A 115,343-nucleotide genomic window follows, 5' to 3' on the forward strand; every position below is an offset into this window, starting at 1 on the left:
TTCTAATTTCTAATTTCTAATTTCTAATTTCTAATTTCTAATTTCTAATTTCTAATTTCTAATTTCTAATTTCTAATTTCTAATTTCTAATTTCTAATTTCTCCAAAATTTAATTCATTTTTATTTAGCGCAAAAAAAACAGGCTAATTTTTATTAACCCGTTTCTTTATCGTTTATGTGTATTATTTTGTTTAACTGAGTGTCCCACTAATGGCATATTTTAATACCCAGTTCTTAGCCGGGCCAATATTGTTCGCTAGTTTTAAAAACTTACTACGTGCCCAACTGAGTGGCTGTAGTTCATTTGAGAATCCGAAGTAACAGGCATCCATCATACTCATCATAAGTAAATTAGCGCGACGACGTTTCTTCTCATACTGCTTTAATACCGCATGCTGACCAACATCATCGTGGCCAGCAAGAACCTCAGCCAGTGCAACCACATCTTGAAAACCTAAATTAACCCCTTGACCTGCCAAGGGATTAATAGTGTGTGCTGAGTCGCCAACTAATACTAAACGCCCTTGCGAATAATCATTTGCGTGCTGACGAGCCAATGGAAAAACAGCATGCTCAAGTAACTCAAATTCACCCGGCAACTCAGGAAAATGCGCAATGAGTTGGGCTTTTAGTTGTTCTGTGGAGAGTTTATTCCAACGGTTTAAAACCGACGCGTTGTGGTAACAAATTAAATTTGCATACGGGGCTTGCATAGGCAAAAACGCCACTGGGCCCGTTGGTGTAAATTGTTGCCACGTTTTAACTTGTTGCGGCGCATCCAGTTTAATTAACACACCCATACAGTGTTGACCATATTGCCACCCTGTTACACCTAAGCCAGCTTTGCTACGTAATTGTGATTGTCCACCATCTGCAGCAACCACTAAATCAGCCGTATATTGGGTGTCACCGTAATGAAGCGTGATTGAATCACTCTCTTGGCTTATCTCTGTAACCGGTGTTGTCTGCTCAATGACCTCGATGCCATATTGAGAAAATTGCTGCCAAAGACTCGCTTGAATTAGGCTATTTTCGATTAAATGACCCAGATGTGTTTCACCAATATCATGGCAATCAAACAATAAGTTTTCACCTTGTTGCTGATACGCCTCAAGCTGTTGGTATGGAGCGATACGATTTTGGCGCAATAACGGCATTGCCCCCAGCTCATCAAGTAAGTTTTCTGAAAAACGATTAATAGCCGAAATGCGAATATCCACCTTATCTGAACTGAGAATGTCATCAGCATCGATAAGGTGCTTTTCAATAATAGTGACGTCCCTGCCCTGCTGTGCCAGTTTAACAGCTGTGGCAGCACCTACCATGCCACCACCAACAACAATTACCTTATTTTTCTTCATTTAATAGTCGCTCATTTGGCTATTTGAATACGGCATAAATTGTAACGTAATTCACTAAACTGTGTCAGTGCATTTACGCGTTAAGAATTTTAAAACAGTGACTTGTTTGATTTCACACCACAAAGATAAAAACTATACTTGGATCTGTGCGGGTATCCAGCTAAAATACGCGTCCTTTAAGTCGGCATTAAAGCCGCTTAATCCTGTTTCTAACACATTTTTGTGTCACTACCGAATTGAAAACGAGGCTATATTTCAATGAGTAAAAAGCTGCATATTAAAACCTGGGGTTGTCAGATGAACGAGTACGACTCTCAGAAAATGGCGGATCTACTGGATGCGACTAACGGCTATCAGTTAACTGATGAAGCTGAAGATGCAGATGTGATCTTACTCAACACCTGTTCAATTCGTGAAAAGGCGCAAGAAAAAGTATTCCACCAGCTAGGCCGTTGGAAGCTACTAAAAGACGATAAACCTGACCTTATCATTGGTGTAGGTGGCTGTGTAGCGTCACAAGAAGGTGACTCAATTCGTCAACGTGCGCCGTTTGTCGATGTAATTTTTGGCCCGCAAACGTTACACCGTTTACCAGAGATGATTAAGCAAGTGCAAAGTGGCGACAGTACATCTGTTGTTGACGTATCATTCCCTGAAATCGAAAAGTTCGACCGTTTACCTGAGCCAAAAGCAGAAGGCCCAAGTGCGTTCGTATCGATTATGGAAGGCTGTTCTAAATACTGTACTTTCTGTGTTGTGCCATACACGCGCGGTGAAGAAGTAAGCCGTCCACTTGATGACGTACTACTCGAAGTCGCCCAGCTCGCTGAGCAAGGCGTACGTGAAGTAAACTTACTAGGTCAAAACGTAAACGCTTACCGCGGTGAAACGCATGATGGCGAAATTTGTTACTTCTCTGACCTACTGCGTTATGTTGCCGCGATTGATGGTATTGACCGCATTCGTTACACCACTTCGCACCCAGTAGAGTTTACTCCTGACATCATCGATGCATATGCCGATGTACCAGAGCTTGTCGACCACTTACATTTACCAGTGCAAAGTGGCTCTGACCGTATTCTTAATTTAATGAAACGTGGTCATACAGCTCTAGAGTACAAATCAACGATTCGTAAATTACGTAAAATTCGCCCTAACTTAAGTATGTCTTCTGATTTTATCATTGGTTTCCCTGGCGAAAGCAAAGCAGACTTTGAAGCAACAATGAACCTTATCAATGATATTGGTTTTGATATGAGCTTCAGCTTTATCTACAGTGCACGCCCTGGTACACCAGCAGCTGATTTACCGGACGACGTATCAGAGCAAGAGAAAAAAGAGCGTTTATACCTTTTACAAAACCGTATTACGCAAATGGCACAGCAAATCAGCCGCCAAATGTTTGGCACTGAACAGCGAATCTTAGTTGAAGGTCCTTCTAAGAAGAACCCTATGGAGTTACGTGGCCGTACTGAAAACAACCGTGTGGTTAACTTTGAAGGCCCACATTCAGTGATCGGTCAATTCGTTGATGTACGTATTACTGAAGCGTTGCCAAACTCTTTACGCGGTGAATTAATTCGTACAGAATCAGAAATGAACCTGCGCCGTGATATTGCGCCATCGTCTATTCTTAGTAAAGCAGCCGAAGCAGACGCTGCACAAGCCCCTAACGAAATTGGCGTTGCAACTTTCGTCCCTTAGGGTGAATTTTGGTGCTGGCCCTTGCCAGCACCCATCAATAGGAAGCAATTTTGAGTAATCAATTAAAAACTTTAGAGATTTATTTAGAACCCGCCGACAACAAACGCCTTTCATCTTTATGTGGTCCGTTTGACGAAAACATCAAACAAATTGAACGCCGACTAGGTGTTGAAATTGCCCATCGCGATAATTTTTTTAGAGTCACTGGTAAACTTCACTGTGCAGCAGCCAGTGTCGAAATCTTAAAAAACCTTTATGTTGATACTCAACCAGTTCGTGGTGAAATTGGCGAAATTGAACCCGACGCTGTGCACTTAGCGATTAGCGAATCAAACGCCCTTGATCAAGACGACAACCCGGGCGTTTATGGTAAAGACATGGTGATAAAAACTCGCCGTGGCGTTATTAAACCGCGTAACGATAACCAAGGCGTGTATGTGGCTAATATTCTGCATCACGATATTACCTTTGGTATTGGCCCTGCAGGCACAGGTAAAACCTACCTTGCCGTTGCTGCTGCTGTTGATGCACTGGAGCGTCAAGAAATTCGCCGTATTCTGCTTACTCGCCCTGCCGTTGAAGCAGGTGAAAAACTGGGTTTCTTACCTGGCGACTTGAGCCAAAAAATCGACCCTTATTTACGCCCTCTTTATGATGCATTATTTGAAATGCTCGGCTTCGAGCGCGTTGAAAAACTGATCGAAAAAAATATTATCGAAGTAGCACCGTTAGCGTACATGCGTGGCCGTACATTGAATGACGCATTTATCATCCTTGATGAAAGCCAAAATACCACCGCAGAGCAAATGAAAATGTTCTTAACCCGTATTGGTTTTAATTCTAAGGCCGTTATTACAGGCGATATCACCCAAGTAGATTTACCGCGTGGTGCGCGCTCGGGCCTTCGCCATGCGATTGAGGTACTTAACGGTGTCGATGAAATTAGCTTTAACTTTTTCCAATCACATGATGTGGTACGCCACCCTGTTGTGGCGCGTATTGTTGAAGCCTATGAGCGCAACGATGAAGCTGAACGTTTAAAACGGGCTGAAAAACAACGCGCAAAAGAAGCACAAGCAAACCAACAAGAAGCAAACTCGTGACCGAATTAGATTTACAAATAGCGTGTGAGTTTGACAACTTACCAAGCTTTGAACAATTTCAACTGTGGGCTGATAAAGCCCTCAGTCACTACCGTGAAGATGCTGAACTGACAATTGTGATCAGTGATGAGGCACAAAGCCAACAACTCAATAATGACTACCGTGGTAAAGATAAACCGACTAATGTCTTATCGTTTCCATTTGAAGCCCCCCCTGGTATTGAGTTACCTTTAGTGGGTGATTTAATCATATGTCCAGCTATCGTTTTAGCTGAGTCAATTGAGCAAGAAAAAACCTTTCACGACCATTTTGCCCATATGGTGATCCATGGATGCTTGCATTTACTTGGATTTGACCATATAAAGGACGAAGATGCACTCGAAATGGAAAGCATAGAGAAGCAATTACTTGCCGATCTGAACATTGCTGACCCATATCGAGACGATATTTAAATTTACGGAGCAATTAGACGCAATGAGCGACGACAACTCGCAAACTAGCCAGGGTTCTTCTGGTAAAACGTGGCTGGGCCGCATAGCCCAGATGTTACAAGGGGAACCCCAGAATAGAGAAGAGCTGGTAGAAGTAATTGCCGATGCGCAAGAACGCGACCTTATCGACCCTGAAACAAAAGAAATGATTGAAGGGGTATTAGGTGTGTCAGAACTAAAAGTTCGAGACATCATGATACCACGTTCTCAAATGGTGACGCTTGAAATTGACGCACCATTAGAAGAGCTACTCCCGATGATGGTTGACTCTACACATTCTCGTTTCCCCGTGGTTTGTGAAGATAAAGATCACATCGAAGGTATATTACTCGCAAAGGATTTATTGCCTTTAATTCTAAATAAAGATGAACTATTGCCATCACTACGTGACTATTTACGTCCTGCTATGGTGGTTCCTGAAAGCAAACGAGTTGATACGCTGTTAAATGAGTTTCGTCAACAACGTTATCACATGGCCATCGTTATTGATGAATACGGGGGTGTGTCAGGATTAGTAACCATCGAAGATATTCTCGAAATCATTGTGGGTGAAATAGAAGACGAACACGATGAAGAAGAGGAACAACAAGATATTCGACAAGTTGCGAAACATGTTTACGCAGTTCAAGCTCTAACACCTGTTGATGACTTTAACGAATATTTTAAAACGGGTTACAGCACCTCTGACGCCGATACAATTGGTGGTACGGTTTTACATGCGTTTGGTCATATGCCAAGCCGTGGTGAGACGATAGACATTGAAGGCTTACAATTTAAAGTCACCAATTCTGACAATCGTCGCATCTTACAATTGCAAGTCACCATTCCTAAGGCTGATGATAACGACAGTGAAGAAACTGCTAACTAACCTCTGCGTTCTTGCAAAAGATAAAAAAGCCTGGCTCGCACTTATTGCGGGCCTCTTTTTAACCTTAAGTTACGCCCCCTTTAATCTGTGGCACATTGCCTTTCTTTCTCTTGGTGCACTGCTTTATTGCATCAACCCTCTTGCAAACGGTAAAAACGCAGCAAAGCGCAGCGCAAAATATGGCTTCATCTTTGGTTTAGGGTGGTTTGGTGCCGGTATCAGCTGGGTGCATGTTTCAATAGCCACCTTTGGTGGAATGCCATTAATTGCCTCTCTTGGTTTAATGGTTGTTTTATGCGCCTACCTTGCACTTTATCCAGCGTTAGCTGCTTGGCTTAGTACTCGACTGGCTTCAGGGCCTTATAGTTTTGTGTGCTTATTACTGGCAAGTATTGCGGTCACTGAGTATCTGCGTGGCACGCTACTGACTGGGTTTCCATGGCTTAGTTTTGGCTATACACAAACAGACAGCCCACTAAACTTTTTAGCCCCTGTGATTGGTGAGTTTGGTATCACGCTTATATGTGTATTAATCGCCTTTGCGCTATATCGCTTAATAAGTAAAGACATTAAACCTTTGATAGTCTCTGTCGCCGTGCTCATTGGCTTATATTTTATTGCAGGTAACAGCCCAGTTAAATACCAAGATAAAACGATTAAAACCGTGCTCGTACAAGGTAACATCAAGCAACATTTACGGTTTGAGCCGTCTGAGTTTTGGAATACCATGAGCAAATACCAAGACATGACACGCCTGCATTGGAATGCTGATTTAATCGTTTGGCCTGAAGCCGCCGTGCCTGAACTAGAAGCCCTTGCAACGCAATATTTATCTGGCCTTGACAGTGCCGCGACATTTAATAACACCGCACTTATCACTGGCATTGTTGATTACCAGTACGACACCCGCAATATTTTTAATACCCTCATTGTACTTGGTAAAAAAGAGCCCAGTGACAATGAAGGTCACTATCAGTATTTAGGGCATAACCGCTATCAAAAGCATCAATTGTTACCCATTGGTGAGTTTGTGCCATTTCAAGATTTACTGCGCCCTATCGCCCCTCTATTTGACTTACCAATGTCATCGTTCACCCGTGGTGATGAAGTACAAGATAACTTGCGCGCCAATGGTTTAAATATTTTGCCTGCTATTTGCTACGAAATTGCCTTTGCCGATTTAGTGCGTGGAAACTATAGAAGTGATTCTGATATTTTGTTTACTGTTAGTAATGATGCCTGGTTTGGAGATTCTCATGGCCCGCATCAGCATATGCAAATAGCCCGTATGCGCGCCCTTGAGCTTCAGCGCCCGCTTATTCGCGTAACGAATACCGGTATTAGCGCTGTGTACGACCCTATCGCAAAATCGCAATTGAGCATGCCACAGTTTAAAGCCGATGTGCTTGAAGCGAATATCACCCTAATTCAAGGTGACACGCTATACAGTCGTTTAGGTAATTGGCCGGTATGGCTGGCTGTTTTATTACTAACTGTCATAGGGTTAATAAGAAAAACCAAAGCAAACGCGTAAAGAATACGACTGCGTTTAATTGGAGTGCTATTTTGAGGCTATACTAATGGGTATAGCCTCATTAATCCCGCGGAATTAAATCAAAAAAAGGGCTCCATTTATGAAGCCCTTTCTTTTTTGTCGTTTGGCTGACGCTTACGATTCAATCTTAAGAAGTTCAACCTCAAATATTAGTAACGAGCCTGGCGGAATGCTGCCAACACGTTTACGCCCATAGGCAAGCTGTGGCGGGATATAAAAGGTGAACTTATCGCCTTCGCTCATTAGCTGTAAGCCTTCAGTCCAGCCGGCAATCACTTGGTTTAAACCAAAGCTAATTGGCGAATTGCGTACGACTGAACTGTCAAATACACTGCCATCCATGAGCGTACCATGGTAATGCACTTTCACCTTACTGGTAGCATGTGGCTTAGCTTCATTACCCGCGCTGTGCTCAATTTTGTATTGCAGCCCAGATGCTGTTTCATGAATATCATCAGCTTTACCATTTGTCGCTAAAAAATCAGCGGCCAAAGTTTCATTTTCAAGTGCTTGTAATTTCGCTTTTTTGCTATTTTTAAAAATCAAAAAACAAAATACACCTATGACCAATAAAAGAATTAAGTTAATCATTCCGCTTCCTTTTCATCATCATTATCGCCATTAACAATATCGGCAATGTTTGCAAGTCGGGCTAATGCTAAGGCATTAATAGAGCCGTCTTGATAGCCCTGCTCCGTCATTTCACCCGCGTCTTTGTCCATTAATAGACTTAACGCCTGGTCTACTGTTTCAACGGCATAAATATTAAAGCGGCCTTTTTCAACGGCGTCGAGCACTTCATCATCAAGCACCAGGTTCACTTGGTTTGACTTTGGAATGATCACGCCTTGCTCGCCCGTTAAGCCACGCATTTTACAGAGTTTAAAGAAGCCTTCGATTTTCTCGTTAACACCACCAATAGATTGCACGTCACCATGTTGGTTAATTGAGCCTGTAAGCGCAATTGACTGGCTAATAGGTAAGTTGGTTATTGCCGAGATAAGCGCACAGAGCTCGGCCAGTGACGCACTATCACCGTCGATATAACCGTAACTCTGTTCAATCGCGATATTAGCACTGAGCGTTAAACTAAATTGCTGCGCATATTTGTTACCTAAGTAGCCCGTTAGTAGCATCACCCCTTTTGAGTGAATTGCTTTACCCAGCTCGGCCTCACGCTCAACGTCAATGACCCCATCGGCACCGGCATAAACCGTGGCAGTAATACGTGCAGGCGTACCAAACGATGTATCACCGATATGCAGCACCGTTAAGCCGTTTACTTTACCCACAGCCTGACCTTCGGTAGCAATGAGGATCTGCCCCTCTTTAATATCGCTAAGCATGGTTTCTGAAATTTGCCCAGTACGGTACTGTTTACCAAGAATGGCTTCATCAATGTGGTGCGCATCAATCAGTGTATGTCCATCTTGCTTGGCATAAAAACTGGCTTCGGCCACCAACTCAAGGACATCTGCAAAACGTGCAGACAGCTTATTTTGATGCTCAGCTTGGCGATAACTAAACTTGAGTAAACGTGCCATTGCCGCTTCGTTTGCAGTGCAATTTAAGGTTTTCTCACAGTATTCAGTCACTTTGGTAATAAACTGGTACTGCAACTTATCGCTGCTTGGTAAGTAATAATCAAAGTCAGCAAGCACACGAAACAGCTCAGCAAACTCTTCATCGTACTCACCAATGGTGTAATACAAATCACGTGAACCCAGCAGCACAATTTTTACATCCAGCGGAATAAGCTGCGGACGTAAAGTAAAACTGCTCCCCACTGAACTGTCTTGATACGGTAAGTCGTTCTTAATTTGATGCGTTTTTAAAGACAGTTTTAGGCCATCCCACACTTGTGGATTCGCCATTACTTTTTCAGCGTCCATAATCAAGTAACCGCCATTAGCACGGTGCAGTGCACCCGGCTGAATTGAGCGATAACTGGTTATGAGCGAGCCCTGCGATGTCGCGTATTCAATTTTGCCAAAAATATTGCCAAACGTTGGGTTAGGCTCGTAAACAACAGGCGCTGCATCCCCTTCTTTAAATTCGACTAAAATATTGGGTGCGAAAAAGTCGGTTAGCATGCCCTTGCGGTCAAAATCTTCTTTGTTTTCGTCGTTATCATCATCGTCGAGCCACTCCAGCACCGCATCAATGATTTCTTCACGTATGTCTTTTAAATAACGCAGCACGCCAATATGCGTTGCATATTTGTGCTCGAGCGCTTTAATAAGTGGCTTGGTCGCTAACTCAGCCGTTGATTTTTTAAGATTACGCAGTTTTTCAGATGATTCACGTTTCCAACGCGGTAACTCAATCAGCGCTTCGATTAACGCATCTTCGAGTTTTTCAATCACGTCATAAAATTCAATACGCAATGGCTCTTCGAGTGCCGCAAACTCACTGTCGCTTAATTGCTTACCATTAACCAAAGGCGCAAACCCCACCACGCCATTTTCTTCGATAAGCGCTACACTTTGCTCAAGCGCGGCAATTTCTACTGCGGTTATAGCTGCATCGTAAGTATCGGTGAATTCACGGTCTATTGATTTCTTCTTACGCTGATAACCTGGGTTATCGAATGCAGCTGGGAATGTATCAAGCACTTCATCAATAAATGAATCAATATCATCTGCAAGCTGCTTGCTTTGCCCAGCTTGCATAAACAGCGCGATAGGCTCGCGGTGGTCGTCGTAATTATTGACATACAGCCACTCATTAGGCGTTGGGCGGCCTTTTGAATGGGCTGTTAACTTGTCTTTCACTAAGGTAAAACGACCCAGTGCAGCCTCACCCATAACATAAACATTGTAACCAGGTAGCTCCATACCTAATGAAAAATCGAGCGCACTTTGAGCACGTTGTTGGCCAATAAACGTTAAAGCCTCTGGGTATGGATTATTCATGCATGTAGCAACATGACTGGCGGCAATTTCTGGCGCTAAGGTAGAGACTGGCAATGGGATTAGTTTTTTTGTCATTCTAACTTCTTATTTCCCAGGATTAGCTGGGCATTATGGGTAACGCCCAGCTTTTGCTTGCGTTACAGATTAAGGTTGTAATGCCTTACGGCTAAAGTAAATACCACCGCATTCAGTACAAGGGGTAATTTGAGTAGCATGGTAAACATCGTAACTATGTTGGCAATTTTTACATACTAATGTGCCCATGGCTATCCATTCTCCCTGATGATAGACACCATTGTGCTTAAAATCTTGATTTAGGGCCTGCCATTCTAACTGGGTTTTGTCTTCGATGTGCGATAACTCGTACCAAAGCGACTCTTTTAGTTCAAGCCACGCTAAGGAGTCATAATGTTTATCGTTTTCTTTGATATGATCAATATCGCGTTTAAGGTAGTCGCGATACAGCTCAAGTTTTTCTTTTCCTAGATCTTTAAGTGCCTGCTCAGATTCAACAAACTTCTCCATTGCCTCCTTCAACTCGTGGTCTTTTACATCTTTAAGCCATGCACTTAAATCGCTGAGCCATGTTTTATAATCTGCCATCGTTTACTCCTTCAAAAGTGATGAAAAATCAATACTTACTATAGTTGAGTATAGGTTAACCTGCCCTGAAAGTGATAATTTCGGAAAAGCCCTTATTTGCCGCTGTGATTAGCCTGTATTTTGGGTTATCCTTAGCGACAATTTTTTATCAATTTGCAAGAAGTCTGGAATCGTAGATGCAAGAGCAATATAACCCGCAAGACATAGAGTCAAAAGTACAAGCCTACTGGGATGAAAACCAAGTATTTAAAGTCACTGAAGATGAGAGCAAAGAAAAGTATTACTGCTTATCAATGTTCCCATACCCAAGCGGCCGACTGCATATGGGTCACGTTCGTAACTACACTATTGGTGACGTAGTATCACGTTTCCAACGCTTGCAAGGTAAAAACGTAATGCAACCTATGGGTTGGGATGCGTTTGGTCTTCCAGCTGAAAATGCCGCAATTAAAAATAATACGGCACCGGCTAAATGGACATACGAAAACATTGACTACATGCGTAACCAATTAAAGCAATTAGGCTTTGGTTATGACTGGGATCGCGAAATCGCGACGTGCCACCCAGAGTACTACAAATGGGAACAATGGTTCTTCACTAAGCTTTATGAAAAAGGCTTAGTATACAAAAAGATGTCAACAGTAAACTGGGATCCAGTTGACCAAACAGTGCTTGCCAACGAGCAAGTAATTGATGGTCGTGGCTGGCGTTCAGGTGCGATTGTTGAGCAAAAAGAAATTCCACAATGGTTCATCAAAATCACTGATTATGCTCAAGAGCTTTTAGATGATTTAGATAAACTTGATCACTGGCCTGAGCAAGTTAAAACCATGCAACGCAATTGGATTGGTCGTTCTGAAGGCTTAGAAATTGAATTCAAACGTGCCGACAACGATGACACATTCCGTGTTTACACAACACGCCCAGATACCTTTATGGGTGTGACTTACGTTGCTGTAGCAGCCGGTCACCCAATTGCACAAGAAGCGGCTAAAAATAGCGATGCTGTTGCGATGTTTGTTGATGAGTGTAAAAACACCAAAGTTGCTGAAGCCGACATGGCAACCATGGACAAAAAAGGCATTGCAACTGGCTTTTACGCAATCCATCCATTAACAGGCAAGCAAGTCCCTATTTGGGTCGCTAACTTTGTACTCATGGACTACGGTTCAGGTGCGGTAATGGCGGTGCCTGCGCATGACCAACGTGACTACGAGTTTGCAAGTACTTACGGCCTAGAAATTACGCAAGTTATTGCACCAGCAGCTGGCAGCGAAGATACGGTTGACCTTGCAAATCAAGCTTTCACAGAAAAAGGCGTGTTAGTAAACTCAGGTGAGTTTGATGGTCTAGAGTTTGATGCGGCATTTAATGCGGTAGCAGACAAGTTAGAAGCACTGGGCGTTGGTGAGCGTAAAGTAAACTTCCGTTTACGTGACTGGGGCGTGAGCCGTCAGCGTTACTGGGGTTCTCCAATCCCTATGTTAAGCGACGAAAATGGCCAAGAGATTGCCGCTACTGAAGACATGTTACCAGTACGCTTACCTGAAGATGTGGTTATGAATGGTGTTACATCGCCAATCAAAGCGGATCCTGAATGGGCTAAAACAACCGTAAATGGCGTACCTGCATTTCACGAAACTGATACATTCGATACCTTTATGGAATCATCGTGGTACTACGCACGTTACTGTAGCCCTCGTTTTGACGAAGGAATGATTGAGCCTGGCGCTGCAAACTACTGGTTACCTGTAAACCAATACATCGGTGGTATTGAGCATGCGATTTTACACTTACTTTACTCTCGCTTTTTCCACAAACTATTACGTGATTTTGGCTTAGTTAACTCTGACGAGCCATTCGAGCGTTTGCTGTGCCAAGGCATGGTATTAGCAGAAACGTTCTATCGTAAAGATGAGAAAGGCGGTGATGTGTGGATATCACCAACCGACGTACAAACTGAAACTGACGAAAAAGGTCGTGTGACAAAAGCATGGCATAAAGTAGATGGTGAGCCGGTATTCTCTGCAGGCATGAGTAAAATGTCGAAATCGAAAAACAACGGTATCGACCCACAACAAGTTATTGCCGAATACGGTGCCGATACGGTACGTTTATTCATGATGTTCACAGCACCTCCAGAGCAAACTCTTGAATGGTCTGATTCAGGTGTAGAAGGCGCAATGCGTTTCTTAAAACGTGTTTGGAAATACGCAGTCGATGTTGAAACCGTAGGTTATCAAGCACTTGATAAAGCCGCTTTAAGCAACGATCAAAAAGTACTTCGTCGTGAGCTTCATAAAGCCATTGCAAAAGTGACCGATGATGTTGAGCGCCGTCAAACGTTCAACACAGCAATTGCTGCCATTATGGAACTTTCAAACAAGTTATTAAAAGCGCCACTTGCTGATAAACAAGATGTCGCGATAGCAAACGAAGCGCTTGAAGCATTACTTATCATGCTTGCACCTATTACGCCGCACATGTGTCATCAACTATGGCAAGACCTTGGCAAAGAAGGTGACATCTTAGATGCTTCTTGGCCAACCGTGGATGAGTCGGCACTTGTTGAAGATGAAAAGCTAATCATCGTACAAGTTAACGGCAAGCTTCGTGCTAAGTTAACAGTGCCAGCAGATGCCACTAAAGAGCAAGTTGAAGCCCTCGCCTTCGCCGAAGATAATGTGACTAAATTCACAGACGGCGTGACAATCCGTAAAGTAATTTACGTACCAGGCAAGCTTCTGAATGTGGTTGCTAACTAAGATGGCAGCGCTTCATGCACTGAAAAACAGACTAGCTTTAGTGCTAGTCTGTTTACTGGTAACAAGCTGTGGCTTTCATTTAAAGAAAGCCTCTAACTTACCGGATGACTTAAAGGTGATCTCGCTGATTGGAGATGACGAAAAATCAACTCTGTTCGAGTTAGTCGAAAAAGAGCTAATAGCCAGTAAAGTAGAATTTGACCACGGCGACAGTTCAACGCCTGAGCTCACTATTCACAAAGACCGCTTAGAGCGTCAAATATTGTCGTTATTTGATAATGGTCAGGTCGCAGAATATGAGCTTGCTTATAGTGTCAGTTACACCCTTAAACGCCCAGGCCAAGAAGCAGTTAACCAACGTTTTGAGCTGTATCGTAACTATCAAGACGATCCTGATAACGCACTTGCAAAAGCCAAAGAACTTGAGCTGCTGCTGAGTGAAATCAGAAAGCAAGCAAGCCGCCGTATTGTTAGAGAGTTATCGCAACTGTAATGCGTTGTTATGCGAATCAACTCACCAGCCAACTAAAAAAAGGCCTCGCCCCTTTCTACATGGTGTTTGGTGAGGAGCCCTACCAAATAGCGGAATGCGTATCACAGATACGTCAAGCAGCTAAACAGCACGGTTTTGACGAAGTCATCAAATTCACATTGATGCAGGGCATTGATTGGCAAGAGATTATTGCTCAATATCAAAGTATGTCACTGTTCAGTGCACGCACCCTGATTGAATTTGATTTAAACGAGCAAAAACCGGGCAGCACGGGCAGTCAAATATTTAAACAGCTTACTGAGCTGGTCAATGATGACACTATTTTAGTGTTAAAAGGCGCCAAAGCCAGCCAAGATATCCAGCGTAGCGCTTGGTTTAAAGCACTCGATAAACAAGGCATCTTTGTGCCTTGTTATCCGCTAACAGGCAATCACCTAACCCGCTGGTTAGATGAGCAATGTTATCGTTTAAATTTAAACCTGCATAACAATGCTAAACAAAGCCTCATAGAAGCAACTGAAGGCAACCTGCTTGCGTGTCATCAAGAGCTTGAAAAGCTCTCACTGCTTTATGGCAGTGACCTAGTTGACCAACAAGCCGTGATGCAAGGGCTGCTCAATCAATCAAAGTTTGATATTTTCGATTTGAGCGATGCATTACTCAAAGGTCACGCTGAGCAAGCAGTCAAAGTCATGACCAAACTCGCTGCGGATAATACCGAAGCCATGAGTATTTTTTGGGCTATTAATAAAGAAGCCAGCAACCTACTTGCTATGCAGCATGCCAGACTAACGGGCGCCAATATGACTGACTTATACAAGCAGTTTAATATTTGGAAGAATCAACAAGCGACAATCCAACACGCGCTGAATCGTTTAAACAGCAAAGTACTTGAGCAAATAATTAAACAACTCGCTCAATTTGATGCCGCTTACAAACAAGGTAACTTAATTGCCCCTTATCAAGCGTTGACTCATATTTGTTTAGTGTTTTGTCAGCCGTTATCAATCCCCTTACCTTGTCATCCACATTCTGACTGAGAGTCGTAACTGATGATTGCTATTTTCGGTGGCACGTTTGATCCCATTCACTTAGGCCATTTAAATATGGCTGAACAGTGTGTTAAACAGTGCCAATTGAATACCCTCTATTTTATGCCTTGCGCTATCCCCGCTCATAAAGCAAAACCGGGGATAAGCGACGAGCATCGGATTAATATGCTCAAGCTTGCGATAGCGTCTAACCCGCAATTTGCCATCGACTACAGAGAGCTTAACCGCAGCGGTGCATCGTATTCATTACTGAGCTTAAAAGAGCTTCGCAGCGAACACCCGACCGCCCCTATTCTGTTTTTAATCGGCATGGATTCGTTTAATAACTTAGATAAATGGTATCAATGGCAAGAAATAGTCACACTGTGCCATATCGTGGTGTATCAGCGCCCTGGCCAAATATGCCATGTTGAGGGTGAACTGGCCGCTTACAAAGCCGATGCGTTGACTGACAAACTCGCGCAACTAAAACAATCACCTGCTGGCAAGTTATTCTTTTTAAATGGCTTACAAGTAGATGCTGCATCGAGTCAGATTCGAAAACAATTATATTTAAATGATCAGGCCGCGGAACTTTTACCCGCTAGCGTCAGTCAATACATTGCGCAGCATCATCTTTACCAAACAGATGAATAAATACTATCTGCGTGATAAAATAACACATTACGATTATTTACTTTTGAGAAAACACTTTGGATTCTAAACAACTACTCGCATTTGCCCTTGATAAAGTCGACGATATGAAAGCCCGTGACGTGGTACAACTTGATGTTCGTGGAAAATCTGACATTACTGACTACATGGTGGTGTGTTCAGGTAATTCTAAACGCCACGTTCAGTCTATTGCTGATCATGTCGCGAAAGAAGCACGCCATGCTGGTGAAGAGCCACTCGGGTACGAAGGCCAAAATGAAGGTGAATGGGTACTGGTAGACCTGGGTGATGTGGTTGTGCATGTAATGCAAGACCAAACTCGCGACTTCTATGATCTAGAAAAACTTTGGGGTTAACCCTTAGCAAGGACATAGGTAAAGCATTTTGAAGATACAATTGATTGCCGTTGGCACGAAAATGCCAGCATGGGTAGAAACAGGGTTTACGGAATATCAACGCCGGTTTCCGCGTGATATGCCGTTAGAACTCATTGAAATCCCAGCAGGAAAGCGTGGTAAAAATGCGGATATCAAACGTATTTTACAACTTGAAGGTGAAAAGACATTGGCGGCTATCCCCAAAGGAAACCGCATTGTTACACTTGAAGTAACCGGTAAGCCGATGGATACGCATCAGCTCGCTAAAAGTATGGAAAAATGGCAGCTTGATGGCCGAGATGTCAGCCTACTGATTGGCGGTCCTGAAGGGCTTGCACCTGAGTGTATAGCAGCCTCAGAGCAAAAATGGTCTTTATCGAACCTAACGCTACCGCATCCTTTGGTGCGTATTATTGTTGCTGAAAGCCTTTATCGTGGCTGGAGCTTAAATAACAACCACCCTTATCATCGCGAGTAGTAAAGCCCATGCGAAAACACAGACCCACCATTCGAGACCACTCGGCTGAAGCAAATTTATTTGCCCGTCGAGCATTTGTGGGTTTTGTGTTTGTTACCCTGCTTATTGGTGTCTTGTTATCAAATTTATATAACATTCAGGTTATTGATCACCAAGACTATCAAACACGTTCAAACGACAACCGCATAAAAGTAATACCAATTGCGCCTAATAGAGGCTTGATTTACGACAGAAATGGGGTGTTACTTGCCGAGAACAAGCCCGTTTACAACCTTGAAGTCATTCCTGAAGAAGTTGATGATCTTGACAAAGCACTGGCTGCTGTTGAGCAACTAATTACGATAAGCGAACAACAAAAAGCCGACTTTTTAGACGATATCAAACATAATCGCCGCTTTAAAAGCCAAGTGCTTAAAGCACGGTTAAACGAAACCGAAGTAGCCACGTTTTCAGTAAACCAACATAAATTTCCAGGGTTCAGTATTGAAGCGCGTTTAGCACGCTATTACCCGTATGGCGATACACTCACTCATGCCTTAGGTTATGTTGCCAAGCTAAACAAAAAAGAACTCACTAAACTTGAAGCCGAAGACCAAGCAACGAATTACCGCGCCACTCATGACATTGGTAAGCTTGGTATCGAAAAATACTATGAAGAGTTACTACACGGTGTTGTTGGCTCACAACGCGTTGAAGTAAACAACCGTGGTCGCGTTATCCGTACTCTCAGTCTGACTCCGCCAGAGCCGGGCCATGACTTAGTGTTAACCTTGGACATTGGCTTGCAACAAATAGCCCAGCATGCCTTAAAAGACATGCGTGGCGCAGTGGTCGTGCTTGATGCAAAAGATGGGGGCGTGCTGGCAATGTATTCAAACCCAAGTTATGACCCAAACTTATTTGTGCATGGCATTAGCAGTAAAAACTACAAAGAATTATTAAATCCAGACCGCCCACTTATTAACCGTACTACGCAGGGTCGCTATGCTCCGGCATCGACGGTTAAGCCCCATATGGCCATTTTAGCCCTCGAAGAAGGTTTGGTAACAGAACAAACACAGATGTGGGATCCGGGCTTTTTCCAAATTCCGAATGTTGAACACAAATGGCGTGACTGGAGACGTTGGGGCCATGGTCATGTCGATGTTTACAAAGCGATTGAGGAGTCATGTGATACCTACTTTTACGATGTTGCCTACCGACTAGGCATCACTAAAATCAGTGACTTTATGACTCAATTTGGCTTTGGCGAGCTCTCTGGTATTGATATTCATGAAGAAACAACGGCAATTATGCCATCTAAAGAATGGAAAGAAGCCCGTTTCAGAGAATCATGGTGGCGAGGCGATACAATCTCGGTGGGTATCGGACAAGGTTATTGGACCGCGACCCCGATGCAAATAGCCAATGCAACTAACATTTTGGTTAATAAAGGCATTGATCATCCACCTCACCTTGTGCAAGTAGCCAAAAAAGAAAACGAAGTAACGCAAATCAATAATGATGAAAAGCCCCCTGTACAACTTAAAAACCCACATCATTGGCAAATAGCCCTCGATGCAATGCACAACACAGTGCATAAAGTAACCGGTACAGCACACAAAGCGTTTAAAGGTGCAACCTATGACCCAGCCGGTAAAACCGGAACGGCGCAGGTAGTCAGTATTGCTCAAGGCGAGCGATATGATGCAGAATCACTCAAAGAACGCCAACGAGATAACGCAATATATGTTGGCTTTGCCCCTTATAATGACCCACAAATTGTGGTGTCGGTGGTCGTCGAAAATACCGGTGGGGGAAGTACTGTTGGTGCGCCAATTGCGCGCCAATTAATGGATTACTACTTTTCTGCTAACCCTATAAAACTTGCTCAAAGTGATGCGCCATGATCCCATTAAATAAAAAACGCTCGATTTGGCAGCGCCTTCATCTTGATGTACCTTTACTGATTGCGCTCATGCTCATGATGGTCGCAAGCCTTGCTATTGTATACAGTGCCAGTGGTCAAGATTCTGCGATGATGATCCGCCATGCTACACGTATGTTTGGTGCTGTACTGGGCATGTTTATTCTGGCGCAGTTTTCACCGAATACCTTAAAAAGCATGGTCATTCCTCTGTATTGCTTGGGCTTATTAATGCTCGTTGGCGTGTTATTCTTTGGTGTCAGCTCCAAAGGAGCGCAACGTTGGCTTAATTTAGGTATCACGCGTTTCCAGCCTTCCGAATTAATGAAGATAGCCGTGCCAATGATGGTTGCCTGGTACATTGGCCGTAATCACCTGCCACCACGCGCGATTCATTTAATCATTGGTTTTGTAATTGTGATGGTGCCGACCATTTTAATTAAAGAACAACCAGACCTAGGAACGTCAATCTTAATTGCCAGTTCAGGTATATTTGTGTTGTTTTTATCAGGCTTAAGCTGGCGCTTAATTGGCTTTTTCTCAGCCGTTGTTGCACTCGCTGCATGGCCATTTTGGCATTACGGAATGCATGACTATCAACGTCAGCGAGTACTCACCTTTTTAGACCCAGAAAGTGACCCTTTAGGCTCGGGTTATCACATTATTCAATCAAAAATAGCCATTGGTTCCGGGGGAATTGAAGGTAAAGGCTGGTTGCAAGGGACCCAATCGCAACTTGAGTTTTTACCCGAACGCCATACTGACTTTATCTTTTCGGTACTCAGTGAAGAATTTGGTCTATTTGGTGTTTGTTTACTGCTGTGCATGTATTTATTTATTATTGGTCGTGGCTTGTACATTGCCGTAAATGCACAAGACGCATTTGGTAAACTACTCGCTGGAGCCTTAACCCTGACTTTCTTTGTCTATGTGTTTGTGAATATAGGAATGGTTTCTGGCCTATTACCTGTCGTTGGTGTCCCCTTACCCTTAATTAGTTACGGGGGGACTTCTATGGTGACCCTGATGGCTGGATTTGGCATTATTATGTCTATCGCCACCGATAAAAGGATGCTGTTAAAATAATGACCCACTTAATAAATGCCCTTTTAATCGCGCTTATCTGTGTTGTGCTCAGCGCATGTAGCTCACCGTCGTCACAACAAGGGCGCTATGCAATGCAGCATGATGCAGCGCCACTGCGAACACCGACAGAACTTGAAATGCAAGATGCTGTGGTCACTGCTGTTATCAAAAGCGCCAGTGCAAGCCGCCCCTACGAGGTGAGAGGAAAGCGCTACACGCCCATGCTAGATGAAACGGGCTACTCAGAAGAAGGCATCGCTTCTTGGTATGGTCGAAAATTTCACAACTACCACACTTCGAACGGCGAAATATACGATATGTTTGCCATGACTGCAGCTCACAAAACACTGCCGCTGCCAAGTTTTGCTCGCGTCACGAATTTAGATAACGGCAAATCAGTGATTGTGCGTGTTAATGATCGCGGCCCTTTTCATGACGATAGACTGATCGATTTATCTTATTCTGCAGCATATAAGCTTGGCTACTATCGTCAAGGTACAGCCCGTGTTAAGGTTGAAGCCATTACACTTGCAAATTCTGCCCCTCGTTTAAGTTACATACAGGTTGCAGCGGGAAGTACTCTTTCTAATGTCGAAGCGCTCGCGTTTCAACTTCGCCAGCAATACCATGTGCCAACAAACATTGTTGAAAAAGACGGGATCTATCGTCTGCGTCTAGGGCCAATTAAAGATGCTGCAGAAGCACAATCCGTTTTAGATAAATTAAAACAAAACCAATTTCAGAACGCGTTCTTGCTTTACAGTGAGTAAGACCTTTAGAATAGGTTAACGCGACATGTTTAACTTCAACCATTAATGAGTACGATGAAATCTATAAAATATAAAATCTTAAGTGGCGTTTGTGGCCTTGTTTGCACTGCTAGCGTATTTTCTGCAACAGCCCAAATCATCCCCGCCCCACCTCAAGTTAATGCTAAAGGTTACTTTTTGGTTGATTTCACCACAGGAAAAGTAATTGCCGAAGGCGAAGCTGATACAAAACTAGCACCAGCAAGTCTGACCAAAATGATGACCAGTTATGTCATTGGTACAGAAATTAAAGCAGGTAATATCTCACCGACCGATATGGTAACAGTGAGCGAAAAAGCATGGGCAAAGAACTTCCCAGAGTCATCAAAAATGTTTATCGAAGTGGGTAAACAAATCAGTGTTGATGATCTTAACCACGGTATCATAATCCAATCAGGAAATGATGCGTGCGTAGCAATGGCAGAGCACATTGCAGGCAGCGAAAGTGCATTTGCTGATTTAATGAATGCCCATGCTGAAAAACTAGGCATGAGCAACAGTCACTTTGTTAATAGCCATGGTTTAGATACCAACGAGCACTTTACCACGCCACGTGATATGGCAACATTAGGCGCTGCACTTATCCGTGACGTACCTGATGAATATGAAGTTTATGCAAAAAAATCATTTACTTATAACGGCATTAAACAATACAACCGTAACTCATTGTTATGGGATGAGAGCTTAAACGTAGACGGGATTAAAACAGGCCATACCTCAGAAGCGGGTTATAGCTTAGTTACCTCAGCAACCAAAGATGATATGCGTTTAATTGCTGTTGTAATGGGAACTGAAAGCGAGCGTGCACGTAAGGTAGAAAGTAAAAAACTACTTAACTACGGTTTCCGTTTCTTCGAAACAATCACACCCTATAAAGCAGGTGACAGTTTTGCAGAGCAACGTATTTGGATGGGTAATAAAGAAAACGTATCGTTAGGTATTTTAGAAGATACACCCATTACTATCCCACGCGGTCAACGTAAAAACTTAAAAGCGAACTTTGAGCTGGATAAAACCTTAGAAGCCCCACTGGCGAAAGGCACTAAAGTAGGCACACTTTTCTTACAGCTTGAAGGTGAAGAAATTGCGCAATATCCACTTGTTACCTTAGAAGAAGTGGAAGAAGGTAGCTTCTTTAGCAAAATTTACGATTACTTACGTTTACAAATAATGTAAACCCGTAAAAAAGATTATAAACGCCTTGCACTGCAAGGCGTTTTTTTTTGCCTGAAAAATGATAGAATGCGCCCCATATCAGTCGCGCTGGGTCGAGTGCGTCGTAATCCAGTTTGCTTAACGCCAAGAAATGGCAAAGAAAACGTCTATTAAGCAGACCATTGTTTGAGGAGTCACCGTCGTGGTTCAACCTGTAAAAGATACTAAGTTTGACGAGTATTTAGATTTCCCTTGCCCATTCACATTTAAAATCATGGGCTTAGCTAATGTAAATCTGACAGATCAGATCCTAGAAAAGCTGCAACCCATTGCACCGGGCGATTACGCACCTAAGATCAAACCAAGCAGTAAAGGGAATTATGAGTCAGTCACACTTGTTGCTACGGTAACAAGCAAAGAGCACATCGAAGAAATCTATAACGTGATCAGCAACATCGATGACGTACGTCATATGCTATAGACTGATTACGGAGTAAGTCGTGAGCGAGAGAGAATTAATCGTTCGCCAATTAGGGCGACAGCGTTACATGCCAATTTGGCAAAAAATGCAATCATTTACCGATACCCGCGATGAGTACACAGCTGATGAAATTTGGCTTGTGGAACACGAACCTGTTTTTACACAGGGTCAGGCAGGTAAGGCAGAGCACCTTTTAAACACCGGTGATATTGAAGTGATTCAAGTAGACCGAGGTGGTCAAGTGACCTATCACGGACCGGGTCAACAAATGATGTACGTGCTGTTTAACCTTCGCCGTTTAAATATTGGCGTTCGTGAACTCGTCACTTGGTTGGAAGAGTGTATTATCGATACACTTAAAGATTATGATATTGAAGCCTATGCAAAGGCGGATGCACCTGGCGTTTATGTTAACGACAGTAAAGTTGCATCGTTAGGCTTACGCGTTCGTCGCGGCTGCTCTTTCCATGGTTTAGCACTGAATGTAAATATGGACCTAAGCCCATTTTTACGTATCAATCCATGCGGTTATGCTGGTATGAACATGGTGCAGACAACCGATCTCAATGGCCCACAGAACCTAGAGCAAGCAGGTTCAGGGCTTATTAAACACATGATTAAAAAGCTTAATGCTACTGTGGTTAAGCACACTGAAGGGTTTGAAAACGAATGAATAAACCAGTCAAAATGGAACCAGGCGTAAAACTGCGTGATGCTGAGAAAATGGCGCTGATCCCAGTGAAAGTTTTACCAACAGAAAAAAACGAAATGTTACGTAAGCCAGAATGGCTTAAAATTCGTTTACCAAAATCAACAGAGCGTATTGATGGTATTAAAAGTGCCATGCGTAAACACGGCTTACACTCTGTGTGTGAAGAAGCATCGTGCCCTAACCTATCAGAATGCTTTAATCACGGTACAGCAACCTTTATGATTCTTGGTGCAATTTGTACGCGTCGCTGCCCGTTTTGTGATGTTGCGCATGGGCGTCCATTAAAGCCTGATGCGGCAGAACCAGAAAAACTAGCTCTAACGATTAAAGATATGAAGTTAAGCTATGTTGTTATTACGTCTGTTGACCGTGATGACCTACGTGATGGCGGTGCACAACACTTTGCTGACTGTATTCGTGAAATTCGTAAGCATAACCCAAATATCACCATTGAAATTCTAGTACCTGATTTTCGTGGCCGTATGGACAGAGCGCTTGATATCTTAATTGAAACGCCGCCAGATGTGTTTAACCACAACTTAGAAACGGCACCACGATTATACAAACTAGCGCGTCCGGGGGCTGATTATAAATGGTCATTAGAGCTACTTCGTCGCTTTAAAGAAGCGCACCCAGAAGTGAAAACAAAGTCTGGCCTAATGGTCGGTCTAGGCGAAGAAATCAGTGAGATTGAAGAAGTATTACGCGATTTACGTGAACATAACGTAGATATGCTCACAGTAGGCCAATACTTACAGCCTTCAAAGCACCACTTACCGGTTAAACGCTACGTGCCACCAGCCGAGTTTGATGGCTTAAAAGCTTATGCTGACGAAATTGGCTTCACACATGCTGCATGTGGCCCATTTGTTCGCTCAAGCTACCATGCTGATCAACAGGCAGCAGGTAAAGAAGTTAAATAACACTTCTTATTAAACATTTAAAAGCCGCGCTATAAAATTTTATAGCGCGGCTTTTTTGTAGCTTAAAATATTTTGCTCTTCTCTTAACATTGCCTGCTGTTCATGAGCACGTAACAAAGCAAGCTCCTCAGCTGGTAAAGGCGTGACTGCAGGCACACACTCAAATTCCATCAAAGGCATAATGTGTCGAAAAACATAATGAACACGTTCAATATGAAACTCAGAGCTGACTAATAGTACTTTTTTAATCTCTGCACGGTCTAAAATAGGCTGTGCAAGTGTCGCATCTTCAAAGGTAAAACGGCTTGGGGCATGCGCCAAAAAGCGAGATACTGGAATACCTTGTTTAACTAAATAACGCTTGGTTAATTCGCCATGCGGATACGCACTTTTATTAAAGCTGCCAAAGCCACCTGTACACAATAGACTTGCATGTTGATGATCGCGAAAAACGGCGTAGGCTTTATCACAGCGTGCTTTTGCAATAACAGATAATCTGCCGTCAGGTTTATTTGGAGCGCCTAATACTACAATTGCCGTTTTCATCAGAAATACTATCGTTGATAACGCGCTAAAAACATTTTCACGGTTTCGCTAATCACTTTCTCTTCTGTGTCGCCATTTTGGCGCTCAAATCCATACAAAAGAGGATAAAAGATCAGCGATTTTAATTGATACACAAACTGTTTAGCCGCAAATTCAGCATCGTCAATATGTAACACATGCGCGTCACTGGCCGCCTCTAAAAAAGCCACTAAATCTTGCATGCAACCCATACTGTTGTTGGCGAGCGATTTAGCTAAATCGGGCTGTTGGAGCATTTGCATAAAAGCCACTTTCGCTATTCTTAAAAACTCTTCCGAGGTAAGCAAAGCCACCTCTTGCACAGCAATTTGTGTTAACTGCTCTGCAATCGGGTGCTGCTTATTAAAAACAACGGCTTTTTCTTGACGCACTTTTTCAAACATAAACACCAGAATAGCCTGAAACAGCACACCTTTATTTTCAAAATGATTATAAACAGTGCGTTTAGAAGCGCCCGCTAAGCTTGCAACCTGATCCATACTCGTCTGTTCAAAACCTTGTTGAAAAAACAACGTTTCAGCTGCATTCAAAATATCGAGTCGTTTTCTTTGTGATAATTTCATGTACTTCCCCCATGACATCAATAGTGTAACGCAAAAATAAAAAATGCACTAGATAGTTTACTTTTAAAGCAAACAATGAAAAACTACACTACTCAGTTTACTTATGGTAACGATATGAAATTTCTAAGATGGCTCGTAATCGCCACAGTATGCTTCATGGTCGGCGTGTTAATTATGAATAATCAAATTGCCGCTGAAGGCGTAAGTGATGACAGTCACTCAGCTCAATTAGTAGATGGCACCTTCTATAATAATGCAAAGGTTGAGCAGCCTGGTTTTAGAAAAACGCTGGGAATCTTCATACGTTTCATGACAGAAAAGAAAATTGATGCAGAACCCAAACACGAACTGCCTATGTATGCTTTATCAACACAGCAGCTTGCGTCTTTATCGAATGACAGCGTCCATTTTGTGAAACTGGGCCACTCATCAATTTTAGCTAAAGTGTATGGTGAATTTTGGCTGTTTGATCCTGTATTTTCCGAGCGAGCTTCGCCATTTTCGTTTATGGGACCAAAGCGTTTTCAACCTACGCCAATACGCATTGAACAGTTACCTCACATTGCGAAGGTTTTTATCTCGCACAACCATTATGATCATTTAGATAAAGCAGCTATCAAGCAACTGGCCGACAAAACCGACTCTTTTTATGTTCCGCTCGGTGTAGAAAATGAACTCATAAAATGGGGAGTAAAAAAGCAAAAAGTGCTTAGCTTTGATTGGTGGCAAGACCATACGACTACAAACAGCCAAATCGTTTTTACACCCACACAGCACTTTTCAGGCAGAGGCTTAACGGATAGAAACAAAACACTGTGGGGCTCATGGGCTATAAAAGTAAAAGACAAACGCTTTTATTTTAGTGGTGACTCTGGTTATTTCGCGGGCTTTAAAGAAATTGGCAAACGCTATGGGCCATTTGATATTACCTTTATTGAAACTGGGGCTTACGACCAAGAGTGGTCGAATATTCACATGACACCAGAGCAATCTGTTCAAGCGCATTTAGATTTACACGGAAATATCATGGTCCCAGTGCATAATGGCACATTCGATTTAGCATTTCACACCTGGTATGAACCACTCAACCGCGTGACTAAAAAGGCTGTACAAGAGCATGTCTCGCTAAGCACCCCACTAATTGGCGAGGTATTCAGTATTCAAGATCCTGCGATAAACAAAACCTGGTGGTAAATTTTTCATGGCTGAAAATTGAATGATTATCTACTCATCCTGAATAATCAGTTGTTTGTAGCGTCTTTCTGGACAGCCCTCTTCTCGTCCCATATAGTGAAACTCTGTACAATCAACCAGAAAAACTATGACAACTTACCTTAAATACGCAAGTTTAGCGCTTGCCGTGGGTTTATTCGGTTGCTCTGAGCAACCAACCCCAAGCGCTGATGAAGCAAGCACTGATAAACTAAGCACATCCACGCTTGAAACCGTCAACATTGACAAAGTACGTTCACACATTAAAACGCTTGCCTCTGATGAGTTTTTAGGCCGTGGTCCACTCACAGAAGGCGAAACTCTGACCATTAACTACTTAGCTGACGAATACAAAAAGCTAGGCTTAACGGGCAGTTTTAATGGCAATTTTTTACAGCCAGTGACAATGGCAAAACTCACGCCTGATCAGAATATGACGCTAAAGGTTGGCGAGTTAAGCTTTAATGCTGGCAGTGATTTTACCGCACGCACGCAACAAATTAATCCAGAGATCAATATTGCTGGCTCTGACGTGGTGTTTGTTGGCTATGGTATTAATGCCCCAGAGTATAACTGGGATGACTTTGCTGACATTGATGTAAAAGACAAAACAGTTATTGTACTTGTCAATGACCCAGGATTTGCGACTCAAGACGACACGCTATTTACAGGCAATGCCATGACCTATTATGGTCGTTGGACTTACAAATACGAAGAAGGTGCACGCCAAGGTGCAAAAGCCGTGTTTATCGTGCACGAAACAGCACCAGCCGCTTACCCTTGGGGAGTTGTTGAAAGCTCGAACACAGGCAGTAAATATACACTTATCGACCAAGACAATAATGCATCAGACATTCCTGTCATGGGATGGATTGATGAGCAGGCCGCAAATGAAATTTTTGCTCAAGCAGGCTTTGATTATCAAACCGAAAAAGCCAACGCATTAAAAGCTGATTTTAAGCCGCTTGATTTAAAAGTGAAAGCGGAGCTGACATTGAAAAGTGATATCTCCCAAGCACAATCGCATAATGTTGTAGCAACACTTGAAGGCAGTGAAACACCTGATGAATACATCGTTATTGGCGCTCACTGGGATCATTTTGGTACGAAGCAAACCGAAGAGGGGCTGAAGATTTATAATGGTGCTGTCGATAACGCTTCAGGCACCGCAGCCACTATTGAAATTGCCCGCATTTTGAGTGAAATGCATAAGAAAAAGCCATTCAAACGTTCAATAATCTTCGCAAATTTCACCGCAGAAGAAACGGGGCTAATTGGTTCAGAGCAATTCGCTACCGGTGAAATTGCCCCCACCAAACAAATGGTGGCACTGCTTAATATCGATGGTATGAACGTACTTGATGGCGTTGACTACATTTTACAATACGGCAAAGGCATGTCTGAAATGGAAGACTACCTAGCTGAGGCAGCACAGTCACAAGGACGTCACGTAAAGATGGATCCAAGACCACAGAATGGCTTGTTCTTCCGCTCAGATCATTTTTCATTGGCTAAACAAGGTGTGCCAAGTTTGTTATTTATGAGCTTAGGCGATACAGACCCCGACTATATTGCTCATAAATACCATAAAGAAGCTGACGACTATTCGCCGCAATGGTCAATGGGCGGTGTGAAACAAGACATTGAACTGATTGTTAATATTGCAGCCAAACTTGCTGATAACGGTGATTGGCCAAAATGGAAAGCCGAGTCTGATTTCAAGGCTCGTCGTTTACAAGATAGGTAACACCCTAGATTAAATACAAAAAACCGAGCGACTAAGCTCGGTTTTTTTACTTTAATACTTTATGACTTAATTTTAGCTTTTAAAGATAGCGCCTCTTCTTGTACTTCTTCTGGGCCATTGGCAATCACATCTTCAATTGCCTCTAACGCAGAATCAAAATCATCTATTTCGATATACGCTCGCGCTAAATCAAGCTTGGCAGAGTAGCCCCCACTTTCAGCATCAACATCTGTAGGGTTATCACCTGCAAGCAAGTCATTAAAATCGCTAAGACCCACATCCATATCAACATCGTCATATGGTTCAAAATCAAGCGCTTCATCATCACTCTGTTCAAGCAATGAATCTATATCAACAAACTCATCGTCTGTTTGCTTAGAGGCTTGTTCATCTGAGGGTTCAATATCAGTTGAAAAGTCACTTTCGTCTGCGGCTTCAACTTGCAGGTCTTCATTTAACAGTGCATTGAAATCAACGTCGAATTCACTGGCATCCGTTATGTCTGTTTCATCCGGTTCGGCGAGCTCATTAAGCAATGCATCAAAATCTGTTTGCGTCAGATCTGCCATAAAATCATCATCGATTTCATCATCTGAAAGCTCACCGATACCGTCACTATCCGCAAGCGTAGATTCAATATCAGCCAGTGTTTGCGCATTATCTGCAACACTTTCTAGTTCAGAGTCTTCTAACTCAAACTCTTGTAAATCATCAAGCTCTGGTAGCGAGTCATCTACTGTTACTTTATTTTCAAGTTCAGCAGAGTCGCTTTCAGGCTCAAATGCATCAGCTTCAGTGAATTCATTATCGAGCAAAAGATCATCATCAAAATCATCTTCAAGCTGGTCAAGTTCATTGCCACCTGCGAGTGAGTTAGCTAGATCTTGCTCTGCTTGGCTCGGCTTTATCGTATCTTCGTTTTTGAGCTCTGTGTCATTATCATCTAACTCAAAACCTGCTTCATCTAGCTCAAGTTCTGGGTATTCCTCCAGTTCTTGGCTTGGTGTCACCGTATCTTGCGTTAAAGGTTCGTCTTCAATGTCTAAATCAAATTCATCGGTTAACTCGTCCTCGGCAAGCGGGTCGTCACCTAAATCAATTTCGACCTCTTCAAAGTCCTGCTCGGGTTCATCAATAGACCAATCTGGTGGGGCAACATAGTCTTCGTCTTCACCGATTTCGTTGAGCAGTTCATCAACACTTTTTAATGCCGGATCATCATATTCATCTAAGCGGTCATCTTCGTCTAACAGCTCATCACTGTCTTCATTAAATTCCTGATGCAGAGCTTCATCAATGTCTACTTCTTCTGTGCTATCAACTAATTCAGATGCCACTGATTCTACATTCATGTCATCAATAGCTTGATCAGCATCAGCAAGATCAGCTAATGAGTCTTGTAGATTTTCGTTATGCTGCGCGTTGTTGTCTTCTTCGTTCGATAGGTCAGAGATTTGCGCTTCTGTCTCTTGCTTAAGCTCATTTGCTTCTTGAATGAGTTCATCAATATCATCGAGATCATCGTCTTCAGTAATCAGTGAATCATCTAACTCATCTTCATCATTAAGTGTATCGACGCCTGTCTCTTCATCGGCTTCATCTTGATCGGTTTCGACTTCATCAAGTAATGAATCAATGTCGTCAATATCAAGCGCGTCATCAAGCTCATTTTCATCAACTTGTTCATCGAACTCAGGTTCTTCATCGACTAATGGCTCTTCACTCTGTGCGTCTTCAATTGCAGCTTCATCCGTTGCAACCTCATCAAGTAGTGAGTCAATGTCGTCAACATCAAGTGCATCGTCTAGCACGTCTTCGTCAACAGGCTCATTTTCATCAACCAACGCATCTTCATCAACTAGCTCGTCAACTTGAGGTTGGTCGTCAACTTGAGGCTGGTCATCCTCTTCAGGCTCTTCACTGAGTGCTTGTTCGGTTGCAGCTTCATCAGTTGAGGCTTCATCTGTTGCAGCTTCATCCATTGCAACGTCATCAAGGAGTGAGTCAATGTCATCAACATCGAGTGCATCGTCTAGTTCATCTTCGTCAACTAGCGCGTTTTCATCAACTAGCTCGTCAACTTGAGGCTGGTCATCCTCTTCAGGCTCTTCACTGAGAGTTTGTTCTGTTGCGGCTTCATCCATTGCAACGTCATCAAGTAATGAGTCAATGTCGTCAACATCGAGTGCATCGTCTAGTTCATCTTCATCAACTAGCTCTTCAACTTCAGGCTCTTCACTGAGTGCTTGTTCGGTTGCAGCTTCATCCATTGCAACGTCATCAAGTAGTGAGTCAATGTCATCAACATCTAGCGCATCATCATCACTCGCTTCATCTAATAAAGCATCAATATCGTCAGCATCGACCGATTCATCTTCCACTGTGTTCGGTGTGTGTGCTGGCTGTTCATCCGTTTGCACGTCATCAATTAAGCTATCGATATCAAAGTCATCTTCATCGATTAATTCAGCATCAATAGTGCCTACAGGGGTCTCGTCCGCTTCATCGAGTAAGTCGTCAATGTCATCTAAATTAACATCTTCATTTTGCTCTGAGCTGGTAGTATCGTTTTGCTCGTCAATTAGGCTGTCAATATCAAAATCGTCTTCGGCAAGCTCTTCACTTAATGCCGCCATATCATCGTTTTTGTTGCTGTCTTGCGAATCATCGGTGTTGTCGCTGGCGAATAGATCATCAATATCATCCGCACTTAAAATATCGCCTGAAGAGTCGACTTGTGATTGTTCACCTTCTAAATCAATTTCATCGCCTAAGCTGTCGTCATCAGATTGATCAAAATCTTGCTGTAAAAATGCGTCTAAATCATCATCTTCACTGCCTTCTGACTCATCATTAAACACAATATCGTCACTTAAAAGCCCTTCGAGTTCATCTTGATTTAAAACACTGTCATCGTCGTCAAAACTATCATCAATACTGTCATCAAAGATAATGTCATCATCTGGCAGCATATCTTGGTCTAAGTCATCATCTAAGCGAACACTCAGATCATCGTTATCTTCAACGGGGTCAGGAATAAGCGGATCATTATCGACTAGAGGGTCTAACTCATCATTTTCAGTGTAAGTTGGGCTTTGTGGTAGAAACTCATCGTCATCGCTGGCTTCTGGCTCGTTGTTATTTCTTTTTTTCAAAAACAACACAACTGCCGCAATAATAAGTAACGCAGGAATGAACATTAAAGCACCGAGAACAAATGGGTTGCTTAAAATTGACGACACGTTAAGCCCACTGTCCTCTTCAATCTTTTTTGCTTTTTGCTGCTCTATAATCTCATTCTGTTTGGCAATTAACTCTTTAAGTTGCTTTTGAATTTCACTGTCTTGTCCGAGTTGGTCACGAACTGTTTCTAGCTCTTTCGAAATACCTGTTAGCTGTTGTTTTAACTTATTATTTTCGGCAAGAATTTCTTCAACATTATCGACCGATGTTTTAAATTGCTTTTGCAATTCAACAAGCTGCGTGCCTTGCTCAGTTTTGATTGTGTTTATTTCTTGTTTAAGCTCTTGCTTTGCTTCGTCTAAATCGACTTTACGAGCTTGCGTCACCTTTTTTTGCGATTCGTTTATTTCGGCGACTGTTAATGTGCCATTTTTCTTTTTCTCCCACAGCTCATCGTCTTGCTCAGATCGGGCTTTCGCTAGGGTCGGGTTAACAGCACGCATTTCTGCAATAGTAGGAATTTTAAGATACGCGCCATCACGCATGTGATTCAGGTTTTGATCTAAAAACGATGACGGGTTTTTGTCGTACAATGCTTGCATAACCTGATAAATGCTTACAGAGTTATCAGGTCGAATTTTAGCGGCAATACGCCACAGAGTATCAGTCGGTTTTATCGGACCAATTGATCGCCCCTGCGCACCATAATCGACGCCTTTAGGGCCTTTAAGAGTGGAGCCTTCATCAGAGTAAGTCGGTGTTACCACCAAGGCAGACGCTAATATGAAGAGTGTTGCTAAACCGCGCATGCTGATCCTTTATGTTTTAAATGTTAACGCAGCAACGTTGGTTGCTTAAACATCAAGTAATTCTTGCAGAATTGATTCTTAATTATGCTTTCTTGCAAGCTCTATTCCAGCTGCAAACTATAAACCAGTTGGTGAGCAATATCTATTGCAACACTTTGATAGTAAATAGCTTAAATATTAGCGGCTGAGAGACTTTTTTATTGTTATGTTAAGTTTATACGCTTTTACAGCGTATGCGGCAATAATTTGGCACTGAAAACATAAAAAAAGCGGCAATTAGCCGCTCTCTTTACTGAATGACTCAGTCAAAATCATCAGATTTAAAGGTAGTTTGCAATTAGCTCTTCAGCGATTTGCACACTGTTCGTTGCAGCCCCTTTACGCGTGTTGTCACTCACTACCCACATGTTTAAGCCGTGTGGATGAGAAATGTCTGCACGTAAACGACCAACATACACAGTGTCATTACCACTTGCATCAGATACCGCTGTTGGGTAATCACCCAAGTCATCAATCAGTTCTACACCCGGTGCATCATTCAGTAACTGTTTTACATGCTCAAGATCAACTGGCATACGTGTCTCAATATTAATCGCTTCACTGTGACCAAAGAAAACCGGAACACGAACACACGTTGGGTTTACCACGACACTCGTGTCACCTAAGATTTTTTGTGTCTCGTTCACCATTTTCATTTCTTCACGGGTATAACCGTTGTCTTCAAAAGTATCGATTTGTGGGATGACGTTAAAGGCAATCTGCTTAGGAAAAACAGCATTATCCATTGGACGCGCATTCATTAGGTTAGCGGTTTGCTTAGCAAGTTCATCAACGGCCTCTTTGCCCGCACCCGACACAGCCTGATAAGTCGATACATTAATACGGTCAATACCGTATGCATCGTAAATAGGCTTTAACGCGACCAACATTTGAATAGTTGAACAGTTAGGATTTGCAATGATATTGCGGTTTCTAAAATCCGCTAAGCTCGATGCATTCACTTCAGGTATCACTAATGGTACATCGAAGTCATTGCGAAAATGCGAGGTATTATCAATCACCACACACCCTGCGTCTGCAGCAATGGGGGCGTACTTTTCAGAAACATTTCCCCCAGCTGAAAATAAACCTATGTGTGCCTGGCTAAAGTCAAACCCTTCTACGTCGAGTACTTCAATCGATTCATCACGGAATTGTATTTCCTCACCCGCACTGCGGCTACTCGCAAGCAAGAACAACTCGCCAACCGGAAATTTACGATCTTCTAAAGTTTCGATAATTTGACGACCCACTAAACCTGTGGCGCCTAAGACAGCAACATTAAATTTTTGCGACATGTGTTTTCCTCATATGAATAAAGTACTGACTTTATTCGTTAATTCTAAATCCCAGTGCAGCTAAAGCGGCTTCACAGGCACTGTTTGCAGCCACCGACAGTGTATTAAACTCACGTCGTGGCGGGTAATTTTTCCGTAGGCTATCAAACCCTTCTTGATTTAACTTACTACGCAAGATGCCATCATCACGACGAACATCGTAAATAAGGTGTACTAAGCGGCCTATGTCATCTAACGTAAAGGTTTCACCGAGCGAGACTGCATGGCTAATTGGTTCAGGTAAAAAATCTTCCAGCGACTTCAGTGCTGCAACACCCTCAAGTTCGCACACTTTTTGGTACAACATTTGAGTACCACGGGCTTTTCCTTCAAGGGTATGGCCTGCAATGTGCACACTCGCAAAACGCACATAATTAAGTAGCGGAGTGAGTATATTTGGCTCGTTTTCCCAGACATCAAGCACGCAATCAAGTTTCGCTCCTTGCTCAAATAACTCTAGCAAAGCCTGATTATCGATAACATCACCACGGCTTGCATTAATAAGAGTCGTGCCATCTTTGAGCTTCGCTAAACGTTGTTTGTTTAACATATGCAACGTTTTATGCGGCCCCTGCTTCACCAACGGCACGTGAAACGTAATAATATCGGCAGTGTCAAGAAGGGTATCAAAATCAGTATGTTCTACTAATTCACCCGTCTCATGCTTAGGAGGATCGCAGAGCAATACGTTCATACCCAGTAGGTTTAACTTATCACGCAGACAACTACCAATGCTGCCTACCCCAACAATACCAATGGTTTTACCTTGCAGTGACTCAGCATTTTCTTGGCATAAAGCATATAAACTACTAATAACATATTCTGCTACAGCAACGGCATTACAGCCCGGCGCACTGCTAAATGCAATATTGCGCTCTGCCAGTAGTTCAGTATCAATGTGGTCAACACCTATGGTTGCCGTACCAACAAACTTCAACTTATCTGCCTGAGTTAATAACGCGTTATCAACATTTGTCACTGATCGAGTTAATAGTATATCAACCCCAGCCAACTGCTCAGGTTGTAAGTTACGGCCATCAAATCGCTCAACATCACCAAAATCGGCAAAGTACTGCTCAACCAATGGCATATTTTGATCTGCAAGAATTTTCATCTGTGTGTCCGAGAAGCAGAAAAGTGGCGCTATTGTAACGAAAATATAGCTATACGGATAGCGTAACTGCTCATACAGACTCACGCTTAATAAATATAAAAGGCAAAGAATACAGTGCGGAGTTAGAAACGAAAAAGCCGAGCAAACGCTCGGCTTTGGCAAATACTGGAGAGGTTTAACCTTTATATTTGCTCATTACTAGTGTGGCGTTTGTGCCACCGAAACCAAAGCTGTTAGACATTACTGTATTCAGTTCAACGTCTTTTCGCTCAGTAACAATGTTTAGACCTTCTGCTTGCTCATCTAACTCATCAATATTGATAGAAGGTGCAACAAAGTTGTGCTCTAGCATTAACAACGAGAAAATAGCCTCGTGAACGCCTGCCGCACCTAATGCGTGACCCGTCATTGCTTTTGTTGCACTGATCATCGGTGAGTTACCGCCAAACACTTCTTGAATTGCGCCAAGCTCTTTAACATCACCAACTGGGGTTGAAGTACCGTGCGTATTTAAGTAATCAATGCCGCCTTCAAGACCTTGCATTGCTTGCTTCATACAACGTACCGCACCTTCACCTGATGGTGCTACCATGTCGTAACCGTCAGAAGTTGCACCATACCCTGTGATTTCAGCGTAGATGTGTGCGCCACGAGCAAGTGCATGCTCAAGTTCTTCAACGACAACGATACCGCCACCACCAGAGATAACAAAACCGTCACGGTTTGCATCGTAAGTGCGCGATGCTTTCTCAGGAGTTTCGTTATATTTAGTCGACAATGCGCCCATTGCATCGAATTCCATCGCCAGTGTCCAGTGAAGCTCTTCACCACCACCCGCAAAGATCACATCTTGCTTGCCAAGTTGAATTTGCTCAACCGCATGACCAATACAGTGTGCAGATGTTGCACAGGCAGAACTAATTGAGTAGTTAACACCTTTAATTTTGAATGGTGTTGCAAGACATGCCGACGTGGTGCTCGCCATCGTGCGCGGTACCATGTATGGACCTACACGCTTCACGCCTTTTTCACGAAGAATGTCAGCGGCTTCAACTTGCCATTTAGATGAACCACCACCCGAACCCACTAATAAACCAGTGCGTTCGTTTGAAACTTGCTCTTCATTAAGGCCTGCATCTTCAATTGCTTGTGCCATTGAAATATAAGCATATGCTGCTGCATCGCCCATAAAACGCATCGCTTTACGATCAACAAATTCTTTAACATCAATATCGATTTTGCCTGAAACGTTGCTACGTAGGTTGTAATCAGCAAACTCTTGGTTGAACGCGATACCACTACGGCCTTGTTTTAATGATTCTAATACTTCTTCTTTGTTGTTACCGATGCTTGAAACAACACCGATGCCCGTAATAACGGCTCTTCTCATGGGTAATTACCTTAGCTCTATACTAAATTGTGTTCTATTTTACGCTGAAAATACACGTTAAGTGGTCAGCTTTCTAGCGTACACATGTACTCTGAATGTGTAGCTTATAAATAACGCCAGACTATTTCAAAGAAAACACGTAAAATAATGAAAAAAAGTTGTAGTTATTTAGTTAAACCATGATCAAAAACGCAAATATACATTTTAATCACCTTGGTACACCCGTCGCCGATCAGTTTGACGATGTTTACTTCTCCAATGACGATGGCTTAGCTGAATCGCATTATGTGTTTTATCAACAAAACAATATCTCGCAACGATTACAAAATCATGACCGCGCGCATTTTGTTATTGCCGAGACGGGTTTTGGTACAGGGCTTAACTTTTTAAATACCTGGCAGCAATTTGCTGCTCACCTTGATAGGCAGCATGACAAGCAAGAAGTTCAAAATCAACACGACCTTAGTGTAAATAAAAGTGACAATAGCTCGGTTAGACGCTTGCATTTTATCTCGTTCGAAAAATTTCCAATTAAACGTGATGACCTTGCCCATGCACTAAAAGCGTGGCCTAGCTTACACACATTTAGTGCCCAGTTAATTGCTCAATACCCCATTAACCTTGCTGGCTGCCACAGATTAGAATTTGCCGACGGGCGAGTCGTACTCGACCTTTATTTTGGTGACGTACAAGACAGTATTGATACCATGAGTTATCCACGTGAAGGCGTTGTTGATGCATGGTACTTAGACGGTTTCGCGCCGAGTAAAAACCCCGACATGTGGCAGCAAAGTGTGTTTAATAAGATGCGTGCAATTTCACGCGAACATGCCACCCTAGCTACGTTCACAGCTGCAGGATTTGTTAGACGCGGTTTAAATGAAGCCGGTTTCACTATGGCCAAAGCCAAAGGCTACGGCAAAAAACGTGAAATGCTGATAGGCACCTTAACAACACCCACAGAGCAGCAATCTGGCCCTGCGTATTTTTCTCATCATGCAAGTACATTAAATAACGTTGCTGTTATTGGTGGCGGCATCGCCAGTAGTAGTGTGATGTACTCTTTAGCAAAAAGGGGCATTACAACGACACTTTTTTGCCAAGATGACGCACTTGCTATGGGGGCCTCACACAATGTTCAGGGCGCTGTTTACCCGCACCTGCAAGCCAAGAACTCACCGCACAGCGAAATGTTTGCGCATAGCTTTTTATACGCAAAACGCCTATATCAACAATTACTCGATGACGGCTTCGACTACCCTCACCAATGGTGTGGTGTATTGCAACACGCAGTAAAACAGGGCTTGGCCGATAAACACCAAAATTTAGCCGACAAAGCGCTTTGGCCAACTGAATTAATGCGCAATGTCAGTGCGACTGAAGGCGATGATATTGCGGGAGTAAACACAGGCTACTCTGGCGTATTCTTTGAACAAGGTGGCTGGGTAAACCCGCCTGCCTTAGTGACCGCCCTCTTTAATAAGGCATACTCACTCAATCCAATTAAAACCCATTTTAACTGCCATATTGAACAACTTGAAAAAACAGAATCAGGTTGGGTGTTACACACAAAAACACAGCAATTTGGTCCATTTAGCGATGTAATAATATGTGCGGGCGAGCATAGCGACCAATTTAAGCAAACCCAGGCATTGCCCGTTGTAGGTGTGCGTGGTCAGGTATCGCATGTTGAGGCAAGTGAGCAATCCAAACAATTAAAAACGGTGCTGTGTCATAAAGGATATTTTACCCCTGAGTTTCAAGAGCATCACTGCATGGGGGCAACATTTGAGAAAAACTCAAAAAGCCGCGAAGTGAAAGAGCAAGACAACCAAACAAATCGAGAACAACTGCTTAGCTTCTATAAAGGCAGTGACTTTGCCACATCATTAGGCGAAATTACCGCAGCCAAAGCAGCAGTAAGATGCAGCTTTATTGATCACCTACCAATGGCTGGCGAGTGGGCGGAGCAAGACGATTATGTCAATGCCTTTGCGAATTTAAGACTCGGAAAACGTTACCAATATCAGCCCTTAGCAAAACCTCAACAAGGCTTGCATGTGCTTACAGGGTTTGGGGCAAGAGGTCTGTGCAGTGCGCCACTGTGTGCCGAACACTTGGTCGCCTGCTTGAACAATGAACCCAGACCTTTTAGCGAACGAGTTAGCCAAGCAATTCACCCTGCTCGCTTTATTATTCGCGACCTAATTCGTAATAAAATCTAAAAAGACTGGGGGCTAAAAAGTCCCCTTCTTTTTCAAGCCGATTACAAATTAGTTTAATTTGTCCCTTTAAAATTAAGATCACACCCCAAAGTAGTAAGTTACACGTAAAAGTTAACGCAACTGGAAGGAGTTTGGTATGAAAACCCTAATCATAGGTGCAAGCGGACAAATAGGTAAAATGACCACCCAAAAAATGCTCGCTCAAGAGCATGAAGTCGTGGCATTAGTACGTGATAAAAGCAAATTGACTGATATTGAGCACCCAAACCTGAGCATTGTTGAGCAGGCTCTAGAAAATGATTTTAGTCGCGCACTTACAGGGGTACAGCAAGTTATTTTTAGTGCCGGCTCTGGTGGTGCAACCGGTGCCGATAAAACCTTGCTCATTGATTTATGGGCTGCGGTAAAAGCAATTAACTATGCAGTTGATGCACAGGTTGAGCACTTTATCATGGTAAGCTCCATTGGCGCTGATGATCCCGATGGCATTGAAAGCAGCATCAAACCCTATTTAGTGGCTAAGCACATGGCCGATGAGCATCTACTACACAGTGGCTTACATTACAGCATAGTAAGACCAGGCACACTCCTTAACGAATCGGCGTCTGGATTATTCACCATAAATCGTCCTGCAACACGCCAAGATGCCGTGATAAACCGAGAAGATGTTGCTGATGCACTGGTTTATATCGCCAGTCATAAACCTGATAAATCGCAACTATTCGAGTTATTTAATGGTGACAAACCACTCGACGAGCTATTAGCAGGTAACTAAGCAAACACAAAATAGATTCCCTGCCACGCAAGTTGCAGGGAAAGTAACGTCAGTACTAAACGAAAAATCTGTTTAAATTTATCTGATGAGATACGGTGCAATAGCTTCAAACCCAGCCAAGTGCCTATTGCACCACTCATAATCATCGACATTACAAGCGGCAACCACTGCCAAAATGCAAACCCGACAGCACCATACAAAATAGCCTTTAAAGTATGCTGCACCGTCATACAACTCGAAAATGTCGCGGTAAATTGCAGTTTATTGTAGTTATTTACATACAAACAACTACCAACCAGCGGCCCACTGGCACCCACAAACATCGAAATAAACGAGGTCCAAAGCCCTGCTAAAATGCGCCAAAGCGTTGATGTTTCTCTGATCTTAGGTGTCACACCCCAAAGCAAATAGAGCACAAAAGCTGCCACCACTATTTTCATTAACTCAAGCGGAATAGCGGTGACGATAGTTGACGCTACCAGTGCACCAAAGATTCCTCCCAACGAGAAATATAAAAACATAGCGCCATCGATATGCTTAAAAGTATATAAAAAGCGGTTCGCGTTAGAGCCCAGCTGCACTAAGCCGTGCACAGGGATCACCACACTCATAGGCATCATTGACGCCATAATGACTAACAGCATTAACCCGCCACCAGCACCAAATGCAGCAGACACCATCGAGGTAAAACTTGCCAATATAATTAAGATAATTGTGCTGATCGGGCTTAACAACCCCCCACTAAAGAAATCCCAACTTACCAGTTCCATTATCGCGCTTTAAATAGAGTGTTTAGACTAAAATTACCATGGCAAGATAGTATTAGCGACTGTTTGAAACTGCATTTCGACTAAAAGCGGAGAACCCCCTCAGCACTCAAACTGGTCGGACTAGAGGTTTATTTTGTGCAACTGATGGTATATAACTATATCTATAACAAAAGAAAACGATAAAGGCACACCATGACCCCCATAACCGTAAGCACACAAGGCAGTGTTGCCATTCTCACAATGACCGCAGGTGAAAACCGCCATAACCCCACGTTTGCAGAAGCATTTTTAAATTGCCTTAATGACATTGAAGCGAACTCAGAACACAAAGCACTGATTATTACCTCAAGTGATGAAAAATCGTGGAGTTTAGGTATAGACACCGACTGGCTAATGCCCGCTTTAAAAGCACAAAAATATGAAGAAGTAAGTGGTTTTATGCACGCTATGGATGCCGTATTTAAACGTTTGTTACTTTACCCAATGCCAGTCATTGCCGCTATTAATGGCCATGCATTTGGTAATGGGGCTATTTTAGCGTGCGCCTGCGATTTTAGATTTATGCAAAGTAACCGCGGCTTTTTCTGTTTTCCTGAAGTTGATTTATCGATTCCGTTTTTACCAGGCATGATTGAATTTGTAAAAAAATCGATGCCTTATTACCGCTTTAACGAAATGAAATTGACAGGACGCCGGGTTACCGCAAGCGAGCTTGTTGCAGACCATGTTATCGAACAAGCCTGCCCCGACAGCGAAAGCTTGTTTAATACCGCATTCGAATTTGCCAGCCAGTTCGATAAAAAACGCCCTATATTTGCCGAACATAAAAAGCGCCTTCATAAACACATCATCGAAACGATTGATGTTGAAAACAAACCCATCATCGATGCCGTTCAGTTGGTTGTGTGATTTAATGTGAATAACCCCTTCAGACTCAATGAAAAAGGGGTGTATTTTAGGCAATAAAAAAGGCCGCTCTGAGAGCGGCCTTTTATGTTTGGTGGAGCTGGGGGGATTTGAACCCCCGTCCGAAAAGCCTCGACCTTTGGTACTACATGCTTAGTATCGTCTTTTAGTTAACCTTTACAGCTCGGACGAACACGATCTGCAAAGGCGAGGCCGCTTAGTTTTAACGCTTCAACCCCGGCCAGGGTTTCCGTCGCGATCATGTGTAAGGGTGACACTCCAAAATCCAGTCCACAAGAATACATGGAAGGAGCGCTAGCCAGCCTAAGCTGCTAGAGAGTAGTTATCGTCGTTTGCGATTACTTTAAATTGCGGCTTTTTTACGAGGCCAACCGCACCTCGACATGCACCTCGGGCGTCTTGAATTCCGTCGAATCCTAATCAGCCCCTGAATTTGGTATCTCATTCAGAGTGTACGTGAAGTATAACTGAGTAAACCCTTTATACTCAAGGCATTAATCAGGTTATTTTGGCATAACCCCTTTGAGTGCTGAAAAACCAAACAGGAAAAGTCAGTTTTTATACGAATTTTCACATATTAAGCATACAAGTTCTTAACATCATACAAAAGTTGTGCTGAAATGGGAGACGTTGTTACCTCTTCTTAAAACAATCCTGTAGCAACGAAAAAATAATAATAACAGGCCTCTTTTACAGGACTTACTTGATGTCGATGTTTTTGTTCGATGAGCAAAGTGGATATGTATCCTTGTGTGAGCATCCGCGCGATGCTGGCTTTCCCATAACGAGTTCACAACTCATTGAGTTAATTGAGCAATCGTCTTACGCAGACTGTGAACTTGTTGATGCTAATATTGGCAAACTTTTTACACCTAGCAGTCAATATCAAAATCAATCATTGGTTGTTGCAAAAGCCGTTGATGCACATATTGAAATCACCGTTGATGAAAAAAATATGATTGCAGAAGCGAGCCTGACAACAGCACGTGGTGGCAAAGTTGTGAGTATGGATGATGCACAAGCAGCGCTATCTGCTGCGGGAGTTAAGAGCGGCATAAGTCACCCTGCGCTTGATACTTTTTTAGGTCAGCAGTTTAAACAACCTGCTGGTGCGCACTACAGTGCTATTGTTGCGCATGGCCGTAACCCAAAAGATGGGAACGATGCACGGTTTGTCCGATTATGTTCAACAGCACAAGATCGCGTTCTTAGCCCACAAGCCACATCGGGTGGCAAGGTTGATATGCGAAACTTGGGCGCGATTATCACGGTTAAGCCCGGTGCGCCACTTATGCAACGTATTCCTGCAACTGCGGGTGAAAATGGCTTTACTGTATTTGGCGATACTTTACCCGCGCAAGCAGGTAAAGATTACCCCCTAGAGCCCTTTGAAGGGACCCGCCTTGATCCGATGAACAGTAATTTACTCATTGCCGACACCAAAGGGGTGCCCGTTGCACTGCCCCGCGGCATGCGCGTAGACGATGTGTTGTGTTTTCATCATGTTGATATCAGTACGGGCCATGTTGAGTTTGATGGCAGTGTTATCATTAGTGGCGATGTTAAAGATGGTATGTGCGTTAAAGCTACAGGTGATATTACAGTACTGGGATTTGTTGAATCAGCAACAATCGAAAGTAAAAGCGAAGTCACTATTATGCTCGGGGCCATTGGCCGGCACCGAGAAAATGAAGATCACTTTACATGCAATATAAGCGCAACACGCACTATTTCGGTTGGGTATGCACAGTTTTGCCATATTAAAAGTGAGCAAGATCTGTTTATAGAGCGTCAAGCTCTGCACTGTGATTTAAGTGCACGTCGTCTAATTCGTGTCGGTAAAGCGAATAACCCTCGCGGCAAAATTATTGGCGGGAATATTTTAGATGCAATGCGTATCGAAACCGGTGAACTAGGTGCGCCATCAGGCACTACAACCCGTGTCTTTATAGCGCAGTACTGGCATGATTTAAGACAAAAGCAACAACAAATCAATGACTTTGAAAAGCTGCTTGCCAGTAAAGCAGCCGCCTTACAACAAGCTCGAAAAAAAGCGAATAAAATAACCAATGCAGCTCAACGTGCGCATTACATCAATAAAATAACGGCCAGTGAACAACAAATAAAAATTAAAACCGCAAGCACTAAGAAAAAGAAATACCTTGTTAAGCAAAAGATTGCGCGTTTGTTGGCAACCAGTCGCTTAAAAGTGAATGAGTTAATGCATCCGGGCGTTGAGCTAAAAATAGCACAAGAGAGTAAACATTTTTCACGTATTTACCCTCCCCACTTAGTGCGATACTTCGAAGGGAAAATTACTCAGTCGTTTTAGCGGCTGAGTCTGGCTTTTCATTCTCTTCAGCTTGCTCTGGCAATGGCCATCCGCCTAGTTGTTGCCAACGATTAACAATTAGACAGAATAATTCTGCTGTGCGCTCTGTATCATAGAGCGCTGAGTGGGCTTGTTTATTATCAAACTCAATACCCGCTGCACGACAGGCTTTCGCTAATACAGTTTGCCCCAACGCAAGCCCCGCTAGAGAGGTCGTATCAAAACTCACGAACGGATGAAACGGTGTGCGTTTAATTTTACAACGCTCTATCGCCGCATTTAAAAAGCCATGATCAAAAGCCGCATTATGCGCAACCACCACTGAGCGCTGACAACCTGCCGCTTTTTGTGCTTTACGTACGGCTTTACAGATTTCTTTAATGGCCTCTTCTTCAGGCACCGCACCGCGTAACGCCGAAAATGGGTCTATGCCATTAAAATCAATCGCAGCCTGCTCTATATTCGCGCCTTCAAATGGCTCAACATGAAAATGCACCGTATGGTCAATGCTTAACACTCCATCGTCATCCATTTTTAAAACAGAAGCAGCGATTTCAAGTAACGCATCAGTGTCTTTATTAAACCCTGCCGTTTCAACATCAATAACCACGGGGAAAAAGCCACGAAAGCGTTTTGCGAAAAGAGTTTGTTCAGTATTTTCCATAGTCTTCTTGGTTTGCCAGTGTAAGCTGGCTATTATGTCAAAAACCACAGCTGCTCTGCTAGAGCAAAAGCGATTAAATCACAGATTCTTACAGGGTTTTTAGGCACAATAATTGCTTTAACTTAATGAGCTAACACGCTGTCAGGCAGTTTTGGACTGCTTGCTATAAAACTTGCCAATTATTTGGCATTGATGATTTGTTGGAGATTTACTGTGATGAAGCTTTCATTACTTTCTTTAAGCCTCGGCCTTTTAACAACGTTTGCAGCCACGCATGCAAGCAGTGCCATGCGCGAATACACTGCTACCGCAGATACTTCAAATTGGCAAATGGTTAAAACATCGCGCTTAGAATGCCAATTAAATCATGAAGTTCCTTTTTATGGCGAAGCCATTTTTAGCACTTCTGCCAGCAAGAATAAAGACGTCAACTTTAATCTCGACATGGTTGTACGTCCAGAAAATTACAGTATTGCTGGTTTAAAAGCTGTGCCGCCCAGTTGGCGTGCAGGCCTACCAGCACGCGATATTGCGAATATGAAATTATTACGTAAATTTGACGGTGAGCTAGGCAATAAAACGGCTTGGGAAATGCTGACAGAGCTCGAAAAAGGCTATCAGCCTACTTTTTATTACCAAGATTGGCAAAACCGTGCCGATAAAATTGCCGTAGGCTTGTCGAGTGTTAATTTTAAACAAGCTTATTGGGCTTTTTTACAATGCCGAGATGCCATGCTGCCTTACAGCTTTGAAGATATCTCATTCACGGTAATGAACTATGAACCTAACTCCAGTAAGCTGACAAAATCATCTCAAAAACGATTAGATAAAATAGCCGAATACCTCAAATATGACACCAGTATTTCTGCTATTTCAATTTCATCTTATACCGATAGCTACGGTGGTCGTTGGAATAACCTTGAGCTTTCTAAAAAGCGGGCTAAAGCAATCAAAGAGTATATTGTGAGCTTAGGCATCGATGAAAATAAAGTGGATACCGAAGGGTTTGGTGAAAAACGCCATGTTGCCACTAATGACAATATTTTAGGGCGAAATACAAACCGTCGCTTGGTTATTCAAATTGCAAAAATGTAGTCGCCGTTATACGGCGACTACAGTGCTAATTCATTTTAATTGGCTTAACGCGTTTAAAGCGCTTAAGCCACTTGTCACCAAATTGAAAAAACGCCAAGCTAATCATAATGACAGTTGCGCCAACAATCAGTGCTTGATCAATCGGCTCATTATTAAATATTCCGCCAATTGCAATAGCAAAACTTGGTGTAATTAAGGTGGTCAGGGCTACCGTGCTGGCATTCAGTTTTTGCAAAACATGAAAATACGCCAATGCACCGATTAACGATCCAAACACTCCTAAGTACACAATCGAGTAAAGCGACTTTACGCTCCAAAGCTCGCTATTGAGTTGACCATCAACCAATAACCAGGTTATAAAAAATAAAGGCGTTACAAAGACTAAAGCACCGAATGTCGTCGCCATTGGGTGAATAGCGATTCGAACACGTTTGATCATCACCCCGCTTAGGCTGAAAAAACACACCGCCATAAATACATACAGCAACCCACTTAGCTGCTCTACCCCACCTTGAATATGACGCTGGCTTACTAAAAAAAGACCGATTAGTGCACACCCAAGTGAAGCGAGTTTTAGAGTGCTGAATTTTGGCTCATTTAAAATTTTCTGCGCCAGTAATCCCGATAAAATAGGTGCTAAACCAAACATTAACGATATTAAGCCAGAAGGCACTGTTTTGGCGGCCATATAGCTCAGTAGCATGCCCCCAAATATGCCGATACTCGAGTATGCATATAAGAATAAGGCGCGACGATGCCAAGGCACTCGGATATTAGCGATAGCAACCACCAATGCAGCAAGCACAAGACCCACCAGCATTCTTAACAAGACTGCCAATGTGGGCGCAACGGTTTCACTACTCCAAACAATACCTAGAGGGGTTGTAGACCAAATCACCACCATTAAAAAATATGAGGCTTTAACTGGCACAAGCTTATTCCTTTAATAAGGCGAAAAAAGCGGAGGAAAAAAACAAAGAATGGCCAACCGCTTTGAACGCGGTTAGTAAAACTTACTTAATTAACCGCAGCACATAACTGACCACACGGCTGGCGTTGCCAGACGCATACTGCGATTATTTGGTCGTTTATTTAGCTGCATCATCATCATAAAAAAGTAAGTAGAAGAGCGTTAAGAATCTGCCTATATGATTATTTTGTCAACTCAAAATTACGACAATGTAGAATAAATTTAAGCCTAATATTTACGCGCCCAACCGTGCTTGTAAATCATAAGTTACAATAAGTTTCTTTGATTTATAACAAAACTATTTAAGTTTTATTAAACAAGTTATATCTTGCATGCCTCTCACGAAGTTTAAGGGTCAAAAAGTGCTTAAAAATAAAACAATAGGTAGCATGTTAATTGTTGCTGGCACCACCATAGGAGCAGGGATGCTGGCATTGCCCATCGCCTCTGCGGGGCTTGGATTCACCACTGCGCTGTCACTCATTTTATTAATTTGGTTTTTAATGACTTACACAGCTCTATTAATGTTAGAGCTTCATCAATATGCAGACAGAGACGCGACACTCAACACCTTGGCTAAATCTTGGTTGGGCAAGCGAGGGCAATGGGTGGCTAACTTTTCAGTTATGTTCTTGTTCTATGCCCTATGCGCCGCATACATAGCAGGCGGTGGTGCACAGTTGCAAGAAAAGCTAAATAATGGCTTGTCACTCTCGCTGGCCCCCCAAGTTGGCTCCATTATTTTAGCCGTGGTCATTGGTACCGTAGTAACGCTTGGCACAAGTAAGGTTGATAAGCTTAATAGAGTGCTTTTCACAATTAAAGTGTGCGTACTGGCAAGCTTATTTTATATGCTCACACCGTATGTGCATGGCCAGCACCTACTCGAAATGCCTATTGAGCAAGGTTTAATTCTTTCAGCTATTCCGGTGGTATTTACATCTTTTGGCTTTCATGGCTCCATTCCATCGATTGTTAAATATGTGGGTCTCGACATTAAGACTTTACGAAGAGTCATGGTGGCAGGTGCCGCATTACCGCTTGTCATTTACATTTTTTGGCAACTGTTGAGCCAAGGCATAATGAGCCAAAATGACTTAATGCAAAGCCAAGGTTTATCTGGCTTTGTTAGCAGTGTAGCAAGTATTGCACATAACCCTCATGTTGCGACTGCGGTCAATGTTTTCGCAGATTTAGCACTCGCCACGTCATTTTTAGGTGTGAGCTTGGGTTTATTTGATTTTTTTGCTGATGCCTTTAAAAAAGGTGATGGCAGTAAAGACCGTATTAAAACGGCATTAATTACCTTTGTACCGCCCCTTGGTTTCGCATTATTTTACCCACAAGGTTTTATTATGGCCCTTGGCTACGCTGCGATTGCTTTGGTTATTCTGGCCGTATTTCTGCCTGTCGCCATGGTTTACAAACAACGCCGAAGCCAACCTGAAACAGGCTACCAAGTAAAAGGGGGAAATGTTGGTTTAGCACTGGCGGCTTTATTTGGTGTGCTAATCATTAGCGCCCAAGGTTTACAGATGGCTGGTGTAATCCCTGCTATTGGTTAATAAAAATCACACACTGAAAAAGGCACCTTTGGTGCCTTTTTCATTATTTTGAGGGATTAAACGGGTCGCTACCTGCGTTAAAAATTGCTCACTTAATTAGACGAATTAAGGGTATCAAATACCATCGCTTTACCACGACCAGATTCTTCAGATGCGGCATCGAGCTTACCATCTTTATTGATGATCACATGCATATCACCAAAGTGACGCTCATCAAGTTTGTAGCCCATTTTTTCAAGCGCTTTAACAACCTTTGGCTCAAGCCCTTTATGGTGTCTTATCACGTTTTTAGGCCACAGTTGATGATGAAATCGCGGGCTATTTACGACTTGCTCAGCAGACATATTAAACTCTACCGCATTTAAGATTGATTCATACACTGAACTAATAATGGTGGTGCCGCCCGGTGAACCGGTTACCATTTTCACTTTATTGTCTTGTAATAAAATGGTGGGTGTCATTGAGCTTAACATCCGTTTGTGTGGTTGAATTTCGTTGGCCTCACCGCCTAATGCACCGAAAACATTCATAACACCTGGTTTAGCACTAAAATCATCCATTTCATCATTAAGAATAAAGCCTGCTCCAGAAACAACCACACCGCTGCCAAAGCTTAAGTTGATTGTTGTTGTGTTTGCGACCGCATTACCCCACTGATCAATAATTGAGAAATGTGTTGTTTGCTCACTTTCATGTAAACCTGGTTTGATGTTTTCAGTTGTTGAAATTACATCATCACGAATACCCGTTGCACGTTTAGCGAGATAATCATCCGCGAGTAAGGCTGTTTTTGGTACATCGTAAAAATCAGGATCGCCTAAATACTCTGCTCTATCAGCAAAGACTCGTTTGCCGACTTCTGCAAGAATGTGCAAGTAGCGGGTCGAGTTATGCTCTAAAGGGCCTGTTGGTTTAGCAAGATCATACATTTTTAGCCATTGTAAAATAGCAATGCCCCCTGAACTGGGTGGCGGTGAAGTAAGCACTTCAAAACCACGCCAATGACCTTTAATAGGCATACGCGATTTGGCCTGATAGTCTTTAAGGTCTTGCTCTGTAATGATACCGCCATGCTGTTTCATAAACGTGGCAATTATTTTAGCTGTCTCGCCTTCATAAAACCCCGCCTTGCCATTATCACGAATGCGCTTAAGCGTTGCCGCAAGCTCTGGTTGCTTAAAGGTTTTATTAGCTTTAGCATCAGAAAAATAATCAGCAAAGTTAACTTTTATCGACTTTTTCTGCATTCGCGAAATATATTTTTGGATACTTGAAGCAAGTTTCGGGTGCACAATAAAACCGTCTTCTGCCAACTTTACCGCAGGGTCTACGAGGGTTTTCCACTCTAAGCTGCCATGCTTTTGGTGTGCTAGCCACATTCCGGCAACACTGCCCGGCACACCACTTGCGTGAATACCGTACACTGACATGTTGTCTATCACATTCCCTTTTTCATCGAGATACATATCGCGATGAGCTGCTGCGGGGGCAGTTTCACGGTAATCTATAAAGTCACCTTTGCCGTCTTTTTGAATCAGCATAAAACCGCCGCCACCAATATTACCGGCCTCAGGTAACGTGACAGCCAACACAAATTGGGCTGCTATGGCTGCATCAATGGCATTACCGCCTTGCTCTAAAATTGCCCGTGCAGTATCGCTACTGTAACTGTCTGGCATCGCCACAGCCGCTTGTTTGGCTAATAATGGCGGATGAAAAAATAATACAACGAGAAGCGAGACACTGACCGTGTATTTTATTAAAGTTCGCATACTAATTCCTTTTGACGTTTTTATACTCATTTATACATGCCAAACTACTAAGGTCAATTAGTTACGCTTAAGTGAGGTTAATTCTGCTTTCGGACATGAATAAAGCACCGCTGGTAATTCTCCGTGTTCATCTTGGTGCAGGTATTCTTTTATAAATTTTAGCCCTAGCTTTTTCATTACACTAATCGATGCAAGGTTATCTTTTAGGGCTGTTGCTGAGAGTGTTTTAACTTCGGGGTGTTGACTAACCGCCAATGCAACACTCAAAGCAGCTTCAGATGCATAACCCTGCCCCCAACTAACACGTTTAAAACGCCAACCAATTTCAAGGTCGCTATAATCTGGCTTATCAAAAAATCCCATTGGCCTCACTAACACCCAGCCAATAAACATGTTGTTGTCGGTAACGCTTACCTGCCAAAGCCCCCAGCCCTTTTGTTCATTGCGAAAAGCATTTAAACGGGGGATAAAAGTGTTTTTAATTGTTTGCATTGTTGATACTTTACCACGGGTTAAATATTTCATTACCTGAGGATCGTTATCAAGCTCGTATAATAATTCTGCATCATTTTCGTCCATTAAACGAAAACTTAGCCGTGTTGTTCTAGCTATATTCATTTTTAAATGCTTATACTGCTTATGGTGTTAATTAACCATTAGAGAAAAATATGAAAAAATTAGCAAGTTTAGTTTTACTAGGATGTATTGCCCTAACGGGGTGTGAAGATGCTGATGAAGCAAAAAAAGACGCAGCCGAAGCGAAAGAAGAAGTTAAGCAAGCTGTCAATGATGCATGGAAAGATGTAAAAGAGGCAACCAGTGAGTTTAACGATGACTCATTACAAGCACTGCTAGCAGAAAGCAAAGAAATGGGTTTAAGCATGTATGACGACGGTAAAGAAATTGCCATAGATGCATGGATCGAGAGTAAAGAAGCCGCTGGTGAACTTTCTGAAAAAACCAAGCAAAAAGCAAAAGAGTTGGCTGAAGAATTAAAAGCAGCCCGCGAAAAGCTTGAACAAGAAAAGAATTAAACTGTAAAAAATAAAAGGGTAAGCCATGCTTACCCTTTTTCATTCACCTTGCGATTAAAGCTCAAATTCTTTTTTGAACTTTAAGCCAAATTCACTGCGGTCATTACTGCGCATAACACCAACAAAACCTGACTGCTGTAAACGACCAACATCGTAAACTTCATTCAATACGTTTTCACCGTATAGCGTCACTTCAAAGTCGCCATTAGGGTTTAAATAAGAAATGTTAAACCCAACAAGTTCACGCGATTCAATATGTTCACTTTGGTTGTAAACTGATTGGCCTTGCATGTCACTGCGGTACGAATAGTTTGCGTTAATCGCCACCGTACCACCGTTGCTTAAGTCAACAAAGTACGATGGGGCAAGCATAACAGTCCAGCGCGGAGTTAATGCAGGTGAGTCACCTTTACCAATGCCTTGCACTCCTTCGTCAACCTCGGTGATCTCTGAATCTAAGTAGCCAATCGCACTACGCAGTGTAAAGTCATCCGTAAATGCTATCGTTGTTTCAAGCTCGATACCTTGTGCTTTTGACTCGCCAGCATTTTCAACAATCGTTACAAAACCACCCCCGGCTGTTGGATCAGAGAATGGCAGTGCTAAATCGGTATAATCTGTGACAAAAACAGCAAGCATCATAGAAATATCTTCATGCACTTGACCTTTAAGGCCTAGCTCATAGTTAATCGCTTTTGTTTCATCAAATGAGACAAATTGATCAGGACCACCAAATGGACGTGGCGGAAAGCCACCTGTTTGATAGCCTTTTTGAATTTGCCCATACAGGTTCATGTTATTGCTGAGCTGGTAAGACGCGTTTACGTCCCATGTTACCGCATCAAAGTCAGCACTTACGTATTTACGCGTTGCAAAGCTTGGAAATTGTGCATCGGCTTCTTTTTTGTCTTTTGAATAACGAAGACCACCGCCTACTGTTAAGTCGTCACTTAAATCGTAACTTGCGTTGATATACGCTGCGTATGAATTTGTTTCTTGGTTAATATCAAAATAACCATAATTACCAAATGAAGCCGTTGTACCATCATTCAATAATCCGTCTGGCGTGTTGAATGGGCTAAATACAAAAGGCCCTGAGCTTGTAAATCCATCTTCATTAAAGAAATACAAACCAGACACAAAATCCATATTATCGTAGCTACCGTTTAACTGGATTTCGAAAGAATACTGATCGGCACCACCCTCTTCTGGGAATTCAGATAAATTAAGTGCCACAGCATCATCATCAAGGCCACCTTCATATTCTGAGCTGCGGTAACTGGTGATAAATTTAGTCGTGTAAGTATTATTAATGTCCCAATGTGCTGATAATGATGTCCCCCAGCCTGAGTAAGCCGTTGATTCGATTCCTGCGACAGTCGTTGCTAAATCATCTGGATTACTTGGTAGCATGTCTTCAGTTAAAAGTGGAAAATCACCATTAAATAGATCATTTGCGTCCAACGGTGCCGTTAACTCGATTGTGTAAGGTGATTGACCTGATTCGTTGTCGACACCATCAACAGAGAAAACAAAAGATAAGTCGCTGTTAGCTTGCCATTTCAACGCCATACGACCACTTAGTTCTTGCTCTTCACCAATTTCGTTTGCTGGATTAACAAGGTTAATTGCCTCACCGACTCCATCACGTTGTTTGTACGACACACTGGCCGACATGCTGACAGTGTCTGTAAGGCTGTTATTAAAATAAACATCACCCGCTAAACGATTGCGACTTCCAACTTTAGCCGTTGTCGTTACAATCCCTTCGTCACCAGGTTGTTTAGTAATAATGTTAACTGCACCACCAAGTGTATTACGGCCATATAAAGTACCTTGTGGGCCTCGCAACACCTCAACACGCTCTACATTCGGGAGTGATAAGTTTGAGCCCATTTGACGCCCAAGGTAGACACCATCTAAGTATACGCCTACGCCAGGATCTGTGGTGATCACGTGATCTTGTAAACCAATACCGCGAATAAACACAGAGGCATGCGCTGCATTACCCACACCATAACGGGTAATATTTAAATTAGGCACGTATTTACCAATATCTTCTAAGTTGCTCATATTGGCTTTATCAATCAGGTTTTCACCGATTGAAGTAACCGCTGTTGGCGACTCAAAAATACTTTCTGTGCGTTTGCGAGCTGTGACTTCTATTTTTTCGAATGCATCTTGTTTCGCGGTGGTTTTTTCTTGCTCAGCGAAAGCTGATGAAGATAAGGCAGCTACAACAGCCACACTTAATTGTGAGAAATGACGTAATTTCAATTAAAACTCCAAAGGATACCGTGTGTGTATTTTTACCTGTAAATCGCAGGCATAAAAAAAGACGCTTAGGTATAAGCATCTTTCCTCTGGAGGGACATTATATGTCAATTTTGTGAAAATACGTATAATTATTTTATATTTTATTATTTTTTATAAACTAAACGCATAATATGTATGACAAATTGGATAACTTTTTCACATAAACTAAATTTTTAAAGAAAAATAATTGCAGAAATTCAAAGAGTAACCCACTTTCCGTCTAAATAATCACCACGCTATGCGCATTATCATAGTTCCTTTAGAAAATATTAAAGTGCACTGCTTTTGATTGAATAATAAACAAAAAATAGTCTATGCTGTTACTTGACCCTATTTTGCAAGGAGCATACTTTGAAATTACTATCCCCATTACGCGCTGCGATTATTGTTGCTGTATCGACGGTGTCCCTCACGGGCTGCCAACTTACCTCCAATGAACTCCCCGCTATTAGTGACTCTGGTACAAAGAACACGGGCCATGTGGTGTGGCATGACTTGATTACGCCAAATTTAGCGGAGTCTAAAGCTTTTTATGGCAATGTGTTCGGCTGGCAATTTGAACAGGTAAATGACAGCTACACTTTCGCCAAACTCGACGGTAAATTAATTGCAGGCATGGCACAGTTAGATAACACACAAAATGCAAGCCTCTGGTTAAGCCTTATCAGTAGCCAAGATATTACTGATGCCACGAATAAAACACTTGCTGCAGGCGGTAAAGTATTAGTAAAAAGCACTGAAATCAAAGGACGAGGCACAATTGCCGTATTAGAAGACCCTCAAGGCGCTGTATTTTCATTAATTAATACTGTGAACGGCGACCCCACAGTGAGCACACATGACAATGGGTGGATTTGGCAAGAAGTATGGAGTGATGACACAATACAAAGCAAAGCTTTTTACCAACGCCTCGGCAATTACTCTTCTAAGGAAAAATCACTGCAACAGCTCAATTACAGCTACCTCGCTGTCGAGGATAAACCCGCCATTGGCTTTGTTAAAAAGCCCGATGCGGAAATCGGTAACACATGGGTTAACTACATTAAAGTCGCCGATGTTGATGCAACATTACTTAAAGTAACGGCTGCAGGCGGGGTTATATTAATGGCACCAAATGAAACCCTTCGCAAAGGAAGTGTTGCTATTATTAGAGACCCAGCGGGTGCAGGCCTGGTCATTCAAGAGGAAATAAAATGAAAAAGCGTTTAATTAAAGTCATCACAGTAGCCGCAGCAGCTATTCTATTAAATGCATGTTCACCTTATGCAAGCCTTAATGTAAACGCCCCATTTAAAGTGGGCCCTGTTTATGTTAACCCAAGCATTGGTGTAGGTGGTTCGTTATAAAAACGACCGTCATAGGGCTCAGGCGCCCTGTGACGGTATTGCTTTAAGTTATGTGTTTTACGCTGCCTGATTATTGTAAAGAGGTATTAATCTTAGCACGCTGAACTTGGGTTAATATGCCTTCGGCTTTCGCACCTAAATAGACATAAATAGCCAATGCGATTAATAAACCCACCACCGCAAACATCATCAATACCGCAGGCATCACATATTCTGTTTGACCCAAAGCGGCTTTAAACATCGTAAGTAACGCCTCTATTGACACCGCAATAAGAATGGTTGAGATAAAACGGGTAATAGTGCGACGTGTCGAACTATGACGAAAGATATCTTTGTGCATTAAAATCTCTTCTTCTAAAATCGTTTTTCCTAGGTCGAAAATAGCAAGGGCTAAGGTAACAAAGATAATAATAGTAAAGGGCTTTAGAGGATCTGAATGTGCCTGCTCGCTCGTAACCAAAGAAAACATGCCCTCGAATACTTTAAATAATAAATAAAATACCAAGCAAAATAAGCAAGCGACAATAAGCCCATACCCTACTTTAAAGTAAGCCGTCATATTCGCTCGTTTCGTATCCCCCATGATGAACTCGATAAGTTCGGTGAGGCACACATCAATAACGACGTAACACGGAGCGCCTTCTTTGAATTGAACAGACTTTATAACCGAAATACATAAATGCCTCGTGGCCGTTGATACATAAGGTGAGGTGAAATGTGCCTCTGTCGAGTTTGATATCGCTGTAAAGTAGGGTCGAGCGCTTAAATCTTGCCCTGCCCCTCTATTAGCTAAGTCTTTCTTATACTGGGGTTTAAAGCACACATTATTACCTAGCTGAATTCCCTGCTTATCTAAACAATACTGCAACTCTAAAAAGGGATACTGCTTAATGAGGGGTTGAACATCTTTTTTTTGAGCAAGCGCTGTATGCACACTTGCCAGAATTGAAAGCAATAAATTTTGAATCAGCCCTTGGTATTCTTCATATCGTTCTATTGCGCTTAAATAACTCATTCTTGCCATAATGGCATCCTCTGGTGAACACACACAAGATAACAAGCAAGGAGAGAACCAAGTTATATATATCTTACAAATCAATGAGGTAGAGTATTAACAGAGGGCGAACAGCACCAAAAAAGTGCAAAAACATACCGAAACGAAAAAAGCCGTGACTTTTAGGTCACGGCTTTTTAAATTTGGTGCGGATGGGGGGACTTGAACCCCCACGGCCGAAGCCACCACCCCCTCAAGATGGCGTGTCTACCAATTCCACCACATCCGCATACAATTCTGTATGATGTTAAGCTGTTTGATTTACTGAGGAGATAAATCGCTTAACAGTAATTAGCAACGCTAATTAATTTGGTACGTCAGAGCTTTTCTCTTCTGTCACTGGCACATCAGTTTGTGCTGGAGTAACAGTTTCAACAGCTGGCGCAGCCTCTAGGTTTTCCCACTCGTCCGTCTTTTTAATTTGACCGGCAGTCAGGTTACCTAAAACAATACTTAACACGAAGAAAATCGTTGCAAGAATTGTTGTTGTTTTTGTCATGAAGTTGCCTGCACCTGATGAACCAAACACTGTAGCAGACGCACCTGCTCCAAATGATGAACCCATATCAGCGCCTTTACCTTGCTGGATTAAAACCATACCAACAAGCGCTAAAGCAACAATTAAATAAACTACTAATAAAATTTCGTACATCTTATACGGTCCCTTTTGCACTTTCACAAATAGCAGTAAATGATTCTGCTTTTAGACTTGCGCCGCCTATTAGGCCGCCATCTATATCTGGTTGTGCAAATAATAATTCGCTATTTTTTTCATTCACGCTACCACCATATAAGATGGTTAGCTGTTCAGCTAAATCACTATCCGCAGAAGCAATTTTCTCACGGATAAATTTATGTACAGCTTGCGCTTGCTCAGGAGAAGCAGTCTTACCTGTGCCAATGGCCCAAACGGGCTCGTATGCTACCACAGAATTCTTCAGTGCTGCTACACCTAATTTGTTAATTACAGCATCAATTTGTGCTGCAACCACTAATTCGGTTTCATTCGCTTCACGTTGTTCTTCGCTTTCGCCAACACATAAGATAGGTGTTAAACCAACGTGTTGAGCGCGAGCAAATTTATCCGCAACCATCGCATCAGATTCACCATAAATACTGCGACGCTCTGAATGCCCTACTAAGGTATACGTTGCGCCTAAGTCTTTAATCAGCTGAGCATCTACTTCACCCGTAAACGCACCCGCTTGGTTTTCTGAGACCGTTTGCGAACCAACAACAACATTTTGTTGTTGCAGCGAACTTATCAACGGGAATGGTGGAAACACCACAATATCAAGTTCATCAGACTGAACATTTTTGATAGCGTTTGCTAATTGTTCAACAAGTTCTAACGAACCGTTCATTTTCCAATTGCCTGCTACCATTGGCTTACGTGTTGCCATATTTCCACTCCACATTAGAAAGCGGGCAAGATACTAACTCGACTTGCCCAAAGTTACAAGAGGTTATTGTTATCCCTCGGTTTGTTTGCTCACAGATTCGACAATTTCAGCAATTTTTTGTGCGCTGTCTAGTACTGTTTTCTCTTGATCAGCCTCTACCATTACGCGAACAACGGGTTCTGTCCCCGATTTGCGAAGTAGAACACGCCCTGTATCACCTAATTTTTCTTCGATTTGTGCCACAATATCGATAACAGCTTGTGCTTGCGTTGGATCCGTACCTTGAGGGTAACGAACATTGATCATTTTCATCGGGTATTTTGTAAAGCCAGCACCTAAGTCTTGCAGTGTTTTATTCTGTGCAACCATGGCAGCTAACACCTGCAAACTCGAAATAATACCGTCACCAGTACTAATTAAATCAAGATTCAATACATGGCCTGAGCTTTCGCCTCCGATTTTCCATCCTTTTTCTTGCAAAAGCTCCATGACATAACGATCGCCAACTTTACTGCGGGCAAAATCAATACCACGCGCTTTTAATGCATTTTCAAGCCCCATGTTTGACATGACCGTGCCAACAACACCCCCACCCAACATATCGTCGTTTGCAGCTTGGCATGCAATAATATAAACAATGTCATCACCATCGAAGACACGTCCGTTGTGGTCAACCATCATCACACGGTCACCATCACCGTCGTACGCAATACCAACATCGGCATCATGCTCAAGTACTTTGCGCTTGAGTGTTTCAACGTGAGTTGCACCGCATTCAAGGTTAATGTTGACACCATTTGGTTCACACGCATGACAAATGACTTCTGCACCAAGCTCACGCATAACAGACGGGGCTATATGATAAGTTGCGCCATTAGCACAATCTAATACGATTTTTAGACCCTCTAATGATAAACCTTGAGGGAATTGGCTTTTACAAAACTCAATATAACGGCCATCAGCCGTTTCTAAACGACGTGCTTTCCCTAATTTATCTGAAGCTACGCAAGTCATTGGCTCTTCCATCATGGCTTCAATTTCAAGCTCAACTTCATCCGCTAGCTTCAAACCACGACTAGAGAAAAATTTAATCCCATTATCATGATAAGGGTTATGTGATGCACTAATAACGATGCCAGCTTCAGCACGGAAAGTTTGCGTTAAATAAGCAACCGCAGGGGTCGGCATAGGGCCAAGTAGAACAACATCAATGCCTGCAGCAATAAGACCTGCTTCCAGTGAAGTTTCTAACATATACCCAGAGATACGCGTGTCTTTACCAATAATAACCTTCTTGGTACCAATTTTTGATAATACGCGTCCAGCTGCCCAACCAAGTTTTAATGCAAACTCTGGAGTAATAGGGTATTCGCCCACCATGCCACGAACGCCATCCGTGCCAAAATATTTTCTTGTTTTACTCATTTATAATTCCTTTCTTACATGCTTGCCATACGGTCAACACATCTAAAGTTTCTGAAACATCATGCACACGAATGATTTTTGCCCCATTTTGGGCAGCAATTAAAGCACCTGCTAAACTGCCAGCTAAACGCTCATCCGTGCTTTTATTTAATAAATTACCAATCATGGATTTGCGTGATAAACCCGCAAGGACCGGTAAATTGAATTGATTAAACTCGTCAAACCTATTAAGAATTTCGTAGTTATGCGCGAGCGTTTTCCCAAAACCGAAACCGGGATCTAAAATAATACGTTGTTGCTGAATCCCCGCTTGCTCACATGCTTCGATACGCTCGGAAAAAAAGTCATTAATATCTGCAAATAAATCCTCATACTGTGGATTACTTTGCATCGTGCGAGGTTGTCCTTGCATATGCATCAAGCAAATTGCAACGTCAGGGTATGCAGATAATACTTCAATAGCACCGGGCTCTTGTAATGCCCTAACATCATTAATGATATCTGCACCCGCTAAAATAGCCTGACGCATGACCTCACTTTTGCTGGTATCAATTGAAATTATACAGTCGCTTGTTTTTCTGAGCGCTTTAACCAGAGGGATAACACGGTCAAGCTCATCTTCCAATGAAACGTCAGGGGCACCAGGGCGTGTCGATTCACCGCCAATATCAATGATTTTTGCGCCTTGTTCTAAGAGTGTATGAGCTTGTTTGACAGCGCTGTCTAGTTGGCAATAATTGCCGCCGTCTGAAAAAGAGTCAGGAGTGACATTTAAGATCCCCATCACAACAGGGGTATCGAGGTGTAAAGTGCGACCTCGAGGTAAACTAACAGTGGTCATCTATCACCTATACTGCTTCCATGGCGAATGTTTAGGTGCTGAACCTAAACGATTTTTTATGTCGCTACAAAAAAGCCCCGGCAAGCGGGGCTTTTGCTAATCGTATTTTAACGATTATTCAGCTTTGTCATCAAGGTTTGTTTCATCCTTTTTTACTGAATCATCCGATTTTGACTCTTCAGCAACAGGTTCAGCCTTGGCAGCTGGTTTTTTGTCATCTGGACGACGGTCATGCATATCACGCGGTTCACGCACTGGCTGACGAGCCATTAAATCGTCAATCTGACCTGCATCAATTGTTTCGTACTTCATTAATGCATCTTTCATCGCATGTAAGATATCAATATTGTCTTTTAAGATTTGCTCAGCACGTTGGTAATTACGATCTGAGAACAAACGAATTTCGCTATCGATAACTTTTGCTGTTTCATCTGACATGCTCATGGCACGGCTTCCACCGCCACCCATGTACATCTCGTTTTGATCTTCAGCATACAGCAGTGGACCTAACTTTTCGCTTAAGCCCCATTGAGTAACCATTTTACGTGCGATGTCTGTCGCGCGCTCAATATCGTTACTTGCCCCTGTGGTTACTTTGTCTTCACCATAAATCAGTGCTTCTGCAATACGACCACCGTAAAGACTAGAAATCATTGACTCTAGTAACTCTTTAGAGTGACTCACACGGTCTTGTTCAGGCAAGTACATCGTAACACCTAGTGCACGACCACGTGGAATAATAGACACCTTATAAACAGGGTCGTGTTCTGGCACCATACGGCCCACAATCGCGTGACCTGCTTCATGATAAGCGGTCATCTCTTTTTCTTGCTCGCTCATCACCATGGTCTTACGCTCTGCGCCCATCATGATTTTATCTTTTGCTGCATCAAACTCAGCCATGCTAACAACACGCTTGTTGCCACGCGCTGCATATAGCGCCGCTTCATTTACCAAGTTTGCAAGGTCAGCACCTGAGAAACCAGGTGTACCCCGTGCAATCACAGCGGCCTCAACGTTATCGCCTAATGGCACTTTACGCATATGCACTTTCAAGATTTGCTCACGACCACGGATATCAGGTAAACCAACCACAACTTGGCGGTCAAAACGACCCGGTCGTAATAACGCTGGGTCAAGTACATCTGGGCGGTTTGTCGCTGCAATAACGATAATACCTTCATTACCTTCAAAGCCGTCCATTTCTACTAGCATTTGGTTTAGAGTTTGCTCACGTTCATCGTGACCGCCCCCCATGCCTGCACCACGTTTACGGCCTACCGCATCAATTTCGTCGATAAAGATGATACACGGGGCTGCTTTTTTCGCTTGTTCGAACATGTCACGGACGCGTGATGCACCCACACCAACAAACATTTCTACGAAATCAGAACCTGAAATTGTAAAAAATGGTACTTTTGCTTCACCAGCAACCGCTTTCGCTAAAAGAGTTTTACCCGTACCCGGAGGACCTACCATAAGTACGCCTTTAGGGATACTACCACCCAGCTTTTGGAATTTTGATGGGTCACGTAAGAAGTCCACTAACTCTGTGACATCTTCTTTCGCTTCATCACATCCTGCAACATCAGCAAACGTTGTTTTAACTTGATCTTCGCTCATTAGGCGGGCTTTGCTCTTACCGAAAGACATCGCCCCTTTGCCGCCACCGCCTTGCATTTGACGCATGAAGAAAATCCACACACCAATAAGCAGTAACATTGGGAACCAAGAGATTAAAATGCTGGCGAGGAAAGACTGCTCTTCAGGCTTAACACCTTTAACATTTACATTGCTTTTCAATAAATCATTCAAAATGTCTTTATCATACATTGGCATGATAGTTTGAAAGCGCTCACCATTTGTTTTAGTACCTGTAATGGTGCCAGTTGTACTTTCAATAGAGACCTCTTGAATAGCGCCGCTACGTGCGTCACTAACAAATTGAGTGTAACTTGTTTGGCGATCTGCTTGATCACCACCATTAAAGCTCTGAAACACTGACATTAGCACAACTGCAATGACCAGCCAGAGTATTAGATTTTTCGCCATATCGCTCAAGGGGTTAACCTCTTGTATCCAATTAATTTAAATTCAACTTAACGCAGCACAACTGTACTACAGTTTGTAGCCTGTCGCCACTATATAAACTTCCCGAGAACGGGCACGCGAAGCATCGGGCTTTCTAATTTTTACCGCCTTAAAGCTATTACGTACGTCCTGTAAGTATTGATCAAATCCTTCTCCTTGGAATACTTTGACACAAAAAGCGCCATTTTTCTTCAAAACTTGATGACACATGTCGAGCGCAAGTTCGACAAGATACATACTACCAGCTTGATCAACTGATGTATTGCCACTCATATTCGGTGCCATATCAGAAAAAACGACATCAACATTTTTACCGTCAATACGTGTTAATAGTGCATCAAGCACAGCTTCTTCACGGAAGTCACCTTGCAAAAAATCAACACCGGCTAAAGAATCCATCGGTAAGATATCACAGGCAATAACCTGCCCTTTATCACCTACTTTTTCGGCTAAATACTGAGACCAGCTACCAGGTGCGGCCCCTAAGTCAACCACTGTCATAGCCGGTTTAATTAATTTATCTTTATTTTGAATTTCGTCTAATTTGAATACCGCACGAGAACGCCAACCTTTCTTTTGCGCTTCGTGAACATAAGGATCGTCGAAATGTTCCTTCAACCAACGCTTAGAACTGGCTGAATGTTTTTTGTTTGCCATAAAATTAATACGTAACTAATTAGTAATATTCTCTAGATGGCGTTAGAATACCCTTAATTCAAGCCATATTCAGCAAAATTTGTAACATCATGAAATTATCGAACAAACAAAAGCAGTTTTTAAAAGGTCAAGCACACAGTTTAAAACCGGTTGTATTACTTGGTGCAAACGGTTTAACAGAAGGCGTTTTAGTTGAAATCGAAAGCGCACTTAATATTCACGAGCTTATCAAAGTAAAAGTACCTACCGACGAGCGTGAGACTAAAGCATTGATTTTTGATGCAATTGTTCGCGAGACCGGCGCAGAAAAATTACAAACAATTGGTCATACAATTGTGCTTTATCGCCAAAGCGAAGAGAAAAAAATTCAGCTTCCTCGCGGCTAATATTGCAACAAAGTCATGCAATAAACTAAAAGCCAGCTCTGCGCTGGCTTTTTTGTAACTAAATTTTATTACTTAAGCGTTTTATCCTCTCTAACGAACTTAAGCGTCCGATTTATAAATTCGGTGGTTAATTCGTTGATCAATCCTGTCTCGGCATTGAGTACTAAGCTAAAACCAATATTTAAATAAGGAAACACCACTAAATCACTTCGGTAACCTTGCACCCAGCCACTATGATAATAAAGTACTTCATCATCATAGTTGTATACCCGCCATCCAAGCCCGTAATATGCATCTTTAACATGACTGCGCCACACTCTTCGACGCGTCTCTTTTTTGGTGTGTGTATACGGTCGGGTTTGTTTGATTAGTGCATCTAAAGGCAATACTTCGGGGTATTGACCTAGCTGCGCGTTAAGCCAAATAGCCATATCGTTTGCGCTGGCATTAACCCCTGCGGCAGCTGCAACCTTGTAGTAATTTTTCTTTAACCGAGATGTATACCACCGTTTTCGGCCACGAACATGAGGGTGAGCAAAATTATCGTCTCGGACCATGCCATCATAACCCACACTCGCATCGACCATTTTAAGGGGGGCAAAGATATATTCAGAAATCCAATGCGTGTAGTCCATTTGAGTCGACTTTAAAATCACCGAGTCAATTAAGCTAAACATCACATTTTGATAACCGTAACATTCACCCGGCTTACATATTGGTTGCACGCTCAGCAGTTGCTCGACGATATCAGGGTAACTCATTCGCGATTCAATCAGATTATCATACGCATTCGGCACTAAGCCGCTTGAATGACTTAAAATATGGTAAATTTTTAAATCATCTTTATAAACGGTATTGGAAAACTCAGGAATAAACTTACTCAGAGGATCATCGATATTAAACTCCCCCTGCGCAGCAAGTTTTGAGGTTAATGACCCTGCAAAAGTTTTTGATACGGATGCCAAACGAAAACGCGTGTGTTTATCAACCTTTCGGCCATTGTCTATTTTTGTGCGGCCTATCCCCCGCACAAAATCATCTTCTCCGACTTTGACAATTGAAAGCGCTCCACCTGGAATACCTTTACTTCTTAATTTTCGAGATAAGTACGTATTGTAATCGTCTAAAAATGTCTGCCATTGTGAACCGCTGCCTGCAGCCTGACTGCTAAAAGAGAGCAGTAAAAGAAATGAAAATAGACAAATGATAATAGGTGCTGAGTACTTCATTATTTATTTTTTTAATCTGTTTCGGAAGTTTCTCATAACATAATATCATGAACTTTTGCTTCGACTAACGTACAATGCGTACAATCTTAACTTTTTCATGGGTAGACTTATTTTTATGCGCTTACTTGTCGTTTTGCTTTTTACTTTAATTTCAGCCGGTTGTGCCCTAAGACCAGAACCAGCTCCGTTGTTAGTAATGCCAGAAAAGCCATTGCTACAAAGCCAACGTTATCAAATAAAGTATGAAACAGACCATGCAGCACCTAAAGTTAAGTCTGTACAGTTACCGGCTCATACTGTCAGTAAAAATCAAACAGTGACGATTGTTGCCGACAAAACGAGCGTGACAGATACGCTATATTCACAAATTTCTGAATCGTTAGTGGCAAAACAATTAAAGGTTGTTGATGAAGGTCAAGCGGATTACACGCTCTCAATCCATCAATTAGATTTAGAGTTAATTGCTGACACTGAGTACACACTCGTAAAACCACAAAAACCATTTCCTTTATTCGATGATATCGCGGCTCAGTTCCCAACTAAGCAGTGTGCAACAATGCTTGGACAAGTGAGTATGCGTTTAACACATAAAAAAACCGGTGATGTAGTTTGGTTTGCAAAATCGTCTATCGATAGCGCAAGCTTTCACCGCGAGCCACTTATTTACAGCTTTGAACAGCAGCAAATGATTAAAAATGAACTCGAAGTTGCCAGTTTCATTCATGAGCAAAATACTGAGCAAGCTCGTATTGAGCGCATTAACAAAAACATTGAGATACCTGCTTATCAAACCATTTCACGTATGACAGCTCTAACGAAAGAACAAGGCCCGTGTAATCGTACAGAGATAAGCGCGCTGACACCGATGATGCAATACTACCTCACCAGTATTTTAATCGACAAAATTAAAGTCCAGTGAGTCATCTATAAACGCTCACACTGTTAATGTGGCTGCTTTTCTTACCTACTACCCTCAAGGAAAGCAGCGTTTAATTTAAGCCACACTTTTTAACACACCTGATTACACCCCTACATTTTTTTACAGATTTCGGGAACTCATTAACAATATACTATATCCTAGTACGAGCTTATTTTTATTAGTAACAAGGATGACAAACTTGCGAGCCTGCAGCGCCCTTTTATTTATCTACTTATGCATTTTTAGCACGTCGAGCCAAGCAAGTAATCGTTATTATGCCGACAATACACTCGAACCAAGCCAAGGTTTTGCCTGGGATTGGGGAATTGGTGCTGGGTATTATGTTGAAGATTCATACCTTGTTGGCATGGACTCCTATAATGATGGATTTGAGCCCGATATCCATCTTGCTGTCTCTTACGAGAAATTTTACCTCGATTACGACCAAAGCCAATTAAGTGGTGGCCTTTCTCTTGGCTACAGCATTATAGATAAATTTGAGTGGGGTCTTGATATTGTCGGGACGAATGTTCAATCAGGGTTTGACGAAACAGGTTTAACGTTTTACGGCGACGATGTTATCGCGGAACTTGAGGGAATAAAACGCCGTAATTATGATTTTGATGTTGGTCTTCGCCTGTCCCGCCGCTTTGAAAATTCACACATTTCTTTTGAATATTTACACGATGTATCTGGCACTCATAATGGCTGGGTAATGAATTCATTTTTTAGTCAGATCATTCCATGGCGAAACTGGGAATTTCGTTCAGGTGTTGGCCTGAGTGCCTACTCAAGTGACTTTACCAATTACTATTTTGGGATTTCGCAGCCCGAATCACGCGCTGACAGACCTCTGTATATCCCAGATACATCATACAGTCTCATTTTTGAGTTTCATGCGGAATACCCGCTTAATCAGCACTGGGTCTTTTTAACGGGTTGGTTATCAACTTGGTTTTCAAATGACATTCATCAAAGCCCTATTATATCGCAAGAGTATCAGCATAAAGCCAAGGTAGGCCTGCGCTATGTTTTTTAAATACTACTTTTTGTTCGCCTTACCCATTGCACCCGTCAATGCACAAGAACAGACAGCCGATAGTAATACTCTTGTTGCAATACCTGATACCTGTGTGGCACTGCGTGAAGGACGAAATTGTTACGCTGATGTTGAGGTTTCTTGGCGACAGCAGCAAATAGGAAACTACTGTTTACGTAATTCCGACAGCAAACATATTATTCAATGCTGGCTTATGCAGCACAAAGGGCTGTTTAGGTATGAGTTTGACTCTACAGAAACGGTCGGATTTGAGTTGATTAATAGTGATAATGGAAAAATTGTCGCCTCTACTGAAATACAGTTACAGTGGGTATATAAAAACCGTCAGAAAAAACGTCGTTGGCGACTATTCTAATACCATTCCGCTTAATTAAGTGGGTCTATTTTGAGGCAATAAAACCGCGTTGATAACAAGGCAAAAATTTAGTTATTTAGTTGTTCTAAATCAGAAATTTTTAACGCAGGTAGCGACTGGTTTGATCACTCAAAATGATTAAGTATTTTGCGGATTGGTATAACTATTAGGAGTAGATAATGGAGCATTACGGAACAATTTTACTCGTTGAAGATGATATTTCTTTGGCGAATTGGGTAGCCGAATACTTAACAGAGCAAGGTTACAATACCACACTTTGCCAGCGTGGCGATCTCGTTGTTGAACAAGTTCGCACCTCACCGCCCGACCTCGTATTACTGGATATTATGCTACCGGGGCAAGATGGCATCAGCGTTTGTCGCGACTTAAGGCAGTTTTATCATGCCCCCATTATTATGCTGACCGCCCGAGATGATGAAATGGATGAGGTTATTGGTCTAGAAGTGGGTGCCAGTGATTACATGATGAAACCAGTGCGTCCTCGAGCATTACTCGCCCGTATTAAAGCGGCTCTTCGTTCTCAGTCTGACAAACAAGACTCAGCCACTGAATCGAGTATTATTACAGTAGGCAAGTTAGCGATTCATACCGATTCTCGCACGGTTTACTTTAATGATGAAGAAGTTCATATATCAAGTGCCGAATATTTATTACTGCACTACCTTGCGAGTAATGCCGGCCAAGTTGTCTCAAGAGACGCCGTTTTCAAAGCAACAAAAGGTCGAGAATACGACGGTTTGGACCGTAGTGTTGATGTGCTTATTTCATCATTGCGGAAAAAATTCAGTGATGATCCTCAACATCCCGAAAAAATAAAAACAATTTGGGGACGAGGTTATCTACTGGTCGCCACGGCTTGGCAATAGATTTAAACCTGTGAAAAAGTTTTATATTTCTCTTCTTGGCAGCGCACTTATCTCAATTATTGTATTGGGCTGGCTAATTGACGCCTTTAGTCAGCAAACTCATACGCCACAGGATGAGTTTTATAACCAAACACAAATGATTAAAGGCTTTGCTAAACAACTGGCTGCTATGGCCCCGACCGAGCGTGAACGGGCGATAAAACAGTTAAACAGCGACTTTAATGTGCAACTTGAATATAGACCAACCCAATCTCTCGCACTGCCTCATTCATTACTGCAGCAAATAACCCAACCTAACGGCTTAATTCTTGAAGATCAACAAGGTTACTATTTACTGTACAGTGAAGCCTCTCTTGGAGCACATCATCTAAAAATGCGCCTTGGTAAAGACCCTATACACGACCAAGGCAACGACGTGTTACTTACGCTTTTATTTTATGCTGGTTTGTGTGTTTTTATGGGCTTTATTATTACCCCTCTCGCAAAACGCTTAACAGTATTAAATGAAGCGGCAAAACGATTTGCTAAAGGAGACTTAAGCAGCCGTATTCATGTGTCTCATTTCACGTATATACGAGATGTTGAGCTGACATTTAACCGAATGGCGAGCCAAATTGAGAAGCTATTAGACGAAAATAAATTAATGGCGTCGAGCTTGTCTCATGATATCCGCACGCCTATTGCCTGTTTACGATTTGGTTTAGAAGCCGCACAAGACTGTCCAAATGAAGAAAAACGTCTTGAGTATTTAGCACGCATGGAACAAGACCTTGATCAAATGGAGTCTATGCTAAAAAGTTATCTCGCATTTGCAACGTTAGAACAAAAAGCGAACCAGTTAACTTTTAATGAATCAGATTTGCACAGTTACTTACTGACTGTAATCCATCAAGTAGAGCCAAAGTTAGAGCAACGCGCTTTACATTTAGAACATGATATTAAGACAGGATATATTTGCGCTGATCTTCATTGGTTAGCTCGCGCAATTGTAAATTTATTAAGTAATGCATGCGATTTCGCACACTCAGACATCCTCATTACAGCGCACTGCTCACCAGAGCTCGTGGTGATAAACGTAGAAGATGACGGACCAGGGGTCAATGAGCAAAACTGGCATAAAGTATTTAGTCCCTTTTTCCAAGAACAAACTCACCGTAACCGTGATGGAGAAAGTTACGGGCTTGGCCTTGCAATCGCAGCCAAAGTCGCAGATTGGCACCACGGAACCATCAGTGTATCTAAGAGCAAAAAGCTCGGTGGCGCTTGCTTTACACTTTCAATTCAGAATAAAAGCCCCTAAAAATGTTTCAATTGTGTTAATTCTTTCGTATTGTTACGCCCAATAGATTGAAATCTACGCTGACACGACACACGGTAAGACATAGAGCAAAATTGCCCGTCATTAACCCTTTTTATTTAGCGTTAATTCAAGTAGATTGTCAGCGCCGTCACAAATAGAGAAGTAAAAATAATATGAGCGCATCACGCGGGGAGTTCAGCTCTCGCTTTGGATTTATTATGGCAGCTGCAGGCTCTGCGGTTGGCCTAGGAAACATTTGGGGTTTTCCCACTCAAACAGCAAGTAATGGCGGTGCCGCATTTTTAGTTGCTTATTTAATTTTAGCATTTTGTTTAGCCTATCCGGCGTTAATGGCAGAGCTTGTCATAGGACGTCATGGTCAAGCAAATGCGGTTAGCGCTTTGCGTAAGGTAACCAATCAAGCGTGGCAAAAGAAGTTTGCGTTTTTAGTTGGGTTTGGGGGCATTATCTGTGCAGGCTTAATCCTCAGTTTTTATGCCATTGTTGCCGGATGGATGTTAAGCGCAACACTTGAACCCATTGCTCAATTAACAGGGCAAGAGCAAGCCCAGACCTGGCTAAGTGAGCAGTCACTCTCAAGAAACATCATTTTTACCGCCGCGTTTATTATTTTAACGATTGCTATTATTTCAAAAGGTGTCGAAAACGGGATTGAAAAATGGTCAAAGCGCTTAATGCCTGCGTTACTGGGTATTCTGTTTATGTTAATCATTTACGTAATGACACAAGAAGGTGCTGTTGAAGGTCTTAAAGCTTATTTAGTCCCTGATTTTTCGTCTATTTTGAACCCTGAGTTGTTAGTCAACGCGCTAGGACAAGCCTTCTTTTCACTGTCTTTAGGCACCAGCGTAATGATCATTTACGGCTCGTATATAAGTAAAAAAGAAAACCTCGTTTCACTTGGCGCCTATGTCACGTTGATTGATGTATTTATTGCGTTTGTCGCGGGTTTATTAATTATTCCAGCCATGTATGTTGCGCAAGCGCAAGGTGTGCAAATTTTCTCAGCTGAGGGCACCCTGCTTTCTGAAGATACATTGGTATTCCAAGTGTTACCGGCCCTATTCACGAGCATGGGCTATGTGGGTATTTTTGTCGGCTTCGCCTTTTTTGCACTAATGAGTATTGCGGCATTAACATCGTCAATCTCGATGCTTGAGGCGCCTGTATCATACGCTGTTGAACGTTTTGCACTGAAACGTCTGCAAGCAACGTGGTTAATAGGCGGGTTAATTGCGCTCGTCAGTTTTACTATTGTGTTTAACCTTGGCTCATTATTTGGCTTTGTGATCACACTGACCACAAAAATAGCGCAACCACTGCTTGGCTTAATGTGCTGTATTTTTGTTGGCTGGATTTGGCATCGCAGTGCGTTACTAAAAGAGATTCAACAGGGCTGCCCAGAAGCCGGCAATAGCTTTTTTTGGAAAGTATGGCCTTGGTATATCAAGTTTGTATGCCCCATTGCCATCGCACTCGTGTTTGCAAACTCACTGTTAAGTTAACAAATTTTGCAGTAGCCCTGTGGCTACTGCAAACACATATCTTGGTGTGGTATTCCATCTTCGAGGTAATCTTCACCCACACACTTAAAACCAAACTGTTGGTAAAAATCGACTAAATAGCATTGCGCGCCAATTGTAATAGCTCGCTCAGGCCAATGTTGCTGGCAAGTATCAATGGCCGTTTGCACTAACTGTTTTGCCAGACCTTGACCGCGAAAATCAGCAGTCACTAACACCCGCCCAAATGCACTCAATTCAGTACTTTTTGGGTAACAACGAGCATAAGCCGCAAGCCTATTGTCCTTAAATAAACACAAGTGCAACGTTTCTTGATGGTTATCAATATCGTCTATTTCAGGGTATGGACAGGTTTGCTCTACCACAAATACATCCACTCTGGCGCGAAGTATACTCAATAACTCATCTTTGCTTAACGCACCATAAGTCTTAATTGAAAACATAACTCTCCCTTTAATAACAAAAAACCCAGCCAAAGCTGGGTTTCTAGGTTTTTAGCTTGGCGTATTATGCGAACAATCGCTCAAGCTGATCACACAATTGCGATAAATTCACATGATCATGTTCAATGGTTAAATCAACATATCCATCGCCTCTAAAGGCACGGTCAAGTTCAATCAACACATGTGTTTTATGGGCTTCAGGCACAAAAGACAATTCGATTTCTTGTAATCCAAATAAACTGCGGCTATTCGGTCTGTATTCTAGTTCTTGATAGCAACCTGAATGTGATTGAAAGGTAGGCGCTCGCAAGTACCCTTTTTCGACATCAGCCTTCACCAAATTAAAACCAAGCTTGTCCATTGCTTGCATTAAGGTGCTTACCGCATCATTCGGATACACATGGAGCGAATCACGGTCTGTTGGGTCAAGTGCCATATCAATATCTAAGCCTGTTTCAATCCAAACATGCGACTGATTATAACCCGCGTTGATCTCTGTCATTGGCGTTTCAGAATGTAAACGCGCCTCGAAAGGAATGTGCTTTTCTTCACCCGCACCAATTGTACCAATCTCGTTAATACGCCACTTTTCTATAATATGATTGGTGAAGTAATCTCCATCATCACTTTGTACCTTCACGCGCGTCATTAACGCTAAGTCTAAGCCCGCGATTTCCTGTTCAACATCCCCGCCTTTAATCACAATGACAGCGTTAAATTTTTGGCCGGGTTGTAAATGTTCTGTCTCTAGTACAGTGTCTACTTTTGCTGCACCAATACCAACTGATGCAAGGATTTTCTTAAACATCTTTTCTCCTTAAGCCAGGTTCTATAACAAATTGGCTTAAATTCCTTCGTTACTGCATCTTAACCACAATTAAAAGCTAATGTCAGCGAAAAAATGTTACTTTTGGCGCATTAATCAATAAATAACGCAAAAGTGTTTATTTTTTAAACTCTTTATATTCGTTAGTGTTTTCCAATATAGAATATTTCGCTACACTCATAACAAATGAAGTCAAAAGAAGAATTATGGAACTTATATACTTTGCTACCGCGTTTGTATGTGGCTTTGCTGTTTATCAGCTAAAGCTTCCTCCCCTTATTGGTTTTTTGTTGGCGGGCTTCGCCCTCAACTTATATGGCTACAAAACAACAGAACTACTCAATACTCTCGCAAGCTTAGGTGTAACACTTCTTCTGTTTAGCATCGGCCTAAAACTGAAAGTCTCTAACTTAATAAAACCCCAAGTGTGGGCACCAGCCTCTATTCACATTGTGCTTAGTAGCACGTTATTCAGTGCTTTTATGCTATTGCTGGGTGCGCTTGCACTGCCCCTTTTTGATCAGCTCACGTGGCAAAGTGCCTTACTCGTTGGCTTTGCATTTAGTTTCTCAAGTACTGTATTTGCAGTTAAAGTACTTGAAGAGCGCGGAGAAATGGCAAGCCTACACGGTAAAATCGCTATCGGTATCTTAGTGATGCAAGATATCTTCGCGGTTATTTTCTTAGCCATTAGTACGGGCAAAGCACCTAATATGTGGGCACTGGCACTATTAATAGGCTTACCTGTTTTACGCCCCCTTATGTTTTGGGTGCTCAACCGTTCAAAACACGGTGAACTATTGCCTTTATTTGGTTTTTTCTTTGCACTCGTACTTGGATATCAAGCATTTGAATTTGCAGGCCTTAAAGGTGATTTAGGCGCGCTTATCATCGGTATGATGTTTGCGTCGCACAAGAAAGCCGGTGAGTTATCAAAATCACTACTTAATTTGAAAGATATTCTTCTTGTCGGGTTTTTCTTAAATATTGGCTTAAATGCAGAACTAACGACCCATGCCGTGTTAGTCGCTATGGTGATTGTATTTGTATTACCTATCAAAGTGGCGCTTTATTATGTACTGACTAATCTCTTTAAACTACGCGCGCGTACCTCACTGTTAAGTGCTTTTAGCCTCTCTAACTACAGTGAGTTTGGGTTAATTGTGTGTGCTGTTGCAGCAAGTAGCAATATGATCACCAGTGAATGGCTTGCTGTAATGGCTATTGCCGTATCTGTTACCTTCATATTGGCGTCTCCTTTAAACAAACGTTCAAACGAAATTTATGTCAAACTAGAAAACTGGCTGCTCAAATTTGAAAGCGATACGCGACTTGCCGAAGAGTTACCAGTAAACCTAAATGACACAAAAATCGTTATTTTTGGCATGGGTCGTATTGGCACTGGTGCGTACGAAACGATTAGTCAAACACACCCTAACCTCGTTGCAGGTATTGATATTAAGCCCGATGTGGTAGAAAAACATATTAAGCGTGGACGACGGGTGCTCATAGCAGATGCGACTGACCCTGATTTTTGGCAACGCGTAAATCATTCTCATGTGGGCATGGTTATGCTTGCAATGCCAAAACATATGCAGAATATTTTTGCCCTTGAACAATTACGTGCCTCGGGTTATCAAGGCCAAGTTACTGCTATTGCTAACTACCCAGATCAGCAAAAAGAACTAGAAGATATGGGCGTAGATTCAACCTATAACTTCTATTTAGAAGCCGGTAGTGGCTTTGCTGAACATGTAAAACAAAAACTTTTTTCTTGATGTAAAAAATAATTCTCAGCACCTAATTATGGTACTGAGAATTATTTTCATTATATTCATAGACTTGCTTAGACATAAAAATTAACCCCATACCTGACGTACCTGCCCTAGGTCATTCTTATTTACAAAGCTTTACATGCAAATTAGCAATCATTGTCAAAAAAGGAGTAAACTGGGCTTAGATACTACGCTAAGTATCTATTTTTAACACAAAAAAAGTTTATCAGTCTGCTTGCGTACGTCATGATTTATGCACTACTGTTAGACTGTTTAAGGTTGTTTAAATGAAAAATAAGTTTACCAGAGAATCTTTAGCAAACACGGATGATGCACATTCCGGGAAACTTGTAGATATTCAACAGCAGCTTGATGAGTTACAACAAAATGGCATGACAGCGATGGATATTAGAACTGTGCTATTCAACAAGATGCTCGATGTTTATCAAGTTCCGCGTGATCATTTTCTTCGTGACAGTGAAACACCTGAGCGAATTGACGACCCGACTATCGTAACGAGGCTCAAGCAGCTTGGGTTTTCGAAAAAGAGTCGCCAACAACTACATTAGCATTCAGTATTATTTTGCAGTAGTCATTCCGAGGGCCTACCTCCCTCACTAAATAGGCTGTTTCTTGCCCGTCACAGCCTATTTTCTCTTTCCTATTTGCCGTATCATTCATAATAAATATAAGTCCAATTGAGACAGTAATGGATACAGCCCAATTAAAGCTCGCGATAAATACAAAAATGCCGTTTGGAAAGTACGCTGGTCGCCCCCTCTTATTGCTACCTGAACCCTATCTTGTATGGTTTAAACAGCAAGGATTTCCAGACACACAACTTGGCGCGCAACTAGCAATGATGTACGAAGTAAAACTCAATGGTTTAGAGAAAATGCTGATGCCATTATTGGATGAAAAATAATTTCAATTTTCGTGAACTTTTACTTTTGCACGTAGTCTATTACTTTGCTACTTGTTTATTTTTGGTTTTAACCACAGAAAAAGCGCCTAAGGCGCTTTTTTTATGTCTGCTAATGAGTGACTACACGTTAGCTTAACGAAGAGAGTTATGCTGACGTAAAAAACCGTGTAATAATGAAGGTAATACTTTATGATTGAGGTGCCTTGGCAATTGCTCCTGCACTGTTCGACTTCCTACACATGCAGTCGCCAACCAGAAGTTTTTAACACAACTGACGTCAAGCGTTAGGTTTAGTCACTCAAAATGATGACCTATTAATGCACAGTAGTATAGTCTAGCTTATAGAGGCGAATAATAAATTTTGCCCCACCCAGCTCAGAATTACCCAGTTCTGATTGCCCTTGATGCCAGCTTACAATTTTTGCCACGATAGCAAGACCTAAACCAAATCCACCGGTTTTTTTATCTCGACTCTTATCTAAACGTGTAAATGGCTTAAATACACTCTGCCACTCACTTGGGGCAATACCTGGGCCATCATCTTCAACATTGAGCTGTATATAATCAGGAAATTCTTGCAAACTCACTTGAATTTTATGGGCTGCATACTTTTGAGCATTCCCCAGTAAATTTTGAATGCAGCGTGCCATAAAGTGCTCATCACATTCGTAGTAGAGCTCTGCTGGCGCATTCAATTGCACATCAATGTCGGTGGCAAACTCTAGTTTATTCACAACACTATTAATCAATGCCGTTAAATCACAAGGGCGACGCGTTAAACTTGGCTGATGGGAATCAAGGCGGGCATATTCAAGCATTTCTGACACTAAGGCTTCAAGCTCAGCAATGTCTGCTTGCATGTTATCGATGTAATCGAATGACTTTTCATTTTCTATTTGCTCTTCAAGCATAGCAACCGCAAATTTTAACCGTGCTAAAGGCGTTCTAAACTCATGAGAAACTGATGAAGTAAGCTCTTGTTGGGCTGCGAGCAAATATTGGATGCGTTCTTGCATCGCGCTTAAGGTATCGGTGATTGGTAAGAAAAATGATTTAGACGCATCATGAAGTTCAAAATCTTGTGCGCCACCGACCGCCTCACAAGCAAGTGTCAGCTTATTGAAGTCGCGCCACAGTAAGAAACTCCATAAGCCTACAGGCACACCAATCACGGTTAATAATAGAAAGTAAGGCCAAACCGAGCTAAAACTTGGATTGGACACTGAAAAAGGACCCACATGCAACAACTGCTTATCATTCAGTGCTATGTACCAAATGACTTCTTGCTGGTGGTTAAAAAGATAAAGGTGTTTATCAGCGTTTAACTTGGCGTTTAATTCTTCAGGTAGAGCGACATCATTACGGTTAATGCGTTCGCTATTAAACGCTTGCTGTAATTTTTCTAGTCCCTCTTCTGTTTGACTTAAGAGCCAGAGAGATTTCCCAAACTCTTGGTCGAGGGCGATGTGTTGTTGAGTATCTTCATAGGGCCAAAGTTGCTCAATGACCCCACTAACCAGAAACAAAGAAACTATTATATAAAGGTATAAGCTTGCAAACAGTTTCCCCATTAATACTTACATTTCCCATGCATCAGATACGAACAAATAACCTTGTCCCCACACCGTTTTAATACGATAAGGCTTATCACTGTTATCACCCAGCTTTTTACGGATCCGTGATACACGTACGTCAACTGTACGGTCTAAACCATCGTACTGACGACCAATCATATGTTGATGAACATGCTCACGACTTAGCACCTCACCTGCATTTGACGCTAATAACCAAAGCAATTCAAATTCATGAGACGTAAGTGTAATTTCATTACCTTTGAGTGTAACAATGCGACTGGTTTTATCAATGCTTAAATCGCCAAAGGTAATTTCTTCAGGGGTTTTGTTTGTCGCTTGGCCACGGCGAAGTAATGCATTAATTCGTGCAAGTAAAACACGCGGCTCAGCCGGCTTAATGACGTAGTCATCAGCACCAAGCTCAAGACCAATAACTTGGTCAAAGTCTTCACCTTTTGCAGTCAGCATTAAAATCGGTAGGCTATATTTATCCCGTACCTGACGGCATACACTAAAGCCATCTTTACCGGGTAACATAACGTCTAGAATCATTAAATCTACCGGGTTGTTTTCAAGGTAATCAAACACTTCATCGCCGCGTTCAAGGACCGCAACATCCAACCCGTTATGCTGAAGATAGTCCCGTGTTAACTGTTGTAAACCGAGATCATCTTCAACAAGTAAAATCTTTGCCATTGGTTGCTCCTGAATTAAAATAAGCTCCACGGTGAGCGTAATCTGCGTCTCGTTGTTTTTGCTTCAGTGCTTTGCACTTCAACTTTAGCTGTTGCAATTTTACTCCCCGTGTGCGGATTGATTAAGGAGTATATTGTTTCAACCTGAACACGCGCTTTATGATGTAACTGCGCTTTTCGAGTGTTCTTCCAGCATTGAATTTGCTGATTATTTTGGTACAAACACACATCTTCAGGCTGCGCCACTTGCCAACTTATTTTTAACTGAAGATCGCAAAAATCATGCTGCTGTAATACAACACACACTTTAGGTGAGATAGCTAAGTGAGTCGCTTGTGCGTGACTCGGGAACCCCCAAATAACAGCAACAAACACACACATACTTAAAACAAAATACTTCATATTAAAAAATATGATTGAATCCTATAAAAGCAGTCATTGAATACGTGTGTTCAAAAAGCGGACTGTCATCCACGGCTGAGTAGTCGTAATATGCTAAATGAAAACGAAGAGAGTTGGTCTCACTCAGAGGCCAACGGGCGTCGATTTTAGCATAAGGTTGCCAGCTACTGCCAACACCAATTACCCCATTTGAAGACTCTTCGGCAGATAAACCATAAAAATAATCATTTAGTTTGGCTGATTTGTACCAAATGCCCACGCTCGGCATTATTTCAAGGTCATCGACTTGATAGTGTGCTTGCCATTGTAATGCACTTCGCATTCCTTGGTAGACCCCAGATACATCAGCTAAAGCTTGTAAAGATAAAATATGGTTATCGCGTACGTAGTGGTAGCTTACGCCCGCATCAAGTGCCCAACGACGTTTACGTACATCGTCAATTGTCGCCCTTTTCTCAACGAGTTCGTCACTGGTCGTTGATTCAACCATGAAGCTATTTGATGTTTGCAGTGCAAACACATTACTTGGATGAAAATCAATAAAAAAGCGAGTTTCAGGATTAAACTCGGTCACAAAATTAACAACGTGTGAAGCACTTTCATGAAAAGAATAACCGAGGCGGCCATTATCAAAAAACCACTTTTCGCTGTAATAGGCTATTTCAGGTAGCACTACTAAGGGTAAATTTTTACCACCATGTAGCGGGTTCGTCATGACACCAATACCCGCATTAACACTTACGTGCCAGCGATTAATATCGATTTCTTGACTAGCCACACGGCTTTCACGTTCAGTGCGTGTTGATTCATCGGCATAGACTTTACTTGAAAGCAAAAGCAGCACAGAAAAAACGATTACGCACATCCTGATCGTCTGAGACTTCATTATTATTGTTACGACCAAAGAGAATTATGCAATGACACCATACTACCAAGTTGTGAATAAACTGTCCTTAGCAAGTTACAACTATTCACAAATTTGATACATTTATACGCAGTAAGTCTGTCACTTTGTTACTCTTCAATAATTTCTATGCGATTACGACCGTGCTTTTTAGCGAGATAAAGTGCCTTATCAGCTTTTTTAATGAGTTGATTTGGTTGACTATTTGTTGATTTAATTGCAACACCAAAGCTTGCGGTGACATAACCCAGTATAGTCGTGGAAGCAGGATCTTTAATGTGTAATTTTGTGATGGCTAAACGCAGCTGTTGAGTAAAGTTAGTCATATCACTGATGCTGGCAAACTGCGCAGTGAAACAGAACTCTTCTCCCCCATAACGATAAACTTGGCCAACACTTGCGATATACTTCAGTAATTTTACCGCAACAGCACGTAAGACTTGATCACCTTTTTGATGACCAAAAGTGTCGTTAAATACTTTAAAGTGGTCAATATCGACCATCACTAGCACAGCGATTTCGGCTAAATCATCACGCTGACAAAAAACGGTAATATCTTCATCAAATTTGCCGCGATTAAAAAGCCCAGTGAGCGTATCTTTGTCAGCCTTTCTTTTTGAATCAATCAGCTCTTGTTTTAGCGTTATAATTTTTGCATATGCTAGGGCTAGTTGGTTTTGAAAATCTTGCGTGCGATTTTGTAATGCGGCTGATTCGTTAGTTAAACGCTCAACGCAGTGAAGTACATTATCGAAGCCTCTTTCTTTACTAATGTCAGCATCGTGTAACTTCCCCCTGCATGCATACAATACCTGATTAAACTGCATTGATTGATTAAGCGCTGCAGTTAAATCATGTTGGACTTGCCCTACAACATCATCAAAACTATTCGAAAGCTGATAAAATAAGGATAGGTCATTGGCTGAAAGGTACTTGTTGAATAAGTAGTTAGCTTGCTCATAACTACAGCCATTAAATCTGCTAATAAAGCCATCCAGCTCTTTATTTAAATCATGGTTCTTGTCACTAACATAGCAATACCAAATTGCATAATTAAGCGGCGTTATGGGAATTTTATATTTCACCATTAATGGAATGGCTAGCTTTAAACAGTGGCTAGAATAACCTAAAGAATGATCGGCTTGAGCAGACAATACCATGTGTCGTTGCCATGAATTTTTATTATTTTAAATTACGGTAGCAACACATTGAAAAAAATCAATAAAAAAGCAATTTAACAGACATAAACCAGTACAAACCACGAGTTAAACTTTTAAAAAACCATACTAAATAACTATAAAAAATAATATACCTATACAAAAATAGAACAACCAAAAGAACCAAATCAAACTCATACACCCAACCAAATAAGCGAGCATAAAAGTATTAGATTGCCTGTTGAGTTAACGATTGCGCAATACTCCAAATCGCATTCAGTGCCGGGTCATGCCGCTCTTTATTGAGTACCGCTAAACCAATATCAAAACCGGGAATAGTTTGTTCAGCATCACTAATAATTTGAACTTTATCTTTTAGCGGACTGTTGTCGAGCACGATCTTCGGCACCATTGCCACCCCTAAACCCAAACTCACCATTGATACCATGGCTTCATGCCCCGCTACTTGCGCATAAATTCGACCATGAATGCTTTTCTTACGCCACCACTGCTCTAAACGCTGTCGAGATAACCCCTGCTCTGCCACGATAAACTCAAGGTTTGACCAGGCAATATTATTTTCATCTTTAAGCTGCTCACTAATAGGACACACAATTTTAGGAGCAATGAGTACCAAAGGCGAGTAACCAATACTGGTGAATGCTATTTGCCCAGGTAACTTAGCAGGTTTTGCTGCAATGGCCATGGCTTCATGACCATCTAAAACCCGATTAATAGCCAGTGCTGGATCACCCGTATTTAAAGTTATTTCAATATAGGGATGCTGCATCCGTAGCTGTTCTAATATCTGATGTAAAAAACTATACGAGGCGGTGACCGAACAATAAATACTCACATTACCGTATATATGCTGCTGTGGCTCTTGTACATTCGCTTTGAAACGGTGCCAATTCGCTAACGTTGCGTTAGCATATTCAATAAAAGACTCACCCTCTCGAGTTAATTTAACCGTGCGATTATCTCGATTGAACAAGACGACGCCAACCTCCTCCTCAAGCTGCTTAATGTTTCGGCTCAGTGTCGGAGCACTGATATGGCACAGCTCACTGGCCCTCGCAAAGTGTAATGTTTTCGCCAATGCTAAAAAGTAATGCAGATGCTTGTGATCCATAATTTCACCATTTCATTTTATGAAACACTTTAATGCAAATATATCATTTTACGCAAGGTTTAAAATTGCATACTGTTAACCCATACAAAGAACGACTCTTTGTTTTCTAACAAACTAGTATTAATAGGACACTAACAATGGCGAATTATTTCAACACCCTTCCTTTACGTGAGCAGTTAGCGCAATTAGCGCAATGTGAATTTATGGATCCATCAGAATTTACTGATGGCGTAGACGCTTTAAAAGGGAAAAAACTCGTTATTGTCGGTTGTGGCGCACAAGGTCTTAACCAAGGTTTAAATTTACGTGATTCAGGTTTAGATGTTTCATATACATTGCGCGAGTCGGCTATTGCTGAGCGTCGTCAATCATTCTTAAATGCATCTGAAAACGGTTTTACTGTTGGTACATACGAAGAACTTATCCCAACTGCCGATGTAGTATTGAACTTAACACCTGATAAGCAGCATACATCCGTTGTGAATGCCATCATGCCACTTATGAAACAAGGCGCGACCCTTGCCTATTCACATGGTTTCAACATTGTTGAAGAAGGTATGCAAATTCGCGAAGATTTAACGGTCATTATGGTAGCGCCTAAATGCCCAGGCTCTGAAGTACGCGAAGAGTACAAACGCGGCTTTGGTGTCCCTACGCTTATCGCTGTTCACCCTGAAAATGATCCGCAAGGACATGGCCTAGCACAAGCAAAAGCATACGCGGCTGGCACCGGTGGCCACCGCGCAGGTGTACTAAAATCATCATTTATTGCTGAAGTTAAGTCAGACCTAATGGGTGAGCAAACTATTTTATGCGGCATGTTACAAACCGGCTCATTACTGTGTTTTGACAAAATGGTTGAAAAAGGGATTGATCCTAGTTATGCCTCTAAATTGATTCAATACGGCTGGGAAGTAATCACCGAAGCACTAAAATATGGTGGTGTAACAAACATGTTAGACCGCTTATCGAACCCTGCGAAAGTAAAGGCATTTGAGTTAAGCGAGCAGCTAAAAACAATCATGCGCCCTCTTTATAATAAGCACATGGACGATATTATCAGCGGCGAGTTTTCTCGTGGCATGATGGCTGATTGGGCTGAAGATGATGCAAAATTACTCGCATGGCGCGCAGAAACAGCAGAAACAGCATTCGAAAAGCAACAAAATACTGATGAAGAGATCAATGAACAAACCTTCTTCGACCAAGGTATTCTAATGGTTGCAATGGTAAAAGCAGGCGTTGAACTGGCATTTGAAACCATGACAGCAGCGGGCATCATTGCTGAATCGGCTTACTATGAATCACTGCACGAAACGCCACTAATTGCTAATACGATTGCGCGTAAAAAACTTTTTGAAATGAACAGAACTATTTCCGATACCGCAGAATATGGCTGTTACTTATACAACCATGCGTGTTTACCACTGCTAAAAGACTTTATGCAAAACATTGATACTGATGTCATTGGTAAAGGCCTTGATAGCACCAGCAATCAGGTTGATAACCAAACGTTGATCGCTGTGAATAAAGCACTTCGAGAGCACCCTGTGGAAGTGGTAGGCAGTAAACTACGCGGTTACATGTCAGCAATGAAGAAAATTGTTTAACCCTGGAAAGTAAGTTTCGCTTGTTAGAAACAAAGCCCAATTGCATATGCTTTGGGCTTTTTTTTTGTCCCTACATTTATTCGTCATCTGCAAAGTGTATGCTAAAATTACTCTCTTATTTGTTGTAAACTAAGACACTTTCATGGCGTTAAATCAACTTACCATTACCAAAAAAATAACTCTACTAGGCAGTTCTATTGCTCTTATCGTTGCAGCACTTATCGGTGCAACAGCCCTTTACAGTGCAAAAAAAATCATCGAACACCGTATGATTGAATCTGAACTGCCAAGTAAATTGCAAGCAATTGATAACTATATCACCCACGATATAAACCAAATGATCAGCGCTGCAGAACAGCTTTCTAGCAACGAGTTCGTTTTAGAATGGGCTCGCTCAGGAAATAATAACGATAATACGCTGCTCAAAGAGCTCAACCGCCTTGTTAAACAGTATGATTTAGCCACGGCATCATGGGCCAATCGTGAAACTGCACAATATTGGAATCAAGACGGTTTTTTACGTGTGCTTACAAAAGAGCAAGACAGTTGGTTTTTTGCCTTCACGCAATCATCAGTGCCTTTTTCTATCAGTATTTATCAAGAGTCGCCCACTGATGTAAAAATGTTTGTCAACCACCAGCAAACCAATGGTATTGGTCTTGCAGGATTGGCAAAAAGCATTGATGACATGCAAGCCATGCTACAAAGGTTTAAGATTGAAGAAACTGGGTTTGTGTTCATAGCAGATAAAAATGGCTTAATTCAATTACATAAAGATGCCAGTAAAGTGGCTAAGGCAAAACTAGATTCGGTGTACCAGCCAGGTATTACAGACTCTTTACTAACCAATCAAGATTTTAATTTACACGAACTCGACCTGAATGGCGAAGCAACACTGCTTGCTGCCAGCCCAATTAAAAATACCGATTTATTTGTCATTGCTCAAGTGCCCAAAAATGAGGTATTTGCCAGTATTCAAGTGTTACAATGGCAGATAATCAGCTTTGCAATTGTCATTGCGCTAGTTGCCAGCTTCGCCGGTTTCTTATTAGCAAAAACACTGTCGTCCCCTCTATCAAAAATGGCAGAGCTGTTCATGCGTTTAGGCTCTGGTGATGCAAACTTAGCATACCGTTTGCCAGAATCTGAGCAGCCTGAACTGGCTAACTTAAGCACGGGCTTTAACCAATTCATTTCAAAAATTGAAACGGCCATCATGCAAGTAGCGCAAGAAAGTCGCGAAATAAGACAAAGCGCGGCCCATGTATTTAAGCAGGCCCAAAAGAACTCTGAAGCGCTTGATAATCAAAAAGAACAGACAATTTCAGTTGCTGCCGCAATTAATCAAATGGGCGCGACGGTACAAGAAATTGCCTCCAGCGCCACGAATACAGCAAAACTGACAGAAACCAGTAAACACAGTACCGAACAAAGTCATACGCAGGTGACCCAAAGTAAAGAAGCAATAATTGAATTAGCAAACGACATCGACAACATTACGGAACAAGTTAACGAACTTGCAAACAAAACGCAGGCAATTGCCAGCATTGTTGATGCTATTCGTGGTATTTCTGAGCAAACAAACCTATTAGCGCTTAACGCAGCGATTGAATCTGCTCGCGCTGGTGAGCATGGTCGTGGTTTTGCTGTTGTTGCAGATGAAGTACGCGCACTTGCCAGCAGAACCTCACAATCGACAAATGAAATCCAAACGATGATCAGTGAATTAACAAGCACATCCGATCTTGTTGTCGAACATATAAATCATTCTAAATCACGCGCTCAATTGAGTGTTAATGCCATGCAAAGCTCTGTTGAGTTGCTTAACACGATCACCAATGCAGCTAATGAGATTAATGATATGGCAACATTAATTGCGACGGCCACAGAGGAGCAAAGCAATGTAGTTGCTGATGTCGGACGCAATATTGAGCAAATTAGCGATATCAGCGATACCGTGATGCATGAGCAGATTGACACTGAGCAAGCAATAAAGGATTTAGCAAGCAGTGCGCAAACGCTAGACGATCTTGTTGCGACCTTTGATAAACGCTGACACCTTTTGTAACAGTAAACACTGACCCTTTTTTAATTACAGCCTATACTTACAGACATGTGATTCCCTAGGCTGTTAATTAAAGGGGGGCCTTATGAACGCGCCTACGATTGCTCTATTATCAAGTCTTTGCTTTTTATCAGCATGTAATAATACACCTAAGCAGTTGGCCCCTGCGCCATTAGCACTCACTGAGCTCAATGAATTTAGGCTTTCAAAAGTCGAAAGTCAGGAAGAAATTTTTGCGCTAACTCCGCGTATTAAACGTCAGTTAGACAGTGCTTTTCCTGAAGACACTCGCTCACTCGAGACAACTAAACGTTTACTGCACTTTTTATTAGAAAATGGTGATGCCTCACTGTCTTATCAATCAGGCGCGACACTAACCGCGAATCAAGCCTATGCTGATTTAAATGCCAACTGCCTCTCTTTATCAATATTAGCGTACAGCTTAGCCGAGTATCTTGGTCTTGAAGGGCAATTTCAAAAGGTTCACATTCCAGAGTATTGGGCACGAAATAATGGCTTTAGCTTACTGACAGGACACATAAATTTAAAGGTAAGAGAACACGACAAACACGCCATAAACCGCACGATTATTTATCCTGGTTCGCGTTCATTAGTGATTGATTTTGATCCAAATAGCCGTCAGGCAGCATTTAAAACAAGTCATATTAATAAAGCACGTATCACCGCCATGTTTTATAACAACAAAGGGGTTTCGGCCATGCTTAGCCATGACTATGGTCGTGCATACAGTTATTACAAAGCTGCTATCAATACAGATAGCGCTTATTCAGGAGCTTGGGGGAACTTAGGTGTGCTCTTAAGGCTAACAAATCTCTACCCAGAGGCAGAAGTAGCCTACCAATATGCCATAACCTTAGATGCTGATAACAACACGGCTTTGGGCAACCTAGCACTGCTTTACAATTTGACGAATCGTGAACAACAGGGTAATGCCATCCTCACACAGCTAGATAAAAAGCGTCAAACTAATCCGTATTATCATATTTCGCTTGGCAATGATGCCTACGCAACTGGGCGCTATGAAGATGCGATAGCGCATTTTAAAAAAGCACGCACTTTAGATAATAACTTACATGACAGTGACTTTGGCCTTGCACGTATATATTTTCAGCTAGGTGACTTGAAACTAGCCAAAAAATACCTGACCATGGCGAACAATAAAGCAGATTTTGATCATGATAAACAGCGTTATGAAAGTAAACTACAGGCACTGCGTTCGCATACTGCAAAGCTTACTGATTACCAGTAGCTTATTTTACTGTGATTCTGCGTTTGCCAGTGCTGACTCTCATTTAAAACAAGATGTCACAACGCTTACTTCAACGCAATTTTATGGCCGAAAAACCAATACAATCGGCGCAAAGCGTGCCGCTGATTACATTGCAAGCCGCTTAACCTCATTAGGCTATGAAGTTCAAGAACAAACATTTCAATACCCCGCTACTTTTTATCAAAAAGCCACTGCCCGCAATATCATTGCGACTAAACCATCCGCTTGCGCTCAATGTAAAAAGATTATCTTTACTGCACATTATGACCATTTAGGACAACGCGGGACTAAGCTCTATCCTGGCGCAAACGATAATGCCAGCGGTGTTGCTGCTTTACTCTATTTAGCAGCGTATTTCGCCGATAAGCCCCATCAGAACCAATTAATGTTCGTTGCCACCGATGCCGAAGAAAATGGCTTACATGGCAGTAACTATTTAGTGTCACAATTAAACAGCGCAGATATCGCATTAAATATTAATCTGGATATGCTCGTGGTTAACAAGCGAAAACCTCGCATTTATGCCTTTTTAGACGGCCAATCAATAGCGCAGTATAAAACAGCAATTACTGGACTTTCTGATGAAAACATTACATTTTTTGCAACCAGTTCATCTGCCCGACTTAATCGATTATTTGATCTTAACGTTGATTGGCGAAGAGCCAGCGATCATTATTCGTTTGCAAAAGCAGGTGTCCCTTATATTTATTTTGGCATGGGACACGATAAGCACCATCATCAACCGAGTGATACCCTAGAGCACATTGACTTTAGTTTATTTGAACACGCAGTGAGCAAAATTGCAGAGTTTGTTAGTGCCCTAACCAGGTAATTTGGCTGTGATAACAAACTGCCTTTTTTGCGCTTTGTTTAACTTTTTAACCTGAATCTCAAGCTTACTAGCCTCGCTGCGAGAGCCAACCGGTTGCTGATAAATTAAGGTTAAAGGTCCTTTTCCTTTTAAATTTTTTGCCCCTTTGTCAGCTTGGTGAGCTGCAAAACGTTTTTCAACATCGGTGCTGATCCCTGTATACCAGTGGCCAAAACGAGTCTGCACAATATACAAATGCCAGTGTGATTGAGAACTGTCGCGCTTTTTTATTGATTCAGGTAAACTTTTTGTCGTGTCGGTGGTCAAATCTGTGCCTCGTGAGCATTAATCATGTTTCAGTAAAACAATTATTGAAAAGGGTTTTACCTTCTGTGACTAATCGGTATCATGCAGTGTATAAAAAATAAGGATTCAAACAAATAATGCAGTCGTTTAAAACTTTTTCTTTTTGGTTAGTACTTACCCTTACTTTAAGTGCTACCGCTGGGTGTTCTAGTTGGGTTTATCGCATCAACATTCCTCAGGGTAACTTTTTAGAACAATCTGACGTTGATAAGCTTCGCGTTAATATGACTCGTGAGCAAGTGGTTTACGTACTTGGTAAACCGGTTGCAGAAGATTCATTCGACAAGAATACTTGGCATTATCTTTATGTTTTTAATCTAGGCCGTAGCAATGAACAACGCAAATCGTTAACGGTTAATTTTGAAGATAATAAGCTCGTGTCAATATCAGGTGATTATGAGCAACCAAGTGAGTTCAATACCCCACTTGAACAAGAGTAAATATAAAAACAAAGGGTAGCAAAAGCGACCCTTTTTTGTATGCTAAATAGATAAAACCACCGGTTAAAACGAGCAGTAAGTGATTCACTTTCAATAGGTTACTATGCTTTATTCAGTGGGCGCCCACCGGTAACTTTATTAGCTCTACCTTCTTCTTTGGCTTTCTCTGCACGACGTCTGCGTGCATCTTTGGGGTCTGCAATTAATGGGCGATAAATTTCAATTCTATCCCCTTGCTTAACCTCTTGTGTTAACTTGCAAGTGCGATTCCACACACCTAATGTGAGGTTATTTGCATCTATTTCGGGGCACTTTTCGATAATGCCCGATTTAATAACAGCTTGCTCAACAGTGGTTCCCTCTGGTACTTCGACAAGTAAACTTGTCGCGGTTGTAGGCAACGCAAATACAACTTCAACACTTATCATGAGCGGACTCCATACACCGTTTTCGCACGTTGAGTAAAAGCATTCACCATATTCTTTGCCACTTCGTTAAACACCTTACCAAAAGCAAGCTCAATTAGTTTACTAGCAAATTCAAACTCTAAGTGTAATTGCACTTTACACGCTTTATCGTCTAAAGGTAAAAAATGCCATTTCCCTTGCAAGCTTTTAAAAGGACCATCAACTAAACGTAAAGCAACGGTTTGCTCATCAATAAAGGTATTTTCTGTGGTAAACCACTTCTTTAAACCCGCTTTCGATATTTCTAAACTGGCCGTCATACCGCTGGGTTGTTGTGCAATAATTTTAGCGTCTGAACAATGTGGTAAAAACTCAGGGTACGCATCAACATCGTTCACTAAATCAAACATTTCTTTACTGCTGTACATTACCAGCGCACTTTTTTCTATTTGTGGCATATTCACTCCCAACTGTGTCGGCGAATTTTAGCAAGCTTTGGCTATTTCCCCAAATTTTAGTAACGGGATTATTTGTATAAAGCCTTAAAAAAGCGATGTAAAAACGCTGTTTTTACGTATAATATGAACCACTATGGCTAAGAAAAAATCATCTAAATCGACAAGCAATACTATCGCGCTTAACAAAAAAGCGCGTCATGAGTATTTTTTACACGATAAGTTTGAAGCAGGGGTTGAACTACAGGGCTGGGAAGTAAAAAGTATCCGAGCTGGTAAAGTAAACATCTCTGAGACTTATATTCACATTAAAAACGGCGAAGCATTTTTACTTGGCAGTCAAATTCAGCCTCTCAACAGTGCTTCAACACATGTAATTTGTGATCCGCTTAGGTATCGCAAATTACTTTTGAACAAACGTGAAATCGATCGTCTTATCGGTGCAACAGAGCGTGATGGTTATTCACTGATCGCCACTGCCATGTACTGGAAAAAATGCTGGGTGAAGTTGGAGTTCCACCTCGCTAAAGGTAAAAAGATGCACGATAAACGTGAAGATGGGAAAAACAAAGATTGGGCGCGTGAAAAAGAACGCCTGATGAAACATAAAGCATAAAATCCCTGCTTGAGCCTAACTTTGTATTAGGCTCTGACCCCCTTACTCTACCTCACTTTTAACATTTTGAAACGTTTTCACGCGTCAACCCCATTCTTTTGTAGTATTTCAAAACCTACCATTTACATGGTATCAATCTTTACTGTGATTATTTCACAAAAATCTCACAATTAAACAAGGATTGAAATTTATGAAGAAAACTCATCACTTTATTCGACGACCTCTTACTGTTTTTACCATTGCCGCATTAGCGGGCACAACTTTCACCTCAGTTGCTGCCGAATCATCAGAAAGCGCTGAAAAAGTTGAGCGCATCGAAGTAACCGGTTCACGCATTAAACGCTCAGATATTGAGGGACCCTCACCTATCCAATCAATCAGTCGCGCAGATATTGATAATATGGGTTATGACAACCTACAACAGCTTTTAGAGCGTATGCCAGTCGCCGGTAATGGCACATTTTCAACCCGTGGGAATAACCAAGATTCAACAGCAAATGGCGCTGCTGCCGTGAGCTTACGTGGCTTAGGTTCGGATGCAACCTTAGTACTTATCAATGGACGCCGTGTTGCTATTAGTGCTTTCGCAGAAAGTATTACCAACTCATTTGTTGATATTAACTCTATTCCTGTTTCAGCAATCGAGCGTATCGATATTTTAAAAGACGGTGCATCTGCTATTTATGGCTCTGACGCGGTTGCTGGTGTAGTTAATATTATTCTTAAGAAAGACATTAATGGTCTAGAGGTCAACTTAGGTTATGGTGGCACTGACGGACCTAATTATGAAGAAAAAACAGCGAGTTTAGTATGGGGAACAAGCACAGAAAAAAGTAGTGCGTCTGTTATTATTGATTATTTTAACAATACGGCATTATCGTCAGATGAAATGGGACGCCTAGGCACCGCTAACCAAGAACCATATGGTGGTATGGATTTCCGCTCTTCGCGTGGTTTTCCAGGCTACTTTTACGTCGATGGCGAAAAAACAATTGACCCATCTTGCCCTGCAGAAAATGCAACCGCCAGTGGTAGCTGTTTATTTGACTATGGCCCCTATGGCTATATAACACCGGCGTCTGAACGTGTTGGCGCTATTTCACAGTTTGAATATAACTTTGATAATGGCATCACTGCATTTATGGAAATGGCAGTACAGCATAACTCCTCACAGGCAGCGGGTGCCCCCACTCCTCTTGATGAAGACGCAGGACTCACGGTTCCAGCAAGTCACCCAAACAATCCTTTTGGTCAAGATATTGAAATTGGTCGGTATCGTACCGTTGATGCAGGTCCTCGCCAATGGGATATCGAATCAGATACACTGCGCTTTGTGGCTGGCTTAAAAGGTGAAATTAATGATTGGAGCTGGGAGACAGCCGTTCAAAAAGGTCGCAGTAAATCAATGCAAACAGGCAGTAGAAGCCAAGGCTGGGTGCGTACCGACTTTCTTCAGCAAGAAATTGATGCGGGTAATTACAATCCATTTGGTGGCACCTATAACGACCCTGCGGTTATCGACAGAATTACAACAAGTCTGGTGCGCCGTGGTGAGTCGCATATGACCTCATTCGATGCCAATATCAGTGGTGAAGCATTTAGCTTTGGTGATGATGTCGTTATGATGGCCGCCGGTATTGAATACCGTGAGGAAGATGTAAGTGATATTCCTGATGATCAATTTCAACGTGGTTTAATTTTTGGTACCGAGTCAGTGTCAGCAGCAGCTGAGCGTGACCAGTATGCTGCGTATATTGAGTTTTCAATCCCGCTTGCAGATAACCTAGAGTTACAATTAGCGGGTCGCTATGATGATTACAGTGACTTTGGCTCAACAACCAATCCAAAAGTAGCTGTACGTTGGGCACCAACCGATTCAATCACTGTTCGTGGTTCTTGGGCACAAGGTTTCAGAGCACCTTCATTAGCGCAAATTGGTTTAGGTCCCTCAGAAGAAAGTCAGTTCTTTGTAGATACGTACCGATGCCAAGCGACAGGGCTTGATTGTAATGCACTTGATTACAACATTCAGTTTGCAGGTAATCCAAACCTAGAAGCTGAAGAATCTGAATCTTGGAACGTTGGCTTTATTTGGGCACCCACAGCTGAATTTGGTTTCGGTATTGATGTGTGGAGCATAACGCAAGACAATAAAATTGATGAGCAAGAATTCGGCCCTATTTACGATCAAAATTGTAATGATCAAAATAGCACAGTGTGTGTACGACTTGCGCCTCAAGGCGGCCTAAGCTTAGGGGTTATTCAAAAAGTACATAGCACTTTCGAAAATGTATCCTCACAAGAAGTATCTGGTGTTGATGTCTCTGCTAATTACACGCATGCAATGAATGACTACGGGTTCTTAAAATTCAATCTTGAATGGGCATACCAAAATGAATTTAAGAAAGATGGCCGTGATTATACGGGTGAATATCGTTACCCAGAAAATCGTTGGATATTCAGCACTAACTGGGAAATGGGTGACTTTAATACGAATGTGAATGTGAGTTACATCGGTGAGTTTGAAGATACTCCTGATATCGACTTTGACGGTAACCTAGACTTTGATAGCAACACATCACGCATGGTTGACTCTCAAACACTGGTTGATTTACAGACTGCGTATAACTTCTCAGAAAAACTAAAACTCTCTGTAGGCGTTAATAACGTATTTGACGAAGATCCTCCATTTGCAATTGGTGATGGTGATAGCGACTTATATGGCTATGTATCAAGCGTGCATAACCCTCGTGGACGTTATTTCTATACTAAGCTAACAATGCGCTTTAACTAAACGCATACCAGATAAAACAAAACCCGCCAATTGGCGGGTTTTTTAATACTTTCAACAAAGGCCTAAATTATAGGTCGCCTTCGTTTTCAGAAAGGAATTTAGCAACACCTTCAGGGCTTGCATCCATACCTTTTTTACCTTCAGTCCAACCTGCTGGACATACTTCACCGTGCTCGCTGTGGAACGCGAGTGCGTCAACCATGCGAAGCATTTCATCAATGTTACGGCCTAATGGTAAATCGTTAACTACTTGGTGACGTACTGTACCTTCTTCGTCGATTAGGAAAGAACCACGGAAAGCAACACCTGCTTCTGGGTGCTCAACGTCGTACGCTTGACAGATTTCGTGCTTAACGTCTGCAACTAGTGCATATTTAACTTGACCAATACCGCCGTCAGCAACAGCAGTGTTACGCCATGCGTTGTGTGAGAATTGTGAATCGATAGAAACACCGATTACTTCAACGCCACGCTTTTGGAACTCTTCAAAACGCTTGTCGAAAGCGATTAACTCTGAAGGACATACGAAAGTGAAGTCTAACGGGTAAAAGAAGATAACTGCTTTTTTACCTTTGATAGTGTCTTTTAGGTTGAAGTTTTCAACGATTTCACCGTTACCAAGAACAGCTGCTGCAGTAAAGTCTGGTGCCTGACGGCCAACTAATACACCCATTTTTATCTCCAAATATTTGAGTTTATTTCCAATTGCCTACGCAATACTCACATATATATGGTTCCGAAAAAACAAAAACCAAGAGTAAGTATCGATATTTAGCAAGATAGTTTAAAGAGGTTACAGGCAAATGAACAATCGAAAAAAGCGATATATGCAATCGGAAAAATTGATATAAAAAAGATATGCGCTATGTCTATCGAATTACCTTATGATGCAGGGTGATTATGAACCCACCTTATTGTTAAATAAATACAAAAAACCCAGCTTAAAGCTGGGTTCTCAAATATAAAAAGGCGCATAACTAAGGGCTGTTAGTCCATAATATCTTCTGGCATATCACCACGGATCTGCTGCCAGATTTCACCCGTTTGATGGCCGTATTTACGCATAAGCGAAATAGCCCCGTCGTGTTCATGACGCTCAGCAAGCGAGGTTAAATCTTTATAAAATTGGCGAGCAAGCTCACGTGTACGTGAATCAGAGAAGTAATGGCAACCGATTTTTGAGTAAAAACCTTTAAAGCCATTTAAGATAAGTACATAGATTCTGTTGTTACCTGCGACAGCAAGTTCATGATGCACTTTGTAATCGTAGTCTGCAAATGCTTGCGCGCTGTCTTCAAGCTGCTCACTTTGCGATAAAATTTCGATCACGCGTTCAGGTGCTAATTTTATTGCAGCACGAGTGTAAATGGCACTAATGTTAGTGCGAGCCGATAGAAGTTGATCGGTAAGCTCTGGCATTTTGTCTTCATCTAGTCGTGCTAACGTCTCTAGAATGTTAAGACCTGAGGTTTCCCAGAAATTATTAACGCGAGTTGGTTTACCATGTTGAATCGTTAACCAGCCATCACGCGCCAAACGCTGTAGCACTTCACGCAAAGTGGTACGTGTAACACCTATTAACTCTGACAACTCTCGTTCTGCTGGAAGAATTGAGCCAGGCGGAAAGTCACCATTCCAAATAGATTCAACAATGTATTCTTCAGCAAAACCTGCTGGACTTTTCGCTTTAAAAATTCTCATTCAATTTCCACTTGAGTTAGCACATACTTCTATCGCACAAAGCGATCAACCCACTGATTGTACCAGATGCTCTGTAACTAACAAGTAAAGTCCATCCAGTGTACATAAAAATCTAAAGATAATAACGAAATAATTAGCCTAGTATTAATAAACCACACTTAAGTTAATAATTAACAATCGTTATCGTACTTTAGCTATACTAAAATTACACTAACAGCATATTTACTGTTAACGCTAAGTGAATTAACTTATTAGCGTTTTCATCCCATCTAATAAGGTACTGCAATGCAGCAACGAGTTCTGCCGGCAATCTTTAAAAACTTTTTAGGGAATTCGCCACAATGGTATAAATACACCATTCTTGCTTTTTTATTGTTAAATCCGATTTTATTTCAATTAAACCCTTATATTGCTGGCTGGGTGCTGGTACTAGAGTTTATTTTTACCCTTGCTATGGCATTAAAATGCTATCCGCTTCAACCCGGTGGGCTTCTGGCGATAGAAGCGATGTTTATTGGGATGACTTCAGCGGGTCAGGTTGAACATGAAATAGTTCAAAATGTGGATGTCATCTTACTGTTGATCTTTATGGTTGCGGGCATTTACTTTATGAAAGATCTGTTACTGTATATTTTCACTAAGTTAGTTGTCTCAGTTCGCAGTAAAACAGTGCTGTCGCTGTCTTTTACACTTGCTGCTGCATTCTTATCTGCATTTCTTGATGCCCTGACTGTCATGGCGGTTGTTATTGCCGTTGCAATGGGTTTTTACAGCATTTACCACAAAGTTGCTTCGGGGAAAGACTCCAGCAGTGAACATGATATAAACGACGATAATCAAGTGCGTCCTGTCAATCGTCAAGAATTGGAAGAATTTCGGGCATTTTTACGCAATTTGTTGATGCATGCTTCAATCGGTACTGCATTAGGGGGCGTATGCACCATGGTTGGTGAACCGCAAAATTTAATTATTGCAGAACGTGCTGGCTGGTTTTTCGGAGAGTTTTTCTTTCGCATGCTCCCCATCACCTTGCCTGTAATGATTGCAGGTGTAGCGACAACTATTCTACTCGAAAAAACGAAGACATTTGGTTACGGTGCTAAATTGCCAGTTCCTATTCACACCATATTATCTGAGCATGCTAAAAAGCTTGAGAAAAAACGAACAACGCGTGACAAAGTCAATTTGGCTATTCAAGCAGTAATAGCGGTGTGGCTCATCATTGGACTTGCTTTACACTTAGCAACCGTCGGGTTAATTGGTTTATCGGTGATTATTTTTGCCACTGCCAGTGCAGGGATCATTGAAGAGCACCAGTTAGGAAAAGCATTTGAAGAAGCACTCCCCTTTACCGCTCTGCTGTGTGTATTCTTTTCAATTGTTGCAGTAATAATCGACCAACATTTGTTTACGCCGGTTATCAGTTGGGTGCTGACATTTGAAGGGCAGTTACAATTGGTGATGTTCTTTATTGCGAATGGATTACTTTCTATGGTGAGCGATAATGTATTTGTTGGTACAGTTTATATTAATGAAGTCGCTGCCGCGTTAGAGGCGGGGCAAATCAGCCGTGATCAATTTGATTTGTTAGCCGTTGCAATTAATACAGGGACTAACTTGCCTAGTGTGGCGACACCAAATGGTCAAGCTGCATTTTTATTTTTACTCACCTCGACACTCGCCCCCGTGCTCAGGCTTTCTTACGGACGAATGGTCTTTATGGCACTGCCCTATACAATCGTATTGACTGTAGTAGGTTTAAGTATGACGTTATTTAGTTTGTCTGATATGACTGAATTACTCTATCAATGGGGACTTATTCAACACCATTCTGGTGGATTACCTGGCTCATTAGGCGGTCACTAATAAGCAGTGTATAGCGAGCAGCATACAATGTGCTCGCTTTTACTTATGCGACAGTGTTAATCAAGCACTTTAGCATCATTCGCTTTATTCAATAAGCTACGACTTTGTGTCAAGAAATGTGCCGTTGCATCTGAAAAATACGCTTTAGCTTCTGCAAAGGCATCTATAAGAGCGGCTTTATCACCCGCTTTTAATTTTTCTAATGTTTGCGCAAACGTATCTTGGTAGTTAGCCAATAAGGCTTCGACATCATCAAATTGCGCAAGCATAATATCAGAGTAAAGCTCTGGCGATTGCGCAAATAAACGACCAACCATCATGAGTTCTAGCTGATAAATGGGTGATGAACAACTTCTCAATTCTGCGAGTGTATGACTTTGTTTTGCTAAAAACTGACCATAAACAAAAGTCGTTAAGTGGCGCATGACCTGGATAATTTGCATTGCTTCATCATGCTTTTTAGCATCCATTTCCACGACCTGACAGCCCCACACTTGTAATTGTGCCAATAATCCTTGCGCAACTTCATGATTACGCCCTTCACATACCACAACAGTCTGCTTTACCCAATGAGATATATCGGGGCCAAACATTGGGTGTAAGCCAACAACAGGGCCTGAATGAGCTGCCATTAATGCTTTTAATGGCTTTTGCTTCACCGAGGTTATATCAACCAATAAACACTCATCATCAAGCGTTGGTAATGCTGCTACTACCTGTTCTAACGCATTGATTGGCACACTCACTAACACCAACTTTGCGCCTGCTAAAATAGCTTCACTATCAGCCTGTTGTTGTTTATCTAAAATACGGACTTCATACCCAGAACGAATAAATTGTTGGGCAAATAATTGCCCCATAGCCCCTTGACCACCCACAATGACAATCGGAGATAGCTGAGGAGCAGAACAGGCCAAGCTCCCTTGCTGATTTTGATACGCTTCTCGCATCATACGACGCAGGATATCTTCAACAAGCTCAGGGTTAACGCCTTGACTCATTGCCTCTTGGCGACGAGCTGCCAGCAAATCGGCTTCACGGTCAGGCGCATGTAATGGCGCCCCTGTTTGCTGCTTAATAGCCCCTATTTGTTCTGTAATACCATTACGCTTTGCTAATAACGCGACTAATTGCGCGTCACATTCATCGATCCCTGCTCTTAATTCTGCTAGCTTATCCACTGTTACCACACCTCAAACCCAAAACGTAAACTAAAGTATACAAAAAAGTAAACCTTTTAATACGAAATATAGTACCAGCATAAGCAGCAAAGTACAAAGTCCTTGGGGCTAATCACGCAGGGGAAATACGCCAGTTCAAATATTGCTGTACGGGAATTATTGAAAGAGGTGTGAAAAGTAAAATAAGAAGAAGCCAGCTAATTTCAATCCGCAATAATGCTTCATCATTTTGAGGGATTAAACCTGTCGCTACCTGCGTTAAAAATGTCTGATTTACGACTGCATGGATGCAGGAGGTAGAGCAATGCAGGAGCTATTGCCGAGAATGACCAAATAACGACATTTTTCCTTGTTATTAACGACGTTTTATCGCTTCAAAACTGCTCACTTTATTAAGCGAATTAATACAATAGAAAAATTGTTCCCTAAAAACCAAAACGGGTTGCAACCCGAAGGCTGCAACCCGTTTTTTTGCGTTGATAAACAGCGCGTATTAGTTAAGTTTTTCTCTAATACGTGCAGATTTACCAGAACGCTCACGTAGATAGTAAAGCTTCGCACGGCGAACTGCACCGCGACGCTTAACTGTTACGCTGTCGATAAGAGGGCTGTGCGTTTGGAATACACGCTCAACACCTTCACCGCTCGAGATTTTACGAACTGTGAAAGCTGAGTGAAGACCACGATTACGCTTAGCGATTACAACACCTTCAAAGGCCTGTAGACGCTCTTTGTTACCTTCTTTTACACGTACCTGTACAACTACTGTATCACCAGCGCCGAATGCTGGTACGTCTGTTTTAAGCTGCTCTTCTTCAAGCGCTTTAATAATATTTTGGTTTACTTTTGCCATTATATTTCTCACTTTCCTAGGTGTAACTGTCTTCTAGCCACAAGCTTGTTGGTACTCTTGCTTGAATTCTGCAAGAAGTGCCGCTTGCTCCTCAGTCAGAGCTAGGTTATGCAACAAGTCAGGACGACGTAACCAAGTTCTACCTAATGACTGCTTTAAGCGCCATTTGGCAATTTCTTGGTGGTTTCCGCTGAGCAATACAGCAGGCACCTGTTTATCATCCAATGTTTCTGGCCGTGTATAGTGAGGACAATCAAGCAATCCATCCGAAAATGAATCTTGCTCTGCTGACTGGTTGTGACCTAGTACACCAGGCACTAATCGCGCAACAGCGTCAATTAATGTCATAGCGGGTAGTTCACCACCACTCAGAATAAAATCACCTATTGACCATTCTTCGTCAACATATGACTCTATGATTCGCTCATCTATACCTTCATAGCGACCGGCAATCAAAATCAGTTTATCGGAGTTGGCTAATTCAGCCGCACCTTGCTGATCTAATTTGCGCCCTTGCGGGGACATATAAATTACTTTTGCACCATCGCCTGCCGCTTTTTTAGCGTCAAGGATGGCTTGTTTCAATGGTTCAACCATCATCAACATGCCGGGACCGCCCCCATAAGGACGATCATCCACGGTTCTATGCTTATCAGTAGCGTAGTCACGTGGATTCCAGCAGTTAAAGTCAATTAAACCATTTTTAACTGCGCGACCTGTTACCCCTTGAGTGGTAATAGCATCAAACATGTCCGGGAAAAGGCTTATCACCCCTACCCATAACGAACTCGTTTGTGACATTAAAACCCTGGGTCCCAGTCTACGGTAATTTCTCTTGCTTCGTGTTTAACTTCTTTAATAACAGAGTCTGTTAAAAAAGGAATTAAACGCTCGGCTTGGCCAAATGCATCTTTTTTGTTTGCTTTCACAACCAAAACATCATTTGAACCTGTCTCCATTAGGTCATCAACCGTGCCTAAGTCGTAACCTTTATCGGTTACAACAGACATGCCAATGAGATCTCGCCAATAGAATTCACCTTGCGGTAATTCTGGTAGTTGCGCCGCGTCAACAGAGATTTCAACATTGGTGAAAGCCATTGCTTGGTCTCGATCGTTTACTTGCGCAACTTTAGCGATAAAGCCTTTGTTGTGGCGACGCCAGTCGACCACCTCTAAGGTCTGCCATTTACCTTGTTGCCCTATCAACCATGGGCTGAAATCGAAGATCCCTTCGGGATCATCAGTAAATGAATGCACCTTAAGCCAGCCCTTTATACCATAGGGGGCGCCGAGCTTTCCTACAACAATTATCGAGGTGTTCTCTTGACTCATGGTTACACTTACGCCTATTAAGCCGCTTTACGAGCGTCTTTAACTAATTTAGCTACGCGATCTGAAAGAGATGCGCCTTGACCTACCCAGTGTTCAACACGAGATAAATCTAAACGTACTTTTTCTTCCTGACCAGAAGCGATTGGGTTAAAGAAACCTACTTTCTCGATGAAGCGACCGTCACGCGAGAAACGGCTATCCGCAACCACAATTTGATAGAAAGGGCGTTTTTTAGCGCCACCACGTTGCAAACGAATAGTTACCATACCGTCCTCTAAATAGATTGACTGTTTTCATTAATAAGATTTACTCCCCAGTACGGGGAGCTGGGGAATTGTACGAGTTTTTTGCAACATTGCAAGTAAGAAGTGATGCAAAATGTAAGTTTAGTTGATTAAACACTGATCTGTGCGTTAGATCTTACATTTGCGCCTAAGTTTGGCATAATTTATCCATTAAAAAAGGAGCTATTTGCTCCTTTTTTACACGAAACGGACTTGTTGAAAATTAAAACTTAGGTCCGCCACCCATCATACCTGGTGGTAACATCCCTTTCATGCCGCGCATCATTTTCATCATGCCGCCTTTACCTTTCATTTTCTTCATCATCTTTTGCATCTGCGTAAATTGCTTAAGCAATTTATTGATTTCTTGTACTTGAGTACCAGAACCCGCTGCAATACGTTTTTTACGTGAGCCTTTAATGATTTCAGGACGGGCGCGTTCTTTTGGCGTCATTGAGTTAATAATCGCCTCCATTTGCACAAATGTTTTATCACCCATTTGCCCTTTTACTGCATCGGGTAAATTTTGCATACCTGGCAATTTATCAAGCATCGACATCATACCGCCCATGTTTTTCATTTGGCGCAGCTGCTCAGCAAAATCATCAAGTGTAAAGCCATCGCCTTTAAATACTTTTTCAGCAACTTTAGCGGCTTTCTCCTTGTCGACTTTCATTTCGACTTCTTCGATCAATGAAAGTACATCACCCATGCCTAGAATACGCGACGCTATACGGTCAGGATGGAATGGTTCAAGAGCATCGGTGCGCTCACCCACACCCATGAACTTAATCGGCTTACCGGTGATATGGCGAATAGATAAAGCAGCACCACCACGGGCATCACCATCAGTTTTCGTTAGAATCACACCACTGAGTGGTAATGCTTCATCAAACGCTTTTGCTGTATTTGCAGCATCTTGACCTGTCATTGCGTCAACAACAAATAAGGTCTCAATAGGATTAATCGCACTGTGTAGTGCCTTGATTTCATCCATCATGTCGCTGTCAACGTGCAAACGGCCCGCTGTATCAACTAAAACAACGTCTATAAACTTTTTCTTCGCGTGGGCAATCGCATTACTGGCAATATCAACAGGCTTTTGCGAAATATCACTTGGGAAAAACTCAACCCCTACTTCAGTAGCTAGGGTTTCAAGCTGTTTGATTGCCGCAGGACGATATACGTCAGCACTCACCACAAGCACAGATTTCTTTTTGCGTTCTTTTAAGAACTTAGCAAGTTTACCCACACTGGTCGTTTTACCGGCACCTTGTAAACCCGCCATCATCACAACTGCTGGCGGCTGCGCATTCAGGCTTAGCTCTTCATTTGCTTCGCCCATGGCTTTTTCAAGCTCTTCACGAACGATTTTAATGAACACTTGGCCTGGACTTAAGCTTTTAGTTACTTCAACGCCAACTGCGCGTTCTTTAACTTGCTTAACAAAATCACGAACAACGGGTAACGCAACATCCGCTTCCAAAAATGCCATGCGGACTTCACGTAATGTATCTTTAATATTGTCTTCAGTTAAGCGTCCGCGGCCACTGATATTTTTTAAGGTTTTACCTAAGCGTTCTTGGAGATTCTCAAACATGTAAAGGTTCCGATAAAACGTGTTTCACCTGTAAAGCGCGCAAAAAACACAATTTAAGTTGCAATACAGGCAATATTAAATTTCAATTCCTAGCAGTATACCGTAAATGGTGGTCGACAATACAGTGTTCAAGTGCGCTGTTTGAGTTTCTTTTTACAAACTCTATGCTTTTGCCTTGCTATAAAATACAATGGCATCAATGAGACAAGGATTTATTGATATAAATTAAGTGGCCAAAACACGATGATTATTAGTTTAACTATTATTGCTAGTTTGTTTTATGTGTTAGCAACGTCGCATGTGCTTTCACGCCTTTTTCACAAACAAGGCCCAAGCCAAAAGCTCACGGTGATTTTAAGCACCGTAGCAATCCTTGCACATATGTTATTACTGGTGAATTCTGTTTTTCGAGCAGACGGCCAAGATTTAAGCATTGTTAATGTGGCACTTTTAACCTGCTGGGTCATTGTGGTGTCTGTCACGGCGGTGTCGCTTAAGTTTCCTGCAACGTTGCTATTGCCTGTTGTTTATGGCTTTGCAGCTATTTTAACGCTTGCTAGCCTATTTATACCGCATCATGTGATTATTCATACCATTGATGTAGAACTAGGCTTAGTGACACATATCTCGCTATCTTTGCTAGCTTATTGCGTACTTATTATCGCGACTTTATACGCTATACAATTTTACTTTATTGATAAGCGCTTAAAGCGTAAAGATTTAGCCATTGTGCACAGCCATTTACCCCCGCTAATGGTGGTTGAGCGTCAGCTCTACCAACTATTAACTTTAGGCACTATTTTACTCACCTTCGCACTTCTGTCTGGTTTTATATTCTTAGACGGTATGTTTGCCAGTGAGTTTATCCATAAAACGGTTTTATCATTGATTGCGTGGCTTATTTTCACGGTTGTTACGGTTGGTCACTTACGCCAAGGTTGGCGAGGAAAACCCGTGGTATTTTCGATCATGATAGCTGCATTTATCCTATCACTTGCTTATTTTGGCAGCCGTTTCATTCAAGAAGTGATACTAAATAAGTTTTAACTTGACTCAGCAAGCTCTCTCTAGCTTAATATGCATTGGTTTATAAAAAAAGGATCCATCGTTGGACGACATATCGACTAGTACCCTGTTTATCGTATTGGGATTATTGATACTTATTTCTGCTTATTTTTCGGGTTCTGAAACCGGAATTATGTCAATTAACCGTATTCGTTTACGCCATCTTGCGAAAGAAAACCATCGCGCAGCGAAACGCGTCAGTAAACTCTTAAGTCGCCCAGACAGACTTATTGGTCTGATCTTGATTGGTAACAACCTAGTTAATATCGCTGCAGCACAGGTTGCGACGATTATTGGTATTCGCTTATACGGTGACGTTGGCTTGGCTATTGCGACAGGTGCTCTGACTTTAGTGGTGTTAATTTTTGCTGAAGTTACACCAAAAACGCTCGCGGCTCTCTACCCTGAAAAAGTCGCGTTTCCTAGCTCTATCGTGCTTAAAGGCTTGCTTAAAATACTCTTCCCGTTCGTTGTAATGGTAAACTGGCTGACCAATGGTATGTTACGTTTATTTGGTATTACGACCGCGCAAATCGAAGAGCACAGCTTAAGTAAAGAAGAATTAAAAACCGTGGTTAATGAATCGGGTGCCTTATTGCCTGCACGTCACCAAAGCATGCTGACGTCTATCTTAGATTTAGAGCAAGTGACCGTCGAAGACATCATGATCCCACGCAACGAAATTGTCGCCATTGATATTAATGACGATTGGAAACTAATCAGTCGCCAACTAACACATGCACAGCATACTCGCGTATTACTTTATCGCGATCAAATTGATGATGCGGTTGGTTTTATTCACTCACGTGATGCACTTCGTCTATTGACGAAAGAGCAGTTTGATAAACCATCATTACTGCGTGCGGTCCGCGAGATTTACTTTATCCCTGAAGGTACCTCGCTGAACACACAGCTTTTGAAATTCCAACAATCAAAAGAACGAATTGGTTTAGTGGTTGATGAATACGGTGATATTCAAGGCCTTGTAACTCTTGAAGACATTCTTGAAGAAGTGGTAGGTGATTTCACCACAACGCAAACACGTACTCCAAGTGAAGAAGTGACAACTCAAGATGATGGCACAGTGCTTGTTGATGGTGGTGCAAACATCCGTGATCTAAATAAAGAGATGGGGTGGGAATTACCTATCGATGGCCCTAAAACCTTGAGTGGCTTAATTGTTGAATACCTTGAAGATATCCCAGATTCGAATTTAAGCCTACGAATAGCAGGCTACCCAATAGAAGTATTGGAAGTGAAAGAGAATATGGTAAAACTGGTGAAAGTTATTCCCAGTAAACGAACTGAATAACAGATAAGGAGTAGCTTGCTACTCCTTTTTTTATAGCTTATTTCATAATTCTACCCCGAAGTTTCCTATTTCATACCTATAAACACACATTAAGCTGCTAATTCGTCTACTATGGCTTGCATATTTTAACGTCTCGTTACATGGAGCAAAAATGGACGAAATATCGATCGAAAAAGTATATAACCAAGCAATTGAGCTACTCATGACGTATGGACCAAAGTTTATTTTAGCGATTTTGGTGCTTGTTATTGGTTGGTGGCTAATTGGCAGAATTGCCAAGATGACCGAAAAATCAATGTATAAAGTAAAGTTTGAGGCAGGCCTGACACACTTTCTAGTGTCGTTTATTTCTGTCATTCTGAAGATACTATTACTTATTTCTGTCGCCTCAATGATTGGCATAGAAACCACCTCATTCATCGCAATGCTCGGTGCTGCAGGTTTAGCTGTGGGTATGGCATTGCAAGGCAGTCTGGCTAATTTTGCAGGTGGTGTGCTGATCTTATTCTTTAAACCTTTTAAAGTGGGCGATGTTATTGAAGCACAAGGTTACATGGGGAAAGTCGTTGAAATTCAGATTTTCGTCACTATTTTGCTTACCTACGATAATGAAAAAATAATCATCCCGAATGGGGCCCTGTCAAACGGCTGCGTGAAGAATAAGTTTGCGGAAGCCACTCGCCGTGTCGACATTGAATTTGGTATTAGCTATGGCGATGACGTTCATAAAGCCCGTGAAGTACTTCTGAGTGTCCTTAATGACTACGAATTAGTGCTTAAAGACCAAGAAGCGAAGAAACCTGTTGTGCATGTTAGTCAACATGGTGACAGCCACATTGGTATGCTCGTTTGGGCATGGGTTGATTCTGATAACTATTGGCCTGTGTATTTTGGCCTCTATGAAAAAGTGAAAATTGCTTTCGATGCAGCAGATATCACTATCCCATTCCCGCAGCGCGATGTGCATATTCACCAGTTTCCTGGCAAGTAATCACATGCACAAGTGTACCTAACAGTAACAGAATGGGTACTCTTTGTAGTGCAATTGAATGTTATAGTGCAATTGAATGCAATAAAAAAGCCCGTAGTTGCGGGCTTTTTATATTTTTGTACCTGTTTAACCAAATAAGCGCTCAAACCAGTTTTTATCAAGCTCATCTTCACACTGTTTAAGCTGAGCACCATACCGGCTCGCACGGTGTTTTACTTTATTAGCTACACTCATTAACCACTTTTTGCTTTTGTAGGTACCGCGCTTATACCCGCCCCACCCTTCATGGTAATTTAGGTATTGTGCGTAAGCATCCCACTTTGATACACCATTCACTTTATGTGTTTTATAAACAAACCAAGCCATAAAATCGATGGCATCATCAAAGTCATCTCTGTCAGCACCGCTGTTGCCGGTTTCTCGAATATAGTCTGACCACGTAGGTGTTTTTGCTTGCGAGTAACCATAGGCAGAGCTTGCTCGGCCGATAGGAATGATCCATAAAAAGTATTCCATCGGTGGAGCGGCATCATGACGGAATGAACTTTCTTGATACATCATGCTCATCAGCACATGTTTTGGCGAGCCCCACTTTTCTTGTGCGTCACGTGCATCATAATACCAATCAGGTTTTTCTTCGAAAATCTTACAAATATCATGCGGTTGCTCTGGTGGAGCCGTGGCACAACCCGCCATAGAAGCGACCAGCGATAAAATAATTAAATTTTTTTTCATTTTTTTTAATATCTCGCTGAACTTTTTCTTATTGAGTCAGTCTGACTTTATGAATGCAGCAGTATAGCATTGTTTCATCCCTGAAGAATCTTTGACGCAGCCAACCTAGGCTGCGTTTTTTTATGCCTAAAAGCTGCTAAGCTTTAGCAAAGTAATCATCTAAAAAGGCCGTAAAGGATAGCGTATCTGCTGCTTTTACTTCACGCTCTTTTGCAATCGAATTGACGGCTTGTTCCCTTAAAAAAGCCGGATCGTAATACTGATAATCCGCGGCTAAATGATTTTCTTTATATTGCTGTGCAAGTGCTAAAGCAAACTGGCCGTTATCTTGGTTTTCTTTTGCAAGTGTTGCAACATAACGCCCTGAAAACGTTTTACTTGACTCAGTTACCCAACTCGACAGCTCATGAATTGTTTCGCTGTAGTAACTTACGCCATACGCACTGTCCATATAACGCGCAACAGGGATTAGACTCTCAAAAATAGTCGATGCCCAATCAACCAAGCTAACTGCTTCACCTTGTTTTGTTAATTGTAATTCAGGGTTGCGCCCTTCATTAACTACCGCATCAAGGTTCTGCGTGCTTAACTGTTGCTCTTGCCAATCCATTGTTGGAGATTCGCTTAAAAGACAATACGTTAAAAAGACATCGAGGAAACGGATTTGCTGTAAATCGATCCCTGTTTCACTGAATGGATTTACATCAAGTGCACGCACTTCTATGTACTCAATGCCCCCTCGTAATAGGGCATCTGTCGGTGTTTCGCCTGATGTAGCATTACGTTTTGGTCGAATTGGCGAGTAAAACTCATTTTCTATCTGTAAGATATTTTTATTAAGCTGCTTTGGTTCAGCACGGGTATAGTCGTCAATATGACCGTAAATATCTGAAGGCGTATGAATGGCAGCTTTCAAACCTGCTACGTATTCCTCAAGCGAGTTATACATCACTCGCAACGATGATTGAGCGCTGTTTGTGTAACCTAAATTACCTAATCGCAGTGCGGTGCCAACCTCAAGGTACAATGTGCCTTTGCCCAACTTTTTAAATGGCAGATCAGTTTCTCGCCCTTGTAAAAATGAGCTACATAATGCAGGTGACGCACCAAATAAGTAACTTATTAACCAAAGCTCACGCTTAAAGTTTCGAATAAGCCCCAGATAACCATCTGAAATAAAGGTGCTAAGTGGTTGCTCACTGGCACTCAACGCGTGCAAGCTCTGCCATAACTCATCAGGAAAAGAGATATTAAAATGCACACCAGCAATAGCTTGCATCATGCTGCCATACCGATTCTTTAACCCTTCTCGGTACAACGTTTTCATGCGCCCTATGTTTGAGTCACCAAACTGAGCCAGCACAATGTCATCTTGATTATCAATAAAGCATGGCATGCTGATAGGCCATAGCAGCTCATCATCCATCTGTGACAAGGTAAACTTTTGCAAATCTTTAAGCTGCGCTAATGTTTGCTCAGCCGATGTGCTAACAGGCGTAATGAATTCTAATAAAGACTCAGAAAAATCAGTGGTGATATGGTCATTGGTTAAAGCGCTTCCCACTCCTTGTGGATGACCCTGTTTTGAGATAACACCATTTGGTTTAATCCTTAATGCTTCTCGCTCGATGCCACGTTTAATCCCATTTATTGCGTGTGGAAAATGTGCTGTTAACGCTTCTAGCGTTTTATTTAAATTATGTTTTATCAAAAATGCTTCCTCGAGCCGCGTGGCTTTAATCCTAAGTGTATGGGGGCAAAAAATAAATACTCAAGAGTAAATAGTTGTTTGATTTTATGCTCCGTCACTCATAGCTCATCTTGCCATTGTGAATACTATTATACAATTGGTTTGAGGGCACTTCATTGATGCTAAATTGCTTCATCACCCCCATCAGCAAGACCGATTATTTTTGACATTCATTTCATGCAATACAAAAGGGTTAGTTTAAGCATAATTTATCAGACAAGTTATTGTTTTAGATCAAGGGATGAATAAAATTTCTAAAACTTTAGCAGTAATCAGCTTGTCCCCTCTTCCCTTACATTTTTCTGAGATTATAATCCGCACACCGTAACAAAGTATATTTCAAGGACTCATATGCGTCGTGGGCAAGAAATCATTAATCAAGAAGTGACATACTCTGAACAACAGGAGCTTGTCTCGACAACCGATTTACGTGGGGTAATTACCTACGTAAACACAGAATTTTGTAACATAGCGGGCTATACCGAAGATGAGCTATTAGGTAAAAACCATAACATAGTGCGCCACCCTGATATGCCTAAAGCCGCATTTAAAGAAATGTGGGAAAAGCTTAAACAAGGCCACTCTTGGCGAGGCATGGTAAAAAACCGCTGTAAAGATGGACGTTATTATTGGGTTGATGCCTTTGTCACACCCATTTACGAACATGGACAATTAGTCGGCTATCAATCAGTGCGTACAAAACCCTCTGAACACTTGAAAACACGCGCTACGGCTTTGTATCAAAAGATTAATGATGGCAAATCAATCGCCTCGTTTCGCGAAAATGTGTCACTAAGACAAATAGTGTCTTTGATTATTATTCTTGCGGGGGTTATTGCACTTGGTTTTACCACATCGTTGATGACTGTATTAGCGACACTTGCGATTATTTTACTGCTTGCTGCGCTTAATTATGATGAGTTAATAGTGACTCCTTCAGCACTTAAATCACAGCGTGCAGAGTTTGATTCTGTGTCACGCTATGTGTATTGCGGTGCACACCCATTTAGTATTGCGCAATATAATCAGCAGATGCTATTTGCAAAATTACGAACAGTGCTGGGCCGCGTTAAAGACTCGACCTACTCCTTTAAGAATATCGCAACAAACTTAGATACGCAGTCATCGCTTACTGAGCAGGGTATAGCGGCACAAGGTCAGCGTTTAGGTGATATTGCGACTGCAATGACACAAATGAGCGCAACCATTGGTGAAATATCAGCAAATACGCACCATACAGCTGAAAAAGTAAATGATACATACCAAAGCTGTACAGATATCAAACTGCATATTGAAGACAATAGCGCGATGGTATCAGACCTTGCTAACCAAGTTGAACAAGCAGCAACAACCGCTAATTCATTAGCCAGTGAAGCCGATAAAATCGGCCAAGTGATGACTGAAATTGAAGGTATAGCTGAGCAAACAAACTTACTTGCCTTAAACGCCGCAATTGAAGCTGCCCGTGCAGGTGATCATGGTCGAGGTTTTGCTGTCGTTGCCGATGAAGTGCGTGCACTTTCTTCACGAACACAGAACGCCACTGCGCAAATTCATAGTTCAATTAAAGAAATTCAAGATACATTATTTAGTTGGTCTAAAGTAATGCAGTCAACTAAACAACAAGCTGATAGTTGTGTTGAAACAACCACACATACTCAAGCTGAGCTTGCGAGTATATTCGCACAGATAAATGAAATATCTGGTTTGGCGACCGAAATCTCTACCGCAGCCGAAGAGCAACAAGTTGTCAGTGCAGATATACGTGAAAACGTTGAAAGTATTAAAGGACACAGCGAAGAGAACTTAAAGCTCAGCTATAACGTAGCTAAAGATGCCGCAGGCCTCGTTGAGGGGTCGCGCAAAGTAAACGATATGCTATTGACGTTTAAAGTTTAGTGTTTCTTAAATAAGCGATTTATTTAAATTGTTTAATCAAACACAAAAGCCGCATCATTTGATGCGGCTTCTTTATTTGCCGATATTAACGGGTTGAAAAAACCAACCCGTTTTCATCTGCATCAATATGGATAATAGCGCCAGGTAGGTATTCACCTCCAAGCAAGCGCTGCGCTAGCGGGTTTTCTATGGTGTGTTGAATTGCACGTTTTAACGGTCGTGCACCATAGACAGGATCAAAACCACTTTCTGCTATACGGTCAAGGGCAGCATCAGTTACCTCAAGAAGATAGCCTTTTTCGGTTAAGCGTTCACGCAGTTTACCTAACTGAATATCGGCAATTTCTTTAATATGATCATTCGCAAGTGGATGGAATACCACCGTTTCATCAATCCGGTTTATAAACTCGGGTCTAAATTGGCTTACCAACACTCCCATCACTTTCTCTTTTAGCGTTGCATAGTCGTTCGAACCAGCTTGCTCTTGGATGATGTCTGATCCTAAGTTTGAGGTCATAATGATCACCGTATTTTTAAAATCAACGGTACGACCTTGTCCATCAGTTAAACGGCCATCATCAAGCACTTGTAAAAGTATATTGAACACGTCGGGGTGCGCTTTTTCTACTTCATCAAGCAAAATAACAGAGTATGGACGACGACGAACAGCTTCTGTTAAATAGCCACCTTCTTCATATCCAACGTAACCCGGCGGTGCTCCCACTAAGCGTGCTACTGAGTGTTTCTCCATAAACTCAGACATATCAATGCGCACCATGGCATCTTCAGTGTCAAACATAAAACTTGCAAGCGCTTTAGTAAGCTCTGTTTTACCTACCCCTGTTGGGCCTAAGAATAAAAAAGAACCTATTGGGCGGTTTGGATCAGCAAGCCCTGCACGTGACCGACGAATCGCATTCGCTACAGCAACCACGGCTTCATCTTGGCCAATGACTTTGTGATGAAGTTGATCTTCCATTTGCAGTAGTTTTTCTCGCTCGCCTTGCAGCATTTTAGAGACGGGTATACCTGTCCAGCGCGATAAAATTTCTGCAATTTCATCTTCACCAACTTGGTTTTTAAGTAAGCTCATTTCTTGCATTTCTGCTTGCGATGCAAGATCTAACTTGCGTTCAAGTTCAGGAATACGGCCATACTGTAATTCAGACATCCGTTGTAAATCACTTGCTCGGCGCGCGACTTCTAAGTCTAAACGAGCTTGTTCAAGCTCCGCTTTAATCACTTGTGTGCCTTGCAAAGAAGCTTTTTCGGCATTCCATACTTCATCAAGCTCACGATACTGCACTTCAAGTTCAGCTATTAGCTCTTGCATTTCAGTACGACGCTTTTGACTTGCTTCATCTTTTTCTTTGGCAAGTGCATTATCTTCGAGTTTTAACTGAATAATACGACGCTCAAGTTTATCAAGTGACTCTGGTTTAGAGTCAATTTGTAAACGAATTGACGAGCCCGCTTCATCAATCAAATCAATCGCTTTATCGGGTAACTGACGATCGCTAATGTAACGGTGCGATAGCTGCGCCGCTGCAACAATTGCAGGATCGGTAATATCAACAGAGTGATGTAGCTCGTAACGCTCTTTTAAACCACGAAGAATCGCGATAGTGTCTTCTACCGATGGCTCTGCTACGAATACCTTTTGAAAGCGACGTTCAAGTGCTGCATCTTTTTCAATGTATTGGCGATACTCGTCAAGCGTTGTGGCTCCCACACAGTGAAGCTCACCACGTGCAAGCGCGGGTTTTAACATGTTCCCTGCATCCATCGCACCATCAGTTTTACCTGCACCAACCATGGTATGAATTTCATCAATAAAGAGGATTACTTGGCCCTCTTCTTTGGCTAATTCATTTAAAACTGATTTTAAACGCTCTTCAAACTCACCACGGTACTTAGCACCCGCAACTAATGCCCCTAAATCAAGCGACAACACGCGTTTGCTCTTGAGCCCTTCGGGTACCTCACCATTAATAATACGTTGTGCTAAGCCTTCAGCAATGGCTGTTTTACCCACGCCTGGCTCACCAATTAACACAGGGTTGTTCTTCGTACGACGTTGTAAAACCTGAATGGTACGGCGTATTTCGTCATCGCGGCCAATCACAGGATCAAGCTTACCTTGCTCGGCACGCTCAGTAAGGTCGATGGTGAATTTTTTTAATGCCTGACGAGTTTCTTCCGCATTCGGGTCATCCACTTTTTGACCGCCACGAATAGCCTCTATGGCCGTTTCAATTTTTTTTGAAGTGATATTGAGCGCTTTAAATATATCTCCTAGCGGGCCTTTATCATCGCACGCAGCAAGTACAAAAAGTTCACTCGATATATATTTATCTTTACGCTTTTGAGCATATTTATCACATAAGTTAATTAACGAAACCATATTATTCGATAGCTGTACGTCGCCACCAATGCCTTCTACTTTAAAAAGCTTTTCGATTTCTTGTGATAATTTTGTATTTAACTCGTCTGCACTCACGCCAGCTTGCGCAAGGAGTGCACGGACACTAGAGCCACTTTGCTGAAGTAATGAATACATTAAGTGCACGGGCTCAATAAATTGATGATCGCGCCCAAGTGCTAATGACTGCGCATCTGAAAGCGCAGATTGAAATTTACTTGTAAATCTATCTAAACGCATGAAGGTTTACCTATTAAAAAAACTAATTGCTTAATTAATGGGTATGATATGTAGTTTGTTCAAGTAAGAGATGAAAATTTAATCACTAAAAAGTGCGATTATTTGCGCCAGATCAAGCTTGCCATTCGCCCTGTTTGACCATCTCGTCGATACGAAAAAAATAATGATGGCTGTGAGTAGGTGCAATACTCTGCGCCATAAATACCCACAACACCAAGCTGACTGAGTTGCTGCTTGGCAAGTAAATAAATATCCGCTAAGTATTTTTCACCTTGGGCAGTAAACGCATGCTGATGAATCTGGTTTTGATCGCAAAAACAATCTTTAACATCCTGCCCGACTTCAAACTGCAAAGCCCCGATAGCAGGACCAAACCAGGCAATGATGTCAGCAGGCTCAGCCTTAAACTTACTCAGTGTATTGGCAAGAATTCCCTTCGCTAATCCGCGCCACCCACCATGAACCGCAGCAACCTCATCCCCTGACGTTGAACACAATAGCACGGGTAAACAATCGGCCGTCATGATGGCAAGCGGTTGCTGCTTTAGGCGAGTATAAAGTGCATCTGCGCTACATACTGAATGAATATCAACGCGTTCATCAACCACCACCACATCCGCACCATGTACCTGATTTAACCACACGGCAGGGCTTGGCAATTGCCTCGTTAAAGCAGTGCGATTTGCCTGCACAGCTTGCTCATCATCACCAACATGAAACCCTACATTAAAGCTATTAAACGGCGCCTTAGATACCCCGTTTTCACGAGTTGTACTGAGGGCCCCAATAGTGTCAGGGGCAGTCCATGTTGGCGTAATCATAGTGTTTAATACTCAATATTTGGATTGGCTTTCGTATCAGCTCGCAATGCTTCTGTCATAGCGGCCATATCGTCTGGGATAGGTGCCTGCCATGTCATTAACTCACCTGTGATAGGGTGCGCAATTGACAATTTAACCGCATGCAATGCCTGACGTTTAAAGTCTCTCAGCATTTGAAATAGCTCAGGCGTTGCGCCTTTCGGTGGACGTGGGCGCCCGCCATATAACTGATCACCAACCAGTGGATGGTTTAAATACGCCATGTGCACACGAATTTGGTGAGTACGGCCAGTTTCTAGGCGTAAACGTAAGCGTGTGTGAGCACGAAACTTTTCAGCAACACGGTAATGAGTCACCGCAGGTTTGCCCATTTCATGAACAGCCATGTGAGTACGTTTTGTTGCATGACGGCCAATTGGCTTTTCAATCATACCGCCTGCCGTCATAGTGCCATTACAAATTGCTTCATATTCACGTGTGAAGTTTTCACGCTTTTGCAGTGCAGACACTAAGTGCGTTTGCGCAGGAATTGTTTTTGCTACCACCATTAAACCTGTGGTGTCTTTATCAAGACGGTGCACGATACCTGCACGCGGCACGTTAATTATATCGGGGTAATGATGAAGCAAGGCATTCAATACTGTACCGTCTGGATTACCAGCCCCTGGGTGTACCACTAATCCCATCGGTTTATTGATTACTAATATATCATCGTCTTCATAAACGATGTTTAATTTGATATTTTGTGCCTCGTACTCGCGCGGTGCTTCAATGGTTGTTTCAACACTGACCAGTTCACCACCGAGTAATTTTTCACGCGGGGTGTTTAATATTTCACCATTCACGGTGATTTTATCATCCAAAATCCACGTTTTTATACGTGAACGAGAATAATCAGGGAACAATTGCGCCAATACTTGGTCTAGACGTTTACCGCCAAGGTCAATTGGAACCTCGGCTTGGAGAGAAATTTGCTCTGACATTAGTAACTTTACCCAATTTACCAGTGCAAGCTTTGCTCGACTGGGTTAGAATCGCTTTAATTAGCATTGTATGTATAGTTTACTCGGTTTTCCTCACTTGGCCTAGCCGAAGACATCGAAGGTAATAAATAAAATGATAAATAAAATAGGGAAACGTGCGTTCGCCATTGTTTTTTCAGTTTCATTACTTGGCCTAGGAGCCTGTTCATCTGCTCCTGATCAAGAAGATATTCAACGCGTTCCGAATAAATCTGCACAAGCTTTATATGAAGATGCGAAACAAACGTTAGATTCGGGCCTTTATGCACGAGCTATTGAGTTATTAAGCGCTATTGATTCACGCTATCCATTTGGTCCACTATCAAAACAAGTACAAATGGATCTCGTGTATGCACATTATCAAGCAGGCAATACTGAACAAGCTCTCGCAACAATTGACCGTTTCATTCGTTTAAACCCAAATCACAAAGATTTAGATTACATGTACTACATGCGTGGCTTGGTTAATATCAAAGCAGACAAAAACGCATTCCAAGAATACTTTGGTGTAGACCGTGCGGATAGAGATGCAAATCGCACTCGGGTTGCATTTACCGATTTATCAACCTTACTGAAACGTTTCCCAAATAGCGTTTATGCGCCAGAAGCGAAAAAACGTTTAGTATGGTTACTTAACAAAATGGCGCGTTATGAACTAAAAGTAGCAGAGTACTATTACGAACGTGAAGCTTATCTTGCCGCTGCAAACCGAGGTAAATATGTCGTTGAACACTACTCGCAAAGCAGTTACCTGGATCAAGCATTAGAGATCATGGAGAAAAGCTACGAGAAGCTAGGTTTACCTGAGCTAAGTGCGCATGCTAAAGAAACGCGCGAAGCAAATAAGCGTAAATAGTCTAAGCGCTGAATAAGCATTAAAAAGGCGCCAAATTTGGCGCCTTTTTTACAGTGTGTGTGACTGCTATTTCGTTAAATTGCGTCTTCATCTTCTTCTGCGGTACGAATACGCACAACACGCTCAACATCTGTGACAAATATTTTACCATCACCAATTTTGCCTGTTTGTGACGTTTTAACAATCACATCAATAGCTCTATCTACGTCTTCATCACTTAGTACAATATCTAGTTTTACCTTGGGTAAAAAATCAACCATGTATTCAGCACCGCGATAGAGTTCTGTGTGCCCCTTTTGACGGCCAAAACCTTTAACTTCACTAACCGTCATCCCGGTGATGCCTACCTCTGATAATGCTTCTCGAACATCATCAAGCTTGAATGGTTTAATAATTGCTTCGATTTTTTTCATTTTAAGGCTACTTATTATTTCTTGATTGCCTCGATTTTAGACAATACGGCTCTCTATAGCAAACAAAGCTATGAAATACGGTGATAAAATCAACAATCATGATATTATTAAATAAAGTATTAAAAGTAGAGACAACAATGAAATCATTACAAAAGGGCTTTACACTCCTCGAACTGATGGTCACCATTGCAATCGTGGGCATTGTGGCTGCCATAGCACTGTGGGATAGCTCTGATTTGCTAGAAAATGACCGCGCCGAAAGCTACTTACAAGAACTAAAGCGCAGTATTAGCTTTGCACGGGCAAAAGCCACCAGTAGCGATGCAATTGTTGTAGTCTGTAGTGGAGCAACAGCTAATATTGAGAGTAATACAGCAATGAATTGCTCTAATGATTGGGACCAAGGCACAGTCTTTGTATTTTTTGATTCAGATCAGAATGGTAATTATAACCCTGCTAATGGCGATACCACTTTGAGAGTCCTCCAAGAAATCCCTAAAACGAGTAAACTGAGCTTCAGTGGCAATAACGCACTTATTTTTGATACTAGTGGCATGATCACCTCTGATCCAGGTACCTTTACTTTTTGTCCTTCTGGCGCAAATGATAACAACAAAGCATTGCAGGTATTAAAATCTGGCACTGCTTTATACCTAGGTGATACAACAAATACCTGTGATTAAGCCCCATAATTTGACACCATTTTAGGTCCAACTATAGTTAATTAAACTGTCACAATTTGGAGTCTTCACGGATGGAGACCTTAAACACATTACACCATAGGAATGGTGCAACACTCATCGAAAGCTTAGTGGTGCTATCAATAGTCGCAATACTTATGAATATTGCGCTGTTTGAATATAAGCCTTATCTAGCTAAAAGTCGCCTAGAAAACCGCACTCACTTAGTTAAACGCGCATTAAGCGTAAGCCGCCATAACGCAAAAACCCACAGCACGTACGTTACTTTTTGTGGGCTACAAGAAAATCAATGCAATCGAGAACACTGGCACAAAGCACTCACCGTATTTGTCGACAGGGGCGATATTGGGGTGTTTGATGAAGGTGATACTATTATTTGGGAACTTGAAGCAGTCGATAAACTTGATATGCTAACTTACCCCCGCCATTCAATCACATTTCGTTCAGATGGCACGCCTGTGGGATTTAATAATGGTACCTTTGTGTACTGCCCTGAATACAAAATAGCAAGCCTTAAAGGGCTTGCTATTTCAATAAGCTCTATTGGGCGTACTCGGCTAAAAGACACCAACAAATGCCAATCCTGATATTTCAATTATTCAATGAGGGATTACTTACCCCAGCAGGTGCTCGCACTCGCAGAACCCGTTGAGGTTTTTAATCCTGTATCTGAAATAGTTAATGTTGCACATTCGCCATCTTGCAAAACGGGCCCTGCTGCGGGTGTGGCAGTAAACGCGAATGTACCGGCATCATTATCGACAACAACTGAAATTTTATAAAAATTATTCTCAGTTGTAGCACTGACCCCTAAGTTAGCCAAAGTTGTTGTATACTGCCTGTTATCGACAAAGAACTGCTCTTGCTTATTGGCAGCATCAAGTAATGCAGTAATGGCTTCTGTTCTGGCGGTGCGTTTAACATGCTCAAAGTAACTTGGTAACGCAATACTGGCTATAATACCTAAAATTGCCACGGTAATCATCAGTTCGATTAAGGTAAACCCTTTTACTTTATTAGTTACTCTTGTCATTTACTTCTCGCTTATAAATATAGGTTTGCTGTGTTTTAAAACCAAAACCAATCGGAGTTGCATCATTAACCAGTTGTATTTTTCCATCTTTAACCGTTAAACCCGGACCTTGTATTTCTTTCACTTTAAAGGGGTTTTGCTCGCCTTTAAGACCTGGTCCTATGGTTAAGAACTGACTCATCTCTTTGACTTTTTCGTCTGTATCCTTGATCTCATCTGGGTTATCAGCATCCGGGCTTCCATCACAAAAACCATTGTTATTACTATCAACACAGCTATCACCAACACCGAAATAAAGCTGAGGTGTATCAGGTACATCATTTGAGGTCGTAAATTTTAGACTATCATACACTTTTGTACCGTAGTGTAAGTGGAACGCATATAATCCCCCTGAGCCTCCCGTTAATGAACACTGATTCGCTGTTTCTGTTGAAGAAGCGGGTGCGTAACTGGTGAAATAAGCGACTCCTCCAATAACAGTGCTTGCTGCCAGTGATTTTTCACCAGCAGCTGGAAGGTTATAATACCAACCATGGTATTGACCTAATTCAACTTCTAAATCGGTAAATTTATCTACGCTATCAAGTGCATTACCAAACGGGTCAGCATCCATATTCATTAAATTAGCCTGGGTGATCGCCGCTGGAATCTCATCGCTTTGGAATGAGCGTGTTACTGTATTAATATCGCGGATCATAAACAATTGATCACTCGTTGTGGTGCCCGTTGGTTTAGAGCGATTCCCACTACCCAGTAATACTGCATCAAAAGGGGTATCAATACGTGTTTTAACCGACTTCCCATTCACGTCTGTTTCAGAGACCTTACTAAACATTGTTCTCGCAACCATCGGTTTATAAAAGAAACGACGATCTTGAGATGCGAGTGCACTGCCTAAACTCGCAAGTTTAAAGTGTGTCCAAGGACTTTCTGTGCTCGTTGGGCTATTTGAAGGCATATCAATACGCCATACATCACCGCCTGTGTCGGATGCATATAATCGATCAGTGAAACCGTCATAATCAGAATCCAAAACACTAATATCAGAAGCAATACTGTGTTTACCTGCAAAGCCATTTTCACTCGACGTTAAAGCCCACACTTTTTTGCCGCTCTGTGCATCGACAATATAAATACCGCGCCCTTTTGTGTCTTCAGTACGCAGAACATTGTCTTTATTGGTGTCGTACCCTGCACCAAAAACAAGCAGTGGTCGATTTTCATACCCTTTCAAGTTAATGTATGTCACCGTAGGTTTAGACCATGATTGTGCAAGCTCTTTAAAGTCTCCCGTTCCGCCAATAATCGGCCCCCCCCACATGAGTCGAGGTGAATCTGGATTTGTAATATCCAGTCCATAATAATTATTGCCGCCACGTCTTAAGCCAAAAAACGCCCAAACACGGTCAGTGCCATTTACAATACCATCACTATTTTTATCATCAAAAAAGACTGAAATAGGTCCATCGACACCATATACTTTTGAGCTTTCTTGGTTTTCTCGTAATGGTTTAATAATTTTGTATAAGCTACTGGGTATAAAAGCCCAGCTTTCTTTTAATACATCATTTTTATCTTGAAAAAAGTGTAGGTAACCTGCATTGGTGCCAATTAAAATGCGCACATCATCATTACCGTAATCAATTGTCACAGGTTTTGAGTGAAGTGGGTCTCCAAAAATATCTTGTCGATGATCACTGGTACTGCCATCACCGTCTTCATCATCCACATCTATTCCTCGGCTCCACTTGATCGTTTTATCTAACTCGGTCGATAAGAGCCCAAGAGTCAACGAATCGACACTTGTTGCTGTAGTTAAATTAAACTTTAACGCTGCCGCTAAGTCGCCACCTAGTGCCGTAGAAACTGTCGACTTAGTAAAATCAACTAATCCAGCACTACCGGCATCAGTATAAATGGTCCGCGATGATAGGTTAGAGAGCATCAAATTAGCCCCTCCTTGTTCTACGCTATTCCCATCTGCACTTTCATTTACAGGTAACCAAAACGTTTTTGCCTCATCGTCAATCAGGCCATCTTCGTTAAGTGCTGGTTTACCGTTTAAATCAACAATTTCATCACCTGATACTTTTAACTTTTTGAGGTTTCCTCGCCAACGAGCGCCTTCTTTAGGAAAAAACATCGCGTAATAAATACCATCACG

105 protein-coding genes, 1 tRNA gene and 1 other RNA gene (1 of these 107 running past the window's edge) are annotated in these 115,343 nt (G+C 42.0%); 54 read left to right on the forward strand and 53 right to left on the reverse strand.

Going from position 1 to position 115,343, the window contains the following annotated elements; all coding sequences use genetic code 11:
* Positions 1–191: 191 nt before the first annotated feature.
* Entirely contained in the window at positions 192–1,361 is a 1,170-nt protein-coding gene (locus ACSSVW_RS08180; RefSeq protein ID WP_454179128.1) for an FAD-dependent oxidoreductase, read from the reverse strand.
* A gap of 258 nt (positions 1,362–1,619) precedes the next feature.
* On the opposite strand from ACSSVW_RS08180, the gene miaB reads away from it, so the two are divergent.
* The 5 genes from miaB to lnt are packed head-to-tail and all read left to right on the forward strand — an operon-like array spanning position 1,620 to position 7,061.
* Positions 1,620–3,065 (forward strand): tRNA (N6-isopentenyl adenosine(37)-C2)-methylthiotransferase MiaB, encoded by a 1,446-nt coding sequence (miaB, locus tag ACSSVW_RS08185; protein ID WP_036967384.1) that lies wholly within the window; start codon positions 1,620–1,622, stop codon positions 3,063–3,065.
* Between the two features lie 50 nt (positions 3,066–3,115).
* Complete coding sequence (locus ACSSVW_RS08190; RefSeq protein WP_074989681.1) at positions 3,116–4,168, forward strand: PhoH family protein; 1,053 nt, start codon at positions 3,116–3,118, stop codon at positions 4,166–4,168.
* Positions 4,165–4,620, forward strand: a complete 456-nt coding sequence (gene ybeY, locus ACSSVW_RS08195; protein ID WP_036967379.1) for an rRNA maturation RNase YbeY — start codon at positions 4,165–4,167, stop codon at positions 4,618–4,620. Before ACSSVW_RS08190 ends, ybeY begins: the two co-directional genes overlap by 4 nt.
* A 22-nt stretch (positions 4,621–4,642) precedes the next feature.
* Positions 4,643–5,527 (forward strand): CNNM family magnesium/cobalt transport protein CorC, encoded by an 885-nt coding sequence (corC, locus tag ACSSVW_RS08200; RefSeq protein ID WP_036967376.1) that lies wholly within the window; start codon positions 4,643–4,645, stop codon positions 5,525–5,527.
* Entirely contained in the window at positions 5,508–7,061 is a 1,554-nt protein-coding gene (gene lnt, locus ACSSVW_RS08205; protein ID WP_454179129.1) for an apolipoprotein N-acyltransferase, read from the forward strand. Before corC ends, lnt begins: the two co-directional genes overlap by 20 nt.
* A gap of 135 nt (positions 7,062–7,196) precedes the next feature.
* Here lnt and ACSSVW_RS08210 read toward each other — a convergent pair whose 3' ends face one another.
* From ACSSVW_RS08210 to ACSSVW_RS08220, 3 genes are all read right to left on the reverse strand, one after another.
* Positions 7,197–7,673, reverse strand: coding sequence for an FKBP-type peptidyl-prolyl cis-trans isomerase (locus ACSSVW_RS08210; RefSeq protein ID WP_454179130.1), 477 nt, complete (start codon positions 7,671–7,673; stop codon positions 7,197–7,199).
* Positions 7,670–10,072 carry a Lon protease family protein gene (locus tag ACSSVW_RS08215; RefSeq protein WP_065978076.1) on the reverse strand — a complete coding sequence of 801 codons (2,403 nt, stop codon included), beginning with the start codon at positions 10,070–10,072 and terminating at the stop codon, positions 7,670–7,672. Before ACSSVW_RS08215 ends, ACSSVW_RS08210 begins: the two co-directional genes overlap by 4 nt.
* Positions 10,073–10,141: 69 nt before the next feature.
* The gene (locus ACSSVW_RS08220) at positions 10,142–10,600 is read right to left on the reverse strand and encodes a zinc ribbon-containing protein (protein ID WP_074989684.1); all 459 of its coding nucleotides are present in this window, start codon (positions 10,598–10,600) and stop codon (positions 10,142–10,144) included.
* 176 nt (positions 10,601–10,776) lie between these two features.
* Between ACSSVW_RS08220 and leuS the strand changes: the two genes are divergently transcribed.
* The 13 genes from leuS (at position 10,777) to lipA (ending at position 23,491) form a co-directional block, all read left to right on the forward strand.
* On the forward strand, positions 10,777–13,365 hold the full coding sequence (leuS, locus tag ACSSVW_RS08225; protein ID WP_075593703.1) for a leucine--tRNA ligase: 2,589 nt from the start codon (positions 10,777–10,779) through the stop codon (positions 13,363–13,365).
* Between the two features lies 1 nt (position 13,366).
* Positions 13,367–13,858 (forward strand): LPS-assembly lipoprotein LptE, encoded by a 492-nt coding sequence (locus ACSSVW_RS08230; RefSeq protein WP_074989686.1) that lies wholly within the window; start codon positions 13,367–13,369, stop codon positions 13,856–13,858.
* On the forward strand, positions 13,858–14,898 hold the full coding sequence (holA, locus tag ACSSVW_RS08235; RefSeq protein ID WP_454179131.1) for a DNA polymerase III subunit delta: 1,041 nt from the start codon (positions 13,858–13,860) through the stop codon (positions 14,896–14,898). The genes ACSSVW_RS08230 and holA overlap by 1 nt, the downstream gene beginning before the upstream one ends.
* A 12-nt stretch (positions 14,899–14,910) precedes the next feature.
* Positions 14,911–15,546 carry a nicotinate-nucleotide adenylyltransferase gene (gene nadD / locus ACSSVW_RS08240; protein ID WP_036967354.1) on the forward strand — a complete coding sequence of 212 codons (636 nt, stop codon included), beginning with the start codon at positions 14,911–14,913 and terminating at the stop codon, positions 15,544–15,546.
* Between the two features lie 56 nt (positions 15,547–15,602).
* Complete coding sequence (rsfS, locus tag ACSSVW_RS08245) at positions 15,603–15,920, forward strand: ribosome silencing factor (RefSeq protein WP_036967352.1); 318 nt, start codon at positions 15,603–15,605, stop codon at positions 15,918–15,920.
* A gap of 28 nt (positions 15,921–15,948) precedes the next feature.
* The gene (rlmH, locus tag ACSSVW_RS08250; RefSeq protein WP_036967350.1) at positions 15,949–16,419 is read left to right on the forward strand and encodes a 23S rRNA (pseudouridine(1915)-N(3))-methyltransferase RlmH; all 471 of its coding nucleotides are present in this window, start codon (positions 15,949–15,951) and stop codon (positions 16,417–16,419) included.
* An 8-nt stretch (positions 16,420–16,427) separates the two neighbouring features.
* Entirely contained in the window at positions 16,428–18,308 is a 1,881-nt protein-coding gene (gene mrdA, locus ACSSVW_RS08255; RefSeq protein ID WP_036967349.1) for a penicillin-binding protein 2, read from the forward strand.
* Positions 18,305–19,411 carry a rod shape-determining protein RodA gene (gene rodA, locus ACSSVW_RS08260; RefSeq protein ID WP_036967346.1) on the forward strand — a complete coding sequence of 369 codons (1,107 nt, stop codon included), beginning with the start codon at positions 18,305–18,307 and terminating at the stop codon, positions 19,409–19,411. The genes mrdA and rodA overlap by 4 nt, the downstream gene beginning before the upstream one ends.
* Entirely contained in the window at positions 19,411–20,181 is a 771-nt protein-coding gene (locus ACSSVW_RS08265; protein WP_036967342.1) for a septal ring lytic transglycosylase RlpA family protein, read from the forward strand. The genes rodA and ACSSVW_RS08265 overlap by 1 nt, the downstream gene beginning before the upstream one ends.
* 54 nt (positions 20,182–20,235) lie before the next feature.
* Entirely contained in the window at positions 20,236–21,396 is a 1,161-nt protein-coding gene (locus tag ACSSVW_RS08270) for a serine hydrolase (RefSeq protein WP_036967339.1), read from the forward strand.
* Between the two features lie 181 nt (positions 21,397–21,577).
* Positions 21,578–21,856 carry a DUF493 family protein YbeD gene (gene ybeD, locus ACSSVW_RS08275; protein WP_036967336.1) on the forward strand — a complete coding sequence of 93 codons (279 nt, stop codon included), beginning with the start codon at positions 21,578–21,580 and terminating at the stop codon, positions 21,854–21,856.
* A gap of 19 nt (positions 21,857–21,875) precedes the next feature.
* Positions 21,876–22,529: a lipoyl(octanoyl) transferase LipB gene (gene lipB / locus ACSSVW_RS08280; RefSeq protein WP_454179132.1), complete on the forward strand. Its 654-nt coding sequence runs from the start codon at positions 21,876–21,878 to the stop codon at positions 22,527–22,529.
* Positions 22,526–23,491 carry a lipoyl synthase gene (lipA, locus tag ACSSVW_RS08285; protein WP_036967331.1) on the forward strand — a complete coding sequence of 322 codons (966 nt, stop codon included), beginning with the start codon at positions 22,526–22,528 and terminating at the stop codon, positions 23,489–23,491. Before lipB ends, lipA begins: the two co-directional genes overlap by 4 nt.
* 39 nt (positions 23,492–23,530) lie before the next feature.
* Here the strand turns inward: lipA and ACSSVW_RS08290 are convergent, their stop codons facing one another.
* A complete protein-coding gene (locus ACSSVW_RS08290) occupies positions 23,531–24,037 on the reverse strand; it encodes a YdcF family protein (protein WP_454179133.1) in 507 nt (168 codons plus the stop codon).
* Between the two features lie 8 nt (positions 24,038–24,045).
* On the reverse strand, positions 24,046–24,639 hold the full coding sequence (locus ACSSVW_RS08295; RefSeq protein ID WP_454179134.1) for a TetR/AcrR family transcriptional regulator: 594 nt from the start codon (positions 24,637–24,639) through the stop codon (positions 24,046–24,048).
* A gap of 114 nt (positions 24,640–24,753) precedes the next feature.
* Between ACSSVW_RS08295 and ACSSVW_RS08300 the strand changes: the two genes are divergently transcribed.
* Both ACSSVW_RS08300 and ACSSVW_RS08305 read left to right on the forward strand, forming a co-directional pair.
* The gene (locus ACSSVW_RS08300; protein WP_454179135.1) at positions 24,754–25,833 is read left to right on the forward strand and encodes an MBL fold metallo-hydrolase; all 1,080 of its coding nucleotides are present in this window, start codon (positions 24,754–24,756) and stop codon (positions 25,831–25,833) included.
* 127 nt (positions 25,834–25,960) lie between these two features.
* Entirely contained in the window at positions 25,961–27,598 is a 1,638-nt protein-coding gene (locus tag ACSSVW_RS08305) for a M28 family metallopeptidase (protein ID WP_454179136.1), read from the forward strand.
* A gap of 59 nt (positions 27,599–27,657) precedes the next feature.
* On the opposite strand, the gene ACSSVW_RS08310 is transcribed toward ACSSVW_RS08305, so the two are convergent.
* The 4 genes from ACSSVW_RS08310 to fabB all read right to left on the reverse strand — a co-directional run bounded on the left by ACSSVW_RS08310 (position 27,658) and on the right by fabB (position 35,470).
* On the reverse strand, positions 27,658–31,590 hold the full coding sequence (locus tag ACSSVW_RS08310; protein WP_454179137.1) for a FimV/HubP family polar landmark protein: 3,933 nt from the start codon (positions 31,588–31,590) through the stop codon (positions 27,658–27,660).
* A gap of 320 nt (positions 31,591–31,910) precedes the next feature.
* Complete coding sequence (locus ACSSVW_RS08315; protein WP_454179138.1) at positions 31,911–32,927, reverse strand: aspartate-semialdehyde dehydrogenase; 1,017 nt, start codon at positions 32,925–32,927, stop codon at positions 31,911–31,913.
* Between the two features lie 31 nt (positions 32,928–32,958).
* Positions 32,959–34,080 (reverse strand): 4-phosphoerythronate dehydrogenase, encoded by a 1,122-nt coding sequence (locus ACSSVW_RS08320; RefSeq protein WP_036967315.1) that lies wholly within the window; start codon positions 34,078–34,080, stop codon positions 32,959–32,961.
* A gap of 175 nt (positions 34,081–34,255) precedes the next feature.
* Complete coding sequence (gene fabB / locus ACSSVW_RS08325) at positions 34,256–35,470, reverse strand: beta-ketoacyl-ACP synthase I (protein WP_036967312.1); 1,215 nt, start codon at positions 35,468–35,470, stop codon at positions 34,256–34,258.
* A gap of 179 nt (positions 35,471–35,649) precedes the next feature.
* Here fabB and mnmC point away from each other — a divergent pair, with 179 nt between their 5' ends.
* Both mnmC and ACSSVW_RS08335 read left to right on the forward strand, forming a co-directional pair.
* Entirely contained in the window at positions 35,650–37,695 is a 2,046-nt protein-coding gene (gene mnmC, locus ACSSVW_RS08330) for a bifunctional tRNA (5-methylaminomethyl-2-thiouridine)(34)-methyltransferase MnmD/FAD-dependent 5-carboxymethylaminomethyl-2-thiouridine(34) oxidoreductase MnmC (protein ID WP_454179139.1), read from the forward strand.
* 136 nt (positions 37,696–37,831) lie between these two features.
* Positions 37,832–38,470 (forward strand): SDR family oxidoreductase, encoded by a 639-nt coding sequence (locus tag ACSSVW_RS08335; RefSeq protein WP_454179140.1) that lies wholly within the window; start codon positions 37,832–37,834, stop codon positions 38,468–38,470.
* Here the strand turns inward: ACSSVW_RS08335 and ACSSVW_RS08340 are convergent.
* Positions 38,467–39,240, reverse strand: coding sequence for a sulfite exporter TauE/SafE family protein (locus ACSSVW_RS08340; RefSeq protein ID WP_454179141.1), 774 nt, complete (start codon positions 39,238–39,240; stop codon positions 38,467–38,469). The two genes, ACSSVW_RS08335 and ACSSVW_RS08340, sit on opposite strands and share 4 nt — an antisense overlap.
* A 192-nt stretch (positions 39,241–39,432) precedes the next feature.
* Here ACSSVW_RS08340 and ACSSVW_RS08345 point away from each other — a divergent pair, with 192 nt between their 5' ends.
* Positions 39,433–40,149 (forward strand): enoyl-CoA hydratase/isomerase family protein, encoded by a 717-nt coding sequence (locus ACSSVW_RS08345; protein WP_180310946.1) that lies wholly within the window; start codon positions 39,433–39,435, stop codon positions 40,147–40,149.
* A gap of 89 nt (positions 40,150–40,238) precedes the next feature.
* Here ACSSVW_RS08345 and ssrA read toward each other — a convergent pair.
* Positions 40,239–40,595: a transfer-messenger RNA gene (ssrA, locus tag ACSSVW_RS08350) on the reverse strand.
* Between the two features lie 278 nt (positions 40,596–40,873).
* On the opposite strand from ssrA, the gene ACSSVW_RS08355 reads away from it, so the two are divergent.
* Positions 40,874–42,499, forward strand: a complete 1,626-nt coding sequence (locus ACSSVW_RS08355; protein ID WP_454179143.1) for a DUF342 domain-containing protein — start codon at positions 40,874–40,876, stop codon at positions 42,497–42,499.
* Here the strand turns inward: ACSSVW_RS08355 and rnt are convergent.
* Positions 42,483–43,163: a ribonuclease T gene (gene rnt, locus ACSSVW_RS08360; RefSeq protein ID WP_036967250.1), complete on the reverse strand. Its 681-nt coding sequence runs from the start codon at positions 43,161–43,163 to the stop codon at positions 42,483–42,485. The two genes, ACSSVW_RS08355 and rnt, sit on opposite strands and share 17 nt — an antisense overlap.
* A 216-nt stretch (positions 43,164–43,379) precedes the next feature.
* Here rnt and ACSSVW_RS08365 point away from each other — a divergent pair, with 216 nt between their 5' ends.
* Positions 43,380–44,258, forward strand: a complete 879-nt coding sequence (locus tag ACSSVW_RS08365; RefSeq protein ID WP_036967246.1) for a flagellar protein MotY — start codon at positions 43,380–43,382, stop codon at positions 44,256–44,258.
* Between the two features lie 25 nt (positions 44,259–44,283).
* Here ACSSVW_RS08365 and ACSSVW_RS08370 read toward each other — a convergent pair whose 3' ends face one another.
* Complete coding sequence (locus ACSSVW_RS08370) at positions 44,284–45,189, reverse strand: DMT family transporter (protein ID WP_036967245.1); 906 nt, start codon at positions 45,187–45,189, stop codon at positions 44,284–44,286.
* Positions 45,190–45,590: 401 nt separating this feature from the next.
* Between ACSSVW_RS08370 and ACSSVW_RS08375 the strand changes: the two genes are divergently transcribed.
* On the forward strand, positions 45,591–46,793 hold the full coding sequence (locus tag ACSSVW_RS08375; protein ID WP_421418527.1) for an aromatic amino acid transport family protein: 1,203 nt from the start codon (positions 45,591–45,593) through the stop codon (positions 46,791–46,793).
* 92 nt (positions 46,794–46,885) lie between these two features.
* Here the strand turns inward: ACSSVW_RS08375 and ggt are convergent, their stop codons facing one another.
* Both ggt and ACSSVW_RS08385 read right to left on the reverse strand, forming a co-directional pair.
* Entirely contained in the window at positions 46,886–48,565 is a 1,680-nt protein-coding gene (gene ggt / locus ACSSVW_RS08380; RefSeq protein ID WP_454179144.1) for a gamma-glutamyltransferase, read from the reverse strand.
* 57 nt (positions 48,566–48,622) lie between these two features.
* Complete coding sequence (locus ACSSVW_RS08385; RefSeq protein WP_065978097.1) at positions 48,623–49,183, reverse strand: GNAT family N-acetyltransferase; 561 nt, start codon at positions 49,181–49,183, stop codon at positions 48,623–48,625.
* A 50-nt stretch (positions 49,184–49,233) separates the two neighbouring features.
* On the opposite strand from ACSSVW_RS08385, the gene ACSSVW_RS08390 reads away from it, so the two are divergent.
* Positions 49,234–49,599 carry a hypothetical protein gene (locus ACSSVW_RS08390; protein WP_036967240.1) on the forward strand — a complete coding sequence of 122 codons (366 nt, stop codon included), beginning with the start codon at positions 49,234–49,236 and terminating at the stop codon, positions 49,597–49,599.
* A gap of 54 nt (positions 49,600–49,653) precedes the next feature.
* Here ACSSVW_RS08390 and ACSSVW_RS08395 read toward each other — a convergent pair whose 3' ends face one another.
* A complete protein-coding gene (locus tag ACSSVW_RS08395; RefSeq protein WP_454179146.1) occupies positions 49,654–51,876 on the reverse strand; it encodes a TonB-dependent receptor in 2,223 nt (740 codons plus the stop codon).
* A gap of 390 nt (positions 51,877–52,266) precedes the next feature.
* On the opposite strand from ACSSVW_RS08395, the gene ACSSVW_RS08400 reads away from it, so the two are divergent.
* Both ACSSVW_RS08400 and ACSSVW_RS08405 read left to right on the forward strand, forming a co-directional pair.
* Positions 52,267–53,112, forward strand: a complete 846-nt coding sequence (locus ACSSVW_RS08400) for a VOC family protein (RefSeq protein ID WP_454179147.1) — start codon at positions 52,267–52,269, stop codon at positions 53,110–53,112.
* The gene (locus tag ACSSVW_RS08405; RefSeq protein ID WP_178387086.1) at positions 53,109–53,261 is read left to right on the forward strand and encodes a hypothetical protein; all 153 of its coding nucleotides are present in this window, start codon (positions 53,109–53,111) and stop codon (positions 53,259–53,261) included. Before ACSSVW_RS08400 ends, ACSSVW_RS08405 begins: the two co-directional genes overlap by 4 nt.
* A 70-nt stretch (positions 53,262–53,331) precedes the next feature.
* On the opposite strand, the gene ACSSVW_RS08410 is transcribed toward ACSSVW_RS08405, so the two are convergent.
* The 8 genes from ACSSVW_RS08410 to rlmE form a co-directional block, all read right to left on the reverse strand.
* Positions 53,332–54,285, reverse strand: a complete 954-nt coding sequence (locus tag ACSSVW_RS08410; RefSeq protein WP_065978100.1) for a general glycosylation pathway protein — start codon at positions 54,283–54,285, stop codon at positions 53,332–53,334.
* 174 nt (positions 54,286–54,459) lie between these two features.
* Positions 54,460–54,544: transfer RNA gene (locus ACSSVW_RS08415), tRNA-Leu, on the reverse strand.
* Between the two features lie 75 nt (positions 54,545–54,619).
* A complete protein-coding gene (gene secG, locus ACSSVW_RS08420) occupies positions 54,620–54,967 on the reverse strand; it encodes a preprotein translocase subunit SecG (RefSeq protein WP_036967228.1) in 348 nt (115 codons plus the stop codon).
* Position 54,968: 1 nt separating this feature from the next.
* Positions 54,969–55,718: a triose-phosphate isomerase gene (gene tpiA / locus ACSSVW_RS08425; RefSeq protein WP_454179148.1), complete on the reverse strand. Its 750-nt coding sequence runs from the start codon at positions 55,716–55,718 to the stop codon at positions 54,969–54,971.
* Between the two features lie 69 nt (positions 55,719–55,787).
* Positions 55,788–57,143, reverse strand: a complete 1,356-nt coding sequence (glmM, locus tag ACSSVW_RS08430; RefSeq protein WP_036967223.1) for a phosphoglucosamine mutase — start codon at positions 57,141–57,143, stop codon at positions 55,788–55,790.
* Positions 57,136–57,984, reverse strand: coding sequence for a dihydropteroate synthase (folP, locus tag ACSSVW_RS08435; protein ID WP_182395120.1), 849 nt, complete (start codon positions 57,982–57,984; stop codon positions 57,136–57,138). The genes glmM and folP overlap by 8 nt, the downstream gene beginning before the upstream one ends.
* Before the next feature lie 114 nt (positions 57,985–58,098).
* Positions 58,099–60,036 carry an ATP-dependent zinc metalloprotease FtsH gene (ftsH, locus tag ACSSVW_RS08440; RefSeq protein ID WP_065978102.1) on the reverse strand — a complete coding sequence of 646 codons (1,938 nt, stop codon included), beginning with the start codon at positions 60,034–60,036 and terminating at the stop codon, positions 58,099–58,101.
* Positions 60,037–60,102: 66 nt separating this feature from the next.
* Positions 60,103–60,732: a 23S rRNA (uridine(2552)-2'-O)-methyltransferase RlmE gene (gene rlmE / locus ACSSVW_RS08445; RefSeq protein ID WP_036967218.1), complete on the reverse strand. Its 630-nt coding sequence runs from the start codon at positions 60,730–60,732 to the stop codon at positions 60,103–60,105.
* Between the two features lie 89 nt (positions 60,733–60,821).
* Here rlmE and yhbY point away from each other — a divergent pair, with 89 nt between their 5' ends.
* Positions 60,822–61,118 (forward strand): ribosome assembly RNA-binding protein YhbY, encoded by a 297-nt coding sequence (gene yhbY, locus ACSSVW_RS08450; RefSeq protein WP_036967216.1) that lies wholly within the window; start codon positions 60,822–60,824, stop codon positions 61,116–61,118.
* A gap of 68 nt (positions 61,119–61,186) precedes the next feature.
* Here the strand turns inward: yhbY and ACSSVW_RS08455 are convergent, their stop codons facing one another.
* Entirely contained in the window at positions 61,187–62,347 is a 1,161-nt protein-coding gene (locus tag ACSSVW_RS08455) for a serine hydrolase domain-containing protein (protein WP_036967213.1), read from the reverse strand.
* Positions 62,348–62,462: 115 nt separating this feature from the next.
* Between ACSSVW_RS08455 and ACSSVW_RS08460 the strand changes: the two genes are divergently transcribed.
* The 6 genes from ACSSVW_RS08460 to ACSSVW_RS08485 all read left to right on the forward strand — a co-directional run bounded on the left by ACSSVW_RS08460 (position 62,463) and on the right by ACSSVW_RS08485 (position 68,394).
* Positions 62,463–63,266, forward strand: coding sequence for a hypothetical protein (locus ACSSVW_RS08460; protein WP_454179149.1), 804 nt, complete (start codon positions 62,463–62,465; stop codon positions 63,264–63,266).
* A 190-nt stretch (positions 63,267–63,456) separates the two neighbouring features.
* Entirely contained in the window at positions 63,457–64,305 is an 849-nt protein-coding gene (locus ACSSVW_RS08465; RefSeq protein WP_075593715.1) for a MipA/OmpV family protein, read from the forward strand.
* The gene (locus ACSSVW_RS08470; RefSeq protein WP_036967206.1) at positions 64,295–64,681 is read left to right on the forward strand and encodes a DUF3019 domain-containing protein; all 387 of its coding nucleotides are present in this window, start codon (positions 64,295–64,297) and stop codon (positions 64,679–64,681) included. The genes ACSSVW_RS08465 and ACSSVW_RS08470 overlap by 11 nt, the downstream gene beginning before the upstream one ends.
* 179 nt (positions 64,682–64,860) lie before the next feature.
* A complete protein-coding gene (locus tag ACSSVW_RS08475) occupies positions 64,861–65,568 on the forward strand; it encodes a response regulator transcription factor (RefSeq protein WP_036967204.1) in 708 nt (235 codons plus the stop codon).
* A 10-nt stretch (positions 65,569–65,578) separates the two neighbouring features.
* A complete protein-coding gene (locus ACSSVW_RS08480; protein ID WP_065978103.1) occupies positions 65,579–66,868 on the forward strand; it encodes an ATP-binding protein in 1,290 nt (429 codons plus the stop codon).
* Between the two features lie 173 nt (positions 66,869–67,041).
* The gene (locus ACSSVW_RS08485) at positions 67,042–68,394 is read left to right on the forward strand and encodes a sodium-dependent transporter (RefSeq protein ID WP_273008557.1); all 1,353 of its coding nucleotides are present in this window, start codon (positions 67,042–67,044) and stop codon (positions 68,392–68,394) included.
* A 23-nt stretch (positions 68,395–68,417) separates the two neighbouring features.
* Here the strand turns inward: ACSSVW_RS08485 and ACSSVW_RS08490 are convergent, their stop codons facing one another.
* Together ACSSVW_RS08490 and ACSSVW_RS08495 are read right to left on the reverse strand one after the other, a co-directional pair.
* Complete coding sequence (locus tag ACSSVW_RS08490; protein WP_454179150.1) at positions 68,418–68,855, reverse strand: GNAT family N-acetyltransferase; 438 nt, start codon at positions 68,853–68,855, stop codon at positions 68,418–68,420.
* Between the two features lie 64 nt (positions 68,856–68,919).
* Positions 68,920–69,663, reverse strand: coding sequence for a sporulation protein (locus tag ACSSVW_RS08495; protein ID WP_065978106.1), 744 nt, complete (start codon positions 69,661–69,663; stop codon positions 68,920–68,922).
* A gap of 224 nt (positions 69,664–69,887) precedes the next feature.
* On the opposite strand from ACSSVW_RS08495, the gene ACSSVW_RS08500 reads away from it, so the two are divergent.
* The 3 genes from ACSSVW_RS08500 to ACSSVW_RS08510 all read left to right on the forward strand — a co-directional run bounded on the left by ACSSVW_RS08500 (position 69,888) and on the right by ACSSVW_RS08510 (position 72,381).
* Positions 69,888–71,459, forward strand: a complete 1,572-nt coding sequence (locus ACSSVW_RS08500; RefSeq protein WP_036967189.1) for a cation:proton antiporter family protein — start codon at positions 69,888–69,890, stop codon at positions 71,457–71,459.
* A 284-nt stretch (positions 71,460–71,743) separates the two neighbouring features.
* Positions 71,744–72,025, forward strand: a complete 282-nt coding sequence (locus tag ACSSVW_RS08505) for a hypothetical protein (protein ID WP_036967185.1) — start codon at positions 71,744–71,746, stop codon at positions 72,023–72,025.
* Between the two features lie 140 nt (positions 72,026–72,165).
* Positions 72,166–72,381, forward strand: coding sequence for a DUF3820 family protein (locus ACSSVW_RS08510; protein WP_065978107.1), 216 nt, complete (start codon positions 72,166–72,168; stop codon positions 72,379–72,381).
* Positions 72,382–72,695: 314 nt separating this feature from the next.
* On the opposite strand, the gene ACSSVW_RS08515 is transcribed toward ACSSVW_RS08510, so the two are convergent.
* The 6 genes from ACSSVW_RS08515 to ilvY form a co-directional block, all read right to left on the reverse strand.
* Positions 72,696–73,952 (reverse strand): ATP-binding protein, encoded by a 1,257-nt coding sequence (locus tag ACSSVW_RS08515; RefSeq protein ID WP_074989703.1) that lies wholly within the window; start codon positions 73,950–73,952, stop codon positions 72,696–72,698.
* Between the two features lie 6 nt (positions 73,953–73,958).
* Positions 73,959–74,651 carry a response regulator gene (locus tag ACSSVW_RS08520; protein WP_036967170.1) on the reverse strand — a complete coding sequence of 231 codons (693 nt, stop codon included), beginning with the start codon at positions 74,649–74,651 and terminating at the stop codon, positions 73,959–73,961.
* Positions 74,652–74,665: 14 nt separating this feature from the next.
* Entirely contained in the window at positions 74,666–75,052 is a 387-nt protein-coding gene (locus ACSSVW_RS08525) for a DUF3019 domain-containing protein (RefSeq protein ID WP_421418546.1), read from the reverse strand.
* Position 75,053: 1 nt separating this feature from the next.
* On the reverse strand, positions 75,054–75,917 hold the full coding sequence (locus ACSSVW_RS08530) for a MipA/OmpV family protein (RefSeq protein WP_421418547.1): 864 nt from the start codon (positions 75,915–75,917) through the stop codon (positions 75,054–75,056).
* Between the two features lie 149 nt (positions 75,918–76,066).
* On the reverse strand, positions 76,067–77,116 hold the full coding sequence (locus ACSSVW_RS08535) for a GGDEF domain-containing protein (RefSeq protein WP_454179151.1): 1,050 nt from the start codon (positions 77,114–77,116) through the stop codon (positions 76,067–76,069).
* 226 nt (positions 77,117–77,342) lie between these two features.
* Positions 77,343–78,245, reverse strand: coding sequence for an HTH-type transcriptional activator IlvY (gene ilvY, locus ACSSVW_RS08540; RefSeq protein WP_118844447.1), 903 nt, complete (start codon positions 78,243–78,245; stop codon positions 77,343–77,345).
* Between the two features lie 137 nt (positions 78,246–78,382).
* On the opposite strand from ilvY, the gene ilvC reads away from it, so the two are divergent.
* The 4 genes from ilvC (at position 78,383) to ACSSVW_RS08560 (ending at position 84,043) form a co-directional block, all read left to right on the forward strand.
* Positions 78,383–79,855, forward strand: a complete 1,473-nt coding sequence (gene ilvC / locus ACSSVW_RS08545; protein ID WP_199524760.1) for a ketol-acid reductoisomerase — start codon at positions 78,383–78,385, stop codon at positions 79,853–79,855.
* Between the two features lie 142 nt (positions 79,856–79,997).
* Complete coding sequence (locus tag ACSSVW_RS08550; RefSeq protein ID WP_454179152.1) at positions 79,998–81,911, forward strand: methyl-accepting chemotaxis protein; 1,914 nt, start codon at positions 79,998–80,000, stop codon at positions 81,909–81,911.
* 94 nt (positions 81,912–82,005) lie between these two features.
* The gene (locus tag ACSSVW_RS08555; protein ID WP_065978112.1) at positions 82,006–83,190 is read left to right on the forward strand and encodes a tetratricopeptide repeat protein; all 1,185 of its coding nucleotides are present in this window, start codon (positions 82,006–82,008) and stop codon (positions 83,188–83,190) included.
* Positions 83,132–84,043 (forward strand): M20/M25/M40 family metallo-hydrolase, encoded by a 912-nt coding sequence (locus ACSSVW_RS08560; RefSeq protein WP_454179153.1) that lies wholly within the window; start codon positions 83,132–83,134, stop codon positions 84,041–84,043. The genes ACSSVW_RS08555 and ACSSVW_RS08560 overlap by 59 nt, the downstream gene beginning before the upstream one ends.
* Here the strand turns inward: ACSSVW_RS08560 and ACSSVW_RS08565 are convergent.
* A complete protein-coding gene (locus ACSSVW_RS08565; RefSeq protein ID WP_036967146.1) occupies positions 84,032–84,349 on the reverse strand; it encodes a GIY-YIG nuclease family protein in 318 nt (105 codons plus the stop codon). The two genes, ACSSVW_RS08560 and ACSSVW_RS08565, sit on opposite strands and share 12 nt — an antisense overlap.
* A 116-nt stretch (positions 84,350–84,465) precedes the next feature.
* Here ACSSVW_RS08565 and ACSSVW_RS08570 point away from each other — a divergent pair, with 116 nt between their 5' ends.
* Positions 84,466–84,828 carry an outer membrane protein assembly factor BamE gene (locus ACSSVW_RS08570; protein ID WP_036967144.1) on the forward strand — a complete coding sequence of 121 codons (363 nt, stop codon included), beginning with the start codon at positions 84,466–84,468 and terminating at the stop codon, positions 84,826–84,828.
* A gap of 101 nt (positions 84,829–84,929) precedes the next feature.
* On the opposite strand, the gene ACSSVW_RS08575 is transcribed toward ACSSVW_RS08570, so the two are convergent.
* A complete protein-coding gene (locus ACSSVW_RS08575; protein WP_036967142.1) occupies positions 84,930–85,256 on the reverse strand; it encodes an RnfH family protein in 327 nt (108 codons plus the stop codon).
* Positions 85,253–85,693, reverse strand: coding sequence for a type II toxin-antitoxin system RatA family toxin (locus ACSSVW_RS08580; protein WP_036967139.1), 441 nt, complete (start codon positions 85,691–85,693; stop codon positions 85,253–85,255). The genes ACSSVW_RS08575 and ACSSVW_RS08580 overlap by 4 nt, the downstream gene beginning before the upstream one ends.
* A 133-nt stretch (positions 85,694–85,826) precedes the next feature.
* Between ACSSVW_RS08580 and smpB the strand changes: the two genes are divergently transcribed.
* The gene (gene smpB / locus ACSSVW_RS08585) at positions 85,827–86,306 is read left to right on the forward strand and encodes an SsrA-binding protein SmpB (protein ID WP_036967136.1); all 480 of its coding nucleotides are present in this window, start codon (positions 85,827–85,829) and stop codon (positions 86,304–86,306) included.
* Between the two features lie 190 nt (positions 86,307–86,496).
* Positions 86,497–89,100: a TonB-dependent receptor gene (locus ACSSVW_RS08590; RefSeq protein ID WP_118844450.1), complete on the forward strand. Its 2,604-nt coding sequence runs from the start codon at positions 86,497–86,499 to the stop codon at positions 89,098–89,100.
* A gap of 67 nt (positions 89,101–89,167) precedes the next feature.
* Here ACSSVW_RS08590 and ACSSVW_RS08595 read toward each other — a convergent pair whose 3' ends face one another.
* Both ACSSVW_RS08595 and fadR read right to left on the reverse strand, forming a co-directional pair.
* Positions 89,168–89,773 (reverse strand): peroxiredoxin C, encoded by a 606-nt coding sequence (locus ACSSVW_RS08595; RefSeq protein WP_036967121.1) that lies wholly within the window; start codon positions 89,771–89,773, stop codon positions 89,168–89,170.
* Positions 89,774–90,087: 314 nt separating this feature from the next.
* Positions 90,088–90,801, reverse strand: a complete 714-nt coding sequence (fadR, locus tag ACSSVW_RS08600; RefSeq protein ID WP_036967119.1) for a fatty acid metabolism transcriptional regulator FadR — start codon at positions 90,799–90,801, stop codon at positions 90,088–90,090.
* Positions 90,802–91,086: 285 nt separating this feature from the next.
* Between fadR and nhaB the strand changes: the two genes are divergently transcribed.
* The gene (gene nhaB / locus ACSSVW_RS08605) at positions 91,087–92,667 is read left to right on the forward strand and encodes a sodium/proton antiporter NhaB (protein WP_036967117.1); all 1,581 of its coding nucleotides are present in this window, start codon (positions 91,087–91,089) and stop codon (positions 92,665–92,667) included.
* Between the two features lie 56 nt (positions 92,668–92,723).
* On the opposite strand, the gene tyrA is transcribed toward nhaB, so the two are convergent.
* From tyrA to ffh, 6 genes are all read right to left on the reverse strand, one after another.
* Positions 92,724–93,848, reverse strand: a complete 1,125-nt coding sequence (tyrA, locus tag ACSSVW_RS08610) for a bifunctional chorismate mutase/prephenate dehydrogenase (protein ID WP_036967115.1) — start codon at positions 93,846–93,848, stop codon at positions 92,724–92,726.
* A gap of 493 nt (positions 93,849–94,341) precedes the next feature.
* Positions 94,342–94,701, reverse strand: coding sequence for a 50S ribosomal protein L19 (gene rplS / locus ACSSVW_RS08615; protein ID WP_004587324.1), 360 nt, complete (start codon positions 94,699–94,701; stop codon positions 94,342–94,344).
* 33 nt (positions 94,702–94,734) lie between these two features.
* Positions 94,735–95,502, reverse strand: coding sequence for a tRNA (guanosine(37)-N1)-methyltransferase TrmD (gene trmD, locus ACSSVW_RS08620; protein WP_036967113.1), 768 nt, complete (start codon positions 95,500–95,502; stop codon positions 94,735–94,737).
* Positions 95,502–96,035 (reverse strand): ribosome maturation factor RimM, encoded by a 534-nt coding sequence (gene rimM / locus ACSSVW_RS08625; protein WP_036967112.1) that lies wholly within the window; start codon positions 96,033–96,035, stop codon positions 95,502–95,504. Before rimM ends, trmD begins: the two co-directional genes overlap by 1 nt.
* Positions 96,036–96,052: 17 nt before the next feature.
* Complete coding sequence (gene rpsP / locus ACSSVW_RS08630; protein ID WP_036967110.1) at positions 96,053–96,301, reverse strand: 30S ribosomal protein S16; 249 nt, start codon at positions 96,299–96,301, stop codon at positions 96,053–96,055.
* Positions 96,302–96,542: 241 nt separating this feature from the next.
* On the reverse strand, positions 96,543–97,919 hold the full coding sequence (gene ffh / locus ACSSVW_RS08635; protein ID WP_036967108.1) for a signal recognition particle protein: 1,377 nt from the start codon (positions 97,917–97,919) through the stop codon (positions 96,543–96,545).
* 243 nt (positions 97,920–98,162) lie between these two features.
* On the opposite strand from ffh, the gene ACSSVW_RS08640 reads away from it, so the two are divergent.
* The 3 genes from ACSSVW_RS08640 to ACSSVW_RS08650 all read left to right on the forward strand — a co-directional run bounded on the left by ACSSVW_RS08640 (position 98,163) and on the right by ACSSVW_RS08650 (position 101,287).
* Complete coding sequence (locus tag ACSSVW_RS08640; RefSeq protein WP_065978555.1) at positions 98,163–98,966, forward strand: cytochrome C assembly family protein; 804 nt, start codon at positions 98,163–98,165, stop codon at positions 98,964–98,966.
* Positions 98,967–99,027: 61 nt separating this feature from the next.
* On the forward strand, positions 99,028–100,296 hold the full coding sequence (locus tag ACSSVW_RS08645; RefSeq protein ID WP_141687232.1) for an HlyC/CorC family transporter: 1,269 nt from the start codon (positions 99,028–99,030) through the stop codon (positions 100,294–100,296).
* 151 nt (positions 100,297–100,447) lie between these two features.
* The gene (locus ACSSVW_RS08650) at positions 100,448–101,287 is read left to right on the forward strand and encodes a mechanosensitive ion channel family protein (protein ID WP_065978556.1); all 840 of its coding nucleotides are present in this window, start codon (positions 100,448–100,450) and stop codon (positions 101,285–101,287) included.
* 126 nt (positions 101,288–101,413) lie between these two features.
* Here the strand turns inward: ACSSVW_RS08650 and ACSSVW_RS08655 are convergent, their stop codons facing one another.
* Entirely contained in the window at positions 101,414–102,022 is a 609-nt protein-coding gene (locus ACSSVW_RS08655; RefSeq protein WP_036967095.1) for a transglycosylase SLT domain-containing protein, read from the reverse strand.
* Between the two features lie 136 nt (positions 102,023–102,158).
* Complete coding sequence (gene gshA, locus ACSSVW_RS08660) at positions 102,159–103,733, reverse strand: glutamate--cysteine ligase (protein WP_421418558.1); 1,575 nt, start codon at positions 103,731–103,733, stop codon at positions 102,159–102,161.
* 390 nt (positions 103,734–104,123) lie between these two features.
* On the opposite strand from gshA, the gene ACSSVW_RS08665 reads away from it, so the two are divergent.
* Positions 104,124–105,671, forward strand: a complete 1,548-nt coding sequence (locus ACSSVW_RS08665) for a methyl-accepting chemotaxis protein (protein ID WP_036967088.1) — start codon at positions 104,124–104,126, stop codon at positions 105,669–105,671.
* Between the two features lie 85 nt (positions 105,672–105,756).
* Here ACSSVW_RS08665 and clpB read toward each other — a convergent pair whose 3' ends face one another.
* The 3 genes from clpB to rluD all read right to left on the reverse strand — a co-directional run bounded on the left by clpB (position 105,757) and on the right by rluD (position 110,137).
* Positions 105,757–108,333, reverse strand: coding sequence for an ATP-dependent chaperone ClpB (clpB, locus tag ACSSVW_RS08670; RefSeq protein ID WP_421418561.1), 2,577 nt, complete (start codon positions 108,331–108,333; stop codon positions 105,757–105,759).
* Positions 108,334–108,431: 98 nt separating this feature from the next.
* Positions 108,432–109,154 carry a peptidoglycan editing factor PgeF gene (gene pgeF, locus ACSSVW_RS08675; RefSeq protein ID WP_421418562.1) on the reverse strand — a complete coding sequence of 241 codons (723 nt, stop codon included), beginning with the start codon at positions 109,152–109,154 and terminating at the stop codon, positions 108,432–108,434.
* A 5-nt stretch (positions 109,155–109,159) separates the two neighbouring features.
* Positions 109,160–110,137 carry a 23S rRNA pseudouridine(1911/1915/1917) synthase RluD gene (gene rluD / locus ACSSVW_RS08680; RefSeq protein ID WP_036967080.1) on the reverse strand — a complete coding sequence of 326 codons (978 nt, stop codon included), beginning with the start codon at positions 110,135–110,137 and terminating at the stop codon, positions 109,160–109,162.
* Between the two features lie 133 nt (positions 110,138–110,270).
* Here rluD and ACSSVW_RS08685 point away from each other — a divergent pair, with 133 nt between their 5' ends.
* On the forward strand, positions 110,271–111,032 hold the full coding sequence (locus ACSSVW_RS08685) for an outer membrane protein assembly factor BamD (RefSeq protein ID WP_036967077.1): 762 nt from the start codon (positions 110,271–110,273) through the stop codon (positions 111,030–111,032).
* Positions 111,033–111,106: 74 nt separating this feature from the next.
* On the opposite strand, the gene glnB is transcribed toward ACSSVW_RS08685, so the two are convergent.
* The gene (glnB, locus tag ACSSVW_RS08690; RefSeq protein ID WP_036967074.1) at positions 111,107–111,445 is read right to left on the reverse strand and encodes a nitrogen regulatory protein P-II; all 339 of its coding nucleotides are present in this window, start codon (positions 111,443–111,445) and stop codon (positions 111,107–111,109) included.
* Between the two features lie 137 nt (positions 111,446–111,582).
* On the opposite strand from glnB, the gene ACSSVW_RS08695 reads away from it, so the two are divergent.
* Together ACSSVW_RS08695 and ACSSVW_RS08700 are read left to right on the forward strand one after the other, a co-directional pair.
* Positions 111,583–112,128, forward strand: coding sequence for a GspH/FimT family pseudopilin (locus ACSSVW_RS08695; RefSeq protein ID WP_421418563.1), 546 nt, complete (start codon positions 111,583–111,585; stop codon positions 112,126–112,128).
* 71 nt (positions 112,129–112,199) lie between these two features.
* On the forward strand, positions 112,200–112,733 hold the full coding sequence (locus ACSSVW_RS08700) for a GspH/FimT family pseudopilin (protein ID WP_180310978.1): 534 nt from the start codon (positions 112,200–112,202) through the stop codon (positions 112,731–112,733).
* 23 nt (positions 112,734–112,756) lie between these two features.
* On the opposite strand, the gene ACSSVW_RS08705 is transcribed toward ACSSVW_RS08700, so the two are convergent.
* Both ACSSVW_RS08705 and ACSSVW_RS08710 read right to left on the reverse strand, forming a co-directional pair.
* Positions 112,757–113,179 (reverse strand): type IV pilin protein, encoded by a 423-nt coding sequence (locus ACSSVW_RS08705; protein WP_180310979.1) that lies wholly within the window; start codon positions 113,177–113,179, stop codon positions 112,757–112,759.
* Positions 113,163–115,343, reverse strand: partial view of a PilC/PilY family type IV pilus protein gene (locus tag ACSSVW_RS08710; protein ID WP_454179220.1) — the 3' portion only. Its footprint extends 1,083 nt past the window's final position; 2,181 of the gene's 3,264 nt are visible here — the last part of the coding sequence; the start codon falls outside the window, past its right edge; the stop codon is at positions 113,163–113,165. The genes ACSSVW_RS08705 and ACSSVW_RS08710 overlap by 17 nt, the downstream gene beginning before the upstream one ends.

The sequence above is a fragment of the Pseudoalteromonas sp. MBR-15 genome (genome assembly GCF_053628915.1).

What these genes read in the sequence shown, in the direction of transcription:
- ACSSVW_RS08310 (WP_454179137.1), bottom strand. Translation starts at nt 31,590, where the DNA reads ATGCGCGGTTTAGCAACACTCTTCATATTAGCGTCTGCCTTGGTGGTA.
- clpB (WP_421418561.1), bottom strand. Translation starts at nt 108,333, where the DNA reads ATGCGTTTAGATAGATTTACAAGTAAATTTCAATCTGCGCTTTCAGAT.
- ACSSVW_RS08295 (WP_454179134.1), bottom strand. Translation starts at nt 24,639, where the DNA reads ATGAAATTATCACAAAGAAAACGACTCGATATTTTGAATGCAGCTGAA.
- ACSSVW_RS08505 (WP_036967185.1), top strand. Translation starts at nt 71,744, where the DNA reads ATGAAAAATAAGTTTACCAGAGAATCTTTAGCAAACACGGATGATGCA.
- ACSSVW_RS08315 (WP_454179138.1), bottom strand. Translation starts at nt 32,927, where the DNA reads ATGTCGCAAAAATTTAATGTTGCTGTCTTAGGCGCCACAGGTTTAGTG.
- ACSSVW_RS08555 (WP_065978112.1), top strand. Translation starts at nt 82,006, where the DNA reads ATGAACGCGCCTACGATTGCTCTATTATCAAGTCTTTGCTTTTTATCA.
- ACSSVW_RS08665 (WP_036967088.1), top strand. Translation starts at nt 104,124, where the DNA reads ATGCGTCGTGGGCAAGAAATCATTAATCAAGAAGTGACATACTCTGAA.
- ACSSVW_RS08590 (WP_118844450.1), top strand. Translation starts at nt 86,497, where the DNA reads ATGAAGAAAACTCATCACTTTATTCGACGACCTCTTACTGTTTTTACC.
- ACSSVW_RS08410 (WP_065978100.1), bottom strand. Translation starts at nt 54,285, where the DNA reads ATGGCAAGAATGAGTTATTTAAGCGCAATAGAACGATATGAAGAATAC.
- yhbY (WP_036967216.1), top strand. Translation starts at nt 60,822, where the DNA reads ATGAAATTATCGAACAAACAAAAGCAGTTTTTAAAAGGTCAAGCACAC.
- ACSSVW_RS08560 (WP_454179153.1), top strand. Translation starts at nt 83,132, where the DNA reads ATGAAAGTAAACTACAGGCACTGCGTTCGCATACTGCAAAGCTTACTG.
- ACSSVW_RS08655 (WP_036967095.1), bottom strand. Translation starts at nt 102,022, where the DNA reads ATGAAAAAAAATTTAATTATTTTATCGCTGGTCGCTTCTATGGCGGGT.
- ACSSVW_RS08270 (WP_036967339.1), top strand. Translation starts at nt 20,236, where the DNA reads ATGAAATCTATAAAATATAAAATCTTAAGTGGCGTTTGTGGCCTTGTT.
- ACSSVW_RS08230 (WP_074989686.1), top strand. Translation starts at nt 13,367, where the DNA reads ATGGCAGCGCTTCATGCACTGAAAAACAGACTAGCTTTAGTGCTAGTC.
- ACSSVW_RS08515 (WP_074989703.1), bottom strand. Translation starts at nt 73,952, where the DNA reads ATGGGGAAACTGTTTGCAAGCTTATACCTTTATATAATAGTTTCTTTG.
- ACSSVW_RS08220 (WP_074989684.1), bottom strand. Translation starts at nt 10,600, where the DNA reads ATGGCAGATTATAAAACATGGCTCAGCGATTTAAGTGCATGGCTTAAA.
- rnt (WP_036967250.1), bottom strand. Translation starts at nt 43,163, where the DNA reads ATGGAAAATACTGAACAAACTCTTTTCGCAAAACGCTTTCGTGGCTTT.
- ACSSVW_RS08695 (WP_421418563.1), top strand. Translation starts at nt 111,583, where the DNA reads ATGAAATCATTACAAAAGGGCTTTACACTCCTCGAACTGATGGTCACC.
- ACSSVW_RS08550 (WP_454179152.1), top strand. Translation starts at nt 79,998, where the DNA reads ATGGCGTTAAATCAACTTACCATTACCAAAAAAATAACTCTACTAGGC.
- nhaB (WP_036967117.1), top strand. Translation starts at nt 91,087, where the DNA reads ATGCAGCAACGAGTTCTGCCGGCAATCTTTAAAAACTTTTTAGGGAAT.
- smpB (WP_036967136.1), top strand. Translation starts at nt 85,827, where the DNA reads ATGGCTAAGAAAAAATCATCTAAATCGACAAGCAATACTATCGCGCTT.
- ACSSVW_RS08290 (WP_454179133.1), bottom strand. Translation starts at nt 24,037, where the DNA reads ATGAAAACGGCAATTGTAGTATTAGGCGCTCCAAATAAACCTGACGGC.
- ACSSVW_RS08460 (WP_454179149.1), top strand. Translation starts at nt 62,463, where the DNA reads ATGCGCTTACTTGTCGTTTTGCTTTTTACTTTAATTTCAGCCGGTTGT.
- ACSSVW_RS08300 (WP_454179135.1), top strand. Translation starts at nt 24,754, where the DNA reads ATGAAATTTCTAAGATGGCTCGTAATCGCCACAGTATGCTTCATGGTC.
- ACSSVW_RS08575 (WP_036967142.1), bottom strand. Translation starts at nt 85,256, where the DNA reads ATGATAAGTGTTGAAGTTGTATTTGCGTTGCCTACAACCGCGACAAGT.
- ACSSVW_RS08305 (WP_454179136.1), top strand. Translation starts at nt 25,961, where the DNA reads ATGACAACTTACCTTAAATACGCAAGTTTAGCGCTTGCCGTGGGTTTA.
- ACSSVW_RS08495 (WP_065978106.1), bottom strand. Translation starts at nt 69,663, where the DNA reads ATGTTTAAGAAAATCCTTGCATCAGTTGGTATTGGTGCAGCAAAAGTA.
- trmD (WP_036967113.1), bottom strand. Translation starts at nt 95,502, where the DNA reads ATGTCACAAACGAGTTCGTTATGGGTAGGGGTGATAAGCCTTTTCCCG.
- nadD (WP_036967354.1), top strand. Translation starts at nt 14,911, where the DNA reads ATGATTGCTATTTTCGGTGGCACGTTTGATCCCATTCACTTAGGCCAT.
- ACSSVW_RS08580 (WP_036967139.1), bottom strand. Translation starts at nt 85,693, where the DNA reads ATGCCACAAATAGAAAAAAGTGCGCTGGTAATGTACAGCAGTAAAGAA.
- rimM (WP_036967112.1), bottom strand. Translation starts at nt 96,035, where the DNA reads ATGAGTCAAGAGAACACCTCGATAATTGTTGTAGGAAAGCTCGGCGCC.
- ACSSVW_RS08215 (WP_065978076.1), bottom strand. Translation starts at nt 10,072, where the DNA reads ATGACAAAAAAACTAATCCCATTGCCAGTCTCTACCTTAGCGCCAGAA.
- ACSSVW_RS08485 (WP_273008557.1), top strand. Translation starts at nt 67,042, where the DNA reads ATGAGCGCATCACGCGGGGAGTTCAGCTCTCGCTTTGGATTTATTATG.
- ACSSVW_RS08365 (WP_036967246.1), top strand. Translation starts at nt 43,380, where the DNA reads ATGAAGCTTTCATTACTTTCTTTAAGCCTCGGCCTTTTAACAACGTTT.
- ACSSVW_RS08210 (WP_454179130.1), bottom strand. Translation starts at nt 7,673, where the DNA reads ATGATTAACTTAATTCTTTTATTGGTCATAGGTGTATTTTGTTTTTTG.
- ACSSVW_RS08530 (WP_421418547.1), bottom strand. Translation starts at nt 75,917, where the DNA reads ATGTGCGTAATCGTTTTTTCTGTGCTGCTTTTGCTTTCAAGTAAAGTC.
- ACSSVW_RS08335 (WP_454179140.1), top strand. Translation starts at nt 37,832, where the DNA reads ATGAAAACCCTAATCATAGGTGCAAGCGGACAAATAGGTAAAATGACC.
- ACSSVW_RS08390 (WP_036967240.1), top strand. Translation starts at nt 49,234, where the DNA reads ATGAAAAAATTAGCAAGTTTAGTTTTACTAGGATGTATTGCCCTAACG.
- miaB (WP_036967384.1), top strand. Translation starts at nt 1,620, where the DNA reads ATGAGTAAAAAGCTGCATATTAAAACCTGGGGTTGTCAGATGAACGAG.
- ilvY (WP_118844447.1), bottom strand. Translation starts at nt 78,245, where the DNA reads ATGGATCACAAGCATCTGCATTACTTTTTAGCATTGGCGAAAACATTA.
- holA (WP_454179131.1), top strand. Translation starts at nt 13,858, where the DNA reads ATGCGTTGTTATGCGAATCAACTCACCAGCCAACTAAAAAAAGGCCTC.
- ilvC (WP_199524760.1), top strand. Translation starts at nt 78,383, where the DNA reads ATGGCGAATTATTTCAACACCCTTCCTTTACGTGAGCAGTTAGCGCAA.
- fabB (WP_036967312.1), bottom strand. Translation starts at nt 35,470, where the DNA reads ATGAGAAGAGCCGTTATTACGGGCATCGGTGTTGTTTCAAGCATCGGT.
- ACSSVW_RS08525 (WP_421418546.1), bottom strand. Translation starts at nt 75,052, where the DNA reads ATGAAGTATTTTGTTTTAAGTATGTGTGTGTTTGTTGCTGTTATTTGG.
- rlmE (WP_036967218.1), bottom strand. Translation starts at nt 60,732, where the DNA reads ATGGCAAACAAAAAACATTCAGCCAGTTCTAAGCGTTGGTTGAAGGAA.
- ACSSVW_RS08570 (WP_036967144.1), top strand. Translation starts at nt 84,466, where the DNA reads ATGCAGTCGTTTAAAACTTTTTCTTTTTGGTTAGTACTTACCCTTACT.
- ACSSVW_RS08685 (WP_036967077.1), top strand. Translation starts at nt 110,271, where the DNA reads ATGATAAATAAAATAGGGAAACGTGCGTTCGCCATTGTTTTTTCAGTT.
- ftsH (WP_065978102.1), bottom strand. Translation starts at nt 60,036, where the DNA reads ATGGCGAAAAATCTAATACTCTGGCTGGTCATTGCAGTTGTGCTAATG.
- rluD (WP_036967080.1), bottom strand. Translation starts at nt 110,137, where the DNA reads ATGTCAGAGCAAATTTCTCTCCAAGCCGAGGTTCCAATTGACCTTGGC.
- leuS (WP_075593703.1), top strand. Translation starts at nt 10,777, where the DNA reads ATGCAAGAGCAATATAACCCGCAAGACATAGAGTCAAAAGTACAAGCC.
- ACSSVW_RS08320 (WP_036967315.1), bottom strand. Translation starts at nt 34,080, where the DNA reads ATGAAAATTCTTGCAGATCAAAATATGCCATTGGTTGAGCAGTACTTT.
- lipA (WP_036967331.1), top strand. Translation starts at nt 22,526, where the DNA reads ATGAATAAACCAGTCAAAATGGAACCAGGCGTAAAACTGCGTGATGCT.
- ACSSVW_RS08595 (WP_036967121.1), bottom strand. Translation starts at nt 89,773, where the DNA reads ATGGGTGTATTAGTTGGCCGTCAGGCACCAGACTTTACTGCAGCAGCT.
- ACSSVW_RS08345 (WP_180310946.1), top strand. Translation starts at nt 39,433, where the DNA reads ATGACCCCCATAACCGTAAGCACACAAGGCAGTGTTGCCATTCTCACA.
- ACSSVW_RS08265 (WP_036967342.1), top strand. Translation starts at nt 19,411, where the DNA reads ATGACCCACTTAATAAATGCCCTTTTAATCGCGCTTATCTGTGTTGTG.
- ACSSVW_RS08520 (WP_036967170.1), bottom strand. Translation starts at nt 74,651, where the DNA reads ATGGCAAAGATTTTACTTGTTGAAGATGATCTCGGTTTACAACAGTTA.
- ffh (WP_036967108.1), bottom strand. Translation starts at nt 97,919, where the DNA reads ATGTTTGAGAATCTCCAAGAACGCTTAGGTAAAACCTTAAAAAATATC.
- ACSSVW_RS08700 (WP_180310978.1), top strand. Translation starts at nt 112,200, where the DNA reads ATGGAGACCTTAAACACATTACACCATAGGAATGGTGCAACACTCATC.
- glnB (WP_036967074.1), bottom strand. Translation starts at nt 111,445, where the DNA reads ATGAAAAAAATCGAAGCAATTATTAAACCATTCAAGCTTGATGATGTT.
- rplS (WP_004587324.1), bottom strand. Translation starts at nt 94,701, where the DNA reads ATGGCAAAAGTAAACCAAAATATTATTAAAGCGCTTGAAGAAGAGCAG.
- ACSSVW_RS08385 (WP_065978097.1), bottom strand. Translation starts at nt 49,183, where the DNA reads ATGAATATAGCTAGAACAACACGGCTAAGTTTTCGTTTAATGGACGAA.
- ACSSVW_RS08490 (WP_454179150.1), bottom strand. Translation starts at nt 68,855, where the DNA reads ATGTTTTCAATTAAGACTTATGGTGCGTTAAGCAAAGATGAGTTATTG.
- ACSSVW_RS08650 (WP_065978556.1), top strand. Translation starts at nt 100,448, where the DNA reads ATGGACGAAATATCGATCGAAAAAGTATATAACCAAGCAATTGAGCTA.
- ACSSVW_RS08705 (WP_180310979.1), bottom strand. Translation starts at nt 113,179, where the DNA reads ATGACAAGAGTAACTAATAAAGTAAAAGGGTTTACCTTAATCGAACTG.
- mrdA (WP_036967349.1), top strand. Translation starts at nt 16,428, where the DNA reads ATGCGAAAACACAGACCCACCATTCGAGACCACTCGGCTGAAGCAAAT.
- rodA (WP_036967346.1), top strand. Translation starts at nt 18,305, where the DNA reads ATGATCCCATTAAATAAAAAACGCTCGATTTGGCAGCGCCTTCATCTT.
- ACSSVW_RS08180 (WP_454179128.1), bottom strand. Translation starts at nt 1,361, where the DNA reads ATGAAGAAAAATAAGGTAATTGTTGTTGGTGGTGGCATGGTAGGTGCT.
- ACSSVW_RS08355 (WP_454179143.1), top strand. Translation starts at nt 40,874, where the DNA reads ATGTCGATGTTTTTGTTCGATGAGCAAAGTGGATATGTATCCTTGTGT.
- ACSSVW_RS08340 (WP_454179141.1), bottom strand. Translation starts at nt 39,240, where the DNA reads ATGGAACTGGTAAGTTGGGATTTCTTTAGTGGGGGGTTGTTAAGCCCG.
- ACSSVW_RS08510 (WP_065978107.1), top strand. Translation starts at nt 72,166, where the DNA reads ATGGATACAGCCCAATTAAAGCTCGCGATAAATACAAAAATGCCGTTT.
- mnmC (WP_454179139.1), top strand. Translation starts at nt 35,650, where the DNA reads ATGATCAAAAACGCAAATATACATTTTAATCACCTTGGTACACCCGTC.
- secG (WP_036967228.1), bottom strand. Translation starts at nt 54,967, where the DNA reads ATGTACGAAATTTTATTAGTAGTTTATTTAATTGTTGCTTTAGCGCTT.
- ACSSVW_RS08535 (WP_454179151.1), bottom strand. Translation starts at nt 77,116, where the DNA reads ATGGTATTGTCTGCTCAAGCCGATCATTCTTTAGGTTATTCTAGCCAC.
- ACSSVW_RS08465 (WP_075593715.1), top strand. Translation starts at nt 63,457, where the DNA reads ATGACAAACTTGCGAGCCTGCAGCGCCCTTTTATTTATCTACTTATGC.
- glmM (WP_036967223.1), bottom strand. Translation starts at nt 57,143, where the DNA reads ATGAGTAAAACAAGAAAATATTTTGGCACGGATGGCGTTCGTGGCATG.
- ggt (WP_454179144.1), bottom strand. Translation starts at nt 48,565, where the DNA reads ATGCGAACTTTAATAAAATACACGGTCAGTGTCTCGCTTCTCGTTGTA.
- fadR (WP_036967119.1), bottom strand. Translation starts at nt 90,801, where the DNA reads ATGAGAATTTTTAAAGCGAAAAGTCCAGCAGGTTTTGCTGAAGAATAC.
- ACSSVW_RS08455 (WP_036967213.1), bottom strand. Translation starts at nt 62,347, where the DNA reads ATGAAGTACTCAGCACCTATTATCATTTGTCTATTTTCATTTCTTTTA.
- ACSSVW_RS08405 (WP_178387086.1), top strand. Translation starts at nt 53,109, where the DNA reads ATGAAAAAGCGTTTAATTAAAGTCATCACAGTAGCCGCAGCAGCTATT.
- pgeF (WP_421418562.1), bottom strand. Translation starts at nt 109,154, where the DNA reads ATGATTACGCCAACATGGACTGCCCCTGACACTATTGGGGCCCTCAGT.
- corC (WP_036967376.1), top strand. Translation starts at nt 4,643, where the DNA reads ATGAGCGACGACAACTCGCAAACTAGCCAGGGTTCTTCTGGTAAAACG.
- ACSSVW_RS08475 (WP_036967204.1), top strand. Translation starts at nt 64,861, where the DNA reads ATGGAGCATTACGGAACAATTTTACTCGTTGAAGATGATATTTCTTTG.
- folP (WP_182395120.1), bottom strand. Translation starts at nt 57,984, where the DNA reads ATGACCACTGTTAGTTTACCTCGAGGTCGCACTTTACACCTCGATACC.
- rpsP (WP_036967110.1), bottom strand. Translation starts at nt 96,301, where the DNA reads ATGGTAACTATTCGTTTGCAACGTGGTGGCGCTAAAAAACGCCCTTTC.
- tpiA (WP_454179148.1), bottom strand. Translation starts at nt 55,718, where the DNA reads ATGGCAACACGTAAGCCAATGGTAGCAGGCAATTGGAAAATGAACGGT.
- ACSSVW_RS08500 (WP_036967189.1), top strand. Translation starts at nt 69,888, where the DNA reads ATGGAACTTATATACTTTGCTACCGCGTTTGTATGTGGCTTTGCTGTT.
- ACSSVW_RS08640 (WP_065978555.1), top strand. Translation starts at nt 98,163, where the DNA reads ATGATTATTAGTTTAACTATTATTGCTAGTTTGTTTTATGTGTTAGCA.
- ACSSVW_RS08470 (WP_036967206.1), top strand. Translation starts at nt 64,295, where the DNA reads ATGTTTTTTAAATACTACTTTTTGTTCGCCTTACCCATTGCACCCGTC.